The sequence below is a fragment of the Streptomyces sp. NPDC088706 genome (genome assembly GCF_044752765.1).
Lineage (GTDB): Bacteria > Actinomycetota > Actinomycetes > Streptomycetales > Streptomycetaceae > Streptomyces.
Genome location: NZ_JBIVLW010000001.1, coordinates 1008569 through 1121372, shown reverse-complemented (window position 1 = coordinate 1121372; position 112804 = coordinate 1008569). Strand labels below are relative to the sequence as shown.

The window sequence follows — 112804 nt, the reverse complement described above, 5'->3', positions numbered from 1 at the left end:
TGGACCGGGCTGCGACGCCTTCCGCTCGGCGGGACCCGTGGGCCGGGCTGTCCCTTCCGTTCGGCGGTACCGGTGGACCGGGCTGCGCCTTCCGTTCGGCGGGACCCGTGGGCCGGGCTGCGACGCCTTCCGTTCGGCGGGACCGGTGGACCGGGCTGCGCCTTCCGTTCGGCGGGACCCGTGGGCCGGGCTGCGACGCCTTCCGCCGGGCGGTACCGGTGGACCGGGCTGCGCCTTCCGTTCGGCGGGACCCGTGGGCCGGGCTGTCCCCTTCCGCCGTCGAGTGTCGGTACGCCGGGTCCTCAGACCCCGGACACCGAGCCGGCCGACGCGATCAGCAGGGCCGTGTCCACGCCCTGCTCCCGCGCGGTACGGAGCAACGCCGCGTCCCCCGCCTCCGCCACGGCCGGGCTGGTGGCCTCCTCGGCCGGGGGGCCGGCGGCGTACGTCGCGGTCGCCGGGGCCATCGCCGCGAGCCAGTCGGCCAGCAGCCCGCCGAACTCCTTCCGGTCGATCCCCGCGTTCTCCACCAGCGCGAACGCGTGCCGGGCCCCCGCGAACATGGCGGTCATCGCGCTGAGCAGCGCCACGTCGTACAGCGCGGCGAGGCCGAACTCCGCGCCGACGTACCGGGTGGCGGCGGGCACGGCCAGCACCTCCCGGTGCTCGTCGAAGAGGGCGCGCGGGCCGCTGTAGAGGACGTACCCGCCGGACTGCGGCGCGCCGATCATCGGGGGCACGGCCATGATCCCGCCGTCCAGGAAGCGTGCGCCGCGCTCGGCCGCCCAGGCCGCGCGGGCGCGGGACTCAGCCGGGGTGGAGGTGGTGAGGTCGACCAGGTCCTTGCCGGCGAGGTCGGCGTCGGCCAGCGCCTCGCGGACCGACGCGTCGTCGAGCAGGCAGGTGACGACGAGCGGGCTCGCGGCCACGGCCTCCGTCGCGGTGTCGGCCACCCGGGCTCCCCGGAGCGCGAGTTCGGCGCTCCGGCCGGGGCTGCGGTTCCAGACGGTCAGGGGGTGCCCGGCGGCGAGCCAGGTACGGGCGAGCGCGGCGCCCATGGAGCCGAGGCCGAGCAGGGTGAGCGGGGTGGGAGAAGTGGGCGCGGTCGGCGCCGGGAGGTTGTCGGGCATGAGGATTAGGCTGGTCGACCGGGCCGGGACCGACAAGTACGCACCTGCGAGTGGGTGGTTACCCGGTGGTGAGTGACCAGATGGGGGAGGGTGGGCGATGGGGGCCGTACGGAGGCCGGGGGCGTACATCTGCGGGATCGACGCGGCGATGGACGTCATCGGCGGCAAGTGGAAGGTGCTCATCCTGTGGGCGCTGGACGAGAAGCCGTGCCGTTTCGGGGAGCTGCGCCGGGCCGTGCCCGGGGTGACCGAGAAGCTGCTCAGCTCGCACCTCAAGGAGTTGGAGGACCACGGCATCGTGCACCGGGAGGAGTACGCCGAAGTGCCGCCACGGGTGGAGTACTCGCTCACACCGCGCGGGATCGCGCTGAACGCGGCCCTGGGCCCGCTGGGGGAGTGGGGACGCGAGCACGTCCTCCCCGGGCCGTAGCCGCTCAGGGGTTGTCGGCGTCCGACCCGCCGGGCGGTCCTGACCTCAGGGCCGCCCGGCGCCCTCACGCGTTCCCCTGGGCCGCCACGGCCGCGTCGATCCCGTCCAGCAGCACCCCGAGCCCCACCCGGAACGTCTCCCGCGCCTCCCGCTCAGGGAACGGCATCACGTCCTGACCCGGGCCCGCTCCCTCGCCGCTGCTCGGGTCCGCCCCTTCGTCCCCGCCCGGGTCCGCTCCCTCGCCGCTGCTCGGGTCCGCCCCTTCGTCCCCGTTCGGGCCCGCTCCCTCGCCCCCGCCCGGATACGGCTCCGGGGCCCCGTCCCGTTCCAGCCCGATCACCGCCGGAAAGCGTTCCGCGAAGTCCGGGACCAGCTCCGTCAGGGCCGCCGAGCGGGCCGCCCACCACTCCTCGTCGGAGCTCCCGGTCGCCGTCGCCGCCCGTCGCGCGTCGGCCACCGCCCGCGCCGAGCCCCGCACCAGCGGGAACAGCGTCCCCACCAGCCGCCGCACCGTCCGCGCCGGCAGCCCGGTCGCCCCCAGCAGCCGGACGAGCGCGTCCAGGTTCGCGTACTCGTGCGGGCCGAGGACCGGCCGGGCCTGCGAGACCTGGAGCACCCAGGGGTGGCGTACGAAGAACTCCAGGAGCTCCCCGGCCCACGCGGTGAGCGGCGCCCGCCAGTCGTCCGACTCCGGATACGCGGTGGGGAGTTCGGCGTGCACGGCGTCGTACATCAGGTCCAGCAGCTCGCTCTTGCGCGGGACGTGCGTGTAGAGCGCCATCGCGGTCCGCCCCAGCCGCTCGCCGACCGCGCGCATCGACAGGGCCGCCATGCCCTCCTCGTCCGCGACCGCGACGGCCGCCGCCACGATGGCGTCCACGCTCAGCCGGGGCTTGGGCCCGGGGCCGCCGCGCGGCGGGGCGGCGACATCCGCGCGCCAGAGCAGGGAGAGGGAGCGGCGGGCGTCACCCTGCCCGGCGAAGACCACCACTTGCGACTCCTTACGCCATAAAGTAACTTCGGCCGAGTAATTCGGGGAATGCTTTACCTCGTAAAGGTATCAGGGAGAGGGGCTCCGGCTCATGGGTCAGGCCATGCCGGTCAGCTATGTACGGGTCATCGGGGCAGAGCGGACCACCCCGCGCACCGCCCGGATCACCTTCACCGGGGAGGCGCTGCCCCGCCTCATGGAGGACCGCCCCGACCAGCAGATGAAGCTGTGCCTGCCGCGCGAGGCGGAGCGTGGCGGAAGGGCTGCTGCCGGAGCAGATGCCGAGGACACCTACGGCATGCGCTGGTACGAGGCGTTCCTCGCGGTCCCGCGGGCGCGGCGGCCCTGGCTGCGCAGCTTCACCGTCCGCGCCTACGACCGGCACACCAACGCGATGACCGTGGACTTCGTGCTCCACGGGGACGCCGGGCCCGCCTCGCGCTGGGGTGCGGACGCCCGCCCCGGTGACGTGCTCGGCATGGTCGGCCCGTCGTCCCTCTACGCCCGTCCGCTGCCGGAGGCGGAGCGGATGCTGCTCGCCGGGGACGAGACGGCGCTCCCGGCCATCGCCACGGTGCTGGAGGCGCTGCCGGCCGGGACCCGGGCCCTGGTGTACGCCGAGGTCGCGGACGCGGCGGAGGAGCGGGAGCTGCCGGAGGCCGCCGGAGGGGCCGAGGTGCGCTGGGTGCACCGGGACCGGGGCGGCTCGCTCATGGCAGCGGTACGGGGCGCCGGGCCGGGCCTCGACGGGGTGGACGCGGCCTGGGTGGCGGGGGAGGCGTCGGCGGTCCGCGCGCTCCGGCGCCACCTGGTGGGGGAGCGCCAACTGCCGCAGGATGACGTAGAGTTCAGTGGGTACTGGCGGCGCGCGCTCACCCAGGACGACGCCCCCACCGAGGAGGACCTCGCCTGGGCGGCGGAGCGCGCGGCCGACTCCGGGTGAGCGGCCTGCCGTCGGGCGGCTGAGCGGCCTGCCGTCAGGCCGCTGGGCCCCTCGTCAGACGGCCGAAGCCCCCGCGCCCCGGACCGCCCGGCCCGCCAGCACCGACGTACGGCGGCCGTCCTCGATGACGAACCGGCCGTCGATCAGCACGTGCGGGATGCCCACCGGCAGCGTGCGCGGCTCCTCGAACGTGGAACCCGCCGCCACCGTCCCCGGGTCGAACAGCACCAGGTCCGCGCGGTAGCCCTCGCGCACCAGGCCCCGGTCCGCCAACCGCAGCCGGGCGGCCGGGCGCGAGGTCAGGTGGGCGACGCACTCCTCCAGCGAGAGGATGCCCAACTCCCTGGCGTACCGGCCCAGATACCGCGGGAACGTGCCGTACGCCCTCGGGTGCGGCTTGTCGCCCTGGAGGATGCCGTCGCTGCCGCCGGTGTGCACCGGGTGGCGCATGATCTGCCGCACGTTCTCCTCATGGCCCACGTGCTGGAGGATCGTCGTCCCGAGCCGGTCCTCGGTGAGCAGCCGCCGCGCGGTGACCCAGGGCTCCTCGCCCCGCAGCGCCGCCGAATCGGCCACCGTACGGCCCACGTACTCGGTCAGGTGCGGCGCGCTCACGCCGGAGATCTCGATGGTGTCCCACTCGATCGGCACCCCGTGGCAGCCGTCCGAGCCCAGCACCTCCAGATGGTGCCGTATCCTCTCCGCGCTCTCCGCGTCCGCGAGCCGGGTGAGGACCGACTCCGGACCACCCTCGCCCGCCCAGCTGGGCAGCATGGCGACCAGCGTCGTGCAGCCGGGGGTGTACGGATAGGTGTCGAGCGAGATGTCGGCCCCGGCGGCCAGCGCACGGTCGAGCAGGGCCAGGAGGTCGGGCGCCTTGCCCTGGTTCACGCCGAAGTTCATGGTGGCGTGGGCGAGATGGAGGGCGCAGCCGGCGTGGTGGGTCAGCTGCACCATCTCCTCGTACGCCTCAAGCGCGCCGGCCCCGTAACTGCGGTGGTGCGGGCAGTAGTAGCCGCCGTGGCGGGCCACCACCCGGCAGAGTGCGGTGAGTTCGGCGTCGTCCGCGTACATCCCGGGGGTGTAGGTCAGCCCCGACGACATGCCGACCGCGCCCTCCCGCATGCCCTGGTCCACCAGCTCCCGCATCCGGGCCAGTTCGGCGTCGGTGGCCGGGCGGTCGTCCCAGCCCACCGCGTACATCCGCACCGTGCCCTGCGGGATGAGGTAGGCGGCGTTGACGGCGATGCCCTGGCCGCCGAAGCCGCGGTCCAGCCGGTCCAGATAGCCGCCGACCGTGCGCCAGTCGAAGTCGATGCCGGAGCCGTCGCCGTTCCAGCCGGTGATGGAGCGCCGGACCTCGGCGAGCGTGCGGTCGTCGACCGGGGCGTACGACAGACCGTCCTGGCCCAGCACTTCGAGGGTGACCCCCTGCGCCGCCTTCGCGCTGTGGTCCGGGTCGCGCAACAGTGCCAGATCGCTGTGGGCGTGCATGTCGATGAAGCCGGGGGCGAGGGCGAGCCCGTCCGCGTCGACCGTGCGGGTGGCGGTGGGGCGGGGGCCGGGGGAGCCCTCGCGGTGGATCTCGGCGATCCGGCCGCCGTCGACCGCCACATCGGCGCGGTGGGCGGGCCGGCCGGTGCCGTCGACGACGAGCGCGTCGCGCAGGACCAGGTCCATGGGTGACCTTTCAGGGAGCGGAAGCGGAACGGCTCAGAAGAACGTGCGGATGTAGTCGCCGACCGTGCCGTCCGCTTCCACCAGCGGGATCAGCTGCCACTTGTCGAAGCTCGTGCACGGGTGCGAGAGCCCCATGCCGACCCAGTCGCCGACATCCAGCTCCGCCCCTTCCTCCGTACGGACCCAGGTGTGCTGGTCGGAGAGGCCGGTGACCGTGATGCCGGTGGCGGGGCGGACCGAGCCGTCCCGGGCGGAGCGGACCACCTGCGCCTCGGGCAGGTCGAGGTCGTACGCCGCGTCCCGCTTGCCCGCGTTCAGGAACGCCTGCTCGCCGCTCGGGCGCGAGACGACCTGTGCCCAGAGGCGGAAGGCGGGCTCCAGGGCGCCCTCCTCGGGGACCCGGTTGAAGGGGGTGAGGTGCTTGTAGTGCCCGTCGTCGTGCGAGACGTACGCGCCGGAGCGCAGCAACTTCAGTACGGGCAGGCTGAGTTCACCGACCTCCGCGAAGACGTCCGCGACCGCGTCGAACCAGGCGCTGCCGCCCGCGCTGATCACGATCTCGTCGGCGCCGGTGAACCGCTTCTCGCCGTCGAGGGCGGCCGCGAGCGAGACGAGCCGCCGCAGCCACTCCCGTACCCGCTCCGGGTCGGCGTCCGGCACCTCGCCCTCGTACCCGGCCACGCCCACCAGGCGCAGCGACCCGGCCGCCGCCACCGCGTCGGCCACCGCCACGCAGTCGGCCTCGGTCCGGGCGCCGGTGCGCGCGCCCTCGCCCGCGCCGAGCTCCACGACCACGTCGAGGGGGCGGGTGGCACCCGCCGCGCTCAGGGCCTCCGCCATCAGTTCGACCCCGCGCACGGAGTCGACGTAGCAGACGAAGCGGAACTCCGGGTCGGCCGTCAGTTCACCAGCCAGCCAGCGCAGGGCGACCGGGTCGACCAACTCGTTGGCGAGGAAGATCCGCCCGACCCCGTACGCCCGGTAGACGCGCGCCTGGTGCGGCACGGCCGCCGTGATGCCCCAGGCGCCGCGCCTCAGCTGGTCCGCGAAGAGCTGCGGGGACATCGAGGTCTTGCCGTGCGGGGCGAATGCCAGGCCGTGGCGTTCGGCGTACGTCTCCAGCAGGGCGAGGTTGTGCTCGACCGACTCGGCCGAGAGGGCGAGGACGGGGGTGGTGAAGCCGCCGGTGAAGAGGTTGCGGCGCTCGGCGGCCAGGGTGCCCACGGTCAGGCCCTCGGCGTCCGGCGGCAGCGCCTTGAAACGGTGGTCGACGCGTTCGTCGGCGAGGTCGGCGATCAGTGACGCGGTGCGGTCGGTGGGGCGGTCGGCTGCCAAGGGGAGCTCCTCGAAGTCAGTTGCAACATATGCAACACCCATTGCGTATATCGCTCGACGCTGTCTAACATCCGAGCCGATGCCCGGTCAATGGTGACCACCGGCCCGCACGCCGACCAGCGAGGAGCCCTCCGTGTCCGGACCCGCAGCAGGGACGGCCCACGCCGCCACGACCACCGACGTCGTCTGTCTCGGTGAGTCCATGGTGGCGTTCCTGCCCTCGCAGCCCGGCCGCCTCGCCGACGTGCCCTCCTTCGGGCGGGGGATCGGGGGCGCGGAGTCCAACGTGGCCTGCGCGCTCGCCGCCGCCGGGCACCGGGCGGCCTGGGTGGGACGGGTCGGGGCGGACGGCTTCGGGGACCACCTGGTCGAGACGATCTCGGGGTACGGGGTCGACACGTCGGCGGTGCGGCGGGACCCCGCCCGGCCCACCGGCATCTACTTCCGTACGGCGACGGATCGCGGGGCGGGGGCGCACGAGGTGGCGTACTACCGGGCCGGGTCGGCGGCGTCCGCGATGTCGCCGGCGAACGTGCCGTACGAGGACGTGTTCGCGGGACGGATCCTGCACCTGTCCGGGATCACGGCCGCGTTGTCGGCCGACTGCCTTTCGCTGCTGCGGGACCTGACGGCTCCCCGGGCGGGCCGACCGCTGGTCTCGTTCGACGTGAACCACCGGCCGCACCTGTGGCGGGGCGGTGACGCGTCCGTGCTGCTGGAGCCGGCCCGCCGCTGCGACCTGGTCTTCGTCGGCGAGGACGAGGCGGAGGAGGCGTGGGGGATCGTCGGCGCGGAGGCGATCCGGGCGGCGCTGCCGGAGCCGTCCGTGCTGGTGGTGAAGCGGGGGAGCGCGGGCGCGACGGTGTTCTCGGGGCTCCGCCCCGGACCCCGCTCCTCGAACGCCGGAGAGCCCGGGCATGCCCGAGGGGCTGAGCGTGGTGACACCGTCACCCTCGTCCCCGCCCTCCATGTCGACGTCGTCGCCGCCGTCGGGGCCGGGGACGCGTTCGCCGCCGGGTTTCTCTCCGCCACCCTGCGCGGACTGTCCGTACGGGACCGGGTCCGGCACGGGCACCTCATGGCCGCCGCCGTCCTCACCGTCCCCGGCGACCTCACCGCACCCCCCGCCCGCGACCACGCCGACCGGCTCGTCGCCCTCGACGACGAGGCCTGGGGGAGACTTCGTCTCGGCCCCGGCTGGACCGCAGCCGACCGGGCCTGCGAGGAGGTACGTACGTCATGAGCCAGACCGTCGACCGGGCACTCAGCATCCTGCCGCTGCTCGCCCAGGGACCCGCCGACCTCGGCCAGGTCGCCGAGCGGCTCGGCGTCCACAAGTCCACGGCGCTGCGCCTGCTGCGTACGCTCCACGAGCACGGCCTCGTCTACCGGCAGCAGGACCAGCGCTACCGCCTCGGCGCCCGGCTGTTCGCGCTCGCGCAGGAGGCCGTCGAGAACCTCGACGTACGCGAGATCGCCCACCCCCACCTGGTCGAGCTGAACGACCGGTGCGGGCACACCGTGCACCTCGCGGTCTACGAGGAGCGGGAAGTCCTCTACATCGACAAGGTCGAGAGCCGCTACCCGGTCCGGATGTACTCGCGGATCGGCAAGCCCGTCGCCATCACCGTCGCGGCCGTGGCCAAGCTGCTGCTGGCCGACCTCACCGAGCCCGAGCGGCGCGCGATCGCCGAGAAGCTCGACTACCCCATGTACACGTCCCGTTCGACGCCGAACACGGCCGCCTTCCTCAAGGAGCTGGCCGTCGTCCGCGAACAGGGCTGGGCCACCGACCTCGGTGGCCACGAGGAGTCCATCAACTGCGTCGGCGCCCCCATCCGCGGGGCGGACGGGCGGGTCGTCGCGGCCATGTCGGTGTCCGCACCGAACGTGGTCGTCACGGCCGAGGAACTCCTCACCCTCCTCCCGCTGGTCCGGCGCACCGCCGAGACCATCAGCCGGGAGTACTCCGGCACCAACCGACCCAAGAAAGTCTGATCAGCCATGACCGAGAAGACCGCCCTCACCCCCTCCACCCACACCACGCCGCCGGCGAAGTTCTCGCACGGCGTGAAGAAGGGGAACATCCTCCAGGTCGCCGGCCAGGTCGGCTTCCTCCCGGCGGTCGAGGGCCAGGCCCCGACGCCCGCCGGTCCCACCCTGCGCGAGCAGACCCTCCAGACCTTCGCCAACGTCAAGGCGATCCTGGAGGAGGGCGGCGCGAGCTGGGACGACGTGATGATGATGCGCGTCTACCTCACGGACGTGGACCACTTCGCGGAGATGAACGAGATCTACAACGCGTACTTCGCCGAGCAGAACCTCAAGGAGGCCCCCTCGGCCCGTACGACGGTCTACGTCGGCCTGCCCGAGGGCCTGCTGATCGAGATCGACGCCCTCGCGGTGCTGAGCTGACCGGTCCGCCCCGCTGACCGTTCCGTTCCCCGGATCGCCGCGTCCCACTGAGCGCTGTGAGTGCGTCTTGGCCTCGTGCACGTTGTACCGACGGGCTGCTTCAGGCCGCCTGGAGTCACCTCAGGGAGGCCCCGGCACCCCGGTCCCCGTACGCCCCCTTGTGCCGCCCCGCCGATTGCGCTTCCTTGATCGGCATGGCGGAAACGAACGCAACCACAGGGACAGGGGAGCTGGCCTCCCGACCACGTAAGGCCGGCTGGAAGTACATCGGCCCCGGGATCGTCGTCGCGGCGACCGGGGTCGGGGCCGGGGACCTGGTCGCCACCCTGATCGCGGGCAGCACGTTCGGTTACACCCTGATGTGGGCGGCCGTGATCGGCTGCGTCGTCAAGATCTCGCTCGCCGAGGCGGCCGGGCGCTGGCACCTGGCGACCGGGCGTACGCTCTTCGACGGCTGGCGCAGCCTCGGTTCCTGGACCACGGTCTACTTCGCGATCTACGTCGTTCTCTGGGGTTTCATCTACGGGGCGACGGCCATGTCCTCCAGCGCACTGCCCATCGTGGCGCTGTTCCCGGACGGGCCCGGGCTGAAGTTCTGGGCGATCGTCACCGGGCTGATCGGACTGGCCTTCGTCTGGTTCAACCGGTACGCCGTCTTCGAGAAGGTCATGACGGTCCTGATCGGCATCATGTTCGTGGTGGTCGTGTACGTCGCCGCCCGGGTGGTGCCGGACGTGGGGGCCTCGTTCGCCGGGCTCGTCCCCGTACTGCCGGACGGTTCACTGCTCTACACCCTCGGGCTGATCGGCGGCGTCGGCGGCACGATCACCATGGCGGCGTACGGGTAATCGTATCGCGCCTAACCACAGTGGTACTAGGCTGCGGCCCATGATGGACACTCGGAACCCTTCGCGCCCGAGCAAGACGTTCAGCCGCTGCTATGTGGCCCCCGCCCTCCGAGCCCACCTGAGCCAGGGCGGCAGTGTCGAGGAGTGGCTAGCAGGCCGTACGCCCCTGGCTTCTTACGCCCGCATCTCGGCAGACAACCTTGACGGGGAAGCCATCGCTATTGGACGGCAGCACAAACGCAACACCGACAATGCCGGTACGCGCAACTGTGCAGTGGTAATGCACTACGAAGACAACAACCTGACCGCAGCAAAACGGGAAGTGAAGCGCCCCGCTTTCATCCAGATGCTTAAAGATATCAGCAGGGGTCGAGAGGGAGATACCGGAATCCCTCTGCGGGGATGCATCGCCGTGGAAAAGAAGAGGGTTTATCGACTTCCCCGGGATTTCGTAGCTTTGCAGGATTCCTTGGTAGAAGTGGGGAACGGGGTATTCATTGAGGGGAAAAGGCAACTGGATTTCGTGAATGATGACGGAGACATAATGGGTGGACTCGTCACATCAGGAACCGGAGAATCCGAAGTCCGGGACATCCGGGAGCGCACCACCAGAAACGCAGTAGACAGGGCAATAGAAGGCAAGGTTTTCGGATCGGCAAGGCGCTTTGGTTGGCTCGGGGCATCGAAAAACCCTTACAGGTTGAGCAATGAAGAAATCGACGAAAAAGAGTGGCCCCACCTAATAGAAATGATCAAGAAGCGGGCTAAAGGGAAATCCTGGTACAGCATCGCGGAGGAGGCTAACGCACTTGGCTTGAGGAGTGTACGGGGAAATTATTTCACTCCGGAGACTGTGCGATATCTGGTGGCTAACCCCGCGTGGTGGGGAGGTCGCATCCTTAACGGAGCTTTGGTTTTAGACCCTCGGACTGACGAACCCGTAATCGGCGTATGGGAACACGCCACGGTCGAGAAGGACGGAGTGGGGTACGAGACGTGGCTAACAATTATGACTGGCGTGCAAAGTGAAAACATGCACCGGGGGATGAAGAAGACTTCTTCCCCAGATAAGTCCCAGGAACCGATAAGGACTCGCTCCTACCTCTGGTCTGGCTTTACCAAGTGCGGCAGGCTCAACAAGCTGGATGAGCCTTGCTTTTCTGGCTTGGTTGGGAATAGGTCCAGCGGCAAGAATGAAAAATACGGCGACATATACCGTTGCGATGACGTAAATTGCAAAGGGATTGGTCGCCGCAGTGAACCCGTGGATAAATACTTGACTGGGCTCCTCCTTGCCTACATGGACAAACATTTCTCCGGCACCGAGGAAAAAGTCGTTCCTTGGGGTCGAGCGGCGGAGCTGAAGAAAGCTGTAAAGCAACGGCGCGATATGAAGCAGTCCGTCGCGGACGGGACCGCCGAATGGTCGGACATCCATGATTTGCTGAATCAGCTAAACCAGAAAATTCGTGAACTGGAATCAGAACGTGATGAACACCTGAGGGCGGAAGCCAAGCGAAACTTGTTGCGAGGCTGGAGTCATGAAAAGTGGAACGAAACGGATTTAGCGCAGAAGAGGCAGCTAATCGGCGAGGTCATCGCGGCGGTAATCGTCATGCCGCTACCGGAAGGGAGAGACAAGAAGGCGCCGTTCGATCCAACGCTCCTCAGGGTTTCATGGAAGAAGGCTGTCGCTGAGAAGGAACATGCAAGTCGAGTAGATTCGCAATCCGCAGATACTGTTCCTGCGTAGGGGCGGGCGCTCTTTCAAGTTCAGCGGTGACCCAGTCTTCCAGAGATAGGCTAGCCTTTCCCGCCCAGCCCCCCGAGGCAGCCTTGGGGGGTTTCTCTGTTTCCCTCAGAGTGTCACCACTTAAATCACGGACCCTTCCGATGCGCTGGCCATTATTCATTCGAGACCCCAGCGTCGCATCCTTCGGTTTTCCTCTAGATCCTCTCTGACTCCCGTTGCGACTTCTTTCTCTCCATGGGTGTATCCGCGTCCGACGTAGCGCCATACAGAGAGCTTGAGAACTCCGCCCAGTGTCAGCGATTCACCCGCCTTGGCCCTGGCATACTCGGCACGTATCTCACGTAGGCGTCCATAGGTGGTGGAGAAGGCCGGAGACTTGGTAAGGACGTGACCGCGAAACCCGAGAGTGTGAGCCCACGCCCTCAGGCGCAGCTCTGAGAATTCGGCCAACGAGCCCAGCCGCCAGCAGGCCCCCATCAGAGCGCGAATGTGTGGGGAGGCGGAGGCACAGCGGATTTCCTCATAGCCTCGAATCCGGCTGTCCACTCCCCCGGCATCACCAACGCTCTTGCTTACATATTTGGCCAGGTAAGCCGCCACAGTCTCCGGAGTCACGTCCCCACCAGCCGAACCGCTGAGGTCTCGTACGTCGATCTGACGCCCCCACGTGAACACCCGGTGCCCTATAGCCGAGGAGGCCCGCAGGGGGACCGTGGTGGATGCTCTGGCACCCTTGACGGCCCGCTCCAGGAGTTCCGCAGTCGCCCAGGCCGGAGGATGCGCCGAAGGGCCCGAGGGGCCGTCCAGGCGCATCACGGCGTGAAAGTGAACGGCCCCCCGCTTTTGGTACTCAGCCACTTTCGCAAAGGTGAGCCGGACATGTTCGGCCAGTTCGTTCCGCTTCAGCCCTGCCGCATCTGCAATAGAGCGCCTGATGTTGCGAACGGTTCGGTTCCAGAGCTCCCCCGCGTGCGCGTGCCAGAGAACGTGTCCGCTGTAGTCGTAGCATTCATGGCATAGTGCAGAGCCGATCCGCTCATCGCCTTCCGCGTGCCGCAGTGAGCACCCCAAGGGACGCCCATGCGGACACACTTTTTGTGGAGCGGAATTCCGGCAGGGCCCAGAGCCGGCGCGGTGCACGGCCCCGAATGAGGGAGCGGTGAGGGTGACGAATACTCGCGGGTGACCGGTCACTGTTTCAGGGGTGCCTTTCCCGCCGCCTATCCCCGTGCGGATGATCTGATACGAGTCTCCGGAGTGAAGGTACGAGCAGGGCTCGCATTGGGACTTCCTGCGGTTTCCGCAGCGAACAGCGACGCGTCCGCCAGGCTCTCCGGCCGTGTCGTAGTGGGAGGCAGGATGCCCCTTGCGGTCGTACCGGGTGGACCAGCCCGATAGATAGATCGGGTTTTCGCAGCCGCCTGTACGCTCAACTTGGGATCGCCAGCGATCGAATTGTGGCTCATTGGCGAGGCGGATGAGATCGCGTTCGGTGTCGGTAAGAATGCGTCGGCACTCCTCCCGTGCTTTTTGGGAGGAGTGCCGTTTCTTGACGAGTGCAGCAATGCCGAAGGTCACGGCGGGGCCCTTTCGTTCGGGGTCAATGAGGTGTCAGGGAATCCGGGGTCAAGCGCGATGGTGGGCATTACGGTCTCTCCAGGTGACTAGATCGTCGTACGGGTTACTTGATTCTGTTGCTTTTCCGGCAGCAGATGCAGCGGCGGAATTTTCCGCTTGATGTCCGGTACCGGGCCCGGAGGCAGAAGGCGCAGCGGATGTAACGGTGGGGCATGGGATCACCTCATGCGGTCAGGCGCCCGAATATCCAGTTGACGAATTCGGAGATCATGAAGACTGCCGGGGTCTGGCCGACGTAGAGGCCGAACAGAAAGATCAATACCGCCACCCACCAATTCACCTCTCGTGAGCGGACGAGGAGCACCGTTACCACTCCGAAGAAGACCACCAGCGGAAGGGCTGCTGCCTCAGTCATCGTCGCCACCGCCGTCAGGTATCCGGTCGAGGAAGGGGGCAGCGACGTGATGGGCCGTCAGGTCGGCGTGAGTGCGGAGCGCATCCGGGGTCACGAGGCGTGAGCGCACCCGCATCCACTGGCCCTCCAGGGCGGTGACCGCTACGCCCTTCTCGTCCTCAGTGATCGATTGGGCCACCGCCACCGCGTCCGGCGCCAGGTCCCCGAGGGTCATCACGGCCGTCTGTTCGTCGTGGACGCGATGGCAGATGCGGCCCCCCAGTTGGGACCGGATGGCGGTCGCACCGGGGCCCAGGTCCGAGCCGAAGCGCTGCCCCGCCAGGATGAGGTGCACCCCGAGCGCGGCTCCGAGCTGCGCCACCCGCAGGAGGAGGGTTGCGCACTCCACCACCTCTTTGCGGCCCGCCAGGGAGGCGACGAGGAAGAGTTCCGCGACCTCATCCACGACCAGGACCACCGGGTCAGGCCGGACCCCCTCCGGGAGATCCCAGATAGATCGGGCGCCCGCAGCGCGACAGGTCGCCATGCGTCCCATCAGCTCTGTGACCAGGGCCGTTAGGAGCCGGCGAGCTTCCTCTCGGTCGGTCGCCAGCGCCGCCAGCCGCTTCTCATAGAGGCCGAGTTCCATCCCGCCTTTGAGGTCGATCCCGACGAGGATGACCGGCTGCGAGCCCAGCTCGGTGAGCCAGGCCGCGAGCAAGGTGGACTTGCCCGATTGCGTTGCCCCGGTGACCAGCCAGTGCGGGGACGTGCGCAGGTCCACCGTCCAGTACGAGCCGTCATCAGCCTTGCCGAGGGTGGCCGCCAGCAGTCGAGGCGTCGGCAGGGTCGGCCAGGACTCGACACGCGCCAGCGGGTCATAGCCCGTGGCGACCACGTCGACCATCCCGCGCCGAGGAGAGGTCACCCGCACCTGATGGACCCGCCAGGCGTGCACGAGCGCGTCAGAGGCAGCGATGAACGCGGCAGGAGTCTGGCCCGGATGCAGGTGAACCCGGACGACGAACCCGAACCGGGTGACGCGAGGCAGGCCCAGGCGAGGTGGAAGGCCGCGCACAGCCGTCCCCGCGATCATCGTGTCGCGGTTCATCATCGAGTACCGGGGGCGCCGGGGGATGTCCAGATCCAGGACCCGGCAGACCTTGCGCCACGTGAGCGGTACGCGGACCAGGGCGACCGGATACCCGAGCAGGTACCACCGCCACGACCCGCCGCCCAGCCGTGCCCCCTGCTTGGCCAACTTGGGTTCCCACCACCGCTGAGTGAGGAGAACCAGGCAGAGCAGGACGGACAGAATCCAGATGATCAGCTCCCAGGGCATCTCAACTACCCTGCCGACGTGAATCGGTCTGCCCGGACCGAATCTGATGGTCCATCAGCATGATGCGGGCGTGGTCGGAGGCCGAGGCCGCCCGGACCTCCACCAGGGCGAGGAGCTGCACCACCATCGGGCCACCGTCCAGAGCCGTAAGGAGAGCGTCACACCCGGCTAGCACTCGAAGATCACGCATGAGCAAACGCGCAACCTCATCATTCGCTACCACCACTGATCACCCCTTTTCGCGCGCGTCACCAACACGTCCGCCAGGCGCAGAGAATCCCGGGAATCGGCCGCGAGGCGTTCCAGGCAGACCATGCGCGTGGCGTCACTCATCGGAACTTGATCAAGGATTCTGGCTATGGCCGCAATGCCGGTCACAGCGTCCAGGAAGGCCACCCAGTCCCATTCCTTCTCCGGTATGCCGCTCACGACTCCCCGCCCCCTCTCTGCTTAGCCGGAGGGGTCACGGGAGCCGCCCCGGGAAGGACTGCCGAGGCGCGGAAGCTTGTTCCCTTCCTGCCGTCGATCTCCCAGGCCACGGCCATCAGGTCGTTGAGGATGACCCTCATGCCCTCCGTGATGCCTTTCGGCTCGCCGCTGACGGTCACCTCGATCACGTCGGCCCGTCGCCGGTCGAGCTGCCGGACCGAGACGCCGACCACCCAGGTTTCCGTGCCGTCAGCGTCCGTGCGTATCTGGCCCGTTTCCTGATTCACGCGAGGCTCAGGCGGGACAACACACATGAGTGACCCGAGCCGAGCCACATCCACTGGTATTCGCTGCATATTGGGTCCCTTCGCAGATGATCTCTGATAGGGCGTCAGGAATGGCCTAGGGTGCATCCTTTGCCCGGATCCCAAAGCTTGCGTGTACCCATAGTGATTTGCAAGAGCAATTACACGGAATATGCCAGAGAGGCGCAGATTCAAGCCACCGAACGCGCCACGACCCGCGAGCAGTGCACTGACGCACCGTGACGGGACCGCCCGATTGGTGACCGGCAACGGGAGTCCCGTCACCCCCTGGTGACTCCTCGCGCACTCGAACCACACCCGCACCAGCCGCAACACAAAGCGACCGCGTGGTCTGTTTGGCTCAAAGAGGACCTTGCCCGCCATACCGCCACCGGGGCGAGGTCGAGCGGTCCAACTTTTCTCTACTCAATCAAGGCCCGCACAGCGTGCGGGCGGTGGGCCCAACGGCCGGGCTGCGGCTGACGCCGGTCCCGACCGAGGCCCACCGCCCGCACGCAACCGAGCCGATGATCGGCGATGTTGAACGCTTCTGACGAGGCGTCAGGCTGTACACGTCCCTGCATGTTGCCGCGCCGTCGCCCGCGCCGGACTGAGGCCGGGGGTGTACCGGTCCAGTCGGCACCCCGTGCACTGGACCCACTGATGCCCGTTCGCGTCCTCCAGGACGTAGACCGTGCCGCGCCCCTTCGTGCGGATGCCCGCCCCAACCTTCTTACGACGCACCACAGTTGATCTTCCTTTCACCTAGGTTCATTCCAGGGTGGCCCGGGGTGGAGGGCGGCGACAGGCTTTAGGCAGCCACGATGGGGCGAGCCTCTAAGATCGCGGGCCAATCGGACGCAACCACGGGCAGGTTCACCACCCGCCCGATTCGCCTGGCGAGCGTAAGGCCCGCGATCTCTCGCCCCATCGCAGCTCCCGCCCAAAGCCTGTCGCCGCCCTCCACTTTGCCCATGCCCGGCGCTCGACAGCTCCCCGTCACCCCACCAGAGCAAGATCATCTACGGGTGTGACGGGCCAGCCGGCCAAAAGCAGGCAGGCCGCCCCTCCGTGCCCCGGACACGGCGAAGGCGCGGCCCCCTCGAAGTGAGGAGACCGCGCCACCGCAGTCGTCAGCGCTTGAGGTAGGAGCGGTGCACCCACCCGCGCGTCTCATGCGCGATGCCCGACCGACTCTTGCCGACCACGACGACCTTGACCCACGGGGAGCCGACGTACGACTCCCGGATGAAGACACGGTCACCCCGGTAAAGAAGGCCCTTGACCCACCCGGCCGGAGCCGCCCGGAACCGCAGGGCAGACGCCGTCACCTTGTGAGTCTTCAACCCCTTGGGGATCTTGTACTCGGCCGCCGACGACGAGGGCGCCGCCGCAGCCGTGCCCGAAGCCGCCACGCCCCCCACCGTCACCATCAGACCGGCCAGCACCGCAGCCACAGCAAGACCGAGGCGCGAACGCAGGAAACTCATATGCAAACCCTCTCGATGATTCTTGGGTCACCATGCAGGTGGACCCCGGATGAGAGAGAGTTTGCTCCTTCGCGTTTGCAAATGTCAATGGCGTTCCCGCAGTGGATGTCAAGATCGTTTATGTGGACCGGGGCAGCCGGCCAAAAGCAGGCAGGCCGCCCCTCGGTCGCGATCCTCAACCGGACCAGGGCAGCAAAGAGCCCCACCACCCTCAGAGGGCAGTGGGGCTAGTAGAAGTGCGGCTGCTAGCCGAGCTTGGCGAGCTGCACCAGTCCCGCGAACGCCCGCGTGCTCACCATCAAGACAGAGCCGTCTAGGCACTTGCTGTCCCTCAGCGGGATGACGCCATCTGCGGCACAAGCCGGGTTCCACTCGACGCATTCACCGCCGTTCGCTTGGCTGTAGGAGCTGCTACGCCACCCATCCGCAGGGATGACCAGGCACGGTCGGTGAGAGTTCATGAATAACGGCCCTTCAGGATGGAGGAGATGAGGTCAGCCGACGCATCGGGCGAAGCGGCCATAGCCATCAAGAGATCATAGGCATCCGTCGCCCTCTGAACGTCGTCCTGCTCCGCGAGAACGTATCCGCGAGGGAAGCCATCCACATGGACGACGTCTTCGTCATCAGGGAAGGACAGGATTCCGAACGGCGAGGCGTAGCCGTGGTGGTTCCCTTCGTCCTTCACCACCTGGACGCGATGACGGGGAGTGTCTGCGAGCACTAACAGGTGCTCCAGTTGCTCACGCATCACGTCGCGACCCCCTACCTGGTTGGTCAGCGCCGACTGATTCAGGATCAGCCAGAGGCAAGCAGGATCGGTTTCGCGCTCTAGAATCTGCTGCCGCTCTATGCGGCCGGTGACCAGGCTTTCCAGGTTCGGTGGGCGATCCGTTCGCAGTACCGCGCGCGCGTACCGCTCTGTCTGGACCAGCCCCGGCATGAGCTGGGGGTGGAACATGCGAAGGATGCTCGCTTTCCACTCCAGTTGGAGGTAGGGCCGGAACCACCCCGGGAAGGCGTATCTCAGGGCAAGTGGGTAGAGGCGCTGAAAGCGCCCTTCCGCCCCGGGGAAGATCCGGTCACACGCTCGCGCGAAGCTTAAGTGCGGCAAGCGCGTTCCTGCCTCCACCTTGGCGACCAGGGAGTAGCCGCAGGCCGCCTCAGCTGCCAAAGCCTCGCGCTTGATCCCGTGCCGCTCCCGCTCCACCTTGACCTCATTGCCGAAGAACGTCAGCGGGGTATCGGCCGCATCCTGATCTTTTGACTCTGCTTCAACGGTCACGTCTGCCCCCAACGTCTGCTGGACAACTGGCCCTGTCCAACTGGACAGTTCAGACGGTCCAGCCTAGCCCTCTGTTGCGTCGCCGTCACAATGCCGAGTCTGTACTCAGAACGGCACCACGGACGACCGTGAGGCACAGGCAATGACGCAAGCAACCCCAAGCAGCGGACTGGAACACCGGTTCGCCTCAGTGCTCTTTGCAACAACGGCGGACACGACTCCGTACGAGTCGCCGATGAAGTACCCGCCGTGCGACTGCGGCGCCCCCATCTGCCCATGGCGCAAACAGACCAGGGCAGAGCAGCAGTCGAGCGAAGCGGGCGTGTTCGCCGAGCTTCGCCAGCGCGTATGCCGCCAGCAATGGCGCTTGACCTGATGGTTCATCAAATCGCCCTGACCCGTCCGCTTCACCGGTCGAGCCAGGGCTAAGCCAACCAGCTATGAGGAGCTGACCGACCTATGAAAGATCGTATCGTCAGGATGGTGAGCGCGTTATGGGTGCTCATACTCCCCCCGGGGAACGGCCACCACGCCGTCTACCGCCACACCACGAGCCCGAGCCGGGCGCGGGACCTCCAGCAGACCTTGCGGAGCCCGTGGCTGGAGCCTTGGCCCGGACCGAGCCGCGAGACCGTCGCCCAGCGTTGGGCGGACGATGAACGTGACATGACGATCCCCCTCAGGATCGTTCCGGGAGACCTTCGCCAGGCGCACGCCTCGGACCCTCTCCGAGCCCGGTTCGAGTGGCGCCGCTGCTTCGACCGGACTTCGTACGGCGACGAGTTGGACCCGCGCCAGGAGCGTCAGAAGGCTCTGAGTTCGGCCGCCGCTGGTTTCGCCTACCCGTACACGTACCCCGGGGCCCCGTTCCCGGAATCCACCATCGAGGCCACATAGATGCGCAGGGGAGAGACCCGGGCCGACTACGCCCACCGTGAGAGCGCCGTCCTGAACGATCGAGACAAGATCACCGACCGTGCTGCGGCGAACGAGTCCGTAGGAAGGATCGCACGGGAGTACGGCATCGACAGGCGCACCCTTGCCAGGATCCTGGACGGCTGGAGCGCGGCGCGGCGCCGGGCAACCCGAGACGTGAATCTCGCCCAAGGCCCCTGCAAGCGCCGGTAGTTCGATCTACCGCACTCGCAGGTATGCCCGCTCGATCCCCAGTGATCAACGCGGGTTGCAGTACCTGCTGTGGGGCCGCAAGGCGTGTTCCACGGCGGATGGAAACAGTCTGTCCGGCTGCCTGTCGGTGGCAGCCGGACAGACCTTCGACCAGGCCGACCCGGAGACCCGCAAGGACGCCACTGCGGACGCGTTGGCCGCCCTGGCAGCCACGTTCCCGTCGTCCAGTCCCGGCCCTGCCCCAAAGAGGCAGAGCAGGCCCACGCGGGGATTCGTGTACCCCCCGAAGAAGGACGACGACTAGCCCCGCTCTCACCCTCCCCGGACCGGCCCCGTCCGTGTGCCGCCCCCATGGCACATGGGCGGGGCCTTTCACTGCCCCGACACCTCAGGAAAGCCCTCAACCGTGCTGCAATGCACCGCCGTTACAAACACACCGATCACCGAAGCAGCCGTCGCACTGACCACCTTGGAGGGCGGCCCCGTCCACCCCGAGGACGCTCTCTTAGAAGAGTTCGTGCTCTGCGAGCTTCCCGAGCACGACGAGACCGCCGAGCATGCCTCGCAGCTATACGTAGGTGAAACGCGAGACGATCAAGACCTTTGGCTGCTCTGGACGGGTACCGACGCCCACCGGATTTACCGGCTCGAAGCGCTTCCCATGTGTCCGGCCAGACTCCACGAACGTCACACGGGCCTGACCCGCCGCTGCATCTTCTTCTACAACCACCGGCCCCGAGATCACTCGTTCTTCGTGACTGATCCTCTCCGCCAAGCACTAGCGGAGGAACTCCGAGCCGGGCTGCGGGACCGCACCGACGACACCGACGACACCTGACACGAGGTTCACCAAGCTATGCGCCGATGCACCTCAGCCGTACGGCTGGACTTCCCCGCCCACGTCGTCGCTCTCTTCGCCCCCACACTGCGCCTGGAGGACCACGACGCCTTCTGTGAGCTTGGCGAGGGCCACGACGAAGACCACGCCGACCTCATCAACATCGAGGACCCCACCGGACCCGACCGGGCGGTCTGGGCCCGCTGGAACGAGCGAACCGCCAGGCTCGCATCCCTGGACTGGTGCCAGACCGAGAACCACAAAGAGGATGCCTGCGGGCTGTTCGCAGACCACCCAGCCGCCCACGGCTGGGACGTCAGGGACCTACTGAAGGAAGCGCAAGCCCTGGCACTGGAGAGGGAATTTCAGCGCCGCCACAGGCACCCCCGGAGCGACGGAAACTAACCCGAGGAAGATCACCCGCGACCAGACCGGGACAGCCGGCCAAAAGCAGGCAGGCCGCCCCTCCGTCGAGCCCGCCACCTTCGACGGACCACACACAAGAGGGCCCCACCAGCGCAACAGCGCCGATGGGGCCCCTTCTGTCTCTCGTCAGGCCCTGCCCTCATCAGATGTGCCCAAGAGCGATGCAACCGCGCCTCTCTGCTCAGAGGTAGGCGCAGGCGCCTTGTCCAGCTCCTCAGCGATCCAGACATCTAGGTCCACGCTCGTTCGCCCTAACCATGTAGGGCCTGACCTGGTGTTTTCTTCACTGTGGTTAACCTTCATACAACTACTGGGTCAACGCCAAGGGGTGGAGCAACCCCTCCTGGATGAAGGTGATGCGGCTGGACAACCGGGTCGCCTACATCACCACCGGGATCTTCGTCGTCGCCATGCTCATCGTCGGCGCCGAACTGCTGCACGCCTCGCAGATCGCCCTCACCTCCGGCGACCGCGGACTGATCGACCTGGGCAAGGTGCTGGAGGACCGGTTCGGCACGGGCACCGCGAAGCTCTTCCTGGTCGGTTTCTTCGCCACGTCGTTCTCGTCGCTGATCGGCGTCTGGCACGGGGTGAGCCTGATGTTCGCCGACTTCGTGGAGCGGTTCCGCGCCCCGGCGGACCCGGCGGAGGAGCACGCGGGGCCGGCCGTCGTCGACCGGCAGCAGCGGTCGCTGCCCTTCCGCGCCTACCTGCTCTGGCTGACCTTCCCGCCGATGACCCTGCTCTGGCTGGACGAGCCGTTCGGCCTGGTCATCGCGTACGGGGTGCTCGGCGCGTTCTTCATGCCGTTCCTCGCCCTCACCCTGCTGTGGCTGCTCAACTCCTCCCGTACGCCGAGTCAGTGGCGCAACGGCTGGCTCAGCAACGGCATGCTGGCCCTGGCCGGGCTGCTGTTCGTCGTGCTCTGTGTGCAGCAGGTGCGCGACCTGCCCTGGTGACCGCGGCGCCCTGGAAACGCCGCAGCGCCGCCGGGGGAGCGGCGGCGCTGCAGGTTCGGAGGATCGCTGTGCGATACGGGTTACGGCAGGCCGCGGACGTGCGGGCCGACCGCCTTGGACCAGGCGAACCCGGCCGTCGCGTCCCAGTTGGTCGACCAGGTCATCGCGCCGCGGAGCGACGGGTAGGTCTTCGAGGGCTTGAAGGAACCGCAGTTGGTGCCCTTGGTCAGGCAGTCCAGCGCGGCGTTCACGACCGACGGGGCGACATAACCGCTGCCCGCGCCCCGGGTGGAGGCCGGGACACCGATGCCGACCTGGGACGGGTCGAGGCCGCCCTCCAGCTGGATGCAGGCGAGTGCGGTGAGGAAGTCCACCGACCCCTGCGAGTAGACCTTGCCGTCGCAGCCGAGCATCGAACCACTGTTGTAGTACTGCATGTTGACGACGGTCAGGATGTCCTTGATGTTGAGCGCCGTCTTGAAGTACTCACCCGACGTCGACTGCATGTCGATGGTCTGCGGGGCCATCGTGATGACCAGCCCGCTGCCCGCCTTGGCCGACAGCTGGCGCAGCGCCTTCGTCATGTAGGTGGCGTTGAGGCCGTTCTCCAGGTCGATGTCGACCCCGTTGAAGCCGTAGTCCTGCATCAGGGCGTACACCGAGTTGGCGAACGCGGTGGCCGAGGCGTCGTTGTCGACCCGGACCGTGCCGAGCTCGCCGCCGATCGAGATGATGACGTTCTTGCCCTGCACCTGCTTGGTCTTGATGTCCGCCCGGAACTGGGCGTCGGTGTAACCGCCCAGGCCGGCGGTGTCCAGCTTGAAGGTGACCGCGCCCTGGGTCGCCGTGGCGTCCGCGAAGGAGACCGCGATGATGTCGTAGTCGGCCGGGACGTCGGTGAGCTTCTGGACGGTGGCGCCGTTGTTGAAGTTCTGCCAGTAGCCGGTCACCGCGTGCTTGGGCACGGCGGGGCCGGGGCCACCGGAGCCGGGCTTGGCCGTACGGGCGCTGACGGCGGCGGACCTGACCGACTCGCCGGCCGCGTTGGTGGCGCTCACCGAGAACTGGTACGCCGTGTCGGAGGCCAGCCCCGTGACGGTCGCCGAGTTCCCGGTGGAGGTGGTGGCCTTCACGCCGTCGCGGTACACGGTGTAGCCCGTGGCACCCGAGACCGCGTTCCACGTCAGGGCGACGGAGGAGGTCGTCGTGGCGCCCGCGGCCAGACCGGCGGGGGCCGCCGGGATGACCGGACCGGGGCCGTCGCCGCCGCCACCGCCGTCGGGGCCCGTCACCTCGATGTCGTCGGCGAAGTAGGCGGCCTGCCCGTACCAGCCGTGGGTGTAGACGGTCACCGAGGTGGTGTTCGCGCCGGTCTTGAAGGTGGTGGACAGCTTGGTCCAGCTGGTGGAGCCCGGCGTCCAGGTGGAGGTGTCGGTCGTTCCGGTGCCGCTCACGCCGAGGTAGGCGTAACCGCCCTGCACCCAGGAGCTCAGCGCGTACGTCGAGTCGGGCTTCACAGCCACGGTCTGCGTGCACTTGGCGTTGTCCTGGCCGGCCGGGGTGGCCTTCAGCGCGGACGTGCCGCTGCGCACGGGGGTGGAGACGGTGGCGCCGCTGCCGCCGGAACAGGACCAGCTGGCGAGCCCCGACTCGAAGCCCGCGTTCTTGGCGTTGTTGACGTCGGCGGCCTGGGCGGTGGAGACGAGTCCGGTGACGGTCAGGGCACCGGCCGCGATGATGGCCATGGCACCGCCGAGGACCGGGCGGGAGCTGTGCCTTCTGCGTCTTCTGCTGCCTGCGGAGCGTTGCACGGGAGCCTCCGTGGGGAGTTGGTGGTGCGTGGCGGGGGTGCACGGCGACGGGGACGGGGAAGGCCGTGCGGGGTGGAGCAGGAACGGTGGCCACCGCTGGCGGATAAACTGGTCCAGACCAATCAAGTTGTCAAGACCTCTGGCAGCGAAAGGGCCTCCCGACTCGTCGGACGGCCGCGCTCGCGGGCGGCTGCGCCGCTGTCCGCGGGGCGCCCGGCGGGGCCGCGGACCGGAGTTTCTTTGCCGGGAGGTGACCTGGTGCCCGTGCCCCGCTACCCGCACGGGTGATCTTGCTGAAGGTCTTCGTACCGTGACGGGAGCCGTCGGTGAAAATGGTCCGGAACGCTCCTGTATCCGCCCTGACGTGCGGGAAGGGAAACGTGACCGGATGCCGGATGGCTGGTTCGGTAACGCTCCGCAGCGACACCGAAGTTGACCGGAATCGATTTCATCCCCTTTGGCACCCGACCCCCGTACGAACGGTGTTCGGATGATGACGCACTGGTCTCCGATAACTGTTCTCTGCCTGGTGAGACGTGGCTAAAGTGCTGAGACAGGAGCACGGAGCAGGAGCGATTGCGGCCGACGTCTCGACGACGGCCGGAGCCGAACGGGGAAGAGCGTGCCGACCGCGATAGCAGTGACGAGTGCAGATCTGGTGCTGCCGCCCACCGATCAGCAGACACCGACCGCGGCCCTGCTCCAGGCCCCCGAAGCCCAGGCCCTGGAGCTGGCGATCGGCGACATGCACCTGTTGCTCGAACAGCACGGATACGTGATCGCCCTGTACCCCTCCGGCATCCGGCCCGAGCACGTCAGACGCCTCCACTCCATCCGCTCGGTCCTGGAGAGCGACCGGATCGCCCTGGTGAAGGTGGATCTGCCGCCCCTCGGCGTGGCCGTACTGGTCCGCCAGCTGCGGCAGCTGTCCATCTGCGACTTCAGCCCCGGGGTGGTCGCCTCCGCCGCCCGGCTGCTGTCGCACTACATCTACGCGGGAGCCCTGCTCAACTCCGTCGCCAAGCTCGACCGGGTCCCGGTCAGCCTCAAGAGCCACGCCAAGTCCTGGGTCCCCGGCTCCCAGTTCGCCGTACTGGCCGGCCCCGAACCACAGCTCATCAAGGTGGGACCGGCCGCCGAGCCGCTGGCCGGGCCGCCGTTCCGTACGCATCTCCTCGTCGCCGCGGGGCAGTTGCGGTCGGACTGGGTACAGGAGACCCTCGCGCCCGCCTGGCAGGTCCAGGCCGTACACGAGACGGCCGTCCCCGCCGACTCCCCGCGCTGGTGGGGCACGGGAAAGCTGGTGGAGTTCGCCGCCCACCTCCCGGACATCTCCGTGCTGTACCAGCTGGTCGCCTCCGTCCGGCGGGAGAAGTGCCACTGGTGCGAGATGGAACTCATCGGCGACCGCTGCGCCTTCTGTTCCGCACCACTCGCCGCCCCCGAGAACCGCGGGCCGGCCACCGGTGTCCTGCAACGGGAAGCCGGCGACCGCTCCAGCCCCTAGGCCCGCCCGGTCCGGGCCGCCCGGCCCCCGGCCCGTACCGCCGCACCGCACCTCCCTCCGTCCGCTGCCCCACGCATCCGATCCGAACGAGGTTGTCCGGCCCATGAACTCCCGCCAGCGCCGCGGCGTGATACTCCTGCTCCTGTCGGTCCTGTGCGCCTTCGGTGCCTTCGCCGGCGTGCTCTCGGTGATCAGCGACGTGAACTCCAAGGTCGGTCCCGAAGTGACCGCCTACCAGCTGAAATCCGAGGTGGCCCCCTATACGGCCCTGCACGGCGGTCAGTTCGAGAAGATCACGATGCCCAAGCGCTGGCTCTCGGAGAACGCCGTGACCGACCTGCGGGAGGTCGAGGGGAAGATCGCCGTCACCCAGCTGCGCGGCGGCTCACTGCTCCAGTCGGACATGATGGTGCGCAAACCCGAACTCCGCGCCGGTGAGCAGGAGATCGCCATCATGATCGACTCCGCCACCGGCGTGGCCGGAAAGATCACCCCGGGCGCCACGGTCAACATCTACGCCACCTTCGCCGGCGAGCAGCAGGAGAACGGCGACCCCGCCCAGTCCAAGGTCATCGTCTCCAACGCCAAGGTGCTGGAGGTCGGCAAGCTCACCGCCCTCAACCCGGACAACGACGACCGGCGCAGCCAGGTCACCGAGGCCGTCCCGATCACCTTCGCCCTGAACACGCTGGACGCCCAGCGCATCGCGTACGCCGAGTCCTTCGCGGAACACGTACGTCTGGCCCTCGTCGCCCCGGGCGGCGACGGCACCATCCGCCCGGGCGACCGCACCTACACGCTCGACAAGGACAAGTGAGGATCGGATGACCACCAGAATCCTCCCGGCCATCGGCGACCCCGACGCGGCCCGCGCCGTCACCACCCTGCTCAGCCAGCTCCCCGACGCCGAACCGGCCGGCCCGGTCGGCGACTCGACGCAGCTCATCGACACCCTGGCCCGTCTCGCCGGCGAGGCCCTCGACGAGCTGCCCGAAGTGGTGCTGGTGCACGAGCGGATCGGCCCGGTCCCGGCCCTGGAGCTGATCCGGGAGGTTTCCCTGCGGTTCCCCTCCGTCGGGGTCGTCATGATCACCACCGACGCCGGCCCCCACCTCTTCGCCGACGCGATGGACTCCGGCGCCCGCGGCCTGGTCACCCTGCCGGTGGGGTACGAGGAACTCGCCAACCGGGTGCAGGCCGCGGCCCAGTGGTCCACCGGCGTCCGCCGCCACCTCTCCTCCGCGGGCGACGTCTTCACCGGCCCCGGCGGCACGGTCGTCACGGTCACCGGGGCCAAGGGCGGCGTCGGCGCCACCGTCACCGCCGTCCAGCTGGCCCTGGCCGCCCAGGCGTCCGGCCACACCGTCGCACTGGTCGACATGGACCTCCAGACCGGTGACATCGCCTCCTTCCTCGACGTACAGTTCCGGCGCTCCCTCGTCGACCTCGCCCTGATCACCGACATCTCGCCCCGGGTCCTGGCCGACGCCGTCTTCTCCCACTCCACGGGCCTGGCCCTGCTGCTGGCCCCCGGCGAGGGCGAACGCGGCGAGGAGGTCAGCGACCGCTCCTCCCGCCAGATCGTCAGCGCCCTGCGCTCCCGGTACGAGATCGTCGTCATCGACTGCGGCGGCCAGATGAACGGGGCCAACGCCGCCGCCATCGAAATGGCCGACGTCGCCCTGCTGGTGACGACCCCCGACGTGGTCGCGGTGCGGGGCGCGAAACGCGTCGTACGGATGTGGGAACGGCTCCAGATCCGCAAGGCCGAGGAGACCGTCACCCTCGTCAACCGCTTCACCCGCAACACCGAGATCCAGCCGCCGCTGATCCAGAAGATCACCGGCACCCGGGTCGCCGCCGCGGCGGTTCCCGCCAACTTCAAGGAGCTCCAGGCGGCCGTCGACTCCGGGCGCCTGCACGAACTGGACGCCAGGAGCACGGTCAAGCAGGCCCTGTGGGGCCTGGCCGGGGAACTGGGCATCGTCAAGCCGAGCGCCACGCCCAAGAAGGGCGGCGTCCTGGCCAGGAGGAACAGCGGCACCTTCAAGAACGACCAGGGCTCGATCGGACGCCCGCGCCGTCGGCGCGGCGGGCCCGCAGACTCTGAGGGGACACGTTGAGCCATGACGACCACGACGAGGACGGCCCGCGACTCCCTACGCGGGTCCCGGGAACGCAGGGGGCCCGATAGGCCCCGACGCCTGCGGGAGGACGACCGGGGGCAGACCGCCGTCGAATTCCTGGGCATGACCCCCTTCATCATCCTGATCATGCTGGTGCTCTGGGAGTGCGCCCTGATCGGCTACACGTTCAGCCTCGCGGGCAACGCGGCGGACGTGGGCGCGCGCAAGGGGAGCGGGGCGGAGTACGGGGCGGAGGCCGCCTGCCGGGCGGGCGCGCTGGAGGACCTGCCCAACGCCTGGTCGAGCGCGGCCCGGGTGGACTGCGGCCGGGGCTCGGACCTGTACGAGGCGACGGTGACGCTCAAGGTCCCGGTGCTGGTGCCCGGCTTGTTCGCCCTGGACATCGACATCGACGGCGAAGCCGGATCGGCGCTGGAGGACTGAGTGATGACGTCAACCGCGAACGCATCGCCGAAGGCCCGGCAGGCGCGACGGGATCGGGGCCAGGTCGCCTTGGAGTACCTCGGCTTCCTCCCTCTGCTGCTCCTCGTCGCGATGGGGGCCCTCCAGCTCGGCCTCGCCGCGTACGCCGCCAACCAGGCGGGCACGGCGGCCCGCGCCGGAGCCCGTACGGCGGCCAGCTACGACGCCCACGGGGACCCGCAGGCGGCGGCCCGGGGCGCGGTGAGCGGCTGGCTGAGCGACGGCGGGTTCCGGTACCGCCAGAGCGGCGGGCGGGACATCACCGCCACGGTCGAGATCAAGGTCCCCTCCGTCGTCCCCGGCCTGGACGGCTGGGTGGCGACCAGGAGCGCCACGATGCCGCGCGAATAGAGCCACCCACGGCACGGGCCGACCGGCCGAAGGACCAGCACCATCCGCGACACCGAGGAGAGTTGGGCAGATGAGCCTGCGGGCACGCATGACCGCCCCGGACGAACACGGCGGCGCCCGGGAGGACAGCCACATGGTGGCCACCTACCGGGCCAAGCTGCTGGAGGAGATCGACCTCGCGGAGATGTCCTCGCTGGCCGCCGCCGACCGGCGGGCCCGCCTGGAGCGCGTACTCGGCCACATCATCAGCCGCGAGGGCCCGGTCCTGTCCACCGTGGAGCGCTCGCAGCTGATCCGGCGCGTGGTGGACGAGGCGCTCGGCCTCGGCATCCTGGAACCGCTCCTGGAGGACGCGTCGATCACCGAGATCATGGTGAACGGCCCGGACCAGATCTTCGTCGAGCGCGGCGGCAAGGTGGAGCAGCTGCCCCTGCGCTTCGGCTCGCACGAGCAGCTGATGCAGACCATCGAACGCATCGTGTCCACCGTCAACCGCCGCGTGGACGAGTCGAATCCGATGGTCGACGCGCGGCTGCCCAGTGGCGAACGTGTCAACGTGATCATCCCGCCGCTCTCCCTGACCGGCGCCACGCTCACCATCCGCCGCTTCCCGCGCTCCTTCACGCTCCAGGAGATGATCGGCTTCGGCTCGTTGGACGAGCAGATGCTGATCCTGCTCGCCGGTCTCGTCCAGGCCAAGCTGAATATCATCGTCTCGGGCGCCACCGGCACCGGCAAGACGACACTCCTCAACGCCCTCTCCGGCCTGATCCCGAACAACGAGCGCATCGTCACCATCGAGGATTCCGCCGAGCTCCAGCTCCAGCAGAGCCATGTGATCCGGCTGGAGTCCCGCCCGGCCAACGTGGAGGGCAAGGGTCAGATCACCATCCGCGACCTGGTCCGCAACTCCCTGCGTATGCGCCCCGACCGCATCGTCGTCGGTGAGGTCCGCGGCGGTGAGTCGCTCGACATGCTCCAGGCGATGTCCACCGGCCACGACGGCTCGCTCGCCACCGTGCACGCCAACAACGCCGAGGACGCGCTGATGAGGCTCCAGACCCTGGCCTCGATGTCCGAGGTGGAGATCCCCTTCGAGGCGCTGCACGACCAGATCAACAGCGCCGTCGACGTCATCGTCCAGCTCACCCGGCACGCCGACGGCACCAGGAAGGTCACCGAGATCGCGGTGCTCGACTCGCACGGCCGCGACCCGTACCGGATCGTCACGGTGGCCCGGTTCAACGCGCAGCCGATGGCCTCCGACGGCCGGATCCACGGCCGCTTCCAGTACCTGCCGCTGCCCCGCAGGATCGCCGACCGTCTCTACATGGCGAGCCAGCCCATCCCCCAGGCGTTCGGCATCGCCCGGAGCGCCGAACAGCTCGCCACCCGAGAGGCCAACTAGGTACCGAGCCATGGACAACGTCAACCTCCCCCTGGTCACCGTCGGCGTCACCCTGGTCGCCTGCGTACTCGGCGTGATGGGCCTGTACGCCTACTCCGGCGGCAAGGCCGACCGCGACGCCCTGGTCGAACGGCTCTCCCACGTCGGCCAGATCCCCGAGACGGGCCGCCGCCGCCGGTTCAAGGGCCTGGACCGCCGGCTGCGGGCCACCGCGCTGGGCCGGAAGCTGGAGCTGAAGCTCGCGGCGACCGGCATGGAGCTCACCCCCGGCGAGTTCTTCGTCTACGCGCTCGTCGCGATGGCCGGGCTCTGGATGATCGCCTCCTCCCTGCTCGCGGCCTTCTTCGGGCCGGTCGCCGCGCTGATCGGCCTCTGGGGCACCAACGCCTTCCTGAACTGGCAGCGGACCAAGCGCACCGAGCGCTTCATCAACCAGCTCCCCGAGCTCTCCCGCATCCTGGCCAACGCCACCCAGGCGGGCCTGGCCCTGCGCACCGCGCTCTCCATGGCCGCCGAGGAGCTGGAGGACCCAGCGGGCGAGGAGCTGGCCAGGGTGGGGCGGAGACTGGCCGTCGGTGAACCCCTGGACGAGGCGCTGAGCGAGCTGACCGACCGGCTGCCCTCCCGCGAACTCGTCGTCCTGGTCACCACGTTGGTCCTCTCCAACCGGGCCGGCGGCACGGTCGTCAGCTCGCTGCGCAACCTCACCGAGACGCTGGAGGAGCGCAAGGAGACCCGCCGCGAGGTCAAGACCCAGCTCTCCCAGGTCACCGTCACCGCCTACGCCGTACCGGTCTTCGGCATCGGCGCGATGCTCCTGATGAACGCGGTCATGCCGGGCGCCCTGGACCGGATGACGGGCGCGTTCATCGGCCAGGCCGCGGTGGTCGTGGCCCTCGTCCTCTACGCGATCGGGTTCGTGGTCATCCGCCGCCTGTCCCGCATCGACGTCTGACACCGGGAAGAACAGGAAGAAGAGGGACGGACATGGACCTGCTGCTCGCCCTGGTCGTCGGACTCGCCGTCTACGGGGCCATCCACGGCGTCCGGATGTACCGGGCCGACGCCAAGCTCCCCGGCGACCTCGCCGTCGCGCTCGAATCCGGCTCTTCGCGTACCAGCGCGGTGGGCTCCGGTATCGACCGGCTCGGCATCCGCTGGGCCCCCATGGTGCTGCGGATGATGGGCCCCAAGGCGGTCAACAAGAAGCGCCGCCAGATCGACCTGGCCGGAAACCCGGGCGGCCTCACCATCGACCGTTACGCTGCCCGCCGAGCGGTCTACGGCGCGCTCGGCCTGCTGGGCGCCTTCTCCATGCTGCTCCGGGGCCAGCTCTTCCTGGCCCTCGTCATGGTCGCGTTCGGCCTGTTCTGGGTGGAGGCGGGGATCTGGTCGGCGATCCGGGTGCGCCGCGAGCACATCGAGCGCACCCTGCCGGACTTCCTGGACGTCCTCGCCGTCGTCGTCTCCGCCGGACTCGGCTTCCGCCAGGCGCTGGACCGGGTGGCGGAGAAGTACGAAGGCCCCTGGTCCGACGAACTGCGCATCACCCTGCGCCAGATGGACATGGGCGTCAGCCGCCGCCAGGCCTTCGAGGAGCTGCGCAGACGCAACGACTCGGAGCAGGTGGCGATGTTCGTCACCACGCTCCAGCAGGGTGAGGAGCTCGGCGCGCCGATCGTCGAGACGCTCATCCAGATCGCCAACGACATGCGCCGCACGGACGCCCAGAACGCCCGCCGCAAGGCGGCCAAGGCGGTCCCCAAGGCGACGTTCGCGGTGACGTCGTTCCTGCTGCCCGGCACGCTCGTGCTCCTCACGGTGGGATTCGTGTACGGGGCCGATGTCGACTTCTCGTTCCTCACGGGCGGCTGACATGAACGACGGACGGAGTGGGGACGACGGAAGCGACGGGTACGACGGAAACAGCGGGTACGAGGGAAACAGCGGGTACAGCGGGAACAGCCGGCACAACGGGAGCGGTCGGCACAGCGGGAACGGCGGGAACGGCGGGAACAGCCGGCACAGCGCAAACAGCTGGCACAGCCGGCCCAGCGGGTCCTCAAGGGGAATGAACCGGAGGTGGAGGTGACAGGCGCATGGCATACCAGCTGAGCGGTTCCCGGCCCGGTCTGACCGCGGACCTGACCCGGGCGCACACCGACACCCCGGCCCGCCCGGCCTTCGCCATCCAGGTCAACGCCCTCCAGGCGATGTGCCGGCAGGTGTTCGGCTTCCGCCTGGCGATGATCGCGATAGCGACCCCGTACGCCATCGGCCACACCGCTCCCGGCCTGCCCACCTGGTTCATCGGCTCGGCGGTCCTGGTCACCTTCATGGGCTCGTACGTCCTGTTCCGCGACTGGGAACGCTTCGGCCCGGTCCTCCTGCGCCACCCCTGGCTGCTGGCCGTCGACGCGCTCTTCGGCTCGCTGCTGCTGATCACGGCGACCCCCGAGTCGACCCTCGCCTACGTCACGGTCTGCACCCCGCTGCTGGCCGGCCTGGTCCAGGGCTGGCGTGGCGCCGCGGTCTTCGCGGCGCTCCAGGTGGTGATCGTCTTCGGCGTGTACGCGAGCGTCCCGAAGCTGGAGGCGGGGGGCGCGACGGGGCTGCTCCTGCCCGGCTTCTGCGTGATCGCCGGGGCGGTGGGGGTCACCCTGCGCAACCTGCTCCTGCGGTTCGGGACGGCCACCCAGGCGCTCACCGAGACCCGGGCACGGCTGGCGGTGAACGAGGCGGTGGAGGGCGAACGCACCCGTCTGGCACGGGAGATGCACGATTCGGTGGCCAAGACCCTGCACGGCCTGGCCCTGGCCGCCGAGGGCCTGGCCTGCTCGGCCGACCGCATGGACCCGGCCGCGGTGAGGCACCAGGCGGAACTGGTCGCCAGGGCCGCGCGCCGGGCCGCCGCCGAGTCGCGGGAGCTGCTCACGGACCTGCGGAGGGAGCAGGGCCTGGAGGGCGGCGTGGACCTCATGGGCGAACTGGAGTCCCAGGCGGCGGACTTCACCGCCCGCCACCGCGTCACGGCGACGTTCCGCCGCCTGGCCGAGGAGACCGTGGTCCCGCCGGTCCCGCAGGCGGTGGCCCGCCAGCTCCTCACGGTCGCCTCGGAAGCCCTGGAGAACGCGCACCGCCACGCGGACCCCACGTACTTGGTCGTCCTGGCCGGCGTGAAGGGCGACGTGCTGCGCGTCAGCGTGTACGACGACGGCTGCGGCCTGCCCGCCGGCACCACCCTGGAAGGCCTGCGCCGGGCGGGCCACTTCGGCCTGGTGGGCATGGTGGAGCGCGCGGCGTCGATCGGTGCCCGGATCCGGATCGGCCGGGGCAAGGCGGAGAGGGGGACGGAGGTACGGGTGGAACTCCCGCTGGCGGCGCTGGCGGGCGGGGCGGGAGCGGCGGGGCAGGCGGACGGGCCGGGGCAGCCGCCCGAGTCCCCGGCGGAATACAGGCCCGGGAAGCCCCTGTGGTCCCTAACGGAACCCGGGCCCGACGAGCCCTCGTGGTCCCTGGCGGAACCCGGGCCCGGGCCCGAGGTGCCGCCCCCGTTCACCGCCTCTACGGCCCCCGGTCCCTCACCGGCCCTCGGCGCCGTCCCCACCCCGCGCCTGCCATCCCCCTGATCCCCCTGATCCCCCTGTTCCCCGACCCAGAGAGGAGGTCGCAGCATGCCGGACGACGGCTTCGAACCAGGCCCCCCGCACTCCGCGACCGGTCCCCCCACCCTGCCCGCCGCGCCCGCCGCAGCGGGACTCCGGGTGGTGGTGGCCGACGACAACCCCGTGGTGCGGGCGGGTCTGGGCGTCCTGCTCTCGGGCCGGGCCGACATCCAGGTCGTCGCGGAGGCGGCGGACGGCCGGGAGGCGTACGAGAAGACGCTGCACCACCGCCCGGACGTGGTTCTGCTGGACGTCCGCATGCCGGGAGTGGACGGCATCTCGGCGCTGCCGCACCTGGTGGGCATCGCCGCCGTACTCATGCTGACGTACAGCCGCGAGAGCGAGATCGTGCACGAGGCCCTGCGCCTCGGCGCGGGCGGATACCTGGTGCACGGCGAGTTCACGGCGGACCAGCTGGTGCAGGCGGTACGGGACACGCGTGACGGCCGGGCCAACTTCACCGCAACGGCCGCCGACGCCCTGCTGGCCCACATGCGCCACGGCACGGCCCCCAGCCGGTCCCCCCTGCCCGACGGCCTGGGCGCGGCGCTCCCGACGACGCCCACCCACGCGCCCCCACGCCAGCGCGAACCTTCGGAAGGCCTTTCGCAACTGCAACCTCCTGTGGGACAGTCTTCTGTAACCGGGGGGTCGGTCTTTCCCCCCAACAGGCAACGCCACGGGCTGAGTTCGAGGGAGGTGGAGGTCATGGAGCTGATTGCGTCCGGAATGAGTAATCAGCAGATCGCCGCCACCTGCTTCATCAGCGAGAAGACCGTCAAGAACCACATCAACCGCATCTTCACCAAGCTCCACAGCGTCAGCCGCAGCGAGGCGATCGCCCGCTGGCTCGGCACGGCACCCCGGACCCCCGGGCGGCACCCATGAGCAACCGGCGGCCGAACGAGGGGGCCCAGAAATCCCTTTGGGCCCGGGAATGGGCCCACGGACCCTCTGTCCGCGCGATGGTTGTCCCCTATGTTTCTCACGTCGCCGCCAACGGCACCGGCCAGGAGGAAGCCGGTACCGGGAACGGCACCGCGGAAACGCCCGAGTCGGCCGGCAAGCGGTCGGCCGAACCAGGAGGGGAACACCATGTCGAACTTCACCCTGAAGACCGCCGTCCGCGTCAACGGCTGGGCCGACACCGCCGTCAGCACCATCCGGAAGCGTTACGCGGCGAAGGACCGGGGGCAGACGGCGTTCGAGTACCTGGGCATCATTCTGGTGGTCGTGGCGATCATCGGTGCGATCGTGGCGACGGGCATCGGCGGTGCGATCTCCGCGCGCATTCAGGGCCTGGTGAACTCGATCACCGCGAAGTGATCGGGACCCTTCGCAAGGACCGAGGGCAGGCCTTCCCCATCTACGTCATGATGGTGGCGGGTCTGCTCTTCCTTGCGCTCGCCTTCTTCGCTGTCGGCAAGGCATCGGCCCTGCGCAACGGCTCTCAAGGCGCGGCAGACGCTGCCGCACTGGCCGCAGCCCAGAGTGCCCGGGATCATTCGGCCTTTGGGCAGGGCTTCTTCGCGTCGCTTCCCAGGAACACCCTGGACGTGTTTCTCAATGCCCCGTTCGCCTCCCGCTGCGATGAAGCGGAGCGGCTGGCGGACGCCAATGACGCGGACGAGATCTCCTGCGTGGTGGATGACGGTTATCTGCGTGATCGCGTCACCGTGGAGGTGGAGGGGCGTAAGCCTGTGGATTCGCCGGTGATTCCCGGGACGGACCGGAGATTCGCCGTGGCCGAGGCCACAGCCCTCATCGAGTTCAGCTGCCCGCGCCCGAAGGCTGTGGATTTCGACAGTAACGGCGTCCAGGACCTCTTCATTTTCACATGCAAGAACGGCGAAGTGCTTCGGATCGCACCGAGTAAGCCCCAGCCGTGGGAGACGGTGAGCAGGACGCTGTTCGATGTGCGGTTGGTCGACAGATGACAACGAACAACGAGTGAAGGAAGCGGACCATGGGCATGCGGCGGATCACTACGACCAGAGGGATGGCTGTTGTGACGGCAGCCATGGCTGTCTTCGTCCTGGCCGGCTGCGGAGATGGCGGCGGCGACCAGAAGCAGACCCAGGGTTCCTCCGCCTCTTCCGCGCCGGCCAGCTCTCCCACCGAGGACAAGGGCGAGCAACAGGAGGACACCGCTGCTGACGAGGGTGTTGATCCGAACACCGAGCTCGCGGAGGTCCGAGGCCAAAATGGACTGACCCTAGTGATCAACCAGGTCAAGCGGGATACAGGTGGATTCGTCACTGTGCAGGGCGAGATCAAGAACACCGGGGACACCACTCAGAACACGTCCAACTGGGTCGGCCAGGAGTCCGCCCTGGTGGCGAAGAATCCCAACTCGGTCGCCGGTGCCACCCTGGTGGATAAAACGGGAAAGAAGAACTACTACGTGCTGCGGGACACCGACGGCAGGTGCCTGTGCACGACTGCCATCGTCCCCCTGTCTGCCGGTGATTCCGCCGCCGTGTTCATGCAGTTCCCGTCGCCGCCGCAGGAGGCGACGGAAGTCGACTTCACCCTGCCCACTTTCGCCACCGCCTCGCTGAAGATCTCTGGGTGAAAGCCGACATGAACACCATTCCGCACCTCAAGGCCCGGCGCAGCGCCGGTCGTGTGATGGCCGTCGCGGTGCTGTTGGCGAGCAGCGCCGTCCTGGGTATCTCGTCCTCGTATGCCGACGACGGCCCAAGCGTCCCGCCAGGCACCGAGGCGTCCTCCGAGCCACCGGTCCGGATCGATGCCAACGACCCCGATCTGAAGATGCCGGAGGGCGGCACCCTCGCACCCGGCAGAGTCCTCGACATCGTCCAAGTGGTCGAGGATCAAGGCGGCGAGGAGCGCCGCGAGGACAGCAACGCCGACATCAAGTTCGCGCTCCAGGCCGAAGTCCTCTTCGGCAAGGACAGCGCGAAGCTGAGCCCCGAGGCCAACGCCCGTATCGCCGCCATCGCCGACGAGATCAAGAAGCAGAACACCACCAAGGTCCGCGTCTTCGGCTTCACCGACAACCTCGGCTCCTCCGCCCACGGCGACGTGCTCTCCAAGCAGCGCGCCGACGCCGTGCACGGCGTCCTCTCGAAGGAGCTCGGCCCCACGATCACGTACGAGATCCGGGGCTACGGCGAGCAGTACCCGATCGCCAGCAACAGCGACGAGGAAGGCCGGAAGAAGAACCGCCGCGTGGAGGTCTCCTTCCCGCGCGGCGAGGGCTCCTAGCCCCTTCCGGCTCCCGGCATGCCCGGGGGCCCGGCGCGCGACGACCTCGCGTGCCGGGCCCCGGGCCGTCAGGCCGGCTGTCCGCACACCAGGTCGTGGAGGTGGCCCCCGGGTGCGCCAGCAGTTCGGCGGGCCGGCCCTGTTCGACGGTCCGGCCGTCCGCCACCACGATCACCCGGTCCGCGTCCATGACCGTGGAGAGCCGGTGCGCGATCACCAGGTTGGGGGGGCGGTGTTCTTGCCGGAGCCGTCCAGTCCACTGTTCGGCGACGGCCCGGTCGGCTTCGGTGCCCGCGTCGCTCTCCTTGCCGAAGACGATCGAGTTCGTCACCACCTCGATGCCGGTCTCGCCCGCCGCGTCGTCCTCGTCACCGCCCTTGACGGACAGTCCGCCGTCCGCATAGGCGGTGAGGGCGACGGTCGAGTACGAGATCTTCTTGTCGCCGGTCGGGCCCAAAACCGACCGGGCGCGGTCCCGCCCGCCCGTCGGGCCGACGATCGGCTGGCGGCCCCCACGGTCGATCCCCGCCGTCGGGCCGACGATCGGTTGACGGGCCCCGCGGTCGATCCCCGCCGTCGGGCCGACGATCGGCTGACGGGCCTCCGCGGTCGATCCCCGCCCGTCCGGCCCGGGATCGACCGGCGGCCCCGCAGGTGTCAGCCGGCCGAGGTCGGGGCGGACCGGGCCGGAGGACATAATCGGCAATATGTCCGACCACCAGCTCCGTACCCGGATGCCCGGCAGCCCGGCCCCGCACCTCCGCGGCCCCCGCCCCCGGACGGCCGCCGCGTTCCGGGCCGCCGCGCCCGCGCTCGCGGTCTACGCCGCCGTCCGGGCCCTGGGGCTGCTGGTCCTCTGGGTGGCCGCCCGGACCTCCGGCAAGGACCCCGTGGCGCGGCTCAGCGGGCGCTGGGACTCCGTCTGGTACCAGCGCATCGCCGAGGACGGGTACGGCTACACCGTCACCCTCCCCGACGGGGCCCTCCACTCCGACCTGGCCTTCTTCCCCCTCCTGCCCGCCCTGGAGCGCGGCCTGGCCGAGGTGACCCCGCTCACCCTCGGCGACGCCGGGCTCCTCGTCGCCTGGACGGCCGGGCTGCTCGCCGCCTGGGGCATCTTCGCGGTCGGGGCGCACCTGCACGGGCCGCGTACGGGGGTGGTGCTGGCCGCGCTGTGGGGCGTGTACCCGACAGCGTTCGTCCAGTCGATGGCGTACACGGAGACGCTGTTCACCGCACTGGCCGCCTGGGCGCTGTACGCCGTCCTCAGGGGCCGGTGGATCGTGGCGGGCGCCCTGTGCGTCCTGGCGGGGCTCACCCGGCCCTCGGCCGCCGCCCTCATCGCGGCCCTGGCGATCACGGCCGCGGTCACCCTCGTACGGGAGTTCCGCGCCGGGAACGGCATCGGCCCGGTGTTCCGCCGCCAGGCCCGGATGATCACCGGGGTGGTACTCGCACCGCTGGGCTGGCTGGCGTACGTGGTGTTCGTCGCGGTGCGCGAGGGCAGCCCCTTCGCGTACTTCGACGTCCAGGCGCAGTGGGGCAACAGCATCGACGGAGGCCGCGCGCTCGCCGCCTTCGTCGCGGGCCTGCCGCTGCCCGCGGCGCTCGGGCTCTGTGCGGCGCTCGGGCTGCTCGGCTGGTTGGTGGTGCTCTGCGTACGGCAGCGGCAGCCGCTGCCGGTCCTCGTCTACGGCATCGCGGTCGTCGTCATCTCACTGATCGGCGCCGGGTACTTCGGCTCGCGGCCCCGCCTGATGATGCCCGCCTTCCCGCTGCTCCTCCCGCCCGCCGCCGCCCTGGTCAGGCTGCGGAGTACGCCGCGTACGGCCGCCGTCCTCGCCGTACTCGCCTGCGCGTCGGCGGCCTACGGCGCCTGGACCCTGCTCGGCGCGGGCCCGCCGTAGGCGGAGCGGGGCGCGGGCCCGCCCTGGATACGGGCTTCCTCTATGGAGTGCCCGCCGCCCGCGGCTCCACCCGGACGCCCGGCCGTACCCCCCACCGTTCCATCGCCCCCGCCTCCGCCTCCACCACATGGCGGGCCCGCAGCCGGGGCAGCCCGAGGCGGCCGGGCTTCATCGTGCGGACCGCCAGCACGGTGAACGTCCGGTCCAGGTAGGCCACATCGATGGTGAACCGCATCCGGAAGGTGTGCACGCTCCCGGCCGGCGTGAGCAGCAGCGCCCCTTCGATCCCGTCCCGCCCGAGCAGCCCCCGGGTACGGGCCCGGTACGAGGCCGCGATCCGCAGCGGCACCTCCCGGGCGCCCGCGTCCCCGCCGACCGCCAGCGTCCCGTCGCCATCACGCCAAGTCCTCATGGCCACCGACCGTAGCCCCCGGCGCCCACGCCTGGGTCCTGAACGGTCCGGAGTGGGCCCCAGGACCCAAGCCCCCTGTCCGCGCGGCCGATTAGGGTCGTCCCGTGGACCTCGTGCTGCTCGCCGTCGCCGCCGTCTGGGGTGGAGTCACCGGACTGCTGATTCCGCGCGCCGCGTACCGGTTCGCCGTCGAACCCGAGGAGCCCTGGCGCACCACCTGCCCCGCCGGGCACGCGTTCACCGGTCCGTTCGGCGGCTGGCTCGGCCCGGCCCGCTGCGCCTCCTGCGCCTCCGGAGCGCAGGTCTCCGTACGGTACGGGGAGGAGGCCGCCGCCGCCCCCGTACCGCCCCGAGACGACGAGCACGCCCCCGTACCGCCCCGAGACGACGAGCTCGTCCCCGTACCGCCCCAAGACGACGAGGGCGCCCAGGTACCGCCCCGAGACGATGAGCCCGCCCCCGTACCGCAGGCGGGCGACAGCGCTCCCCTTCTACCGCGAGCGGGAGACGACGCTCCCCTCCCCGGCGCCCCCGCCCCGGCCCCGAGCGCCCCGGCCCCCGGCACCCCCGCCCCGGCCCCCGCCGGCTCCCGGCCCTACGCCCCCGGCGTCCTCGCGCCCCTGGTCACCGTGCTCGTCTGCGTCGCGCTCGCCGCTGCCACGGGGGCCCGGCCCGAGCTCGCCGGCTGGCTGCTGCTGGCCCCGGTCGCCGTCCTCCTCGCCACCGTCGACCGCCGCGTCCACCGGCTGCCCGACCCGCTCACCCTGCCCCTGGCCGCCGCGGCCGTCCTGCTGCTGGGCGGGGCCGCCCTACTCCCCGGACACGCCGGGTCCTGGGCCTCCGGGCTGCTCGGCGGGCTGGTGCTCGGCGGCTTCTACCTCCTGCTCTTCCTCATCAACCCGAACGGCATGGGCTTCGGCGATGTGAAGCTGGCCCTCGCCCTGGGCGTCGCCCTCGGCTGGTACGGCTGGCAGGTGCTGTTCCTGGGCGGGTTCGCCGGGTTCCTGTTCGGCGCGGCGTACGGGCTCGGGCTGGTCCTGCTGCGCCGGGCGGGGCGCAGGACCGGCATCCCGTTCGGCCCGTTCATGATCGCCGGGGCGCTGACCGGCCTGCTCCTGGGGGCGTCGGCGGCCTGAGCCGCCCATCCTGCCCGCCCGTGGGGAGCACGGACTGTTGTCTGTCGCAGGTTGAGACATATGTGCCCATCTCGCCCGCCCGTGGGGAGCACGGGCCCCGGAATCCGTTCGCGCCCCACGCCCCGGCCTGACACGATTCCCGTATGCCCGAACAGTCCCCTCCGCCCCCTGAGCCGTCCCCGGCTCCGTCCTTCGCCTCCCCGGCCTCCCGCGACCGGTTCGAGGCCCTCGTCGCCGAAGCCGACGCCGTCTCCGTCGACGGCTGGGACTTCTCGTGGCTGGCGGGCCGGGCCACCGAGCAGCGCCCCTCCTGGGGGTACGCCCGCGCCATGGCCGACCGGCTCGGCGAGGCCAGGGCCGCACTCGACCTCCAGACCGGGGGCGGCGAGGTCCTGGCCGCCGCGCCCCGACTCCCGCCGGTCACCGTCGCCACCGAGTCCTGGCCGCCGAACATCGCCCGCGCCACCGCACTCCTGCACCCCCTCGGTGCCGTCGTCGTCGCGGACGAGGACGAGCCGCCGCTGCCCTTCGGGGACGCGGCCTTCGACCTGGTGGTCAGCCGGCATCCGGTCACCACCTGGTGGGAGGAGATCGCCCGGGTGCTCACCCCCGGCGGTACGTACTTCTCGCAGCAGGTCGGACCGGCGAGCGTCTTCGAGCTCGTGGAGTACTTCCTCGGCCCGCAGCCGCCCGAGGTGCGCCGCGGCCGCGACCCCGAGGACGCGCGCGCCGCCGCCGAGGCGGCCGGGCTGGACGTCGTCGACCTGCGGCTGGAGCGGCTGCGCACCGAGTTCTTCGACATCGGCGCGGTGGTCTACTTCCTCCGCAAGGTGATCTGGATGGTGCCCGGATTCACCGTCGAGCAGTACCGGCTCCAACTGGCCGCACTGCACCGGAAGATCGAGGGCGAGGGGCCCTTCCTCGCCCACACCACGCGCTTCCTGATTGAGGCCCGCAAGCCCCTGTGACGTATCAGGAAGTGTCAACCTGCCTACCCCGGACGCCAGTTCAGCATTGGACCGCAGGCAACGCGATCGTGTCGGCCGCCGTCCTACTGTGCGGGAGCAGGCACGGCGAGAAGGACGGGGAGCGGCCATGACGGTGGAGAGGGAAGAGTACGGCGGGCCGGCCGGACGCGCGCGGCACGGCAACTCCGACTGGCTCACGGGCTCCCGGATCACCGCCGTGCACGGGGTCTTCTACCGGCCCGAGGGGCGCGCGGGCGAGCCGGAGGCCGTGGAGTTCGTGATCGACCAGGGCCAGTCCGTCCTGCTGACCTGTACCTCCGACTGGACGCTGCGGATCACCCCCGGCACCTGGCCGCTGCTGCCCGACTGGTGCGTACCGGCGAACCAGTGGCAGCACGCCCCGCTGACGCAGCTGCCGCCGGTGCCGTACGAGGGCGCCTGGACGGTCGTCGGCACGCTGGAGCGCAGGGACGGCAACGGCGAGGTCCACGAGGCGGTCATCCGGTGCGCGGAAGGGGACTTCGTGGTCGCGGCGGGGGACACCCTGGCGGTCCGCTTCCACCGCCACTGAGGACCCGGCGCCAGCGCGGCCCCACTGCCCGGAGGACCCGGCGCCGGCACGGCCCCACCGCCCGGAGGCCGGGCACCATCAGGTCCGGCCCCGCGCGGCGTCAAGGCCGCGCCCCGGGACGCCCCCTCGATACCGGGGACGAATCCGGGCCCATGGTCGCGGGTCGCGGGCCGTCCTCCCGGCCCGCTACGGGGTCCGGCGAACTCGGAGAGTAGTTGTGGAGTGGCGTGGCACCCATCAGCACTTACGAAGGGTTATGGTGGAAACCCCCCCTCGGGCCGGTCCGTATCCCCCCCCACGGACCGGCCCGTTTTTTTCTGGGCCGGTCCGGACCGCCGACCTGAGCCCCCCCGCCTGGGCCCACCGCCCCACCGCCCCCCCCGGCATACCGCCGCCCCACCGCCCCCCGGCGTACCGCCCTCACGCCCCCGGCGAACCGGTCTCAGCCCCCCCGGCGTACCGCCCTCACCCCCCCGGCGTACCGCCCTCACCCCCCCGGCGTACCGCCCCACCGCCCCCCGGCGAACCGCCCTCACCCCCCCGGCATACCGCCGCCCCACCGCCCCCCGGCATACCGCCGCCCCACCGCCCCCCGGCGTACCGCCCTCACGCCCCCCCGGCGTACCGCTCTCACCCCCCGGCGTACCGCCCTCACGCCCCCACGGCGTACCGCCCCACCGCCCCACCGCCCCCCGGCGAACCGGTCTCAGCCCCGCCCGGCCCAGATGTTCGTGCCCTCGGTGTCCACGGCGAAGGTGTCGATCTCCTTCAGCTCAGCGGCCGTCAGCGCCGGCCCGGCCAGCGCCGCCACGTTCTCCTCCAGTTGCTTCACGCTCGACGCGCCGATCAGCGCCGAGGTCATCCGGCTGTCGCGCAGCACCCACGCGATGGCCAGCTGGGCCAGCGACTGGCCGCGGCCCTGCGCGATGTCGTTCAGCCCGCGCAGCCGGCGCAGGACCTCGTCCGAGAGCAGGCCCGGATCGAGCGACTTGCCCTGGGTGGCGCGCGAGCCCTCCGGGATGCCCTTCAGGTACTTGTTCGTGAGCAGGCCCTGCGCGAGCGGCACGAAGGAGATGCAGCCCATGCCGGCCGCCTCCAGGGTGTCGAGCAGACCGTCGTCCTCGATCCAGCGGTTGATCATGGAGTAGGACGGCTGGTGGATCAGGGCCGGGACACCCATCTCCCTCAGCAGCCCGGCCGCCTCGGCGGTCTGCTCCGCGGTGTACGAGGAGACCCCCACGTACAGCGCTTTGCCCTGCCGCACGGCGGACGCCAGGGCGCCCATCGTCTCCTCCAGCGGGGTGTGCGGGTCGAAGCGGTGCGAGTAGAAGATGTCGACGTACTCCAGGCCCATCCGCTTCAGCGAGGCGTCGAGCGAGGACAGCAGGTATTTCCGGGAGCCCCACTCGCCGTACGGGCCGGGGTGCATCAGATAGCCGGCCTTGGTGGAAATGGCCAGCTCGTCCCGGTACGAGGCGAAATCCTGTGCGAACAGCTTGCCGAAGTTCAGCTCGGCCGAGCCGGGCGGCGGCCCGTAGTTGTTGGCCAGGTCGAAGTGTGTCACCCCGAGATCGAAGGCGCGGCGCAGAATGGCCCGCTGGGAGTCCAGCGCCCGGTCGTCGCCGAAGTTGTGCCACAGGCCCAGGGAGAGGGCGGGCAGTTTGAGGCCGCTGCGCCCGGTGCGGCGGTACTCCATGGCGTCGTAGCGCGCGTCGGCAGCGCGGTAGGAGAGGTCGGGGGAGAGGTAATCGGTCATTTTCTCTCTTTATCACGGAGTTGTGACAGACCGGGTTGGGCCCCGGTGACCCGGTCGCAGTAATGTGGCGGCTTCGGGGAATGCCGATGTGCGGCGCGGCTCAGGCCCGCGCGGGTCCGTACGGACCGCGCAGCGCTCCCCGGCGGGGGTGGACCCCGGACCCCCGGCGACGGGGAGGGCGGGCCACGGGCCCGTACGGAACCGAGAGGGTGAACTCAGTGAACTTCCGCGACCTGGTGTACAGGCTCTACGCGCGCCGGGTGGAAGGCCGCCTGGACCACGATCAGGTGCCGAAGCACATCGGGGTCATCCTCGACGGCAACCGGCGGTGGGCCAAGGCGTCCGGCGGATCGGCCGTGCAGGGCCACCAGGCCGGTGCGGACAAGATCTCCGAGCTGCTCGGCTGGTGCAGCGAGACCGATGTCGAGGTCGTCACCCTCTGGATGCTGTCCACGGACAACTTCGACCGGCCCGAGCACGAGCTGAAGCCGCTGCTGGGCATCATCGAGAACACCGTACGCAATCTCGCCGCCGACGGGCGGTGGCGCGTCCACCATGTCGGCACGCTCGACCTGCTGCCCGCCGAGACGCAGCTGGTGCTCAAGGAGGCCCAGCAGTCGACCGCCCATGTCGACGGGATAATCGTCAATGTCGCCGTGGGCTACGGCGGCCGGCAGGAGATCGCGGACGCCGTGCGCTCGCTGCTCCTGGAGCACTCGGAGCGGGGCACGACCTTCGAGGAGCTGGCGGAGATCGTCTCCACCGACCTGATCTCCGAGCACCTCTACACCCGCGGCCAGCCCGATCCCGACCTGGTGATCCGCACGAGCGGCGAACAGCGCCTTTCGGGCTTCATGCTCTGGCAGAGCGCCCATTCGGAGTACTACTTCTGCGAGGTGTTCTGGCCGGCCTTCCGCAAGGTCGACTTCCTGCGGGCGCTGCGCGACTACGCCGCCCGCCACCGGCGCTACGGGGCCTGAAAACGCCCCTGCCACGGGCCCGGACGGCCCCCTCACCCGCCCCGCCCGGCGACTCCCCTCCACAGGGGGGTCATCGCGCGTCCACCGGGACTTCCCCACACCGTGTCATATGCAGCGGCATGGCTTCGGTCCGAACTGGGAATACCCCTGGCAGGTCGACATCCGGTCACCAACCAGGCGGATGTCGCAGCCAAGTGAGCGGCACCCAGTCCGCTCGCCCGGGAGGCCCTTTGCACACGAAGGACCGTAGACGCAGTCAGCCTGCGGCCGACGCGGAGGCCGTGGTCCGGCCCGAGCGCAGGGGCCCGATCCCGGTCCGTCCTCTCCTTCGGGAAGCTCCGCGACCGTTCGTCGCACTCCCCGACCTCGTCCGAGGGGGTACGTCCTTCCGTGGTGACCAGTAGCAAGCGCCGCATGCCCGACCGGCGCACATACGTTCTCGACACCAGCGTCCTGCTGGCCGATCCCGGTGCCATGGCCCGCTTCGACGAGCACGAAGTCGTGCTGCCGATCGTGGTGGTCACGGAGCTGGAGGCCAAGCGGCACCATCCGGAGCTCGGATACTTCGCCCGGCAGGCCCTGCGCCTGCTGGACGACTTCCGCATCCGGTACGGCCGGCTGGACGCCCCCATCCCCCTCGGGGACCTGGGCGGGACGCTCCGCGTCGAACTCAACCACTCCGACCCCGGCGTGCTGCCCGCCGGCTACCGGCTGGGGGACAACGACTCCCGGATTCTCGCGGTCGCCCGCAACCTCCAGGCGGAGGGGTACGACGTCACGGTCGTCTCCAAGGACCTGCCCCTGCGGATCAAGGCCTCCTCGGTCGGCCTCCTCGCCGAGGAGTACCGCGCCGAGCTCGCCATCACCGATTCCGGCTGGACCGGAATGACCGAGCTGCCCCTCTCCGGGGAGCAGGTCGACCTGCTCTTCACCGAGGAGACGCTGTACGTCCCCGAGGCCGCCGAGCTGCCCGTCCACACCGGCCTGGTCCTCCAGTCCGAGCGGGGCAAGGCGCTCGGCCGGGTGACGGCCCAGGGCGATGTGCGGCTCGTGCGGGGTGACCGGGAGGCCTTCGGCATCCACGGGCGCAGCGCCGAGCAGCGGATCGCCCTCGACCTGCTGCTCGACCCGGACGTCGGCATCGTCTCGCTGGGCGGCCGGGCCGGCACCGGAAAGTCGGCGCTTGCCCTCTGCGCCGGGCTGGAGGCGGTGCTGGAGCGCCAGCAGCACAAGAAGGTGATGGTCTTCCGCCCGCTGTACGCGGTGGGCGGCCAGGAGCTCGGCTATCTCCCCGGCAGCGAGGCCGAGAAGATGAGCCCCTGGGCGCAGGCGGTCTTCGACACGCTCTCGGCGGTCGCCGGGCGCGAGGTCATCGAGGAGGTGCTGGGGCGCGGGATGCTGGAGGTCCTGCCGCTCACCCACATCCGCGGCCGCTCGCTCCACGACGCGTTCGTGATCGTGGACGAGGCGCAGTCACTCGAACGGAACGTGCTGCTGACCGTGTTGTCCCGGATCGGGGCGAATTCACGGGTGGTGCTCACCCATGACGTCGCCCAGCGGGACAACCTCCGGGTCGGCCGGTACGACGGAGTCGTCGCCGTGGTCGAGAAGCTGAAGGGTCATCCGCTCTTCGCCCATGTCACGCTCACGCGTTCGGAGCGTTCGCAGATCGCCGCACTGGTGACCGAAATGCTGGAGGAAGGACACATCTGACCTGCATGTCCTGCTTGATGCCGCCCGGTGAGCCAAAGAGCTTAGCCGGGCGGCATCGTGTTGCGCCGTCATTTCCGGAAAACCGGTGAGCCAAACGGGGTGTGACCTTTCCCACGCAACACAGAATTGCCCTGTGGTGTCCCCGTCCGGCAGAGTCTTGCTTCCGTCAGGCCCCGCATACGGCACTTGGGCACCTCCAGAGGCGCCACGCACCACACAACTCAACACGAGACGCCCGTATGCCGCCCGCGAGCACCACGCGGCAGCCTCCTCACCGGGGTTGCCCACCGGGTCCGTGCCTCCCGTGACCCACGCAGTAGGGAGGCCAGTGCCAGGGGCACGAACGCGCCCGCGAGGTCACGTGAGCGGGCGATGCTGGAAGGACACCATGTGAGCCGGATCTCGGTCCGGGGGTTCGCCGTGGCATCTGCCACCGCGGTCACCACCGTTGGCGCCGTCGTAGGCGTTGCTGCGGGCGGCGCACCTGCCGCCGATGACAACAACTTCGAGGCGGCCGCAGCCGACACCACGCTGCTCGCAGACATTCCGGCGGGCCAGCAGGCCCAGGTCCAGACCGCTTCGCTGACGCAGCAGGCCGATGCCCAGGCCTCCGCCGCCGACGCCGCCGCGAAGAAGTCGGCCGAGGAGTCGGCCCGCCTCCAGGCCGCCAAGGACGCCAAGTCCAAGAAGGCGGCGGCCGAGGAGAGGGTCGAGGCCGAGCGCAAGGCCGAGAAGGAGAAGAAGGAAGCCGCCGAGCGCGCCAGCCGTTCCTCCGTCCGCGATGCCTCCTCGTTCTCCGCTCAGGGCTCGTACACCGTGGCCCAGGTGCAGGCGATGGCACGTCAGATGGTGCCCGCCGACCAGTTCCAGTGCTTCAGCAACATCGTGAACCACGAGTCGACCTGGAACTACCGGGCGACCAACCCGTCCTCGGGCGCGTACGGACTGATGCAGGCCCTCCCGGGCCACAAGATGTCCTCCGCCGGTGCCGACTGGCAGACCAACCCGGCCACCCAGATCAAGTGGGGCCTCAGCTACATGGACGGCCGCTACGGCTCCCCGTGCGGCGCCTGGTCCTTCTGGCAGGCCAACAACTGGTACTAGGGCCCGACGGCCCCGCGAAGCCCCCCACCGCGTCCGCGGTGGGGGGCTTCGCGCGTGTACGGTCGCATCCGGCGAACCAGGGCGGCGCTGGGGAGCGAAAGTGGGGGAAGGGAAAGAGACATGTCGAAACTACCGGGCTGGCTGGGCCGCTTCGGATCCGAACTGACGCAGCTGGGCGCACGCCTGGAAGAGCGCCGGGCGCGCGCCGTCGACGATGACGATCCCCACCACGGGGGTGCCGCGGCGTCCGGGGCCCTGGACCCCGGGCAGGTGCCCGCGCCCCCCACGTACGCGCCCTCCGTCGCCGCCAAGCCCGATCCGGTGACGGCGATTCCGTGGGGGATGCGGGTCGCGGCCGAGGCCGGCTGGCGGCTGCTCGTCCTCGCCGGGACCCTCTGGGTGCTGATGCAGGTGATCACCGCCGTACAACTGGTGGTGCTCGCCTTCTCCGCCGCGCTGCTCGTCACCGCGATGCTCCAGCCGACCGTCGTGCGGCTCAAGCGGGTCGGGCTGCCGCACGGGCTCGCCACCGCCGTGACGGCCGTGCTCGGGTTCGTCGTCATCGGCCTGGTCGGCTGGTTCGTGGTGTGGCAGGTGATGGAGAACCTCGACACGCTCTCCGAGCGGGTCCGCGACGGCATCGACGAGTTGAAGCGCTGGCTGCTGGACAGCCCCTTCCATGTCACCGAGTCGCAGATCAACGACATCGCCAAGAACCTCAACGACACCATCGGCACCAACACGGAGGAGATCACCTCCGCCGGACTCCAAGGCGTCACCGTGATGGTGGAGTTCCTCACCGGGCTGCTGCTGGCGATGTTCTCCACGCTCTTCCTGCTCTACGACGGCCGGCGCATCTGGGAGTGGTCGCTCAAACTGGTGCCCGCCGCCGCCCGTCCCGGAGTCGCCGGCGCCGGACCGCGCGCCTGGCGGACCCTGACCGCCTACGTGCGGGGCACGGTGCTCGTCGCCCTGATCGACGCCATCTTCATCGGCTTCGGCCTCTACGTCCTGAACGTGCCGCTCGCGGTGCCGCTGGCCGTGTTCATCTTCCTGTTCGCCTTCATCCCGCTCGTCGGTGCCGTGGTCTCCGGCGCACTGGCGGTGGTCGTCGCGCTGGTCACCGAGGGGGTGTGGACGGCGCTGTGGGCGCTGGTGGTGGTGCTGGCGGTGCAGCAGATCGAGGGCCACATCCTCCAGCCGTTCATCCTCGGCCGGGCGGTGCGGGTGCACCCGCTGGCCGTGGTCCTCGCGGTGGCGACGGGCGGCCTGGTCGCGGGCATCGGTGGCGCGGTGGTCGCCGTACCGCTGGTCGCGGTGACCAACACGGTGGTCGGCTACCTGCGGTCCTACGGTGCTCCCCGCACGGTGGGCGGGCAGCACGGGGCCACCGCGCTGGGGGTCGCGCCGACCGGGCCGGCGGACACGCCGGACGCGGTGCTGGAGGGGCCGAGCGCCGAGACCGCCACGCCGGTCGTGTTCCCCGAACCGCCGGAGGGACGGGACCCGTCGCGGGGCGACCCGCCGGAGAAGCAGGCGTAGGGCGGACAGGGCGGAGCCCCGGGGACGGTCGGTCGTCCTCGGGGCTCTTCCCGTATCAGGGGTGGTGCGGTGTCACTGCTCGGCGAGTACGGCCTCGGCGTCGAGGGTCACACCGACCGCCTGGATCACCGAGGCGACCTTGACGGCCTCCTGGATGGTCTCGCGGTCCACGCCGGCCTTGCGCAGCACCTGCTCGTGGGAGTCCAGGCACTGGCCGCAGCCGTTGATCGCGGAGACGGCGAGCGACCACAGCTCGAAGTCGACCTTCTCCACGCCCGGGTTGCCGATGACGTTCATCCGCAGGCCCGCGCGGAGCGTGCCGTACTCCGGGTCCGACAGCAGGTGCCGCGTCCGGTAGAAGACGTTGTTCATCGCCATGATCGCGGCCGCCGACTTCGCCGCGGCGTACGCCTCGGGCGACAGGTTGGCCTTCGCCTCGGGCTCCAGCTCACGCAGCACCCGCGGCGAGCGCGAGGCGATCGCGCAGGCCAGCACGGTGCCCCACAGCTGCTGCTGCGGGAGGTCGCTGTTGCCGATGACCGAGCCGAGGTTCAGCTTCAGGTCCTTGGCGAAGTCCGGTACGGCGGACTTGAGTTCGTCGAGAGCCATGGGTATCAGCTCACTCGCCCGAGAGGAGCGCGACCGGGTCGAGGGTGTTCTCGCCCTTGGTCCAGTTGCACGGGCACAGCTCGTCGGTCTGCAGAGCGTCGAGGACCCGCAGGACCTCCTTGGGGTTACGGCCCACGGAACCGGCGGTCACCATCGTGAACTGGATCTCGTTGTTCTGGTCGACGATGAAGACGGCGCGCTGCGCGAAGCCGTCCTCGCCCTCGATGCCGAGGTCACGCATGAGCTCGTGCTTCGAGTCGGCCAGCATCGGGAAGGGCAGGTCGGTCAGGTCCGGGTGGTCCTTGCGCCAGGCGTGGTGCACGAACTCGGAGTCACCGGAGAAGCCGAGGATCTGGGCGTCCCGGTCGGCGAACTCCTCGTTCAGCTTGCCGAAGGCGGCGATCTCGGTGGGGCACACGAAGGTGAAGTCCTTCGGCCACGCGAAGACGATCTTCCACTTGCCCTCGTAGGTCTTGTGGTTGATCTGCTCGAACTCCTTGCCGCTCTCCAGCGAAACACAAGCAGTCAGGTCGAACTCGGGGAACTTGTCACCGACAGTGAGCACGCGCTCTCCTTGCAGCGTTAGGAGATCCCCTTTGCGGAGATTTCCTGAGGGTTGGACGAGATCCACCTTGGCACAGAGTGCATTGATCACGGAAATAGCTACACTCGGTCGTGATGATCGGAGGTGCCTATCAGTGGGCCAGGGAAAACCGGGCATACGCCCCAAGCAGTCAGCGAAGCAGCCCAGCCTGTCGCAGCTCCGCGCCTTCGCGGCCGTGGCGGAACATCTGCACTTCCGGGACGCGGCGGCAGCAATCGGGATGAGTCAGCCCGCACTCTCCGGAGCCGTCTCCGCCCTGGAGGAGGCACTGGGTGTCCAGCTTATCGAGCGTACGACGCGCAAGGTGCTGCTCTCGCCCGCCGGGGAGCGGCTCGCGGCGCGGACCGCCGTCGTGCTGGAGGCCGTCGCGGCGCTGATGGAGGAGGCGGAAGCGGCCCGGGCACCGTTCACCGGGGTGCTCCGGCTCGGTGTGATCCCGACCGTCGCCCCCTATCTCCTGCCCGCCGTCCTGCGGCTGGTCCACGAGCGCTACCCGGACCTCGACCTCCAGGTTCATGAGGAGCAGACCTCCTCGCTGCTGGAGGGGCTCGCCGCCGGACGCCTGGACCTGCTGCTTCTCGCGGTGCCGCTCGGGGTCCCCGGGGTGAGCGAGATCCCCCTCTTCGACGAGGACTTCGTGCTGGTCATGGAGCAGGACCACTGGCTCGGCGGGCGCGCCGACATCCCGCGCGAGGCGCTGCGGGAGCTGCCGCTGCTCCTCCTGGACGAGGGCCACTGCCTGCGCGACCAGGCCCTGGACATCTGCCGGGAGGCGGGGCGTACGGAGGGGGCGCCGGTCACCACGACGGCCGCCGGGCTCTCCACCCTCGTCCAGCTGGTGGCGGGCGGGCTCGGGGTGACCCTGCTGCCGCGCACCGCGGTGACGGTGGAGACCGCCCGCAACGACGCCCTGGCCACCGGGTACTTCGCCCACCCGGCCCCCGCCCGGCGGGTGGCGCTGGCGATGCGGACCGGCTCGGCGCGGGGCGGCGAGTTCGAGGAGTTCGCCGCCGCGCTGCGCGGGGCGATGGAGCCGCTGCCGGTGCGGGTGGTGGGCGCGGCCTGGGAGTGAACGGGCCCGGGAGCAGCGGTCGGGACGCCGGTGCGGCCGGGAGGCTCTCTCCCGGCCGCACCGGCGTGTCCCGCTATTCGGTGCGCAGCCCGTCCGGCCGCATCAGCCGCCACAGCGGGGGCAGCGACAGTGCCGTCACCAACAGGATCAGCGCCGCTCCGGCTCCGGTCAGCGGCAGGAACAGCCACCAGTCGGAGACGCTCTTGCGGGTCATCCAGGCGAGCGTCGCGCCGAGCCCCAGCCCGCCCGCGACCGCCACCGCCAGGCCGAGGACCACGGGAACGGCGGTCTGCCACAGGACCGACCAGCTCAGCGTCGTACGCCGGGTGCCGAAGGCGACCAGCACCGACAGCAGCCGCCGGCGCTCGCGCAACTGCTCCAGCTGGGAGACCAGCATCGAGGCGGCGATCAGCAGCAGCACCACACTCGCCCCGACCCGCAGAGCGGTCTGGATACTGGCGTACTGCCGGTCGCGCTCCACCGATTGGAGGGTGACGAAGCGCATGCCGGGATCGATCCGGGCCGCCGTGTTCCGTACGTGCTCGGCGACGTCCGGCACGCTTCGGTCCACCCGGATCCGGGCGGTGATCTGCGCGCCGGGCAGCGTGCCCGCGTCGACCGCGCCGGTGGTGGCCATGATCCCCCAGTGGGGGGTGCCCATCGGGTCGGTGCGGCCCGGCACGGTCGGGGAGTCGGCGGGCAGCGTCCACCGCAGCGGCTTGCCCGTCCCGGAGCCGACCTCGACCACCTGGCCCTTGCGCGCGGTCCGGTCGACCCAGGCGGACATGTCCTTGTCGCCCGGCGGGTGGACGACGAACGTGTCGCCGTCCGCGCAGGCGCCGATCCGGGCGAATTCGCGCAGGGTGGCGCAGGTGCCGACGGTCAGCGAGGTGGTGGGCGGGATGTCGTCCTGTGCGTAGACGCCGGGCCTGGACGCGTACGCCTCCACCGAGCCGATCACCACATCCACCCCCCGGGTGGCGCGGAACCGCTCGATGGCCGAGGTGGCCGCCGCGCCGGTGACGTTCTCGGAGTACCCGGCGAACTGGGCCCGCGAGGGGTCCTGGCCGGTCATCCGGTTGAAGTCGGCGTTCATCGAGGCGAACAGCATCTGCAGGGCGACCGCCCCGGCCGCCGCCACCGTGACCCCGCCGACCGCACGGGACGCGGCCCCGCTGCTCAACTGGAGCCCGCGGGTGGCGAGCTGCCAGGGCACCGGGCCGCCGCGCAGCCGGCTCACGCACGCCTCGATCAGCCACGGCAGCAGCAGGGCGAGCCCGACCAGCACCAGCACGGCACCGGCCGCGATCCCGTACGGCTTCCCGGGCGCGTACTCGTACTCGTCGATCCGGCCCGTGAATCCGAGCACCGCCAGACCCGCGAGCGGCACGAGCAGGCGCCACCGGAGCCGGCGGCCCCGGTCCCGGCCGCGCCGTACGACGCCGAGCGGTTCGACCACCACGGACCGCATCGCGACCAGCGTGACGAGCACGGCGGTGACGGGCACCGCGAAGGTGACCAGCAGCGCCAGCAGGGGATCGGGCACCAGGTCCGCCGGGAACGCGCTGACGTCCCAGATCTCCACCGCACCGGCGAACCGCCGGCCCACCAGGAAGAGGGCCAGTCCGATCAGCAGCCCAAGGACCGCGCCGAACAGCGCCTCCCCGGCGGCGATACGGCGGGTCGTGCGGATGTCCGCGCCGACCAGGCGGAGCGCGGCGAGCCGGCGGTCGCGCCGGTCGCCGCCGAAGCGCACGGCGGTGGCGATGAAGATGGCGACGGGCACCAGGAGCACGACGCAGACCATGACGCTCAGCACGATCAGCAACGGCGGGAGCGGATCGCCGTCGCCGGGGTCTCCGTAGCCGGCGATCCGGTGGCCTCCCGCCGCGGGCGTCAGGGTGTCGCTGCCCGCGTAGTAGCGGAGTTCCCCGGGCGAGCGCAGCCCGGCGTCCCCGATCGTGCCGGTGATCTCGTACGGCAGCCGCTCACGCAGCAGTTCGCCGTCCGGGGCGGCGAGCAGCTCCCTCAGCGCGGGGGAGACCAGCATCTCGTCCGCCCCGGGGAAGCGGGCGACACCCGGTGGCCGAGCCGGCGAGGGGCCGTCGGCGCGCATGAGGTAGCTCTCGACGGTCCGGTCGCGGTACTCGGTGGTCGTGTTGATCCGCACCACCGAGGTGTCCGACTTCGCCGCGTCGGCGCCCGGTGAGTCGGAGATCCGCGTCTCGCTGCGGGCCGTCTCCCGCGCGGAGCGTGCGTCGAACAGGTGCGGGACGGAGGAGGCGAGCAGCAGCAGCGCGACCCCGAGGCCGACGCCGACCGCCGTCAGCAGCGTACGGATCCAGCCCTCGCGGCCCCCGGCGGCGGCGAACCGGACGCCGAGGCCGAGGTCCCGGAGCGTGGCCGCACCGCGCGAGGGCGGCTTCGGGCGGTCCTGCCCGGCGGCGGGAGCGCTACGGGAGCCGAGCAGCGTCATACGGCGTGCTCCAGGTCATGGGCCCGGCCGTCGCGCACGGTGACGTCACGGTCGGAGTAGGCGGCGACCCGGGCCTCGTGGGTCACCAGGACCACCGCGACGCCAAAGGAGCGGGCGGCCTCGGTGAGCAGCTCCATCACCCGCTCGCCGTTGAGGGAGTCCAGGGCGCCGGTCGGCTCGTCCGCGAAGATCACCTTCGGGGAGCCCGCCAGCGCCCGGGCCACGGCGACGCGCTGCCCCTGGCCGCCGGAGACCTCGCCGGGACGCTTGGCGCCCAGGCCGTCGACCTCCAGGCGCTCCATCCACTCCCGGGCGGTGCGCTCGGCGGCCTTGCGCCTCACTCCGTTCAGCCTCAGCGGCAGGGCGACGTTCTCCACGCAGGTCAGCTCGGGCACGAGCTGGCCGAACTGGAAGACGAAGCCGAAGTCGCTGCGGCGCAGGGCGCTGCGCTCGGCGTCGGACATCGCGGAGAGCTCGCGGCCCGCGTAGGTGATGGTGCCGGAGTCCGGCGTGATGATCCCGGCCAGACAGTGCAGCAGGGTCGACTTGCCGGAGCCGGAAGGGCCCATCACGGCGACGACCTCGCCGGGGTGCACGGAGAACGACGCGCCGTCCAGGGCGGGCGTCGAACCGTAGGTCTTGCACAGGTCGCGGGCGGCGAGCAGAGAGCCGTCGGGAATCACGGAGCCACCACCTCGGCGAGCTGGCCCAGGCGGGCGGCGGTCAGTTCCAGCCAGCGCAGATCGGCTTCCAGGTGGAACAGGGCGTGGTCGCAGATCAGCTGGTCTGCGAGGTCGCCCTTGCGCTTGCGGTCGGTGAGGACGCGCATCATCCGCAGGTGCTCCGAGCGCTGGGAGTCCAGCAGGTCGTCCGCGCTGCGATCGGTCAGGAGCGCGAGGACGACCTTGGTGTAGAGCGTGGACTGGAGGTACGGCTCCGGCTTCTCGGGCTGTGCGAGCCAGCGCGAGACATCGGTGATCCCGGCGTCCGTGATGGCGTACCGCTTGCGCTCGGGCCCGCCTTCGCTCTCCACCCCGTCGACCACGACGAGCCCGTTCTTCAGGAGCCGGGACATCGTCGCGTAGACCTGGCCGTAGTGGAGCGGGCGGTCCTGGCCGAATTTCTCGTCGAAGGTCCGCTTCAGGTCGTAGCCGTGGCGGGGGCCGGATTCCAGGAGCCCGAGGAGGGTGTGGCCGATAGACATGAGAGGCACTGTACACGTGGTGTATACCCGACATGTGTACGCCTCCTCGCGCCGGGTTCCGGCTCTACGCGTCGGCTCCGGGCGGCGTCTCCGGCTCCTCCGGCTGCCTCTCCGGCGTCCACTCCGCCCGCTCCTCCGGCGTCCGCTTCGGCGGCCGTCCCCGGCGGGCGATCGGCGCCGCGGACCCCGGCAGCCGCCCCGCCTCCTTCAGCGCCCGGCGCAGCAGGAACTCGATCTGCGCGTTGGCGCTGCGCAGTTCGTCGGCGGCCCAGCGGGCCAGCGCGTCGTGCACCGCGGGGTCCAGCCGCAGCAGCATCTGCTTGCGCTGCTGCGGCCGGGAGGCCGGCGACCGCCGGGGCGGCGTCTGGTCGGTCACTGGTAGAGGCTGCCCGTATTGAGGACCGGCTGGGCCGCGCGGTCACCGCACAGCACGACCATCGGATTGCTGACCATGGCGGCCTTCCGCTCGGAGTCCAGCTCCACGATGTCCTGCTCGGCGATCCGGGTCAGGGCCATCTCCACCATGCCCACCGCGCCCTCGACGATCTGCTGGCGGGCGGCGACGACCGCGCCGGCCTGCTGGCGCTGGAGCATGGCGGAGGCGATCTCGGGGGCGTACGCGAGGTGGCTGAAGCGGGACTCGATGATCAGGACGCCCGCGGCCTTCACCCGGGCGGTCAGCTCGACGGCCAGCTTCTCGGTGATCTCCTCGGCATTGCCGCGCAGCGAGAGGCCGTCCTCCTCGTGGGCGTCGTACGGGTACTCGATGGCGATGTGCCGCACGGCCGCCTCGGTCTGGGTGGCGACGAACTCCCTGAAGTCGTCGACCTCGAAGAGGGCCTGCGCGGTGTCCTCGACCTTCCAGACGACGATCGCGGCCAGCTCGATCGGGTTGCCGTAGGCGTCGTTGACCTTGAGGACGGCGGTCTCGTGGTTACGGACCCGGGTGGAGATCTTGCGGCTGGTGGTCAGCGGGTTGATCCAGCGCAGCCCGTCGGCGCGGATGGTGCCGGTGTACCGCCCGAAGAGCTGGATCACCCGGGCCTCGCCCGGAGCGACCATCTTCACGCCGCTCATGCAGAAGAAGGAGGCGATGGTGAGCAGCGCGCCGATGATGAAGAGCGGGACGCCGACGGCGTTGTTGCCGCCCGTCCCGAGCACGCCGCCGACGATGGCGAGGCCGACGCCGGCGATCACCCCGAAGACGGTCAGGAGCAGCCCGACGCCGCCCGGGATCGAGTGCGCGGTGACCTCCCTGACCTGCGGTGCGGGCATCTCGGGCGCGTCGATGTCGAGGTCGGTCGCCGGAGTGTCCGGGCGGTGGTGGTCGTGCTGGCCGGTTATGGGGCCCCCGTTCCGTGCGGCTGCCGCCGCGCTAGCAACGTGATTACACATTAATGCTTCTCGCAACCTTGTGCACCCCTGGGGAGTCGGTTCCCAGGGGAACGGGTGCTGATTGTCACGTCCGTAAAAGACTGGATCGTTTGTCATTTGTCCATACCGACGGTGTTAGCTGGCAGGTCGGAGCGGACTGGGCCAACCGAGCGATCCGGTCGAGCAGAGAAGCGGGAGCAACACAGCGATGGGTCGAGCGGATACCCGACGAGCCGCGGCGCGGGAGTCGCACCGGGCTGCGAAGGGCGGCGGCATACGCAGGCTCTTCACGTGGAAGAAGCTGCTGGGCACATTCTTCGGGCTCGTCCTGCTGGGCATGGGCGCCTTCGGCGCGCTCTACCTGTACGTCGGCGTGCCCGCGCCCAACGCCATGGCGGAGCGGCAGAGCAACGTCTACCAGTACAGCGACGGCACGGTCCTCGCCCGCTCCGACAACGGCGTCAACCGTCAGATCGTCGACCTGGCCCAGGTGCCGAAGGAAGTGCAGCACACCTTCGTCGCCGCGGAGAACAAGACCTTCTACAAGGACCAGGGCGTCGACCTCAAGGGCACGACCCGCGCCCTGCTGAACACGCTCAGCGGCAAGGGCAAGCAGGGTGGCTCGACCATCACCCAGCAGTACGTGAAGAACTACTACCTGACGCAGGACCCCACCATCAGCCGCAAGCTCCAGGAGCTGGTGATCTCCCTCAAGGTCGACCAGAAGCAGTCCAAGGAGCAGATCCTCGCCGGGTACATCAACACCGCTTACTACGGACGCGGCGCCAACGGCATCCAGGCGGCCGCCCAGGCGTACTACGGCATCGACGCCAAGGAGCTGAACGTCTCCCAGGGCGCCTACCTCGCCTCCCTCCTCCAGGCCCCCAGCCAGTACGACTGGAACTCCGCCACCGACACCGGCAGGCGCCTGGTCAAGGAGCGCTGGGCCTACACCCTGCGGAACATGGTCGAGATGGGCTGGCTCAAGGAGTCCGAGCGCGCCCAGCAGGAGTTCCCCGTCCCACAGAAGCCCAAGCCCGCCAAGGGCATGGAGGGCCAGACCGGCTACCTCGTCGAGGCGGTCAACAAGGAGCTGGACAAGCAGGGCATCTCCGCCGAGGACCGTGAGGCGGGCGGCTGGACGTTCACCCTCACCATCGACAAGAAGCGCCAGCGGCAGCTGGAGAAGTCGGTGGACAAGGAGCTGGAGTCGAAGCTCGACCGCGAGGGCAACAAGATCGACGCCACCGTCCAGGCGGGCGCGACCTCCGTCGACCCGAAGACCGGCAGGGTCCTCGCGCTGTACGGCGGCGAGGACTACGTCAAGCACTACACGAGCAACGCCACCCGCCGGGACTACCAGCCCGCCTCGACCTTCAAGCCGCTGGTGCTCGCCTCCGCCCTGGAGAACGACTCGCAGACCCGGGACGGCAGTCTGATCGGGCTGGACACGGTCTACGACGGCACCAGCAAGCGGCCCGTCGTCGGCAGCGACACCCCGTTCGCCCCGCAGAACGAGGACGACCGGAGCTACGGCCCGATCTCGGTCCAGCAGGCGATGAACAGCTCGGTCAACTCCGTCTTCGCGCAGATGATCGTGGACGTGACGCCCGCCGCCACCAAGCGGACCGCGCTCGCCCTCGGCGTACCGGACAAGAACTTCCCCGAGCGCCCCGCCGTCACCCTCGGCACCATGAACGCCTCCACCTGGGACATGGCGGGGGTCTACGCGACCCTCGACAACCACGGCCGCAAGGTCACCCCGCACATCCTCCAGTCCGCCGAGCACCGCGACCGCAAGGTCAAGCCGCAGACGCCCAAGCGGGAGCAGGCGATCAGCCGCGCGTCGGCCGACACCGTGACCTCCGCGCTCACCGGGGTCGTCACCTCCGGCTCCGGCAGCGCGGCCAGCACCTCCGCCTACCAGGCGGCCGGCAAGACGGGCACATCGGAGGAGAACAAGTCGGCCTGGTTCGCCGGGTACACCCCCGAACTGGCCACGGTCGTGGCCCTCTTCGGCGAGTCGCCCCAGGGCGGCCGGCAGGTCTCCCTCACCGGTACGGCCAACTCCGGCCGGGCCAACGGCGGTGGCTTCCCGGCCCGCATCTGGGCGGACTACACCCGCGGCGCCCTCGGCGGCGGCTCGGACGCGCGGTTCGACCTCCAGGACGTGGAGCGCGGCGAGGTGCCCGCTCCGCCGACCCCTTCGGAGACCCCGTCCGAGGAGCCCACCCCGTCCGAGGAGCCGACGCCGTCCGAGACGCCCTCGAAGACCCCGAGCGAGACGCCCAGCGAGAGCCCGTCGTCGCCCTCGGTCCCGCCGACGAGCTCCCCGCCCGTCACCCCGCCCACCAAGAGCCCCGAGCTGCCGCCCCTGCCCGGGGAGAGCGACGGACAGCCGGGTGAGCGTCCCGGGGGTGCGGACGTGCCGCGGGAGTGACCCCGCGCGCGTGACGCAGGGGGCAGGGGCGGTGCCGGCCGGCACCGCCCCCGCCCCCTGTACGGCTACCGACTACGCGGACCCGTACGGCCCCCGACCGCGGGCCCGGGGACGGCTACTGACTCCGGGTCGCCATCTCGAACCAGACGACCTTGCCCGTCGACAGCCGGGTCGCGCCCCACCGCCGGGCCAGCCGGTTCACCAGGAACAGTCCGCGGCCGCCCTCGTCCGTCTCCCGCGCCCGGCGCTGCCGGGGCAGCTGCGGGGAGTCGTCGCCGACCTCGCAGCGCAGGATGTCCGTCCGCAGCAGCCGCAGCGTCACCGGCCGCTCCGCGTAACGCACCGCGTTGGTGACGACCTCGCTGACCAGCAGCTCCACCTCGTCGGACAGCTCGTCCAGGCCCCACCGGCTCAGCGCCCGCCGGGCCAGCCTGCGGGCCCGGCCCGGGGCCGCGTCCTCCGGCTCCAGGTACCAGTACGCCACATCGCTCGGCGCGATCCCGTCGAAGCGGGCGGCGAGCAGCGCGATGTCGTCGTCCCGGTCGCCCGGGCCCAGCATGTCGAGCACGTCGTCGCAGAGGGCCTCCAGCGGCGGCGCGTGGTCCGGGCCGGTGAGCTGTGCGGTGGCCGCGAGGCGCTCCCGCAGCTGCTCGATGCCCGTCCACACGTCCCGCAGCCGCGACTCGACCAGGCCGTCGGTGTAGAGGAGCAGCGTGGCGCCGGCCGGGGCGTCCAGCTCGACGGCCTCGAAGTCGACGCCGCCCACCCCGATCGGGGCGCCCGGCGGCACCCGCAGCACCTCGGCCCGGCCGCCCAGGTGCAGCAGCACGGGGGGCGGGTGTCCGGCGTTGGCGATGGTGATCCGGTGCGCGACCGGGTCGTACACCGCGTACAGGCAGGTCGCCATGCGGTCGCTGCCGAGCCGCTGCGCCTGCTCGTCCAGGTGGTGCAGCACCTCCTGCGGCGGCAGGTCGAGACCGGCCAGGGTCTGCGCCGTCGTGCGCAGCTGGCCCATGATCGCCGCGGAGGTCATGGAGTGGCCCATCACATCGCCGACGACCAGCGCGACCCGGCTGCCGGGCAGCGGGATCGCGTCGTACCAGTCGCCGCCGACCCGGGCGGTCTCGGCCGCCGGGAGGTAACGCGAGGCCAGGCGTACGCCGGTGGGCTGGGGGAGCGAGTCGGGGAGCATGGTGCGCTGGAGCTCGTCGGCGATGTAGGCCTCGCGCCCGTACAGCACGGCCTTGTCGATGCCGAGCGCGGTGTGCGTCGCCAGCTGGGCGGCCACCAGCAGGTCACTGGCCTCGAACGCGGGCCGCTCGGTGCCCCGTACGAAGACGGCGGCGCCGATCACCCGGCGCCTGCCGCGCAGCGGGGCGAGGATCGCGCGGTGGCCGGTGGGGGCCGGGCGCCCGGGACCGAGCAGTTCGGGCAGCGCGGCCCGGGCCGCCGCCGAGTCGCCGAAGACCGGCCGCACCCCGCGCAGCACCTCGGCCAGCGCGCCGCCCGCCCGCACCTCGCACAGCTCGGCGGCGGGCATCAGGTCGGCCGTCGGGTCGGTGAGCAGGGGCCGCAGCCGCTCCGTCTCGGGGCCTGCCTCGGCGTCCTCGCCGGTGAGCCGGAGCCGGTCACTGCGGCGCAGCCGCAGCACGAACGGGCTCACCGGCCGCTCGTCCCCGACCGGCAGGGGGTCGCGCAGATAGACCAGGATCGCGTCGGAGAACGTCGGCACGCTCGCCCGGCACAGCCCCAGGACGATCTCGTCCAGGTCTATGCCGCGGGCGATCCGCCGGGTCGCCGCGCCGACGAAGCGCAGCCGGTCGCCCTCGCGGCGGGTGGCCGCCTGCGCCTCGGCGACGGCGGCCGGTCCGGGGCCCGGGTTCGGCGCGGCGGCCGGCGAGGGGATCGCCGCAGCGGCGGCCGCGGCCGCGGCGTCCTGCTGCCGGGGCCGGGTGCGCTCCTGCTGCCGTGCCGCGAGGGGCTGCCGGCCTTCGTGGGAGGTGGGGTGCTCCGTCACGCGTGGGATTCCGTCCGTCCGGGCCGGTTGTATGAGGCAGTCACCTCGTGGGGCGCCACTGTGCCCCGGCGACCGCGATGAGGACAACGGCTGTCTGCGGATGCCCCCGCACCCGGGGCCGAAACCGAACGTCCGCGAGATGGCCGGAGGACGGCGTTCCGCGCGGCGGCGGGTCTGCTCGGAACGGCGCGGCCGTGCGCAGCGAACACGTCTCCACCCCCTCGTGGTGGTCCTGCGACCGGGCGGGCCGGCCGGGTCCGTGGCCCGTCGGTCCGCACGACCGGTGCGATGACTTGTGGTCAGATCCGGTGTGGTGCGCGCCGGTCCGGCCGACGCGTCCCTCGGGGAACCGGGCCTGCCGACCGGGCCCCGGGGGGATGCGTCCAGGGTCTCACGACGGCATATGGGCAGGGGTGCGGTCCCAGTCATCCGGCAGCGGCGGAACCGGCCACCGCGGATCGGGCCGCCAGTGCTCCCAGCCGTCCCGGAACGGCGAGCCCCACCCGGTGATCACCTCGACCGCCGCCAGGCCCGCCTCCCGGACCCGGGCGGCGGTCTCCCGGTCCATCAGACCGACGTGCTGCGCCTGGGCGAACTCGTCCTCGTCGAGCCACTTCCAGCTCCGGTCCGGGTTCACGGAGATGTCGAGAAAGTGATCCTCGGAATCCACCCCTCCGGACCACCGGGTGTGCGGCTCCTCCAGGTTCACGTACCAGTTCCGGAAGAGCCACCCCCGGTCCCAGAACAGCCAGACCGACCACGGGTCGCCGGGCCGGGCCAGCTTCAGCACCCCCGTGCCGAACCAGGTGGAGCGGGCCGTGGTGCGCGGCGCGGTGTAGCGGGTGGCCAGCGGCTCGGCGTGCACCTGGGTGCCGTCGGCCAGGACCGGCCGTACGCATTCGGTGCCGGGCGCCATCCAGACGGCGAGCAGCTCGGCGGTGTCCTGGACGACGGTCACCGGGCGGCAGATGTGCACGGGCGGGGCGCCGGGCGCCCGGTGGACCCGGCCGTTGTCGCGGTAGCGCCAGAGGATCTGGTCCCCCGGCGCCCAACGTGCGCACTCTCCCGTAGCTGTCATGAAGAGATCTTACGGAGCGTCCGCGCCCGCTCGCTGCGACTCAGGTCACCCGGTGTGCCCGGGTGAGCCCACGCGTGGCACGCGTCACGGCCGTGTCATCCGCAACACGTCCAGCGCCTCGTCCAGTTGCTCCACCGTCAGATCACCGCGCTCGACGTACCCCGAGGCCAGCACGGTCTCACGGATGGTCGTGCCGTCCTTGAGGGACTGCTTGGCGACCTTCGCCGCCTCCTCGTACCCGATGTACTTGTTGAGCGGGGTGACCACCGAGGGGGAGGACTCCGCGTAGGCGCGGGCCCGCTCCACGTTGGCGGTGATCCCGTCCACCGTGCGGTCGGCCAGCAGCCGGGAGGCGTTGGCCAGCAGCCGTACGGACTCCAGCAGGTTCTTGGCGATGACCGGGAGCATCACGTTCAGCTCGAAGTTGCCCGCCGCGCCCGCCGTGGCGACCGTCGCGTCGTTCCCGGTGACCTGGGCGGCGACCATCAGGACGGCCTCCGGGATGACCGGGTTGACCTTGCCCGGCATGATGGACGAGCCGGGCTGGAGGTCGGGGAGGTTGATCTCGGCCAGGCCGGTGCGCGGGCCCGAGGCCATCCACCGCAGGTCGTTGGAGATCTTCGTGAGCGAGACCGCGATCGTACGGAGCTGGCCCGAGGTCTCCACCAGCCCGTCCCGGGCGCCCTGCGCCTCGAAGTGGTCGCGGGCCTCGGTCAGCGGCAGCCCGGTGGCCGAGGCGACCTCGGCGATCACGGCGGCGGAGAAGCCGGGCGGGGTGTTGATGCCGGTGCCCACCGCCGTACCGCCCAGGGGGAGTTCGGCGAGGCGGGGCAGGGAGGCGCGCAGCCGCTCCACGCCGTGGCGGATCTGGGCCGCGTAGCCGCCGAACTCCTGGCCGAGGGTGACCGGGGTGGCGTCCATCAGGTGCGTACGCCCCGACTTCACGACCTCCGCGAACTCGGCCGATTTCCGCCCCAGGGACGTGGCCAGGTGGTCCAGGGCGGGGATCAGGTCGGCGGTGACGGCGGCGGTCGCCGCGATGTGGATGGAGGACGGGAAGACGTCGTTGGACGACTGCGAGGCGTTGACGTGGTCGTTGGGGTGGACCTCGCGGCCCAGCCGCTCGGTGGCGAGGGTGGCGATGACCTCGTTGGTGTTCATGTTGGAGGAGGTGCCCGAGCCCGTCTGGAAGACGTCGACCGGGAAGTGCTCGTCCCAGCGGCCCGACGCGACCTCGGCGGCCGCCTCCCGGATCGCGCCCGCGATGTCCGGGTCGAGCACCTTCAGCTCGGCGTTGACCTTGGCGGCCGCGCCCTTGATGCGGGCCAGCGCCTCGATGTGCGCCCGCTCGAGCCGCTGTCCGGAGATGGGGAAGTTCTCCACCGCCCGCTGGGTCTGCGCACGCCACTTGGCATGGGCCGGGACCCGCACCTCACCCATCGAGTCGTGCTCGATCCGGAACTCCGCGGAGCCCGTCGTGTCTGCCGACGCTTCAACCATCGTGTTTAAACCTCCTGAAAAAGATGAGCACATGTCTTGTTCGATGTATTCCCAAGTCGCCTACCGGCCAGTAAATACCGGGGGTAACCACACACCCGGGAGGCGCAATGAGGCGCACCAGGCTCAGACTTCGAGGGCTCCGAAGCCTTCGCCGGCTCCGCTGTACGGCCGCTGTCACCGCCGCGCTCGCGGTGGCCGCCGGAACCCTGGTGGTCACCGGACCGGCCGGCGCGGCCGAGTCGGGTACCGGCACCAGCACTATCGCATCCACTCCTCTCCCGCCCGCGCTGGAAACGATCCGGGCGGCCGAGGCCACCCGGCTGTACGGCAGCCCCGCCGAACGGCCGCTCGCCGAACGCAAGAGCGGGCTGATCTCGCTCGGCGACAGCGAGATCTCCGGCGAGGGTGTCGGCACCTACGATCCCGGCACCAACGGACCGGACAACTGGTGCCACCGCTCGCCGGAGGCCGCCATCCACCGCACGGGCATCGCGGCGGACCTCACGTACAACGTCTCCTGCTCCGGCGCCTACAGCGGGAACATCAGGATCGGCGGAACCAAGCAGTACGCCGACGAGCTGGTCCAGAGCGACAGTCTCGCGATCAAGGCCCGCAACACCCGGATCAAGATGATCGTCCTGGTCGCCGGGGCCAATGACGACCTCCAGTTCGGCCCGGTCATGACGGACTGCGTGGTCCGCTACCTCACCCTCCAGGGCCCGTGCGAGCCCAAGTACGCCGGCGGCTGGCAGGCCCGCGTGGACGCGCTGGTGCCCAAGGTCGAGGCGACCGTACGCGACCTGCGTACCGTCATGAGCGACGCCGGGTACGCGAACGGCGACTACAAGCTCGTCCTGATGGGCTACCCGAGCCCCATCGGCCCGGACTTCCACGACAACCCGAACTTCCCCGGGAAGCTCGCCTGCGGTGGTCTCGGCTACGACTCCGACACCGCCTGGGGCCGCAACGTCGCCGTGCCCGCCTTCCAGGCCGGCATGCGCAGGGCCGCGGCCTCCACCGGAGCCGCCTACCTGGACAACTCCCGCCTCTTCCACGGTCACGAGGTGTGCGGCGAGAGTCCCTGGGCGCGCGGCCTCTACATCGACCTGGGCAAGCCCGGACTGCCCGACGAGAACTCCGTACGCCAGTCCTTCCACCCCAACGCGGCCGGCCACCGGGCCTTCGCCTCCTGCCTCACCCAGCTGTACGACTCCGGACTCCGCGAGGCGAGCTGCGCCGACCCGGCGAGCACGGGGAGTCCGGTGCTCCAGCGGGCGGCCTGGGACGACCTGTTCGCCCCGCTGAGGAACGAGGCCACCGGCACCTGTGTGGACGTCCCGGCCTCGGTGACCCGCAACGGCACCGCGATCGGCGGCTGGGACTGCCACGGCGGCCGCAACCAGAACTGGTGGTACGACGCCGGTACGCAGACCGTGCGCCCGGCCCTCAGCCACGACCGGTGCCTGGACGTCCCGGGCGCCAAGTACACCGCGGGCGCGACCCTCGTCGTGTGGAACTGCGCGGGCGCGGCCAACCAGACGTTCGTCCGCCAGGCGGGCACCCTCCGCCCGGCCGCCGCGACCGGGCTCTGTCTGACGCTGGCGGGGGCCAAGGACCCGCTCAGGCTCCAGACGTGCGACGGCAGCGCGAAGCAGCGCTTCGGGTAGTCGGCCGACCGGGGTGGGGGCGGGCGCCGGAGGGCCCCGCCCCCACCGTGTGCGGTCAGCCCCCGAGCACCACCGCGCCCAGGATGGCCGCCAGGTACGCCGGGTCGTCCACCCCGCACAACTCGCGCGCCGAGTGCATGGAGAGGCCGGGCACCCCCACGTCCACCGTGGTGACGCCGAGGCGGGCCGCGGTGAGCGGGCCGATCGACGTGCCGCAGGGCATCGCGTTGTTGGCGACGAACGGCTGCCAGGGGGCGCCCGCCCGCTCGCAGGCCGCCGTGAACAGCGCGATGCCGGTGGAGTCGGTGGCGTACCGCTGGTTGACGTTCACCTTGACCGTGGGGCCGCCGTTGGGCAGCGGGCGGTGGTCGGGGTCGTGGCGCTCGGCGTAGTTGGGGTGCACCGCGTGCGCCATGTCGGCGGAGACGCAGAACGCGCCCGCCAGGGCCCGCGACCAGTCCTCGTCGCTGCCGCCCCGGGCCGAGACCGAGCGCGAGAGCACCCGCTCCAGCAGCGGACTCTGGGCGCCCGTCTCGGAGGCGCTGCCGACCTCCTCGTGGTCGAAGGCGGCCAGCACCGGGACGAAGGACGGCTCGGTGACGCCGGTCGCGGCGTCCACCAGGGCGGTCACCCCCGCGTGCACCGAGACCTGGTTGTCCAGCCGGGACGCCACGACGAACTCCCGCTCGGCGCCCAGGTATCCGGGCTGCTGGATGTCGTGCAGCATCAGGTCCCAGCCCAGCACGTCGGCCGGGTCCTCCCCGGCCGCCGACGCCACGAGCCGCAGCAGCTCGCCCTCGCGCGGGTCACCGAGCGCCCAGATGGGGGCGATGTGGCGCTGCCGGTCCAGCGCCACCCCGTCGTTGACCGTGCGGTCCAGGTGGATGGCCAACTGGGGGACGCGCAGCAGGGGTTCGTCGATCTGGACCAGCCGGCTGCGCGGGGCGCCGTCCGGACCGCCGCGCAGCGCGAGCCGGCCCGAGATGCCGAGGTCCCGGTCGAGCCAGGTGTTCAGCGGGACCCCGCCGTAGATCTCCACCCCGATCTGCCGCCACCCCGAGGAGCCGGTGTCGGGTGCGGGTTTGATCCGCAGGTTCGGCGAGTCGGTGTGGGTTCCGATGATCCGGAACGGGGTGTGCGCGGGCGCGCCCTCGGGCACGTACCACGCGATCAGCGCACCGGCCCGGCTGACGAAGCAGCCGCCGGTGGCCCCGGTCCAGTCGTCCGTGCCGAGCAGCTCGCGGAACCCGGCCTTCTCCAGCCGCTGGGCGGCGCTCGCGACCACATGGTACGGGGAGGGGCTGGCGGCGATGAAGGCGAGCAGGTCGTCGGTGTGGCTGCGGTGGGGGGCCGGAGTCATTCGGCGTCCGCCTTTCCGGAGTTCGGCAGTGGCTGCGCGGGCGAAGGGTCCGCGGGCGCCGAGGGGTGCCCGGCGGATCAGGCCGGTGGAGAATTGCAGGAACGTTCGACAACCCTTCGCGGCGGCCCGGTGCGGCGCAAGCCCGAGGGACGGCGGGCTGCGGGAAAGCGGCGGTGCCGGACCGGCCATCGCCCCGACGCGGCAGCGGCCGCTCCCGGGGCCCGGACCGGGAGAGTTCCCTAACGCCTGTTCGCGCGCGGTCCGTTCGGGCGAGCTGACAGCGCCCTGCCGGTGGCGGCCGGACGATCCGCAGGGCGGTGGGCGGGCGCGCGACGGCGTCGGTCGCACCTGTTCCGGGCCGACCCGCGCAGGGAGCCGGTGCGGCCGCGAATTTGGCTTGAACTCGACGTACGTACGGTGTCGCCGCGCCCGAACACGGCGGAGGGGGCGCCCGTTCGGACGCCCCCTCCTCGCCGACCGCTGCGGCCGCCGGTCAGCCCAGGCCGGGGCCCCGGACCGGAATGCTGGTGAACGTCGGCGCCGGGGCGGGCTCGGTGAAGAAGTCGTTGCCCTTGTCGTCGACCACGATGAACGCGGGGAAGTCCTCGACCTCGATCCGCCAGACCGCCTCCATGCCGAGCTCCTCGTACTCGACGACCTCGACCTTCTTGATGCAGTCCTGCGCGAGGCGGGCCGCGGGGCCGCCGATCGAGCCGAGGTAGAAGCCGCCGTGCGCGTCGCAGGCGTCGGTGACCTGTTTGCTGCGGTTGCCCTTGGCGAGCATCACCTTGGAGCCGCCCGCCGCCTGGAACTGCGCCACGTAGGAGTCCATCCGGCCGGCCGTCGTGGGGCCGAAGGAGCCGGAGGCGTACCCCTCGGGCGTCTTCGCCGGCCCCGCGTAGTAGACCGGGTGGTCCTTCAGGTACTGCGGCATCTCCTCGCCCGCGTCCAGCCGTTCCTTGATCTTGGCGTGCGCGATGTCGCGCGCCACGACCAGCGGGCCGGTCAGCGAGAGCCGGGTCTTGACCGGGTACCTGGTCAGCTCGGCCAGCACCTCGTCCATCGGCCGGTTGAGGTCGATCCTCACCACGTCGCCGGCCTCGTCGAGGTGCTCGTCGGTGGTGTCGGGCAGGAAGCGCGCCGGGTCCTTCTCCAGCTGCTCCAGGAACACCCCCTCGGCGGTGATCTTCGCGGTGGCCTGCCGGTCGGCCGAGCAGGAGACGGCGATGGCGACGGGCAGCGAGGCGCCGTGCCGGGGCAGGCGCACCACGCGCACGTCGTGGCAGAAGTACTTGCCGCCGAACTGCGCGCCGATCCCGATCCTCTGCGTCAGCTCGAAGACCTTCTCCTCCAGCTCCTTGTCCCGGAAGCCGTGCCCGGTGGGCGAGCCCTCGGCGGGCAGCTCGTCCAGGTAGTGCGCGGAGGCGTACTTCGCGGTCTTCAGCGCGAACTCCGCCGAGGTACCGCCGACCACGATCGCCAGGTGGTACGGCGGGCAGGCCGCGGTCCCCAGCGAGCGGATCTTCTCCTCCAGGAACTTCATCATGGAGGCCTCGTTCAGGACGGCCTTCGTCTCCTGGTAGAGGAACGACTTGTTGGCCGAGCCGCCGCCCTTGGCCATGAACAGGAACTTGTACGCGCCGCCGTCGGTGGCGTACAGCTCGATCTGGGCCGGCAGGTTGGAGCCGGTGTTCCTCTCGTCCCACATGGTCAGCGGGGCCATCTGCGAGTAGCGCAGGTTGAGCTCGGTGTACGCGTCGAAGATGCCGTGCGACAGCGCCTCCTCGTCACCGCCCTCGGTCAGCACGTTCTGCCCGCGCTTGCCCATGACGATCGCCGTGCCGGTGTCCTGGCACATCGGCAGGACGCCGGCGGCGGCGATGTTGGCGTTCTTCAGCAGGTCCAGCGCCACGAACTTGTCGTTGGAGGAGGCCTCCGGGTCGTCGATGATCCGCCGCAGCTGGGCCAGGTGGGCCGGGCGCAGGTAGTGCGAGATGTCGTGCATCGCCTCGGCGGCCAGCGTGCGCAGCGCCTCCGGCTCGACCTTGAGGAACGTACGGCCGTCGGCCTCGAAGGTGGAGACACCCTCGGCGGTCACCAGACGGTACGGCGTGGTGTCCTCTCCCAGCGGGAGCAGATCGGAGTACGCAAACTCTGGCATGACGGCCATTCCTCACTCGGCGACAGCGGCTGACCTCCCTCGGGCAGCGCGTCAACCAGGGTAGAACGCCGCCTTCGCACCGATCCTGTGAGGTAAGGCTCACCTGGAGACCCGCCCCGGGGGTGCGGCGCGCCGCCCGGAGGGGTAGTTGCGATCTATCGCGTCTGGGTACCCTGGGGCGGTGGACCTAGAGAAGCAGCCCCAGCAGCCCGCGCGGCCGCCCGCCGCACCCGCCCAGGTCTCTCCCGCCGACGCCGTGCCCGGCGACTCCCTCCGCGCCTCCGACGCCGACCGCGACCGGATCGCGGACATCCTGCGCGAGGCGATGGCCGAGGGGCGTCTGACGGCGGACGAGCACGCGGAGCGGGTCGACCTCGTCTACCGGGCCAGGACCGTCGGTGAACTCCAGCCGCTGGTCCGCGATCTGCCCGCCTCCTCCGGCACGGCGGCCCCGCGCCCGGAACAGCAGGCGTACGCGTACGGCCCCGAGTCCCCCGACGGCCCGGCGGAGCATCTCGTCGCGGTCTTCAGCAGCGCCACCCGGAAGGGCCGCTGGCGGGTCGGTCCCCGGACGAACGCCTTCTCCCTCTTCGGCAGCGTCGAGATCGATCTGACCGAAGCGCTTTTCGGCCAACGACTGACGGTCATCAACGCGACCTCCCTCTTCGGCAGCGTGGAGATCCGGGTGCCGGAGAACATCACGCTGCGCGGCAGCGGGACGGGCGTCCTCGGCAGCTTCGACGTACGCACGCTGGAGTCGGCGGACCCGCAAGCCCCGGTCGTCGTCGTGAACGGCTACGCGGTGCTCGGCAGCGTGGAGGCGAAGCCCAGGCGCGGCAAGTTCGTCGCGGACCTCCAGAGCCGGCTGCGCAAGCACCTGGGGCACTGAGCGGGGCGGGGCGGCCGCCCTTCGGGAATCAGCCAGAACACCTCCCGGAGCCCCTCCCGCACACCGTGCGCCGGTGGCGCTGCGTGCTTAGCCGCACACACGGTGGGTATGGACTGCTGCATCGTCTCTCGCTCGCGAAGCCGAAGCCGTAGCCGTCGTCAGGAGTAGACCGTGCTGCAACCGCCGCATCAGCCTCTGCAGGTCGCCGCCGTTCCTGCCCAGCGGGCCCCCGCCCGGGAGGACGAGGCGGGCCCCTGGCACTCGGAGGCGGTGTGCCGCCGGGACGAAGCCGGGCTGTTCTTCGCCCCGTCGAAGGAGCCGACCGCCGCCCGACTGGCCCGTGAGGAGGCCGCCAAGCGGGTCTGTGCGCGCTGCCCCGTGATGGTGGCGTGCCGGGAGCACGCGCTGGTGCAGCCCGAGCCGTACGGGGTGTGGGGCGGCCTCACCGCCGCCGAACGCCGGGTCGCGCTGGCCCGCCGGCGCCGGCGGGACATCGAGCTGGCCGCCGCCGCGCCGGCGGAGCGCATAGCCGCGGCGGGCTGAGACCCGGACGGGGAGGGGGTGCGGGGCCATGGCCCCGCACCCCCTCCCCGTACGACCGCTCTCCGTCGCCGCCCGTCCGCTACTTCGCGCGGTCGAAGTCGATGGCGCTGTAGGCGCGCAGCTTCGACAACCGGTGGGTGGAGGAGATCGTCCGGATCGTGCCCGACTTGGACCGCATCACGATGGACTCGGTGGTCGCCGTCTCCGCGCGGTACCGCACACCGCGCATCAGCTCACCGTCGGTGATCCCCGTCGCCACGAAGAACACGTTGTCGCCGCTGACCAGGTCGTCGGTGGACAGCACCCGGTCCAGATCGTGGCCCGCGTCCAGCGCCCGCTGCCGCTCCGCCTCGTCCTTGGGCCAGAGCTTGCCCTGGATGACGCCGCCGAGGCACTTTATGGCGCACGCCGAGATGATGCCCTCGGGAGTGCCGCCGATGCCCATCAGCAGGTCGACGCCGGTGCCCTCACGGGCGGCCATGATGGAGCCCGCCACGTCGCCGTCGGAGATGAACTTGATCCGGGCGCCGGTCTCCCGGATCTCCTTGACGATGCCCTCGTGGCGCGGCCGGTCCAGGATGACGACGGTGACGTCCTCGGGCGTGGAGTTCTTCGCCCGGGCGACGCGCCGGATGTTCACCGACACGGGCGCGTCGATGTCGACGAAGTCCGCCGCCTCGGGGCCCGTGACCAGCTTGTCCATGTAGAAGACCGCGGACGGGTCGAACATCGCCCCGCGGTCGGCGGCCGCCAGCACGGCGATCGCGTTCGGCATGCCCTTGGCGTTGAGCGTGGTGCCGTCGATCGGGTCGACCGCGATGTCGACCTCGGCGCCGGTGCCGTCGCCGACCCGTTCGCCGTTGAACAGCATGGGGGCCTCGTCCTTCTCGCCCTCCCCGATGACGACGACGCCGTTCATCGAGACGGTCGAGACGAGGGTGCGCATGGCCTTCACGGCGGCGCCGTCGGCGCCGATCTTGTCGCCGCGGCCCACCCAGCGCCCGGCGGCCATCGCGGCGGCCTCGGTGACCCGGACCAACTCCAGGGCCAGGTTGCGGTCGGGGGCCTCCGGGGAGACCTCCAGTTGGGACGGCAGATGATGCTCGGACATCGGAGCGCACCTTTCTGTACGGCGACGACCGGATATGAGGGTGCTGTGACTCTATCGGTAGGTCGATAAAATGAGCAGTGCGGGTCACGCATGAGCACCGCGGTCCGTGCCCCCGCCGCCACCCACCGTCAGCGCCTACCCTGCGGCCGGGCGGGTCAGGCCCCGTGCCACCATGGACGCCGTGGCAAGCAAGCGAGGCAAGCAGACGGTCCGGAACATGTTTCTGTCGACCCTGGTGACCGCCGCCTGTGCGGGCGTCATCTACATCTTCGTTCCGCACGACGAGAACGCCGACCCGGTCAAGGCCGTCGACTTCACCGTGGAACTGGCGACGGTGCGGGTCGCCGCCCCCTACCCGGTCGCCGCGCCGGAGGGCCTGCCGGAGAAGTGGAAGCCGACCTCCGTCAGGTACGACGCCGCCGCGGGCAAGGCCTGGCACATCGGCTTCCTCGACCCGGACGGCAAGTACGTCGCGGTCGAGCAGTCCACCGCCGCCGCGCGGACGTACGTCCCCCAGGTCAGCCGGCGGGCCAAGGACAGCGGGACCACCGAGACGGTGGCGGGCCGCGCGTGGCAGTACTGGAAGGGCGCGAAGTACGACGCCCTGGTCCTGCCGGGCAAGGGGCACACCACCGTGGTGACCGGCTCGGCGCCCAAGGAGCGGCTGGTGGAGATGGCCGCGGCGCTGCGGACGGAACCGGCCGGGACGCCCGCGCCCTCAGCTTCCGCGCCCGCCTCCTGACGGGCGGCCTGCTCCGCTGTACGTACGTGAAGGGGCCCCGGAACACCTGGTGTTCCGGGGCCCCTTCGCACGGGCCGCTCAGACGGTCTTGACGACCTCGTCGTAGGAGAGGCGCGGGCCGCGCGAGAACCAGGCGTCCTCGCCCGGCTTGCCGATGTTGACGATCATCAGCGGGGTGTGGTCGTCGTCCAGGAACTCCTTCTGGACGCCGGCGGCGTCGTAGCCGGTCATCGGGCCGGCGGCCAGGCCGGCGGCGCGGACGCCGATGATGAAGTAGGCGGCCTGGAGAGCGGCGTTGAGGCCGGCGGCCGACTCGCGGGCCGGGCGCTCCGAGAAGAACATGTCCTTCGCCTGCGGGAAGTGCGGCAGCAGCGCCGGGAGCTCCTCGTGGAACTCGTTGTCGGCGGCCAGGATGGCGACCAGCGGGGCGGCGGCGGTCTTGGGGCGGTTGCCCTCGGCCATGTGCTGCACCAGGCGCTCGCGGCCCTCGGCGGAGCGGACCAGGACGACGCGCAGCGGCGACTGGTTGAAGGCGGTCGGGCCGAACTTGACCAGGTCGTAGATCGCCTGGACCTGCTCGCCGGTCACCGGCTCGTCGGTGAAGGTGTTGGCAGTGCGGGCCTCGCGGAAGAGGAGGTCCTGGGCTGCGGGGTCGAGAACGAGGGACATCTGGGACAAACCTTCCGGAGGGCGTGAGGAACTGCTGCAACGACCGTATCCGAGAGGTAGGTTAACTTTCAACTAAGCCCGATGTGGAGTGATCCACTCCACAACCCGGACACGGTCGCCGAGCAGCCGCGCCTGCCTGGGAATCACCCGGCCGAGGCCCTGCCCCCGTGGGGCTCGTCCTGCGGGCGGGCCAGCGCCGCGTCCAGGCGGGCCCGGGCGCCCTCCAGCCAGCGGCGGCAGATCTTCGCCAGCTCCTCGCCCCGCTCCCACAGGGTCAGCGACTCCTCCAGCGTCGTGCCGCCCGCCTCCAGCCGGCGCACGACCTCGATCAGCTCGTCCCGCGCCTGCTCGTACCCGAGCGTGCTCGTCGCGGCAGCCGCCGCCGTACCGTCGTCGTCCGTCATGTGATCCACCCTAGATGTGAGCTGCTACGTCAACGTGGGCACTGCCCCGGCGGTCCGGCCGCCTCCGTGGGCACTGCCCCGGCGGCGGTCCGGCCGCCTCACCCGTCCACCCGCACCGTGAACTCGCCCTCCGACACCCGCGCCCGCAGCGGCTCACCGGCAGCCCCGGCCTCGTCGGGGGAGCGCACCACATGGCCGTCCGGCCGCTGGAGCACCGCGTACCCCCGCTCCAGCGTGGCGGCGGGTGACAGCGACACGACCCGGGCCCGCGTGTGCGCGAGCTCCGAATCGGCCCGGTCCAGCAGATGACCCAGCACCCGGCGGCTCCGCCCGACGAGCGCGTCGATCTCCGCCTCCCGCTCGTCCACCAGCCGCTGGGGATGCTCCATCGCCGGGCGGCCGAGCGCGTGGGCGAGCCCCCGCTCCTCGCGGTCCAGGACCCCCCGCACGGTCCGCAGCGCCCGGTCCCGCAGCTGCTGCACCCTCTCCAGCTCCTCGCCCACGTCCGGTACGACCTTCTTGGCCGCATCCGTGGGCGTGGAGGCGCGCAGGTCGGCCACCAGGTCCAGCAGCGGTGAGTCCGGCTCGTGGCCGATCGCGGAGACCACCGGCGTACGGCAGGCGGCCACGGCCCGGATCAGCTGCTCGTCGGAGAACGGCAGCAGGTCCTCCACGCTGCCGCCGCCGCGGGCCACCACGATCACGTCCACCTCGGCCAGCGCGTCCAGCTCCTCGACCGCCTGGACCACCTGACTGACCGCGTTCACCCCCTGCACGGCGGTGTTGCGGACCTCGAAGCGCACGGCGGGCCAGCGGCGGCGCGCGTTCTCCAGGACATCGCGCTCGGCGGCCGAGGCGCGCCCACAGACCAGCCCGATGAGCTGCGGAAGGAAAGGGAGCGGCCTCTTCCGGTCCAGGGCGAACAGCCCCTCGGCGGCGAGCGACTTCTTCAGCTGCTCCAGCCGCACCAGCAGCTCACCGATGCCGACCGGCCGTATGTCGGTGGCCCGCAGCGACAGCTGCCCCCGGGGCGCGTACCACTCGGGCTTGGCGAGCACGACGACCCGCGCGCCCTCGCTCACCACGTCGGCGATCCGGTCGAAGACCTGCCGGAAACAGGTCACGCTCACCGAGATGTCGTGCGAGGGGTCACGCAGGGTCAGGAAGACGACCCCGGCACCCGGCCGCCGCGACAGCTGGGTGATCTGCCCCTCCACCCAGACGGCTCCGAGCCGGTCGATCCACCCCCCGATGAGGCGCGACACCTCACCGACGGGCAGCGGCGCTTCCGCGGACGTGTTGAGAGCCATGCGCCCGAGCGTATCGGGACGCACCGACAGCGGTCCGCGCCCGGAACGGCCCGGCGAAGGCGCGCTGAGCCCCCGCCGCCCCACGCCGCACCCACCCCACTCCGCACCCACCCCGCGCCCACTCGCCACGCCGCACCCGGGAACGGTCCGGCGTGTGCGGGCTCAGCGCCCACTCCCCACCCCGCCCCGGAACTGTCCGACGGCGGCCGTCCTCAGCGCCCGCCGCCCACTCCGCGCCCACTCCTCACCCCGCGCCCGCCCGTCCCCTGCACCGCGAGCACCACGAACCCCACCGCGAGCCAGCACGCCCCCACCACCTGGGCGCTCGTCGTCGCCTCCACGATGACGGCGACCAGGATCCCCGCACCGACCACCGGGACGAGCACGTGCTTCCACCAGAGGGGCGGCCCGCCCATCCGGCGTACGACGAACCAGCCGACCACTGACGCGTGCAGCAGCACGAACGCGGTCAGCGCGCCGATGTCCACGACCGACACCAGATGGTCGAGGCCGTCGTCGCGCCGGGCCGCCCACACGGCGGCCACGAGCGTCACGATCGCCGCGCCCAGGATCGCCAGGCGCGGCACGCCCGACTTCGGGTCGACCTTGGCGAGGAGGTGCGGCAGCCGTCGCTCGCGGGCCATGGCGAAGACCAGCCGCCCGGCGGCGGCCTGCCCCGCCAGCGCCGCGAACGCCGCACCGATCGCCTTGCTGACCGCCACCAGATCGTGCAGCCAGGTCCCGACGGAGGCGTCGACCGCGTCGTAGAACGCCGATCCCTGCGCCGCCGGATCCGCGGCCAGCTCCGCCGAGCTCATCGGCTCCAGCAGCGCCACCAGATACGTCTGGGCGATGAACAGCACACCCGCGAGCACCAGGCAGAACAGCACCGCCCGCGCCACCTTCCGCGACCCCCCGGTCACCTCCTCGGCGAACGAGGCGATGGCGTCGAACCCCAGATACGACAGGACCGCCACCGAGACCGCGCCCAGTACCGCGGCCGTGGAGAACGCGGCGTCCCCGGTCAGCGGCGTCAGCCAGCCGCGCTGCGCCCCGTCCCGTAGGAGGACCACCACGGCCGACACCACGAAGACCAGCAGCACCACGATCTCCATGGCCAGCACGGCGAACCCGACGCGCGCGGCCGCCCGCACCCCCCAGAGATTGAGCAGCGTGGTCACCACGACGGCGATCGCGGTCCACACCCACCGCGACACCTCCGGCACCAGCGCGTTCATCGCGATCCCGGAGAAGAGGTAGGCGACGGCCGGGATCAGCAGGTAGTCGAGCATCGCCATCCACCCCGCGATGAACCCGGGCCCTTCCCCGAGCCCCTTGCGGGCATACGTGAAGACCGAGCCCGCGAACGGCGCGACCCGCACCATCTGGGCGTAGCTGAAGGCGGTGAACCCCATGACGACGGTCGCCACGACGTAGACGAGGGCGACCGAGCCGCCGGACTTGGCGTCCAGGGTGCCGAAGATGCCGACGGGGGCCATCGGGGCGATGAACAGCAGCCCGTAGACGACCAGGTCCCGGAACCCGAGGGTCCGCCGCAGCGTGCCCTCCTCGGCGCCGCTCCCAAACCCGGTGCCGCCGGTGGACCCCGTACCGCTCCCCGAGACCGACGTCATGAACCCTCCACCGTCACCGTTCACCGTCACCGTTCGCTCCACACGTGTAGCGACAGTCTCCCGACCCGGCCGTCGTGGCGCCTGTTCGGTACGGCCTTACGATGGGACGCATGACTGCAACGCCTGCCCGCCGTGTCCTGCTCGCCGCGCCCCGTGGCTACTGCGCGGGCGTGGACCGTGCCGTGATCGCCGTCGAGAAGGCCCTGGAGCAGTACGGGGCCCCGATCTACGTCCGCCACGAGATCGTGCACAACAAGTACGTCGTGCAGACCCTGGAGAAGAAGGGTGCGATCTTCGTGGACGTCACCGCGGAGGTCCCCGAGGGCTCCATCGTGATGTTCTCCGCGCACGGAGTCGCGCCCACCGTCCACGCGGAGGCCGCCGAGCGCAAGCTCGCGACGATCGACGCGACCTGCCCGCTGGTCACCAAGGTCCACAAGGAAGCCGTCCGGTTCGCCAAGGAGGACTACGACATCCTCCTGATCGGCCACGAGGGCCACGAGGAGGTCATCGGCACCTCCGGCGAGGCGCCCGACCACATCACGCTGGTCGACGGTCCCGAGGACGTGGCGAACGTAGAGGTCCGCGACGAGTCGAAGGTCGTCTGGCTCTCCCAGACCACCCTGTCCGTCGACGAGACGATGGAGACGGTCGACGCGCTGAAGTCGAAGTTCCCGAACCTCCTCTCGCCGCCCAGCGACGACATCTGCTACGCCACGCAGAACCGCCAGATCGCCGTCAAGAAGCTGGCCGAGGACGCCGAGCTGGTCATCGTCGTCGGCTCCAAGAACTCCTCGAACTCCATCCGCATGGTCGAGGTCGCCCTCGACGCCGGAGCCCCCGCCGCCCACCTGGTCGACTTCGCGAGCGAGATCGACGAGGCGTGGCTGGAGGGCGTGACGACGGTCGGCCTGACCTCCGGCGCCTCGGTCCCCGACGTCCTGGTCGACGGGGTCCTGGAGTGGCTCGCGGAGCGCGGTTACGCGGACGTGGAGACGGTCAAGACGGCGGACGAGTCGATCACCTTCTCCCTGCCCAAGGAACTCCGCCGCGACCTGAGGGCCGAAGCCGCCGCCCTTTCCGCCGAGTAGCGGGGCACGGGACCCGGCCCTGCCCGTACGGTGTTTCCATGGAGATCTTCGGTGTGGACATCGGCGGTTCAGGGATCAAGGGCGCTCCCGTGGACCTGGACCGCGGAGAGCTGGCGCGGGAGCGCCACAAAGTACTGACACCTCAGCCGGCCACGCCCGAGGGCGTGGCCGACTGCGTGGCCGAGGTGGTCGGCCACTTCGACTGGTCCGGCCCCATCGGGATCACGTTCCCGGGCGTCGTCACGGACGGCGTCACGCGCACGGCGGCCAATGTCGACAAGGGCTGGATCGACACCGACGCCCGCGCGCTGCTGGGCGAGCGGGTCGGCCGGCCCGTCACGATCCTGAACGACGCGGACGCGGCCGGGGTCGCGGAGATGACGTTCGGCGCGGGCCGGGGCCGTAAGGGCACGGTCGTCATGCTGACCTTCGGTACGGGCATCGGCAGCGCGCTCTTCGTCGACGGCCGCCTCGTCCCCAACACCGAGCTGGGCCACCTGGAGCTGCACGGCCACGACGCCGAGAAGCGCGCCTCGACGAAGGCCAAGGAGGACGAGGACCTCAGCTGGCAGCACTGGGCGCACCGGGTCCAGAAGTACCTGCTGCACGTGGAGATGCTGTTCTCGCCCGAGCTGTTCATCATCGGGGGAGGGGTGAGCCGCAAGGCGGAGAAGTTCCTGCCCCTGATCGAGAAGGTCCGCGCGGAGATGGTTCCGGCGGAGCTCCAGAACAACGCGGGGATCGTCGGCGCGGCGATGGCGGCGGCGGAGAAGTAAGGGGACCTGCCGGCGCGGGGGCACTCGGCAGGTACAGGGACGGGGGCCGTTACCTGACGGCGCGGGGCGCTCGGGGGTGCGGGGACGGGGGCTGCTACCTGCCGGGCGCGGGAGCACTCGGCAGGTAGCGGAACGGGGCCCGTTACCTGCTGGCGCGGGGGCGCTCGGCACGTCCGGCCGGCGCACCCGCCCCGGCGACCTTCTCGGCCACCCGGACCGGGGGCTGCTGCCCCGTCCCCGTACCGGTACGACCCGGGGCCACCAGGTGCCGCTGCCGGGCCCGCATGTGCGCGACCTTGCGTACGGATGCGATGAGACCCGCCACCAGCGTCCCCCCGTACAGCCAGCCGGCGTGCACGGCGAGCGCGGTGACCAGGGCCATGGTCTGCCCGCCGAAGCCGCCGGACCCCCCGGAGATCGGGAAGACCCCGACGGCAAAGGCGATGGGCACGCTGATCGGCGCGGTCACCAGGTCAGCGGGCCGCACCCAGAGCGCGGTGAGCGCGCTGACCGGCAGGAACAGCAGCCCGTAGACCAGCTCGGAGCTGTCGAACAGCAACCGGTCCAGACAGGCGACCACGAACATGGTCAGCGCGGCGAACAGCCCGGCCCCGATCCCGGTGAGCCGGGGATTGGGGAAGCGCCGCAGGGCCAGCAGCACGGGAGGCACGGTACGCACCCGCCCCCCGGCGCCTCCCACCACCCGGTAGACGGTGGCGGACTCACCGAAGGCACCCCGCACGGGCGCGCCGGGAGGGGCGGACGCTGCCTGCGGGGCCGGCCTGCGCTGCGGGGGACGTGTCCTGTGCTGCTCCACGGGGACAACGTAGGTCGCGGGGCGGGAGGAATCAGGCGTTGGACACGCGCTTTGGCTGAGCTTGGCGTTGCGTTCGATGCCGCACGGCCGAAAGCAGACCTGTTCGGCGGTGTGCACGAGGCTTCGACGCCGTACGTACGACAGCGGGCGTACGGGACGATCACCGCCCAACGGTGTCCGTACGACGTTCGTGCGGCGGTCATCGCCCCGTACGCCCCACCCGCCCACGGCTGGGACGGACCCGTGCGAGGCCGAGCGCCCCCGCCCGTAAACTGGAGAATCGGTCCACTCCGTGACTGGCCCGGACAGCCGAGCCGGCCCCGGACGCCCCTGACCCCCTCCTCACTCCAGGAAGTCGCCAAAGTGTCGCTCACGATCGGAATCGTCGGTCTGCCGAATGTCGGCAAGTCGACCCTGTTCAACGCCCTGACCAAGAACGACGTGCTGGCGGCCAACTACCCGTTCGCCACGATCGAGCCGAACGTCGGGGTGGTCGGCGTCCCCGACCCCCGCCTCGACAAGCTGGCGGAGATCTTCAACTCGCAGAAGCTCCTGCCGGCCACGGTGGACTTCGTCGACATCGCCGGCATCGTCCGGGGCGCGTCGGAGGGCGAGGGCCTGGGCAACAAGTTCCTGGCGAACATCCGCGAGTCCGACGCGATCTGCCAGGTCATCCGCGCCTTCAAGGACGAGAACGTCGTCCACGTCGACGGCAAGGTCTCGCCCAAGGACGACATCGAGACGATCAACACCGAGCTGATCCTCGCCGACCTCCAGTCCGTCGAGAAGGCCGTCCCGCGCCTGACGAAGGAGTCCCGCCTCCAGAAGGAGAAGGTCGCGGTGCTCGCCGCGGTCGAGGACGCGCAGAAGATCCTGGAGTCCGGCCAGACCCTCTTCTCGGCGGGCATCACCGCCGCCACGGAGAAGGGCAAGCTCCTTCACGAGCTGCACCTGCTCACCGTCAAGCCGTTCCTCTACGTCTTCAACGTCGACGAGGACGAGCTGGTCGACGAGGACTTCAAGAACGAGCAGCGCGCCCTGGTCGCCCCCGCCGAGGCGATCTTCCTCAACGCCAAGATCGAGTCCGAGCTCATCGAGCTCGACGACGACGAGGCCCTGGAGCTCCTCCAGTCCATGGGCCAGGAGGAGCCCGGCCTCGCCACCCTCGGCCGCGTCGGCTTCGACACCCTGGGCCTCCAGACCTACCTCACGGCAGGCCCGAAGGAAGCCCGCGCCTGGACCATCAAGAAGGGCGCCACCGCCCCGGAGGCGGCCGGTGTGATCCACACCGACTTCCAGAAGGGCTTCATCAAGGCGGAGATCGTCTCCTTCGACGACCTGGTCGAAACAGGCTCGGTCACCGAGGCCCGCGCCAAGGGCAAGGCGCGCATGGAGGGCAAGGACTATGTGATGCAGGACGGGGATGTGGTGGAGTTCCGCTTCAATGTGTAGCGGCTGACTTATCACCACGTCGCTGATCTGGCAAACATGCAGGTCAGAGAGAGCCCGACCCTTCGGGGTCGGGCCCTTGGTTTTTTCCCGTGCTGGGATGGCTGACCCCTCGTCACCTGTCGTCATCCCTGGTCATCCGTACCGTGCTGGGATTGTGCTGGGACGCGGATGCGCTGCCGGTGCTGGGATCCACACCGGTGAGTGGCTGAACGGTGGCTGCTGGCTCTGGCAAAGTGATCGGCACTGTTAGACGATTTTCGTGAGGAACTTGTGAGCACGCTCGGTCGCTTCATCTGGTCGATCGCTGACCAGCTTCGGGGCCCCTATCGCCCCAACCAGTACGGGACAGTGGTCCTCCCGTTCACGATCCTGAGGCGGCTCGACTGCATCCTTAAGACTGATCATGCGACGGTGCGAGAGCTGGCAACGAAGTTCGAGAACCCGAACCGGCTCAAGGTCGAGGTCAAGAAGGCCACAGGGCGGACCTTCTACAACACCTCCAACTACTCGTTCGCAAACTTGCTGGAGGACGCGGACGGGCTGGCGGACAACCTGGCCGACTACATCGACCGGTTCTCCGCCGACGTGGACGTGTTCGAGTACTTCGACTTCAAGAAGGAGATCCTGGCCTTGGAGAAGGCCGGGCTCCTGCGCGAGATCGTCAAGTCATTCGGCAAGGTCGATCTCCACCCAGATGTGGTGTCGAACGCCGACATGGGCGACGCCTTCGAATACATCATCCGCAAGTTCAATGAGGCAGCGAACGAGACCTCCGGCGACCACTACACACCCCGCGACGCGATCCGACTTCTGGTCGACCTGCTCTTCGCGGAGAGGGACGTCGACCTCACCGAGGGCAGCATCATCCGATCGCTGTACGACCCCACCGCCGGCACCGGCGGCATGCTCTCCCTGGCAGAGGAGCACCTGCTCGCTGGGAACCCTGACGCGAAGCTGGGCCTGTACGGCCAGGAGTACAACCCGCAGTCGTACGCCATCTGCAAGTCCGACCTGCTCGCCAAGGGCCACTACGCGACCAACATCGCCTTCGGTAACACGCTCACTGACGACGCCTTCAAGGGCCGCCAGTTCGACTACTGCATGTCCAACCCGCCCTACGGCGTGGACTGGAAGCAGTACGCCAAGGCGATCAAGGAGGAGCGCGACTCGGCCGGCCCCTACGGCCGCTTCGCACCGGGCCTCCCCGCAACGTCCGACGGGCAGATGCTCTTCCTGCTCCACCTGGCCCACAAGATGCGCGCACCCGAGGACGGCGGCGGCCGCGTCGGCATCGTCATGAACGGCTCTCCGCTCTTCAGCGGCGCCGCCGAATCCGGCCCCTCCAACATCCGCCGGTGGCTGCTGAAGAACGACCTCGTCGAAGCGATCGTCGCCCTGCCGACCAACATGTTCTTCAACACTGGCATCGCCACCTACATCTGGATCCTGGACAACACCAAGCACCCCGCCCGCCAGGGCAAGGTGCAACTGATCGACGGCACGTCGTTCTGGACCAAGATGCGCAAGAACCTCGGAGCCAAGGGACGCGAGATCAGCGACGCCGACCGCGCCGAGGTCGTGCGGCTCTACGCCGACTTTGAGGACGCCGATCCCGACTTCTCCAAGGTGCTGCGCAATGACGAGTTCGGCTACTGGACGGTCACCGTCGAGCGCCCCCTGCTGGACGAGGGCGGGAATCCCGTCGTCAACCGCAAGGGTGATCCGAAGCCCGACTCGAAGAAGCGCGACACCGAGAACGTGTCCTTCACCTACGGCGGCTCGACTGCTGGCGCGGCAGCGGAGCGCGAGGTCATCCAGGCGTACTTCGACGCGGAGGTGAAGCCGCACGTTCCCGATGCCTGGATTGACTGGGCCAAGACCAAGACGGGGTACGAGATCCCCTTCACCCGCCAGTTCTATAAGTACGTACCACCCCGCCCGCTCGCCGAGATCGACGCCGACCTGGAAAAGCAGGTCGCCAAGATCCTCGACCTGTTGCGGGAGGTGGAGCAGTGACGACCAAGCCGCCGCCCGAATGGCGTGAGACAACGGTGCGGCGTGTGTTGCGACCGCTGGGCCGACCTGCCCGGACGGGGCTCGGTGTCATCACCGCCTACCGGGATGGCACGGTTACTCTGCGTTCAAACCGCCGCGAGGACGGCTACACGTTCTCGGATACCGAGAACGGCTATCAGGATACGGCCCGGCGACCTGGTCTTCCACGCCCTCGACGGTTTTGCTGGCGCCGTCGGCGTCTCTGATAGTCAGGGCAACGGTTCACCTGTCTACCACGTCTGTGAGCCTGTGGCGGGCGATGATCCCGCTTACCTTGCTCGTTTGCTGCGCCTCCTAGGAACCTCCGGCTTTCTCGCAACCCAGGCGCCGAACGTCCGCGAGCGCAGCGTTGACTTCCGTAACTGGGGCACCTTCGCTCGCATGCCTCTGGTACTGCCCCCTGCCGAGGAGCAGCGTTCAATCGTCGACTACCTTGACCGCGAGACGGACCGCATCGACACGCTCATCGAGGAGCAGCAGCGGCTGATCGAGTTGCTCCACGAGCGCCGCCACGCGCTTGTTGACAGAGCCTTCGATACCCGGCCGCCCAATACCCGACTACAGCACGCATGCACGGATGTCGTCGACTGCCCACATACGACGCCGAAGGTTGCGGATGATGGAGTGTACGAGGCAGTCCGAACCGCCTCGGTCAGGAATGGAAAGTTTCGGCCGGGAAACGGCCTGCCCGTCAGTGCGGCGGTTTGGGAGGCCCGGAACGCTGGAGGTGCACCGTCCGTCGGCGACGTGTTGTTCACCCGTGAGGCGCCAGCCGGTGAGGCATGCATGGTGCCAAATGAGCAGATTTGCCTTGGCCAGCGGATGGTCCTGCTTCGGATCAACGATGCAGTTTGCGTAGGAGAGTTCCTGCTGTGGCAGATCTACTCGGACCGTGTACAGGACCACTTCCTGCTCTCGGCAAACGGCTCGACAGTGGCAAACGTTCGGCTTCCGATCTTGCGCACAACACCGATCTGGCTGCCGAGTCTCGCGGAGCAACGCCAGATCGTTACGTACCTCGACGAGCAAACGACCAAGATTGACGAACTCGTTTCGGAGACTGAGCAGTTCATTGAACTCGCCAGGGAGCGGCGGTCGGCGGTGATCACGGCGGCCGTGACAGGACAGATCGACGTACGAGAGGCGGCAGCGTAATGGCCGACCACAACGAGGCGGTCTTCGAGAAGGAGATCTGCGAGTACCTCGAGGCGCGCGGCTGGCTGTATTCGGTGAACGACCGCGACGGCGGCGAGTATGACCGTGAGCGGGCGTTGTTCCCGTCGGATCTGTTCGAGTGGCTGAAGGACACGCAGAAACCGGCGTACGAGAAGGCGCTGAAGGCAGCGGGGTCACAGGCGAAGTTCCTCGACGTGCTGACCGCAGCGCTGGACAAGCCGCTGGAGCACGGCGGTGGGACGCTGAATATTCTCCGCAACGGGGTGCAGTACATCGGTGGCGGCCGTTTGAAGATGGCCCAGTTCCGCCCCGAAACCTCGCTTAACGCGACCACCGTGTCGCATTACGAGTCGATGCGGGTGTGGGTGGTACGCCAGGTGCACTTTTCGACTGCCGACCAGCGCACCATCGATCTGGTGTTCTTCGTCAACGGGCTACCTGTGGCCACGGTGGAGTTGAAGACCGACTTCACCCAGTCGCTCGACGAGGCGATCAATCAGTACAAGCACGACCGCAACCCGCTGACGAACGGGCGCCCGGAGCCGCTGCTGTCGTTCGGTCACCGGGCGCTGGTGCACTTCGCGGTCTCCAACGGCCTAGCGGCCATGACCACGAAGCTGGAGGGGGACAAGACCCACTTCCTGCCGTTCAACATCGGCTTTGACAGTGGTGCCGGCAACCCGCCTGGCGTGGACGACGGGTCGGCGACGGCGTACCTATGGGAACGCGTCTGGGAGAAGCACGCGTGGCTGAACGTCATCGGGCGGTTGATGATCGTGCAGACCAAGGAGGAGTGGGACGTCAGCACTGGCACTTCCATGCGACGTACGAGCATGCTCTTCCCGCGCTTCCACCAGTGGGAGGCTGTCACGCGCATTGTTGCCGCAGTGAAGGAGGAGGGTGTCGGGCACCGATACTTGATCGAGCACTCGGCAGGGTCAGGAAAGACGAACACCATCGCCTGGACGGCCCACGGGCTGGCCCGACTGCATGATGCCGACGACAAGAAGGTCTTCGACTCCGTCATCGTAGTCGTGGACCGTACCGTGCTCGACTCCCAACTGCAGGATGCGATCCGGCAGATCGACGGGAACAAGAAGATTGTCGCGACGATCAGCTCCGAGGACGTCCGCAAGGCTGGCGCGAAGTCGAAGTCGGGTCTGCTGGCGCAGGCGTTGAAGAGCGGCGAGCTCATCATTGCGGTGACGGTGCAGACTTTCCCGCACGCGCTGGAAGAGATCCGGACCGACGTCGGCCTGAAGGGCAAGCGATTCGCCGTGATCGCTGATGAGGCGCACTCCTCCCAGTCGGGGCAGATCTCCTCGAAGCTGAAGCAGGTACTGACGGCCGAGGAGCTCAAGGAGATCGAGGAGGGCGGCGAGGTCGATGTGGAGTCGGTGCTGGCTTCGGAGATGACCGAGCGGGCCGAATCGGAGAACATCTCCTACTTCGCTTTCACTGCGACGCCGAAGAACAAGACCCTTGAACTGTTCGGCCGCAAGGGGACCGACGGGAAGCCGCACGAGTTCCACCTGTACTCAATGAAGCAGGCGATCGAGGAGGGCTACATCCTCGACGTACTCAAGGGTTATCAGTCCTACGACACTGCGCTACAGATCGCCGGCAAGGCCGAGGCCGGTGACGGAGGCGAGGTCGAGGAGGCCGCTGCCCGCAAGGGGCTGATGAGGTGGGTTCAGCTCCACCCGACGAACGTCAGCCAGAAGGTGCAGATCGTCGTCGAGCACTTCCATGCCAACGTCGCCTACCTCCTCGAGGGCAAGGCGAAGGCGATGGTGGTGACCGACTCGCGCAAGTCCGCTGTGAAGTACAAGCTGGCGATAGATGCCTACATTGCCAAGCGCCGCGCCGAGGACGCCTCGTACAACTACCGCACCCTGGTCGCCTTTTCGGGCGGGGTGGCGATGCCCGAGGACGAGACCTGGCACAGCGACTGGGGTCCGCAGCCGTCGAAGGACGACGAGTGCACCGAGGCCAATATGAACCCCGGCGCCGGGGCTGATCTGGCGGCTGCGTTCAAGGGCGACACCTACAAGATCATGCTGGTCGCCAACAAGTTCCAGACCGGCTTCGACCAGCCCCTGCTCTCGGCGATGTACGTCGACAAGAAGCTGTCCGGGGTCACCGCGGTGCAGACGCTCTCGCGCCTCAACCGCACCCACCGCACCGCTGGTGGGGAACAGAAGCGCAAGACGTTCGTCATCGACTTCGCCAACAAGCCCGAGGACATCAAGACGGCCTTCGAGCCGTACTTCAAGAACGCGACACTGGAGACCGAGACCGACCCGTATGTCGTCGTCCACCTGGCCAATAAGCTCGCCCAGGCCGGGATCTACACCGAGGACAACGTCCGCAAGGTCGCCGAACTGTGGGTGACACGGAAGGGCAACAACGCTCTCTCGGCGGCGATCAGCCCGGCGCAGCACGACTTCCGGCGCCGCTACGCGCGGGCGATCGAGGAGGAGGACAAGGTAACGCTCCAGGAGCTCGACCTGTTCCGCAAGGACGTCTCCACCTACGTACGGCTCTACGACTTCATGTCCCAGATTGTCGACTACGGCGACCCCTACATGGAGATGCTCTCGATCTTCCTGCGCCTGCTGGAGAAGGTGATTGCCGAGTCCGCTTGGGCGGCCGACGTAGACCTCTCCGACGTGGTGCTGGTCGGGGTCAAGCACAACAAGGCGATAGCGGTCGACATCTCTCTCGTGGGCGACGGGCAGCTGGAGGGCATCAGCGCCGCCGGTACGGGAGCGAAGAAGGATCCGAAGTACGTCGCGCTTCAGGTCGTCATAGACAAGATGAACGACCTCTTCGGCGCCGAGACGTTCGCTGCCTCCCAGGTCAGAGAGTTCTTGCAGGGCCTTGTGCAGCTGCTCCTCGCCGACTCGAACTTGGTCCAGCAAACCAAGGTGAATTCCAAGAAGCAGTTCCTGGAGTCCCAGGACTTCCAGGCCGCCGTCACTGAGGCAGTCGCGGACAACCAAGATGCCCACAACACGATGGCTGACTACTTTTTCACCGACGGGCCAGCCATTAACGCGATCATCGTGGCCCTCGCGGATGCCTTCTACGAAGCAGCGGTCGATCCTTATGCAGCCGGCGGTAGCGTGGTTGCGGTTGACGTGGCAACTCCGGCGCTTTCGGCACCGCCACGCTGCCGAGCGCATCTGACGCTCTTGGACGACAACCCCAGTGTGGGGACTCCAGTACACGTGACACTGAAGCTGGTCGCTGAGTCCCAGCATCCCTGGGCCCGCCCGGGTGGGCGGCCCGCGCTGGACATCGTGGCCGTGCCGTTGAGCGGCGCGAAGGTTACACCAGCCACGATGGCGTACCACCCTGAAGACGCCGAATCCGAGCAGTTCCGCTTCACGGCCCTGGAGCCCGGTACACACCGGATTCGGTTCACCCTGGTACATCGCGACACAGGCACCGTCTTGCAGCAGGTGGAGTCCGACCTGTCCATTACGGAGACGAGGCCCAGCGGGTCGGGGAATAGACAGCTGCGGCCGCGCACGGGGAGGGCTTGACCGATGCCCCGTGAATTGCCCACCCGCATTGTTCAGGACCCCAGCGACGGCTTCCGCTTCCTGCCGCACCTGACGACGGAGGCTCCCGACCTCCTTGTCAGCTTCGACGTCCTCGGCGGAGGTCGGATCCGGGCGCGGATGTCCGGCTCGGCCGTTCCGGCACTCCATGGCACCGAGCACAAGGTTGACCTGCATGCCCGGTCCGATGAGGTCCATGGGGTAGCGGCTCGGCTCCGTGCCCGATGGAAATCGGAGTTCGTTGATTTCCAGCCGGTCGACGACCTGGGTCGGTCTATACAGAGTCGACGGCGCCCGTACGCAACATCCGCGGACCTCAGTGCCGAACCTGAGGAGGAGCTGCGCCAGAAAGTGGCCGATCTGGCTCGAAGCGGGGAATCACTGCTGTTCAGCACGCTGCTGCGCGGTGACGACGAACCGACCAACATGTTCCGCATCGCCCTGCGTTCGGCCTTGTCCCAGGAGGGGCTGCGGGTACGGTTCGACTCCGATCTACATTTGCCCTGGCCATTGCTGTGCACAACCGAAGATGCCACTGTGCCTGCAACCTTGGAGGTTCTCTTCACTCGCTTCCTCGGCCATCGGCATCAGATCGAGCACACCGGTGATGCCTACGCGTGGATCGGGCCGCCCGGAGCAGCCCACCAGCGGCCCATAGTCAGCCTGAACCACGACGTCCGCGTGGGCAGAGCCACCCGTGCAGATGAAGTCGCGAAGGCACTGACGGAGGGCACGGAATACACCGTGCGAACGACTTATGAGGAACTCGTTCGCGATCTGGGGAAGCCCGAGCTGGACGAGCAGTTGATGTACTTCTGGTGCCACGGAGACTTCGTCGACAACCTTCCCGAACCCCCGACCCTGGTCATCAGGCTCACCGACGACACCCCCTTCGACGGCCACACCGTACGAGAGCTAAGGGCAAACTACCGGCACAGTTGTTTCCGACCGCTTGTCCTACTCAACGCCTGCCACACCGGCGTCTCCGCGGCGAGCGCGGACCGAGCGTTCCTTGGGAGCATGCTCATCGAGCACGGCGCGCAGGGCGTGCTGGGGCCGCAGATCGCGATGCCGCAGGCGTTCGCCGCCGAGTACGCGCTCGAGTTCGTCACCCGCTACCTGCGTGGGGCGGCGACCGCTGGCCAGATCACTCATGAGTTGGCCCGGGACTTCGCCGCCCGATACCGAAATCCCCTGGGGTTCGCCTACGGTCTGCACTGCGGCATGGATGCTCGTCTGGAACGGACAAATGGAGGCGAGGCGTGAGCCGTGTCGGTACGGTGGAGGTCGTTGACCTGGACGAGACGGGCTGGCTGCTCGATGCTGACACAGGCGAGCCTGTGCCCGAGGCCTGGCTGCGCCAATATTTCGCGGAGCGCCTCGCCCCGCCTGCCTGGGCGACGGACATACTCGTCTATGTCCACGGTTGGCAGACCTCGCCCGACTCCGCCTACCGCACCGCCGACCGACTGTTGGCTCTGCTGCACGGCGTCCTTGTGGCAGCCCCGGCCCGGTATCCGACCCTAGCGGCCAAGGGCTTCAGCCCATGGTGTGTCGTCGTGCGCTGGCCATCTTCCAGCCTGGTCACCCCCACCGGCTACCGCAGGATCCGGGACCCGGCACACGCGATGGGCGCACGCGACGGAGGAGGTCACGCCGCCCACATCCTGGGCCGGCTCCTAGGCTATCTGGACGCCGAGCGCGCCGACCCTGGAGCAGCGCCCGTGCTCGCCAACCGAGACGGTCAGTACCTCCACCTCGTCGGGCACTCATTCGGCTGTCGCTTCCTGTGCGAGGCGGTCCAATGGTCGGCAGAGGCCCGCCTCGATGACACACTCGGCTGGAGCGTGACGGACGACACGCCATCCCGCCCGTTCACCGCCGACAGCATGTTGCTTTTCCAGATGGCCGCACGCCGGGACGCGTTCCTCTCGCTCTTTCCGAACATCCTGCCGAGTGAGGCGCATGACGGCGCTCCGCTGAGGGGCCCCATCGTCGCCACTTACTCCCGTCACGACCGGGCGACGGGGTTCTGGCACCTGCGGGCCGAGCAGCAACCCGGCATCGGACACTCCGGAATTGGTCCGGCGCCAGCGCCCGTGTTCACCACACCTCTGTTGCCACTCGCCGAGCGGTACCCGCACTCCGCGCTCGACCACCGTTTCGTCAACATCGACGCCTCCCACGTGTATGTTCGCGGGCGCCACCTCAATCCGGCAGGCGCCCATTCCGATCACGTGCGCGCTGAGTCGGCACACCTGCTACTCACCCTCGCGGACTACTCGCGCTGAGGCGACTGTCCAAGGCCCTCAATGCCAGAGGACTGCACCCTCGCGCAACCCGTGTACGCCGCCACCGCTCATCCGCTATTCCTCGGGCAGCCGACCGTGGCACCGCTCACTCAACCTTGACCCTCCCGGGCCCTTCGAAATGGCCCCACGGGGTTCGTTGGGCCTAGCCGCGGGGCTGGCGAGACAGTGGGAGTCAAGCTGAGTGAACGCCAAGGTCAGACATCCTTGATCTGTACTCCGTCGCCGCACAGTTTCGACCAGTCGTCGCGGTCCGAGGTCATTACGAGGACGGGTGCCGGGGAGCGGAGCGCCATCGCGGCTACGAGGGCGTCGATGGCGTACTTGTGGCCGTGCAGGCCGCCGGCGTCGCTCAGGAGCTGCACCGCAGTGAGACTGTCCGCCTGGGTGACTTCTTGGACTTGAAGGCGGGAGAGCACCCAGCGCAGCCGGGCGGTATCTGTCTTCCCGTAGACGGCCTCCACTACGGTCAGGGCCGATACGAGGACGGGCACGCCCACGCGCCGAGCGGCCTCGATCCGGGTGATCATCTGGCGGTCGTTGCGCAACAGCAGTGACAGCGCCTGGGAGTCGAGCACCAGGGACCTGGCCGCGGGCTCCTTCATGCGGCGCTGTCGTTCGAAGCGTAGGGCGCCGGAGCGTCACCGAACAGTTCGCTCTGCGCGGCCTGGATCTCGGCCTCGCTCAGCGGCTCGTGCTCGGCTTCGTAGGCAGCCACGATCTCGGCGAGGCCGTCCATGGCGAGCTGATGCCGGACCGCCGCCGTCACGTACGCGGACACGCCGCGCTTACCGGTACGGGTACGCAGAGCACCGAGAAGTTCGGAGGGCATCGACACGGAGAGGTTCTCCGTGCCGCCGGGGCGGGGTGACTTCATGGCCGCAAGTCTAGTACAGAAACTATTACAGCGTCTTGAGCGCTGCGCGGCCTGTATCCGAGGCGGGCGTTGACGCGTATCTTGACGCTCCTGGATCTTCTTGTACTTTGCAGTGAATCCCGTGCTGGGATGGTGCTGGGATGTGCCCGCATAACCGCAGGTCAGAGTAGTCGTGGTGGAGTTCCGCTTCAACCCGTAGTGGGTGATACACCACCACTTCGCTGATCTGGCAAACATGCAGGTCAGGAGGGGTCCGGCTCTTCGGGGTCGGGTCCCTTAGTTTTTCCCGTGCTGGATCGGTGCTGGATAATGTGACCCCTCGTCACCTCTCGTCATCCCTGGTCAACCGTCCCGTGCTGGATGGGTGCTGGGTGGGTCAGCCCATCCGCAGCGAGCCAAAGAGGCCCGAGCGAGGGCTGAGCGGACTGGCTGAGGTTCCTCGGAGTCGGGAGGTTGACGGGTGCCATGGAGTGGGTGTGCGTCCCTAGCGACGGCTATTCGCTGCACGTAAAACTATGAACTGAGTCACGCTTAAAAGAGGCAACTGACTCGGAAATTTAGAATCCACCCGGAAACGGCTAGCACTCATCCGATGGTCCGCGGTTATTTTGATCTTAAAAACAGGCTCTGAGCTGCCTAATTTTCGTTCGCTACGGTGTATCTATCCGGTGTACTCGGCGTACTGAACAGGCCGATGGCCCGGATTAGGCAATCAGGTCGGGAAAAAGTGCGTGTTCTACTTGGCCGGAATTGATCGTTCTGCTTCTGAAAGTTCACGCCATGACAACTGCTCGCCGCCCGCTCGCCTCCCGCAGTCGAGCGATGCACCGCAGCGCCGACGGACAGAAACAGAGGCGGTCGGCAGCGGTCGGTTACGGGATGCTGGCCAGCGCGGCGGTATTCGTCAGCATCTGCACCCTGCTCGACCTACCTGACCCCGACGTGGCTAGGGAGCCGCGACGGTCTGATCCTGGCATCGCCGAATCCGAGGCCAACGCCGCGGACGTCCTGACCGACAACCCCGGCGAGGGGCGCGTGCCCACGTTCTTCGACGGGCGCGGCGGGGCGTGCAGCTCACCGAGAAGCAGCGCAAGGCCGTCGTCAGAGAGGCTCGGCGTCGCGGGATGAGCGAAGAGCACGCGCAGGAACTCGCGTATGGCGACGCTGACGGCGGGGCTGACCTTCGCCCCATGAGCGAGGGCGGGCGGCCCGCAGACACTCACGCGCCTGGGGTTGGCGAACTCCTGTACTGCACAGTCGCACCGTCCGAGAAGGCGGCGGCGAAGCGGGCGCGAGCCGAGCGGCTTGTGAAGAAGGAGAAACGTTCGGAGGAGACAAGGCGCGACGAAAGCCGCGAGGTGCAAAGGAAGCAGGACGCAGAAGCGCGATCGAAGATCACGGATTTTCATAGACAAGCTGCTGCCTGACCCGGTTGAGGAGGTTATCGGCGACCTGCTGCCCTTCCGTATGTGGATGGCGCAGATAAGCGAGCCGGGTACTGAGCCATCTTGGACGGTGGAGCATGACGAAGAAGTCGGCACGGTCACAGTGACGGCGGAGTCGCAGATGACCGACCGGGCGAAGGCGACTGCCGAAGTCGTCGTGCCCGTCGCGGCTGACGGGGCCGCCGAGCTTGAGGCCGCCCCGGTTGTCACGGTGACGGTGACCGATCCGAGGACGGACGAGGTACTCGTCGAGTCGGTGCCCGAGGTCGCAGAAACCGCCGAGGACGTGACGCGGATGGCGGCGTCGGCGAAGTGGTGGAAGCGGTGCTCGACGCGCAGGAGAGTGGCCGTGCGGACGCCTTGCGAGCGCGGAAGAGGGCCCTCGTGGAGGGCTGCCGAGCACTGAGGCTCAGCAGCCCGATGCCGGCCAGGAGCCGGGGGCCCAGCGCTAGCTGAGGATGCCGGTGATCTCCTTGCCCGTCAGGGCTTGGGCGATCTGCCACCGCATCCCGCCCCTGGAGCCCTTGATCAGGACGATGTCCTCGGGCTGCAAGATTCTTTCCAGCAGCGCGGTCGCCGTCTCGTTGTCGCGTACGAGCGCGGCTTCGACGCCTGCGTGTGCTGCGCCGAGGATGGTCTGTTTGGCGAGTTCGCCGCCGACGCCGATCAGGAAGTCGACGTCGTACTCGGCTGTCGATACTCCGAGGTCCCAGTGGGCCTTCGCGGCTTCCTCGCCCAGCTCCAGCATTTCCCCGAGGACCGCGATCCGCCTGGTCTTCGCGCCGGGCTCGGGCGCCTGGTCGTCGTTCTGCTCAGGCACCGAGGACCACCCCTCGACCCGCGTAAAAGGCGTTCAACCGGTCCCAGGGGACCTCTGCGGCTTGCTGGGAGAGTCCGGGAAACCCGGAGGGGTTGTTGAGCAACACGGACTCCTTCGAGGCCCCGACTGCGAGCACGAGGTGTCCGCCTCGACTGGAAGGGTCGATTTCGGGGGTGCGGATCGTCTTGTGGACGGACAGCAGAACCAGGTGAGCGGCCTTGATGATGTCGGGCAACTCGGTGGCCGGAAGATCAGCGCGTACGTAGGCGGTCAGCCCCCATCGTCCTCGGACGTGCTCGGTGAAGGGACGGTAGATGAGCCCCTTCACCGAGTCGCCCTCCCGTACGTAGGCTCCTGCGTCAAGCAGGTCTCGGAGGAGTGGGATGGAGGGAGGGACAGGGTGGCCCCAGTGGTCGAGGGCCATGCGGAGGCAGGCGACGCCACAGATCCGCGGTGCCCAGAAGGCGTACTCCTCGGGGGATTCGGCCCCTGATTTCTGCCAGAGCGGATCGTCAGCGGCATTGGTACGGCCGCTGACGAAGTCGGGGACGAGGTCCGCAGATTCCCACTGGGAGTAGTACGGCACTGCGGAGTTGGGGGTGGAAGTGCTCATGCCCCCAGTCTGGCCTAGGGCACGTAGGCAGGCTTGGTATACGCGGTCTGGAGGACGTGTTGTACGAGTGTCGGGTACGGGATTCCGCCGGCCGCTGCCATCGTGGCGAGATTGCCGAGTTCGGACAGGCCGGGGACGGTGTTGCACTCCAGCACGGTGATACGTCCGCTCGCCGCGACCATGAAGTCCACTCGGAGGACGCCGTGGGCGCCGACCATCCGGAAGACTCTGTTGGCGAGGTACTTCATGCTGTCGGTGGTCGGGGCCGGAAGGATCGACGGGCAGTGCTCGGTGCGGAGACTCGCATCGTGCTTCGAGGCGTAGTCGTAGAACTCCCCCTTCGGCTCCACGTCGTGAACCGGCAGAGTCTGCACCCGGCCCTCGACCTCTACGAGTCCCACGGTGCAGGGGATGCCCTGGACGTACTCCTCCACCATGAGTTCGGCGTACTGGTCCGCCTGGGCGGCCTCGACCATGGCGCGCAGAGCGTGGTCGTCCTTGGCGATGCCGGCCGCGAGGCTGCCCCCGCCGGAGGCGGGCTTGACGAAAACGGGGAAGCCGAGCGTGTGACGCACCGTGGACAGGATGCTCTCGACGGAGAGCTTCGGGTCCACCATCACCCAGCGAGGGGTGTCGATGCGCTCCTGGGTGAGCAGGCCCTTGAACGTGGGCTTATGCATGCCGAGCGCGGACGCGAGGACTCCGGACCCGGTGTACGGGATGCCCACGGTCTCCAGAGATCCTTGGATCTTGCCGTCCTCGCCGCCGGGGCCGTGAAGGGCGAGGAGAGCCACGTCGATGCGGTCCGGTAGCAACTCCATGCGGATGCCGGCGGGGTCGAGCATCTCGCTGTTGAGACCGAGGCCGAGCAGTGCCCGGTGGGCGTGTTCTCCGCTGGCGAGCGATCCGGCGCGCTCCGGCGAATCGCCGCCGCACAGGACACCGATCCGCAGAGTCGTCAGGTCCCTCAAGGTTGCTGACATGGGGTTCTTCTCCTTCTCGGCCGGGGCCGCGATAGCGCCCACTAAGTCGTGGGCTTCAAGGTCGGGAGGCACGCTGCGCCCTTCTGCAAGTTGGGGACGGGTAGTCAGGGCTCGTCACCGTCACCCTCGGCGGGGTCCTTCTCGAAGAAGCGCTGCTCTGCCTCGAGCCGTGTGCGCTCGTGGAGCAGGTCTCGGAGCGGGTCACGCACGTGGAAGCCGTGGTCGCCCCCGTGGTCCTCGTAGAAGTTGCACCAGTCGCGAGAGTCCTCCTCGACGACCTGCCAGTAGGGGCACAGGGTGAGGGTGGCGAAACGGTGGACGATGAAGAGGTGGCTGACCTCGGTCCACATGAACCACAACCCTGTGGGCGGTTGCTTCTCGGCGGTCCACAGGCGTGCGGCGTGGTCGGTGTTCTCGTCGTGGAAGCCGAGTTCCAGAGCACGAAGCTCTCGTCTGCGAGGTGGTCATCCACGTCGTCGGGCCCGCCGCTCATGTCGAGGAGGGCAACTAGCGCCTCGGCCGCGGGTAAGCGAGCAACGGCGGTGCATTGCAGCACTGCGGATCTTTCTGTCGGTGTCGGAACGGCGGTTGCTGCACGGGCCGCCGGGCTGTCGGAGTCAGCGAGGCCGGTAAATCTCCATGGGCACCCGCATCGCGTAGGGCTCGCGGCCCTCGAAGTAGAGGAGCCGGCCGCCGCCCATCAAGGTGGTCAGGTCGCGAATCTCCCGGTAGACACCGGAGAGGCACACGTAGTCACCGACCTGAACCTGCGAAGGCGTCCGCGAGCCCTTTTCGGTTCCTCGCGGCGGCCTGGGCGGCCTGCCCGGCCGCTTCCAGAAGAGCTTCGTATTGGCACCCATTACTTCGGACTTTCTACGGGGATCGGGCCCCGCCCGGCTGCGCCCGTCACGCGGCAGCCGGGCGGGGTACGGTGTCAGGCTGCGGAGGGCTCCGAGGTGGCCTCGGCGTACGCATCGTTCATCAGGTCGTTGAAGGCTTCGTCGTGCTTGTCCCGGGCCGTGATGCGGCGGTGAGTACGGGCCGACTTCCAGAACGCCTGACCGACCGGACCACTCATGAACGCCTCCGCGACAGGGCGGAGATTGGCGCGGCTCTTGAAGCCCAGGCGGAGCATGAGGCTCCACAGGGTGACCCACCTGTTCGCGTTCATGAACTGAGCCCGCTCATCGGGGTCCAGCTCCGCGTAGTGATCGCTGTTCGTGATTGCGGTGAGCCGTTGATCGGCGGCGGTGTCGTGGAGCAGGTGCGCGTGCATGCGGGCGAGGCCCAGGTGCTTGTTCTCCCGGTGGTGCCTGATCGAGACCACCAGGCGGGCGGCTCCGAGGCCGGCGCCCAGAAGCAGCCCGGTAGTGGCGAGGGTCTGGTTCTTCATGTCTTCCTCTCGATGGTGCGAGGTGCCCGCCCCGGCAGGGGTGGGGTGAGTGGTGCACAAGGGCGGGCGGGCCGCCGCCGAGTGCCCATCGGGCGAGGGGGCCCGTGAAGCACTCGGAGACGGAGCTGTAGGTCAGCCTGAGAGCCAGGCGAACAGGGGGACGAAGAGACTGGCCGCGACGACGAGCGGGAGCAGGGCCCCCGCCCACTCTCGCCAATCGGCCAGGTGGCGAGCGGGTTTCACCATGCGTTCAGCACCGCCAGGACCAACGTGCCCCCGAGCACGGCGACGCAGATTACGTACAGAACCTGCTCCGACTTCTGCGTCATCGCTCTGACGCGGTCGGCAGGGGCTTGTGCGCGGGAGCCAGGCCGCTCGGCACCAAGTACGTCTGCCGGCTTGCGGTGATCCTGTCGAGTGAAGCGCGGGGCGGCCGGGTCGGAAGCGCTGGACTGCCGTTCTCCAGCTCGCGGTACTCGGTGGCGAGTCGTCGCAGCAGGAGGCCCAAGTCCCTTGCGTAGCGCCAACAGTTGGAGGAGAGGGACTTGCTGGCGGGACCACCCGCGAGAAGCTGCTGTGCCTCCAGCCACGAGGCCCGTCCCGTGACGCTTCCACCGTCTCGCAGAGCGTCAGCGAAAAGCTCGATCTGTCCACTGATCTGTCGCGTGTGGCTGGCGAACTCGGCCAGAGTGGTCGTCCCGAGCTGGAAGTTGATGGCTTTGTCTGCGGCGCGATCGGCTTCCTCGACGTCGAGGGAGTATGCGGCGTTCCCGGCGAGCGCCGGTTCTCGCGGCGGGATGAGCGTGGGGTGCGTCATTTCGTCCTTCTGTGCGTCAGGTACGGCACGAGCCGGGCGGGAGGATCTACAAACGATCAGGCGAGGGCGCCAGGCCGTGATGAACCGTCAAGGGGCATAACGAGTCTGGGGTTTGAGGTGTCGGGCAACCTCTACCGATAGCAACGATGGGGCATCAGAAACGTTGCGCGCAACCCCACGCGTTGAGAAACGTTGCTCGAACTTGAGTCGGCATATGGCAGCCCAGATGTGCCCGGTACTCTGCGAGGCCAAGGAGGTGTGTCATGGTCGAATCGCGACCGAACGTGCACCGCAGACGGTTCGGGTCGGTGATGAGGTCACTCCGACGCAGCGCCGGCCTGTCGATGGAAGACGCCGCGGATCGGCTGGGGCTCAGTGGCAAACCGGCACTCTCGAAGATCGAGAACGGCAAGCAGCGGGTGTCCAATCTCGGCCTGACGGCGTTCTTCGGCGTGTACGGCGTAGACGCGGAAGAGACGAGAGCCAAGGTGCGGGCGATGGCCACGCTGGCTGCCTCTGGCAAGCGCACGAATCTGTTGGACGAGTACCAGGAGGCCATCCAGACTGATGGCTTCGAGGACTTTCTACACCTCGAAGGGATGGCGATACGGTCCGAAGCCTTCCTTCAGGTCGTTCCTGGGCTGCTCCAGACCGAGGCGTACGCGACATCCATCGTCGAACGCAGTCAGGTGTGGTCCTCAACCCGCGAGGTCAGTCGGTTCGTGGAGCTGCGGCTCGCTCGACAAGCCGCTCTGGATCGGGAAGGCCCGCTCGACCTCAACTGCATCTTGGACGAGGCTGCCCTTCGCCGCGTAGTGGGCGGCCCCGCCGTGATGAAGGAGCAACTCGAACAACTGTTGACCGTCACAGAGGACCGCAGGAACGTAGCCGTACACGTTCTCCCCTTCGAGGTTGGCGCCCACGCGGGGATCGATGCGCCCTTCCAGCTTCTAGAATTCGAGGTGGGCTCTCCGATCGTGGTCGTGGAGACCAAGACAACCTCTGCCTACTTCGAGGAGGATGAGGACGTGGACCGCTACAAGTCCGCTCTCGAAAGCCTCCGGACACAGGCCCTCGACCCGCAAGCGTCTCGTCGCCACATCCAGAAACTGATCAAGGACTGCTACACATGAAGAGCAACGTCGATCTGTCCAACGCCAAGTGGGCCAAGAGTGAGATGTCCAATGGCGGTAACAACTGCCTCGAAGTTGCCTTCGTCGGTGACGTAGTGGCACTGCGAGACTCGGTCGACGTGGGCAAGCCGGACGCGGCGGTTCTCGTCGTCAGCCGCCGGGACTACGAACTCTTCACCCAGAGTGTTCAGGCAGGTCAGCAGAACCTCCTGCCCTGATTTCCTGCCTACCGCCGTAAGGCTCTCGTGGCGCGGCCGAAAGTAGGGATTGAGGTCGTGCGCAACGTGTAGCGGCTGCTATATCACCACGTCGCCGATCTGGCAAACATGCAGGTCAGGAGGGGTCGGACTCTGTCGAGGCCGACCCCTTCGTCGTCACCGTGCTGGATGGGTGCTGGATATCCTGACGGTGGGTCAGTGGTGATCAGGTCCCGAAAGCGGTGACCGGTGTCCCACGTGAACGGCCCGGATCACCAGCTCTCCGTCGTCGATGGTGTAGACGACGCGGTAGTCGCCGACGCGCAGGCGGCGACGCTCGGGCTGGGATATGAGTGTGGTGGTGTTGAAGCCGCGAGGGTCGGTTTCCAGCTCTGTCAGCTTGGCCAGGATGCGCAGCGCCATGGCGCGAGGGATCTTCCGCAACTCGGCCTGCGCCTCGGGCCGGAAGACGGTTCGGTACTCACTCACCGCGCGCCAGCGTCTCCCTCATGATGAGGGCGCCGTGCCGGGACGCGTTCCGTCGGGGAGCCCCGGTGATCGCTGTTGTCGGGGCTCCCGCGTCGGTCTGGCTAGGCAACTCGTTCGGCCAGAAAGTCCTCCCAGCTCCGCGCGCCCACGGTGGCTCCTTCGAGTACCAGGTTGTCCCCGTCCCGGTAGGCCTTCCCGACCTTCCCGGGCACCCGCACCGGCAACAGCGGACGCCGCTTGCCGCGAGCCCCGAGGTAGCCGCGGGCCAGCTCGCCCAGCGAGTACACGGCGGGACCGGCCAGGTCGGGCACCCGGCCGGTCGGCGCAGCCAGCGTCAGCTCCACCAGGCGCGCAGCCACTTCTCGTGAGTCGACCGGCTGCCAGCGCAGCCCGCCGGGCGACGGCACCACCGGCATCTTGGCCATCTTCTCCACCACCTTCAGCGCGAGGTCGTGGAACTGGGCGGCCCGCAGCGTGGTGAACGCGAGGCCCGAGTCCGCGATCGCTTGCTCCGAGTCGAACTTGGCCTTGAAGTAGCCGAGCGGCACGGTGTCCGAGCCGATCACCGAGATGTAGACCAGGTGCCGGACGGTCCCGGCCCGTTGGGCCGCCGCCACCAGGTTCCGGGTGGCCACGTCGTCGCCCTTGGGTCCGCCGGCCAGGTGCAGCACCGTCGCCACGCCCTCCAGCGCGGCGTCGAGGCCCTCCCCCTTGAGGAGATCGCAGGCGACGTACTCGACGCCGTCCGTGTTCTCCCGCGGGTTCCGGCTGAGCACCCGCACCGTGCGGCCGGCCCTGACCAGCAAGGGGAGAACGTGGCTGCCGAGCGTTCCCGTACCACCGGTGACCAGAATCGTCGCTGTCGTCATGACTGCTCCAGAGTTCGGACCGGGGGAGTGCAGACTCCCGCCGGGCGTCTAGATTTTCGTCCTCTGCTCTTACGACCCACCGCGACCGAGGAATGTGACAGATGAACGAGAACGCATCGCTGATCTTGCGCTTCGAGGAGGAGCGCCCTCGGCTGCGCGCGGTCGCCTACCGCATGCTCGGTTCGCTGAGCGAGGCCGACGACGCGGTCCAGGAGGCATGGATACGTCTCAACCGCTCCGACACGAGCGATGTCGAGAACCTCGGTGCCTGGCTCACCACGGTGATCTCCCGGCTCTGCCTGACCATGCTGCGCTCGCGGGACAACCGCCGCGAGGACCCCCTCGACTCCTACGTTCCCGACCCGGCCCGCGCCCAGAAGGACGTAACCGACCCGGAAGAGGAGGCGCTGCTCGCCGACGCGGTGGGCGTGGCCATGCTGGTGGTCCTGGACACGCTGGCCCCGCCGGAGCGGCTGGCCTTCGTGCTGCACGACATGTTCCAGGTGCCTTTCGACGAGATCGGCCCGATGCTGGAGCGCACTCCGGCCGCGGTACGCCAACTCGCCAGCCGCGCCCGGCGCCGGGTCAAAGGCAACGCCACCCCGGCGCCCGCGCCGGACCTGGGCCGTCAGCACAAGGTGGTCGAGGCGTTCCTGGCGGCGACCCGGGGCGGCGATCTCGATGCCCTGGTCGCGTTGCTCCACCCCCGCGTGGTGCTGCACGCCGACAAGATGGTCGTCCCCACCCCTGAGCCCATCTTCGTCAGCGGGGCCCGCACGGTGGCGCAGGGCGCGATGGCGGCGACGGGGCGTGCCCGGTTCACGGGGCTTGCGCTGCTCGACGGGGCGGTGGGGCTGGTGATGGCGCCGCAGGGGCGGCCGCGGCTGGTCCTCGCCTTCACGGTCACCGACGACGACCGGATCGCCGAGATCGAGGTCATCGCGGAGCCGGTGCGGCTGGGCGGACTCGAGGTCGCGGTGCTGGACGGCGCCGCCTGAGCCGCAAAGCCAGGACAGCCGTCGAAACCCACCTGCACATGGACACCATGCGCGGTTGCGAGGCCCGTCCGCCGTCGGCCGGCATCCCGATCCTTGAAGGCACGCGGCCGGCTCGGCCCGGTCGATCCGGATCGTCGGTGTGCCGCTGAGTCCGACCGGCCGCGGAGGGCTGGTCTGGGCGCTCGTGGTGGATACCCGTGGCCACCCCTCCCCGCGGCTGACCTGGCCGGTTCGCCGATCGGGTCGAAGGGAGGGTGGTTCTGTCCATGTTTTCGAGGGTATGGAGTTGTTAAGGCCCTTTGGGGAGGCTGATTCGATGCCGTGGTTCGCTTGGCTGCTCGCCGCCGCGGCGCTCGGCGCCGCGGAGTTCTTCACCCTGACGCTGGTCTTCGGTCTGCTGGCCGGCGCCGCGCTGGTCGCCGCCGTGGTGGCCGGTGTGGGCATCGGCCTCCTCGGCCAGCTGGTGGCGCTCGCGCTGGCGGCGGCGGCGGGGCTGGTGCTCGTGCGGCCGGTCGCCCTGCGGCAGATGGCCCAGTCACCCATCACGCACGAGGGCAGCGACGCGCTGATCGGCAAGCGGGCCGAGGTCATGAGGGAGGTCACCGCGACACACGGCCTGATCAAGCTCTCCGGTGAGGAATGGTCCGCCCGTGCTCTCGACGAAAGCCATGTGATCCCGGTGGGAGCGCTGGTGGATGTCATGGAGATCGAGGGCGCCACAGCGGTGGTGTATCCGCGTGAGCTCCTTCCGTGAACGGCTGGAGATCGTAGTGAGGGAGGACGCATGGATCCGGTGATCATCCCGATTCTGGTGGCGGCGATCGTTGTGGTCTTTCTGGTGGCCGCCACGGTGCGGATCGTTCCGCAGGCGCGCCGCTACAACATCGAACGGTTCGGCCGGTATCGCCGGACGCTCCAGCCCGGCCTCAACTTCGTCCTGCCGGTGGCGGACCGCGTCAACACCAAACTCGACGTACGTGAGCAGGTGTACTCCTCCGAGCCGAAGCCGGTGATCACCGAGGACAACCTCGTGGTGAACATCGACACCGTGCTCTACTACCAGATCACCGATCCACGGGCGGCGGCCTACGAAGTCGCCAACTACCTGCAGGCCATCGATCAGCTCACCGTGACCACCCTGCGGAACGTCATCGGCAGCATGGACCTGGAGGGGACGCTCACCTCGCGTGAGGAGATCAACGCCCGGCTCCGTACCGTCCTCGACGACGCGACGGGCAAGTGGGGCATCCGGGTCAACCGCGTCGAGATCAAGGCCATCGATCCGCCGAACACCATCAAAGAGGCGATGGAGAAGCAGATGCGGGCCGAGCGGGACAAGCGCGCGGCCATCCTGCACGCCGAAGGGGAGCGGCAGGCCAAGATCCTCACCGCGGAAGGTACGAAGCAGAAGGACATCCTGAAAGCACAGGGCACGCAACAGGCCATGATCCTGCGGGCGGACGGCGAGTCCAAGGCCGTGGAGCTCGTCTTCCAGTCCGTCCATCGCAACAACGCCGACCCGAAGGTCCTGGCCTACAAGTACCTGGAGACGCTTCCGCATCTGGCGAAGAGCGAGAACAACACGTTCTGGGTGATCCCGGGCGAACTGACCGAGGCGGTGCGCACCGTCACCGGTGCGTTCGGTGACCGGTCGACGACGGGTTCGCCCATCTCCGCGCAGCGTGAGGAGGCGGGCGGCGACGATACGCGGGACGACGGCGGTACGCGGGACGACGGCGGTACGCGGGACGACGGCGGTGCTCCGGAGGTCGAGGCGGACCCGACCCTGGCGCTGGACGCCGCCGCGGCGGCCGACGAGGCCGCGAAGCAGGCCGCCGTCGCGGTCAGCGACGCGAAGGCCGAGGCCGAGGCCGCGGGGGAGGCCCCGATGCCGGGGCGTAGGACGGCAACGGGCCACTGAGCGCCGGGGGGCAAGCGCCCGGGCGGCTGAGCGCCGGGGGCAAGCGCTCGGGCCGCTGAGCACCGGGGGCAAGCGCTCGGGCCGCTGAGCACCGGGGCCGGAAAAGTCCGGACAGCCCCCTGAGCCGGGAATGTTCTGGAACGTCAGGCCCGGCGCGGTGCAGAGCGCCCGCAGCCCTCGTTGCGGAGAGAACCGTATGTGTTCTCCCGGACACGAGGGCCGCGAGCGGGCGGCACCGCCGATCCAAGGTCCGCCGCGGCAGCGAGGACCGCACCGGGCCGCCACCGTCGCCTCAGGGTCCGCCGCAGCGGCGAGGGTCGCACCTGGCCGCCACCGCCGCCTCGGGGTCCGCCGCGGCAGCGAGGACCGCACCGGGCCGCCACCGCCGCCTCAGGGTCCGCCGTGCCTCACACCGCCAGCGGCACCGCGTGGATCTCGTCCGCCGTGTGGCCCGCGCGCTCGTGGATGCGCTGGACGGCGTCGGCGGAGGGGGCGGAGGAGAGGCAGTAGACCGTGCCGGACTCCGGGTCCGCCCAGGCGTGTTCGAAGTGGACGCCTTCGTCCTTCTCGATCGCCGTGTCGGCCTCGTGGGCCTTCTTCAGCTGATCGGACGTGATGCCCTTCATGCCGTGGTGGACGTCCATGTACATGCCCATGGCTTCCGCACCTCCGATGGTCGATTCGTCGCCCCTCTTCCATGCTGCACCCGTCTGTGCGCGGGGGCTCGGTCAGCGGTGGGGCGCCCCGCCGCCTACCGCCCCGCCCCCACCCTCAGCTCCGCGATCCCCGCCGGCTTCTCCGGGTCCTCCGAGCGGACCGTCACCCGGACCTTGCGGGCCGTGTCGCCCGCCAGGTACGGGCGCCAGAAGCGGCCGTCGACCGAGGTCTCCACGGTGTGCGAGGCGGGGGCCGTGTCGCTCCAGCGCGGGGTCACCGACGTGATCCGCAGCGGGTGCGGGCCAAGGTCCACCGTCAGCGTTCCCCTCGCACCGTCCGGGGACCAGGACGTCGCCGGGCTGCCGTCCACCGCCGCCTCCGCGTAGAGGCCGGGGGTCTCAGACGTGGCCGTCGCCGGGCGGCAGCGGGCCGCGTCGGCCGTCGGGGAGAGGTCCGGGCGGCGGGTGGGCAGGGTCAGCGGCTCCGACAGCCGGCGCGGGCCCTGCGCCGTGTGCACCGTGAACGGGGAGCCCGACGTCAGGCGGACCGTGCTCGTGCGGGCGCCGATCTCGACCTCGTACGTCGCGTCCCGGTGGCGCAGGCCCGTCAGCCTCACGCCCTCGTGCAGCTGCGGCGGCAGCAGCGGGTCCAGGCGGACGCCGTCCTCGCGCAGGCGCAGGCCCGTCAGACCGTGCGTGAAGACCTGGAGGAAGCCGCCCTTCCCGGTCAGGAAGTCCTCGGCGGGGAAGCCCGACAGCGGGTCCTGCGCTCCCGACTTGTCGCCGCGCGCCTCGGAGAACAGGTCGTACGGCCCCCGCATGAACGGCCGTACCGCGCGCTGGAGATACGTGTACGTCGAGCAGCCCGGCTCCCCGATCGCCGCCGCGTCGATCGCGTGCACCGAGTCCGTCATCGCCGGGCCGTCCGGGTCGGTGCGGGCCGCGTAGTAGTCCAGGGTGGCCGCCGCCGCGCCCGGTTCCATCGGCCATTCCAGGGGGTACATCAGCAGTACCGTGTCCGCTTGCTTGATCGTGGAGCCGTTGTAGCCCGCGTACTGGAGGAAGACCTTCCGCCCCGCGTCGTACGGGATGCGGAGGCCGTTCGCCACGCGGTTCCATCCGGTCGGCGGGCGGTGGCCGAGGAGCTCGGCGGCGCGGGTCGCGTTGCGCAGGGCGGTGGCGGCGACCGCGTTGGTGAACACGGCGTCGTCGACGCCGTTGCTGTACTCGTCGGGCCCTGCCACGTTCTTGATGGAGTAGCCGCCGTCCGCGTTCGCCGTGGCGCGTGACTGCCAGAAGTCGGCGATGCCACGCAGGAGCGGCCAGCCCCTCGCCGCCAGCCAGTCACGGTCGCCGGTGGCCAGGTAGTACTGCCAGACGGCGAGCGAGACATCGCCCTGGAGGTGGTTCTGGGTCAGGCAGTGCGGCGGGTCCCAGCTCTGGCACTCGGAGTCGATGCGGCCCTTGCTCGCGCTGGTCCAGGGATAGAACAGGCCCCGGTGGCCGTACTCCTCGGCGTTCGCCCGGGCCGCGTCCCGGGTGCGGTAGCGGTACTCCACCACCGAACGCGCCAGCTCCGGGCGGGTGGCGAGCAGCCCCGGGAACATCCACGTCTCGGCGTCCCAGAAGATCATGCCCGCGTAGTTGTCGCTGGTCAGACCGGCCGGGGCGATGCTGTCGGCGGAGCCGCGCCGGGTGTTGGCCAGCAGGCCGTACTGGGCCGAGCGCAGCCAGCGCTGGAGCTCCGGGCGGCCGGGGACCAGGACATCGGCTGACCAGGCCTCGCGCCAGGCCGCCTCGTTCGCCGCGAAGATCCGCTCCCAGCCGCGCCGGGCCGCGCGGTGCGCCGCCTCGCGGGCGTCCTCGGCCGGGGCGGCGGAGGTCAGGGCGGTGTCGACGCCGACGTACTTCTCGAACGTGTACGTCGTCCCCTCGCGCACCGGCGTCGGCCTCGGGGCCGTACGCGACTCGGGGTGCAGCGTCTCCACGACCCCCGAACCGCGGCGCATCGCCTGCGCCACCGCGCCCTCCACGCCGGTGCCGAGTGTCCTGAACGTGCCGTCCTCGCGCAGCGTGATCCGGCGTGCGCCCCGGTCGTCCAGCCGGCCGGTGACCGTCGCCGTGCCGCTCCAGCGCGGGGTCATCCGCAGGCGTACGGCTCCGGTGTGGACGTCGGAGCGGTCGGCCAGGACGTCGAAGTCGAGGTCGGTTGCCCGGCCGTCCGCCGTCGTCCAGCGCAGCGAGGTACGGACGAGGCCGCAGCTGAGGAAGACCGTCTGCCGGTAGTGCGAGATCCGGCCGGTCGGTGTGTCCGCGCCGTACTTCTCGTTGCCGACTCCCACCTCGATCGTCGTCCAGCTCGGCAGGGCGGCGATCACCTCGCGGCCCTCGGAGAGGGCCTTGTCCCTGGCGTACAGCCCGGAGACGAACGCGCCGTCGTAGCGGGGGGTGTAGAGCGGCCAGCCCGTCTTCTCGCCGGTGGCCGCGTAGCCGATGCCGGTGGCGGGGACCCGGTGGCCGAGGTAGCCGTTCCCGACGTACGGGTCGTAGCCGTCCGCCTCCCCGAGGTGGGTGGACGTCGGGGCCCAGCCGGGGTCCTGACCCTCCGTCCGGCCGCAGGCGGGCACGGTCGGCGGTGACGGCGTCGGGGTGGCGGCGGCCGCCTGGGGGAGGGGCGGCAGCGGCACGATCAGGGCGGCCGCGACCAAGGGTGCGAGGACGGAGATACGCGAGAGGCTCACGGTACGAAGGTAGGAGGGGGCCGCGCGACCTGCGGTACGGCACGCACACCCGGCGGGCGTGGTGTGAACGCGCCCGCCGGATGGAGCAGACCCCCCCTGTCCATCCCGGCCCCGTCAGCCGGCGGGCAGGTCCTTGACGAAGACCAGGCCGTCCACCTCCGCCAGGTGCGCCGGGTCCAGGCCGGAGTAGCCGAACCAGGGGGAGACGCGGGGCGCGGGGAGCGCGTCGCCCAAAATGCCGGCCAGCCGGCGCGCGTCGACGAGGAGGCGGTCCTCGGGGAGTGCGTACAGGAGCCCCTCCACGGTCTCGGGCGGCGGGGCGTCCACGCCGTGGTGCCGGATGGTGCCGACGGCGGTGGCGACGAAGGCGTACTCCGCCCCCAGGTGGGCGCTCACGATCGAGCCGGCACTCCACCACTCCAGCGGCCGGCCGCCCATCCGCACCGAGCTCCGCTCCCGCTGGAGATGGCTGTTGTGGGCGAAGACCAGGACCGGGCCGCGTGCGGCGAGCGCGAGGAGGTTGTCGGCCATCATCCGGTCCCGCAGGCCGAGCAGCCGCGTCATGCGGCCCGGGGAGGTGTCGGCCATCCAGGAGTGGTAGCGCAGCAGGCCGGTGGCGGTGCGGCCGTGCAGGTGTGCCCGGTCCCAGGACTCCCGCCCGGCCGCCTCGACCAGGTGCGGTGTCCGTTCGTCCAGCAGTGACACCAAGTCGTCTGCCAGCAGCCGGAGTTCAGCCGCCTCGGGTGAGCGGCCGAAGGAGCGGGCCGGGTCCGTCATCGCGGCCGGTTCGGTCCACCGGTCGTCGGCGCCGAGCAGCCGGTCGAGCGTATCTGCGGTGCAGGGGAGCAGATCGTCCGCGTCGAGGCAGGACGCGAGGTGGTCGTGGAGTGCGGTGAGCGCCTGTCGGGGACTCGCGGCGCCCGTGATCTCCAGCGGGCCGTCGAAGCCGGCGAAGCGGAGGTGCTCGGCGGCCGGGCAGCCGGTGTTGTACTCCCGCGCCCAGCGTACGAGTTCGCGGTTGGCCGCGGACGTGCCGAACCCGTGGCTGAATCCGTGCTCCATGACCTCGTCGAGCGTGCCCGTGCCGCCGGTGACGTAGTCGTCCACGAGCAGGCCCCTCAGGCAGTCGCTCTCGATGGCGATGGTCCGGTAACCCTCCTGCTCGACGAGTTGCCGGAAGAGTTCGTTGCGTACGTCGAGCAGGGTGTCCTCGCCGTGGGTGGGTTCGCCCAGGGCGAGCATCCGCGGGCGGGACGGGAGCAACTCCATGACGGCGGCCGCTTCGACGGTATGGGTGATGTGCGGGAGGTCAGTGGCCATGGATTCAACGGTATCGTTGAACCTTCGGTGGATACTTCTGCATGGAAGTGCTGGGATTATGGGGTCGGTGTGAGGCAGAACCCTCAAAGGCGGGTACGGCTCCGGCCGGTCGATCTGGCGCGCCCGTACGGTCTGTCCACCCAGGCCGTCCGCAACTATGAGGAGGCCGGAATCCTCCCGGCCGCCGCGCGCACCGGGAGCGGCTACCGCACCTACACCCCGCTGCACGCGCGTGCCCTGGGCACGTTCCTCGCCCTGGTGCCCGGCCACGGCCACCGCACGGCGACGGGCATCATGCGGGCGGTGAACCGGGGGGCGCCCGACGCGGCGTTCCACCTCGTCGACGAGACCCACGCCCAGCTCCTGGACGACCGGCGGACCCTGCGGGCGGTGGAGAGCGCCCTGCGTGACCTGGGGCCCGACGCCGAGGTGGCAGGGTCCGCCACCACGGGGGCCCCGGCCGCCGGGGGCACCTTCATCGGTCCCCTGGCCGGCCGGCTCGGCATCCGGCCCGCCACCCTGCGCAAGTGGGAGCACGCTGGACTGGTGCGCCCGCGCCGCGACGCGCTGACCGGCTACCGCGTGTACGGCGAGGCCGACGTACGGGATGCCCGGCTGGTCCACCAGCTCCGGCGGGGCGGGTACCTGCTGGAGCAGATCGCCCCGCTGATCGACCAGGTCCGGTCGGCCGGCGGGCTCGAACCCCTGGAGGCGGCCCTGGGCGACTGGCGTTCCCGGCTCAGCGCCCGTGGGCGTGCGCTGCTGACGGGGGCGGCGGAGCTGGAGGCGTACCTGCTGGAGCGGGAGCAGGGAGAGCCCCCCTGCCAGGCGGAGCGGAAGCAGGGAATACCCCCCTGCCAGGCGGAGCGGGACGAGGGAGAAGCCTTGTGCCCGCTGGAGCGGGACGAGGGAGCACCCGCCTAACCCGCCATCCCCGTCTTAGCCCCCGCTCCGCACAACGGCACCACCACGCTCCCCGGCCGGAGTGCCCGGTCCCGTACCGCAGCCCAGCACGCCACCCCCGTCGTCTCGACGTAGAACCCGCGCGCCGCCAAGTCCTTCTGGGCGTCGCGGATCTGTTCCTCGCCCACCGTCAGGAACGTGCCGCCCGACTCCCGTACCGCCGCCAGGATCTGGCGGGCGCGCGGCGGTCGCGGGACCGCGATGCCCTCCGCCAGGGTCGCGGCCGCGTCTCCGGGGCCGGCGGGCAGCAGGTCGTCCGCGCCCGCGTGGAAGGCGGCCGCCAGCGGGGAGACCGCCTCCGCCTGCACGGCGATCAGCCGGGGGCGGGCCGTGATCAGGCCGAGGGCGTGCAGTTCGGCGGTGGCGAGGGCCGCGCCGAGGAGCAGGGTGCCGTTGCCGACCGGGACCACGAGGGCGTCCGGGAGCCGGCCGCCGAGGTCCTCCCAGAGCTCGTACGCGTACGTCTTCGTGCCGTGCAGGAAGTACGGGTTGAAGACATGCGAGGCGTAGAACGTGCCGGGTTCGTCCGCCGCCGCCCGGGCGGCGCGGGCCGTCGCCTCCCGGCCGCCGGGGACGGTCACCAGGCGCGCCCCGTGGGCCCGGATCTGCTCGGTCTTCTTCGGCGATGTGCCCTCGGGCACGTACACCGTGCAGGGCAGCGCCGCCCGCGCGCAGTACGCGGCGACCGACGTGCCCGCGTTGCCGCTGCTGTCCGCCACCACCCGGTCCGGTCCCAGCCGCCGGGCCAGCTCCGCCAGCATCACCGCGCCGCGGTCCTTGAAGGAGAGCGTCGGCATCAGGTAGTCGAGCTTGGCCGCGACGGTGTCCGTGAGCGGGACGAGCGGGGTGCGGCCCTCGCCGAGGGAGACCGAGGGGGCGTCGAGCGGCAGGATCTCCTCGTAACGCCACAGTGAATCGGTCCGCCCGGCGAGCGCGTTCGGGGTGAGCCCGGGGGCCGGTGCGAAGTCCAGGTCCCACGGGCCCCGGCAGACCGGGCAGCGCCAGGTCAGGGCGGAAGTGGCGGACCGGGTTCCGTCCCGGGGGCAGTGGTAGGTGGCCATGGTCATCAGCATGTCAGGCATATGGCAGGTGAATGGCGTGCGTATGGCATACCTCAAGGCACCCTTGTGGGTTTGCCATGGATCGGTCAATCTTTCGCTGGCAGCACGGCATGCCGGTCACGGGCGACGCCGAAAGCGGACGTTCGCACGGTTGATTTGTCATGCCCCTGTCGGGAGTCGTGCGCCGGCTCCGGCACCACCCCCCACCAGCGCACCGCCTATGAGGAGGACCCCTCACATGTCAGTGATGCGTCACACCCCCCATGCACGTCGAAGACTCGCCGCGGCGACCGTCATGGCCACCGCGGCAGCCGTCGCACTCGCCACCGCCGGCACCCTCCCGGCGACCGCGGCCGAGCGCGCACCCGAAGGCGTGATTCTGAACGCGGGCGCCCCGGGCACCGTCAGCGACAGCTACATCGTCACGCTGAAGGACTCGGCGGCGAAGTCCGACTCCGCCCGGGGCAAGGCCCTTGCGAAGAAGTACGGCGCGAGCATCGAACGGACCTACCGCTCGGCCCTCAACGGCTACGCGGTCGAGGCCACCGCCGCGGAGGCGAAGAAGTTCGCCGCCGACCCGGCCGTCGCGTCCGTCTCGCAGAACCGCACCTTCACGGTCTCCGCCACCCAGAACAACCCGCCGTCCTGGGGTCTGGACCGGATCGACCAGCGGAGCCTTCCGCTGGACCAGCGCTACACCTACCCCGACAAGGCCGGCGAGGGCGTCACCGCCTACGTCATCGACACCGGGGTACGGATCAGCCACAGCGACTTCGGCGGCCGGGCCGCCAACGGCTACGACGCCATCGACAACGACAACGTCTCGCAGGACGGCCACGGCCACGGGACGCACGTGGCGGGCACCGTCGGCGGCACCGCCTACGGCGTCGCCAAGAAGGCCAAGATCGTCGGCGTCCGGGTGCTGAACAACCAGGGCTCCGGCACCACCGCGCAGGTCGTCGCGGGTATCGACTGGGTGACGGCCAACGCCGTCAAGCCGGCCGTCGCCAACATGAGCCTCGGCGGTGGCGCCGACTCGGTCCTCGACGCGGCCGTGCAGCGGTCCATCGCCTCCGGCATCACCTACGCCGTCGCGGCGGGCAACGAGTCGACCAACGCGAACACGAAGTCCCCGGCGCGTGTCGCCGAGGCCATCACGGTGGGCTCGACGACCAACACCGACGCCCGCTCAAGCTTCTCCAACTTCGGTGCGGTCGTGGACATCTTCGCGCCCGGTTCCTCGATCACCTCGACGTGGAACACCAGCGACAGCGCCACGAACACCATCTCCGGCACCTCGATGGCCAGCCCGCACGTGGCCGGCGCGGCCGCGATCTACCTGGCCGACAACCCGGGCTCGACCCCCGCCCAGGTCTCCGCCGGCCTCGTCGCGGCCTCCACCCCAGGCGTCGTCACCAACCCGGGCACCGGCTCGCCGAACCGGCTGCTGTACGTCGGCGCGGGCGGCACCACCCCGCCGCCCGGCAAGAAGTTCGAGAACACCACCGGGTACCCGGTCAACGACAACACCACCGTCGAGTCCCCGATCACCGTCAGCGGGATCACCGGCAACGCCCCGGCCACGCTGAGCGTCCCGGTCAACATCTCGCACACCTACATCGGTGACCTGAGGATCGACCTGGTCGCGCCCGACGGCTCGCTCTACAACCTGAAGGCGTTCGGCTCCGGCGGCAGCGGCGACAACGTGGTCACCACGTACACGGTCGACGCCTCCTCCGAGGTCGCCAACGGCACCTGGAAGCTCCGGGTCGCCGACAACGCGCAGGCCGACACCGGGCGGATCAACAGCTGGGCGCTGCAGTTCTGACAACGGCGGCACCGGACGGCAACATCAGTGAACGGTTGACATGACGTTGGGGCGGTCGCATCGCGCGGCCGCCCCAACATCTCGGTCGTCAACGCCGGTTGAGACCCCGGTCGACGGCGGTGATCAGCTCACCGTCCTCGGTGTCACCGTCCAGCGACCAGAACATCGCGCCACCCAGGCCCTTGTCCCGGATGTACGAGGTCTTGGCGCGCAGCACCTGCGGGTCGTCGTACGTCCACAGTGTGGTCCCGTCGAACAGCCAGGCGTGGCCGTTCCTCGTGTCCCGGTGGACCTTGAACGCACCCGACTCGGCCAGCTTCTTGAGGACCTTGTAGTCCTCGTAGCCGTTCGCCCAGGTGGCCGGAGCGGGGCCGGTGGCCGGCTGGCCCAGCCCCTTGCCGCCGCCGCTCACTCCGGTCCAGCCCTGGCCGTACGTCGGCATGCCCACCACGAGCTTGTGCTTGGGGGCGCCGCGCCGGATCCAGTCCCGTACGGTCCGGTCCACGCTGAAGTCGTCCTTCGCGTACAGCGCCGACTGCTGGGCGGTCTTCTTCTCGCTCGACACGTGGTAGTCGTAGCCCTGCAGGTTGACGAAGTCGAAGTCCTTCATCAGCCGCTTCACGTCGAAGCCCGCGTCGATCGCCTTGGGGTTGGCCGGGACGTACGCCGACAGGTCGTAGTGCTTGGGCTTCGGCTTGTGGTGGCCGTGTCCCTTGCCCTTTCCGGGCTTGACCTGGCTCTTCGCGTACGCGTCGAGCTGGGTGCGGAACTCGTGGATCAGGGCGGTGAAGTTCTTCTTGTCCTCCGGGCGGAAGACGGTGCCCGCGTTGCCCGCCGAGCCGGGCCACTCCCAGTCGATGTCGATGCCGTCGAAGAGGCCGGCCGCCGCGCCCTGGCCGCCGCGCGCCCCGTCCACCGGCAGGTTGCCCTTGATGTACAGGTCGATGCAGGAGGCGACGAGCGCCTTGCGGGAGGCCGCGGTGCGCACCGAGTCGGAGAAGTGGGTGGAGTAGCTCCAGCCGCCGAGCGAGATCATGACCTTGAGACCGCGGTGCTTGGCCTTCAGCTCGCGCAGCTGGTTGAAGTTGCCCGCGAGCGGCTGGGTGTCACTGTCGGCGACGCCGTCCACCGACCCCGCCGCGTCCAGCGGACGGGCGTAGTCCGCCCAGGCGTCGGCCTGGCCGGGGATGTTGCCAGTGAAGCACTTGCCCTCGGCGTTGACGTTGCCGAAGGCGTAGTTGATGTGGGTCAGCTTGGCCGCGGTCCCGCTGGTGTCCAGGTCCTTGACCTGGAAGTCGCGCCCGTAGATGCCCCACTGGGTGAAGTAGCCGATGTTCTTGTACGCGGGGCGGTGGTGGCCCCCGGTGCGGTCGCCGCCGCTGCTCTGGCCACGGTCGCCGCTGGCCGTCGCGGCCGGGGCGACGCCCGCCAGCAGGGCGAGGGCGACGCCGGCGATGGTCAGTCGGGACAGGTTGCTTCGACGCATGAGGCTCGTTCCTGTGCGTGATCCGGTACGGAGGGACGTGAGGAGCCGTGCTGTGCACAGGAAGGTATTGGTCTGGACCAAAAACGGTCAAGGGCTGGGGAGTTACGGGTCTGCCGGCAGTGTCGATCAGTGACATCCGGGGCAGGTTCCTGGCGGTGTCGGCGCGGGGCCGGTACGGGTCCGGCGTGGGTCCGGTGCGGGGCTGGCGTGGGTCCGGTGCGAGTCCGGCGTGGGTCCGGTGCGGGGCTGGCGTGGGTCCGGTGCGAGTCCGGCGAGGGTCCGGTGCGGGTCAGGGCGCGCGGGGAATGGCTGGTAAGCGCCCTGGCGCCGAGGGGCGACCCATGCGCGAAGTGCCCCGGTGTCATCACATTGAGTGAAACTCTGGCCCATGCTTGCGGTGTTCAACCCACGGTTGTCAGGCTGTTGCAGACTGTCAACCTGTTGGGAGTGGCCTGTGACTTTCGGTGAGCAGCCCGCCTATCTGCGCGTGGCGAGCGATCTGCGGGAGAAGATCGTGAACGGCGCGCTGCCGCCCCATACCCGCCTGCCGTCGCAGGCCCGCATCCGGGAGGAGTACGGGGTCTCGGACACCGTCGCCCTGGAGGCGCGCAAGGTCCTGATGGCCGAGGGGCTGGTCGAGGGCCGCTCCGGTTCCGGCACGTACGTGCGCGAGCGCCCCGTCCCCCGCATGATCGCCCGCTCCGGGTACCGGCCGGAGAAGGGGGCCAGCCCGTTCCGCCAGGAGCAGACCGCCGACGGGGTGCGCGGGACCTGGGAGTCCCGCAGCGAGCAGGAGGGGGCGAGCGCCGAGGTCGCCGAGCGGCTCGGCATCGCGCCGGGCGACCGGGTCATGCGCACGCACTACGTGTTCCGGGAGGCGGGGGAGCCGATCATGCTCTCCACCTCCTGGGAGCCCCTCTCCGTCACCGGGCGTACGCCGGTGATGCTCCCCGAGGAGGGTCCGCTGGGCGGCTGCGGGGTGGTCGACCGGATGGCGGCGATCGACATCGTCGTGGACAACGTGGCCGAGGAGGTGGGCGCGCGCCCGGGGCTCGCGGAGGAGCTGCTGGCGCTCGGCGGGGTGCCTGGCCATGTGGTCATCGTGATCGGGCGGACGTACTACGCCTCGGGCCGGGCGGTGGAGACGGCCGACGTGGTGGTGCCCGCCGACCGCTATCGCGTCGCTTATCACCTGCCGGTCAGATGAGTTGACGCCCCGTCGGGCCGGGAGGTGGGCCCGGGACCTGGGGTGATGGTGTCGTGAAGGGGGCGCATCCGGTGGATGCGCCCCCTTCGTGTTGGCCGGATGTGTATCTCTTTGTGCAAAGGCGCCTGCGCTGAGTGAAGGTCAGGCGTACGCTCGGGCATATGCGCACTGCGGTTTCCTGGGGATCCTTAGAGACGTGCACGCCGGTGGGGAGAGGGGTCACATGCGGGGGAGCGACACGATGAGCGACGGCGGTGCCGTGCTCCCGTGGCTGGTGATACGGCAGGACGACAGCGGCAACCGCTATCGCATCGGCAGGTATGCCACCCAGGCCGAGGCGCAGAAGGTCGCCGACGGCCTGCACGACCGCAAGCACCGCCAGGTGTACCGGGTGGAGCGCGTGGGCCAGGGCGGCCGCCCCTGAGGGTCTGAGGCGCCGGAGTCCGGTGCCGCGTTCGGGGACCCTGCCGCGCAGACGGTAGGGTCCCGCCCGTCCGGTAGGAGCGTC

At 69.8% G+C, this 112804-nt stretch carries 105 protein-coding genes and 2 pseudogenes; 58 read left to right on the top strand and 49 right to left on the bottom strand.

The features are described 5' to 3' along the window. Positions 1-302 precede the first annotated feature (302 nt). Positions 303-1130, bottom strand: a complete 828-nt coding sequence (locus ACIQAK_RS05030) for an NAD(P)-binding domain-containing protein (RefSeq protein WP_366391038.1) — start codon at positions 1128-1130, stop codon at positions 303-305. A 97-nt stretch (positions 1131-1227) separates the two neighbouring features. On the opposite strand from ACIQAK_RS05030, the gene ACIQAK_RS05025 reads away from it, so the two are divergent. Further along, entirely contained in the window at positions 1228-1560 is a 333-nt protein-coding gene (locus tag ACIQAK_RS05025) for a helix-turn-helix domain-containing protein (RefSeq protein ID WP_366391039.1), read from the top strand. 64 nt (positions 1561-1624) lie between these two features. Here the strand turns inward: ACIQAK_RS05025 and ACIQAK_RS05020 are convergent, their stop codons facing one another. Beyond that, the gene (locus ACIQAK_RS05020) at positions 1625-2551 is read right to left on the bottom strand and encodes a TetR/AcrR family transcriptional regulator C-terminal domain-containing protein (protein WP_366391040.1); all 927 of its coding nucleotides are present in this window, start codon (positions 2549-2551) and stop codon (positions 1625-1627) included. A gap of 91 nt (positions 2552-2642) precedes the next feature. On the opposite strand from ACIQAK_RS05020, the gene ACIQAK_RS05015 reads away from it, so the two are divergent. Next, the gene (locus tag ACIQAK_RS05015; RefSeq protein ID WP_366391041.1) at positions 2643-3494 is read left to right on the top strand and encodes a siderophore-interacting protein; all 852 of its coding nucleotides are present in this window, start codon (positions 2643-2645) and stop codon (positions 3492-3494) included. A 54-nt stretch (positions 3495-3548) separates the two neighbouring features. On the opposite strand, the gene ACIQAK_RS05010 is transcribed toward ACIQAK_RS05015, so the two are convergent. Both ACIQAK_RS05010 and ACIQAK_RS05005 read right to left on the bottom strand, forming a co-directional pair. Then, positions 3549-5174, bottom strand: coding sequence for a D-aminoacylase (locus tag ACIQAK_RS05010; RefSeq protein ID WP_366391042.1), 1626 nt, complete (start codon positions 5172-5174; stop codon positions 3549-3551). A gap of 33 nt (positions 5175-5207) precedes the next feature. After that, complete coding sequence (locus tag ACIQAK_RS05005) at positions 5208-6509, bottom strand: alanine racemase (RefSeq protein WP_366391043.1); 1302 nt, start codon at positions 6507-6509, stop codon at positions 5208-5210. 133 nt (positions 6510-6642) lie between these two features. On the opposite strand from ACIQAK_RS05005, the gene ACIQAK_RS05000 reads away from it, so the two are divergent. From ACIQAK_RS05000 to ACIQAK_RS04980, 5 genes and pseudogenes are all read left to right on the top strand, one after another. After that, a complete protein-coding gene (locus ACIQAK_RS05000; RefSeq protein ID WP_366391044.1) occupies positions 6643-7752 on the top strand; it encodes a sugar kinase in 1110 nt (369 codons plus the stop codon). Further along, positions 7749-8507, top strand: coding sequence for an IclR family transcriptional regulator (locus tag ACIQAK_RS04995; RefSeq protein WP_366391045.1), 759 nt, complete (start codon positions 7749-7751; stop codon positions 8505-8507). Before ACIQAK_RS05000 ends, ACIQAK_RS04995 begins: the two co-directional genes overlap by 4 nt. A gap of 6 nt (positions 8508-8513) precedes the next feature. Next, positions 8514-8924: a RidA family protein gene (locus ACIQAK_RS04990; RefSeq protein WP_366391046.1), complete on the top strand. Its 411-nt coding sequence runs from the start codon at positions 8514-8516 to the stop codon at positions 8922-8924. Between the two features lie 194 nt (positions 8925-9118). After that, positions 9119-9769 (top strand): annotated as a pseudogene (locus tag ACIQAK_RS04985) (Nramp family divalent metal transporter); the annotation flags it as partial. Between the two features lie 283 nt (positions 9770-10052). Further along, positions 10053-11525, top strand: coding sequence for a recombinase family protein (locus ACIQAK_RS04980; RefSeq protein ID WP_401847763.1), 1473 nt, complete (start codon positions 10053-10055; stop codon positions 11523-11525). Between the two features lie 156 nt (positions 11526-11681). Here the strand turns inward: ACIQAK_RS04980 and ACIQAK_RS04975 are convergent, their stop codons facing one another. The 8 genes from ACIQAK_RS04975 to ACIQAK_RS04940 form a co-directional block, all read right to left on the bottom strand. Continuing rightward, positions 11682-13103 (bottom strand): replication initiator, encoded by a 1422-nt coding sequence (locus ACIQAK_RS04975; protein ID WP_366391047.1) that lies wholly within the window; start codon positions 13101-13103, stop codon positions 11682-11684. A 223-nt stretch (positions 13104-13326) separates the two neighbouring features. Further along, positions 13327-13518 (bottom strand): hypothetical protein, encoded by a 192-nt coding sequence (locus tag ACIQAK_RS04970; RefSeq protein ID WP_358358451.1) that lies wholly within the window; start codon positions 13516-13518, stop codon positions 13327-13329. Next, on the bottom strand, positions 13511-14839 hold the full coding sequence (locus ACIQAK_RS04965) for an FtsK/SpoIIIE domain-containing protein (RefSeq protein WP_366391048.1): 1329 nt from the start codon (positions 14837-14839) through the stop codon (positions 13511-13513). Before ACIQAK_RS04965 ends, ACIQAK_RS04970 begins: the two co-directional genes overlap by 8 nt. Positions 14840-15055: 216 nt before the next feature. Then, a complete protein-coding gene (locus ACIQAK_RS04960; protein WP_366391049.1) occupies positions 15056-15268 on the bottom strand; it encodes a hypothetical protein in 213 nt (70 codons plus the stop codon). Continuing rightward, positions 15265-15501 (bottom strand): hypothetical protein, encoded by a 237-nt coding sequence (locus ACIQAK_RS04955; RefSeq protein WP_366391050.1) that lies wholly within the window; start codon positions 15499-15501, stop codon positions 15265-15267. Before ACIQAK_RS04955 ends, ACIQAK_RS04960 begins: the two co-directional genes overlap by 4 nt. A gap of 1205 nt (positions 15502-16706) precedes the next feature. Then, complete coding sequence (locus ACIQAK_RS04950; RefSeq protein WP_366391051.1) at positions 16707-17063, bottom strand: hypothetical protein; 357 nt, start codon at positions 17061-17063, stop codon at positions 16707-16709. Positions 17064-17308: 245 nt separating this feature from the next. Further along, the gene (locus ACIQAK_RS04945; protein ID WP_366391052.1) at positions 17309-17524 is read right to left on the bottom strand and encodes a DUF397 domain-containing protein; all 216 of its coding nucleotides are present in this window, start codon (positions 17522-17524) and stop codon (positions 17309-17311) included. After that, positions 17521-18348: a helix-turn-helix transcriptional regulator gene (locus ACIQAK_RS04940; protein ID WP_366391053.1), complete on the bottom strand. Its 828-nt coding sequence runs from the start codon at positions 18346-18348 to the stop codon at positions 17521-17523. Before ACIQAK_RS04940 ends, ACIQAK_RS04945 begins: the two co-directional genes overlap by 4 nt. A gap of 666 nt (positions 18349-19014) precedes the next feature. Between ACIQAK_RS04940 and ACIQAK_RS04935 the strand changes: the two genes are divergently transcribed. The 4 genes and pseudogenes from ACIQAK_RS04935 to ACIQAK_RS04920 form a co-directional block, all read left to right on the top strand. Continuing rightward, the gene (locus ACIQAK_RS04935; protein WP_366391054.1) at positions 19015-19245 is read left to right on the top strand and encodes a hypothetical protein; all 231 of its coding nucleotides are present in this window, start codon (positions 19015-19017) and stop codon (positions 19243-19245) included. A 637-nt stretch (positions 19246-19882) separates the two neighbouring features. Then, on the top strand, positions 19883-20314 hold the full coding sequence (locus ACIQAK_RS04930; protein WP_366391056.1) for a hypothetical protein: 432 nt from the start codon (positions 19883-19885) through the stop codon (positions 20312-20314). An 18-nt stretch (positions 20315-20332) separates the two neighbouring features. Next, complete coding sequence (locus tag ACIQAK_RS04925) at positions 20333-20719, top strand: hypothetical protein (protein WP_366391057.1); 387 nt, start codon at positions 20333-20335, stop codon at positions 20717-20719. 320 nt (positions 20720-21039) lie between these two features. Further along, positions 21040-21699: pseudogene (locus ACIQAK_RS04920) on the top strand (Nramp family divalent metal transporter); the annotation flags it as partial. 80 nt (positions 21700-21779) lie between these two features. Here the strand turns inward: ACIQAK_RS04920 and ACIQAK_RS04915 are convergent. Continuing rightward, entirely contained in the window at positions 21780-23510 is a 1731-nt protein-coding gene (locus tag ACIQAK_RS04915) for a glycoside hydrolase family 18 protein (RefSeq protein WP_366391058.1), read from the bottom strand. Positions 23511-24150: 640 nt separating this feature from the next. Between ACIQAK_RS04915 and ACIQAK_RS04910 the strand changes: the two genes are divergently transcribed. The 15 genes from ACIQAK_RS04910 to ACIQAK_RS04840 all read left to right on the top strand — a co-directional run bounded on the left by ACIQAK_RS04910 (position 24151) and on the right by ACIQAK_RS04840 (position 38188). Then, positions 24151-25017: a hypothetical protein gene (locus ACIQAK_RS04910; RefSeq protein WP_366391059.1), complete on the top strand. Its 867-nt coding sequence runs from the start codon at positions 24151-24153 to the stop codon at positions 25015-25017. A 103-nt stretch (positions 25018-25120) separates the two neighbouring features. After that, positions 25121-25834: a Flp pilus assembly protein CpaB gene (cpaB, locus tag ACIQAK_RS04905; RefSeq protein WP_366391060.1), complete on the top strand. Its 714-nt coding sequence runs from the start codon at positions 25121-25123 to the stop codon at positions 25832-25834. A gap of 7 nt (positions 25835-25841) precedes the next feature. Next, positions 25842-27140, top strand: coding sequence for an AAA family ATPase (locus ACIQAK_RS04900; RefSeq protein WP_366391061.1), 1299 nt, complete (start codon positions 25842-25844; stop codon positions 27138-27140). 3 nt (positions 27141-27143) lie between these two features. Then, positions 27144-27587 carry a TadE family protein gene (locus ACIQAK_RS04895; RefSeq protein WP_366391062.1) on the top strand — a complete coding sequence of 148 codons (444 nt, stop codon included), beginning with the start codon at positions 27144-27146 and terminating at the stop codon, positions 27585-27587. Between the two features lie 3 nt (positions 27588-27590). Next, positions 27591-27977 carry a TadE/TadG family type IV pilus assembly protein gene (locus ACIQAK_RS04890; RefSeq protein ID WP_366391063.1) on the top strand — a complete coding sequence of 129 codons (387 nt, stop codon included), beginning with the start codon at positions 27591-27593 and terminating at the stop codon, positions 27975-27977. Between the two features lie 70 nt (positions 27978-28047). Beyond that, complete coding sequence (locus tag ACIQAK_RS04885; RefSeq protein WP_366391064.1) at positions 28048-29385, top strand: CpaF family protein; 1338 nt, start codon at positions 28048-28050, stop codon at positions 29383-29385. 10 nt (positions 29386-29395) lie between these two features. Then, positions 29396-30340, top strand: coding sequence for a type II secretion system F family protein (locus ACIQAK_RS04880; RefSeq protein ID WP_366391065.1), 945 nt, complete (start codon positions 29396-29398; stop codon positions 30338-30340). A gap of 32 nt (positions 30341-30372) precedes the next feature. Beyond that, positions 30373-31260, top strand: a complete 888-nt coding sequence (locus ACIQAK_RS04875) for a DUF5936 domain-containing protein (RefSeq protein ID WP_366391066.1) — start codon at positions 30373-30375, stop codon at positions 31258-31260. Positions 31261-31484: 224 nt separating this feature from the next. Further along, a complete protein-coding gene (locus ACIQAK_RS04870) occupies positions 31485-33014 on the top strand; it encodes a histidine kinase (protein WP_366391067.1) in 1530 nt (509 codons plus the stop codon). 45 nt (positions 33015-33059) lie between these two features. After that, a complete protein-coding gene (locus tag ACIQAK_RS04865) occupies positions 33060-33938 on the top strand; it encodes a response regulator transcription factor (RefSeq protein ID WP_366391068.1) in 879 nt (292 codons plus the stop codon). A 207-nt stretch (positions 33939-34145) separates the two neighbouring features. Next, positions 34146-34376 (top strand): hypothetical protein, encoded by a 231-nt coding sequence (locus ACIQAK_RS04860; protein ID WP_366391069.1) that lies wholly within the window; start codon positions 34146-34148, stop codon positions 34374-34376. Continuing rightward, complete coding sequence (locus ACIQAK_RS04855; protein WP_366391070.1) at positions 34373-34987, top strand: pilus assembly protein TadG-related protein; 615 nt, start codon at positions 34373-34375, stop codon at positions 34985-34987. The genes ACIQAK_RS04860 and ACIQAK_RS04855 overlap by 4 nt, the downstream gene beginning before the upstream one ends. 29 nt (positions 34988-35016) lie before the next feature. After that, positions 35017-35625, top strand: a complete 609-nt coding sequence (locus tag ACIQAK_RS04850) for a hypothetical protein (RefSeq protein ID WP_366391071.1) — start codon at positions 35017-35019, stop codon at positions 35623-35625. 56 nt (positions 35626-35681) lie between these two features. Further along, on the top strand, positions 35682-36281 hold the full coding sequence (locus ACIQAK_RS04845; RefSeq protein WP_401363430.1) for an OmpA family protein: 600 nt from the start codon (positions 35682-35684) through the stop codon (positions 36279-36281). A gap of 707 nt (positions 36282-36988) precedes the next feature. Further along, positions 36989-38188: a hypothetical protein gene (locus ACIQAK_RS04840; protein ID WP_366391073.1), complete on the top strand. Its 1200-nt coding sequence runs from the start codon at positions 36989-36991 to the stop codon at positions 38186-38188. 40 nt (positions 38189-38228) lie between these two features. Here ACIQAK_RS04840 and ACIQAK_RS04835 read toward each other — a convergent pair whose 3' ends face one another. Beyond that, on the bottom strand, positions 38229-38600 hold the full coding sequence (locus ACIQAK_RS04835) for a DUF192 domain-containing protein (RefSeq protein WP_366391074.1): 372 nt from the start codon (positions 38598-38600) through the stop codon (positions 38229-38231). A 104-nt stretch (positions 38601-38704) separates the two neighbouring features. Between ACIQAK_RS04835 and ACIQAK_RS04830 the strand changes: the two genes are divergently transcribed. The 3 genes from ACIQAK_RS04830 to ACIQAK_RS04820 all read left to right on the top strand — a co-directional run bounded on the left by ACIQAK_RS04830 (position 38705) and on the right by ACIQAK_RS04820 (position 41275). Further along, entirely contained in the window at positions 38705-39736 is a 1032-nt protein-coding gene (locus tag ACIQAK_RS04830; RefSeq protein ID WP_366391075.1) for a prepilin peptidase, read from the top strand. A gap of 143 nt (positions 39737-39879) precedes the next feature. Further along, a complete protein-coding gene (locus tag ACIQAK_RS04825; RefSeq protein WP_366391076.1) occupies positions 39880-40704 on the top strand; it encodes a class I SAM-dependent methyltransferase in 825 nt (274 codons plus the stop codon). A 127-nt stretch (positions 40705-40831) separates the two neighbouring features. After that, positions 40832-41275 carry a hypothetical protein gene (locus ACIQAK_RS04820; RefSeq protein WP_366391077.1) on the top strand — a complete coding sequence of 148 codons (444 nt, stop codon included), beginning with the start codon at positions 40832-40834 and terminating at the stop codon, positions 41273-41275. Between the two features lie 706 nt (positions 41276-41981). On the opposite strand, the gene mgrA is transcribed toward ACIQAK_RS04820, so the two are convergent. Next, on the bottom strand, positions 41982-43031 hold the full coding sequence (gene mgrA / locus ACIQAK_RS04815; protein WP_366391078.1) for an L-glyceraldehyde 3-phosphate reductase: 1050 nt from the start codon (positions 43029-43031) through the stop codon (positions 41982-41984). A gap of 218 nt (positions 43032-43249) precedes the next feature. Between mgrA and ACIQAK_RS04810 the strand changes: the two genes are divergently transcribed. The 4 genes from ACIQAK_RS04810 (at position 43250) to ACIQAK_RS04795 (ending at position 48370) form a co-directional block, all read left to right on the top strand. Continuing rightward, positions 43250-44011: an isoprenyl transferase gene (locus ACIQAK_RS04810; RefSeq protein ID WP_366391107.1), complete on the top strand. Its 762-nt coding sequence runs from the start codon at positions 43250-43252 to the stop codon at positions 44009-44011. 390 nt (positions 44012-44401) lie between these two features. Next, on the top strand, positions 44402-45724 hold the full coding sequence (locus ACIQAK_RS04805) for a PhoH family protein (RefSeq protein ID WP_366391079.1): 1323 nt from the start codon (positions 44402-44404) through the stop codon (positions 45722-45724). A gap of 390 nt (positions 45725-46114) precedes the next feature. Then, on the top strand, positions 46115-46828 hold the full coding sequence (locus ACIQAK_RS04800; RefSeq protein WP_366391080.1) for a transglycosylase SLT domain-containing protein: 714 nt from the start codon (positions 46115-46117) through the stop codon (positions 46826-46828). Positions 46829-46948: 120 nt separating this feature from the next. Further along, positions 46949-48370: an AI-2E family transporter gene (locus ACIQAK_RS04795; RefSeq protein WP_366391081.1), complete on the top strand. Its 1422-nt coding sequence runs from the start codon at positions 46949-46951 to the stop codon at positions 48368-48370. A 72-nt stretch (positions 48371-48442) separates the two neighbouring features. Here the strand turns inward: ACIQAK_RS04795 and ACIQAK_RS04790 are convergent, their stop codons facing one another. Further along, a complete protein-coding gene (locus ACIQAK_RS04790; RefSeq protein ID WP_366391082.1) occupies positions 48443-48979 on the bottom strand; it encodes an alkyl hydroperoxide reductase in 537 nt (178 codons plus the stop codon). A gap of 10 nt (positions 48980-48989) precedes the next feature. Further along, on the bottom strand, positions 48990-49544 hold the full coding sequence (locus ACIQAK_RS04785) for a peroxiredoxin (RefSeq protein WP_003966619.1): 555 nt from the start codon (positions 49542-49544) through the stop codon (positions 48990-48992). 133 nt (positions 49545-49677) lie between these two features. On the opposite strand from ACIQAK_RS04785, the gene ACIQAK_RS04780 reads away from it, so the two are divergent. Continuing rightward, the gene (locus tag ACIQAK_RS04780; protein WP_366391083.1) at positions 49678-50655 is read left to right on the top strand and encodes a hydrogen peroxide-inducible genes activator; all 978 of its coding nucleotides are present in this window, start codon (positions 49678-49680) and stop codon (positions 50653-50655) included. A gap of 73 nt (positions 50656-50728) precedes the next feature. Here ACIQAK_RS04780 and ACIQAK_RS04775 read toward each other — a convergent pair whose 3' ends face one another. The 5 genes from ACIQAK_RS04775 to ACIQAK_RS04755 form a co-directional block, all read right to left on the bottom strand. Then, positions 50729-53131 carry an FtsX-like permease family protein gene (locus ACIQAK_RS04775; RefSeq protein WP_366391084.1) on the bottom strand — a complete coding sequence of 801 codons (2403 nt, stop codon included), beginning with the start codon at positions 53129-53131 and terminating at the stop codon, positions 50729-50731. Continuing rightward, positions 53128-53814, bottom strand: a complete 687-nt coding sequence (locus tag ACIQAK_RS04770; protein WP_366391085.1) for an ABC transporter ATP-binding protein — start codon at positions 53812-53814, stop codon at positions 53128-53130. Before ACIQAK_RS04770 ends, ACIQAK_RS04775 begins: the two co-directional genes overlap by 4 nt. Beyond that, a complete protein-coding gene (locus ACIQAK_RS04765) occupies positions 53811-54335 on the bottom strand; it encodes a PadR family transcriptional regulator (RefSeq protein ID WP_366391086.1) in 525 nt (174 codons plus the stop codon). The genes ACIQAK_RS04770 and ACIQAK_RS04765 overlap by 4 nt, the downstream gene beginning before the upstream one ends. A gap of 64 nt (positions 54336-54399) precedes the next feature. After that, on the bottom strand, positions 54400-54711 hold the full coding sequence (locus tag ACIQAK_RS04760) for a hypothetical protein (protein WP_366391087.1): 312 nt from the start codon (positions 54709-54711) through the stop codon (positions 54400-54402). Continuing rightward, on the bottom strand, positions 54708-55679 hold the full coding sequence (locus ACIQAK_RS04755) for an SPFH domain-containing protein (RefSeq protein WP_366391108.1): 972 nt from the start codon (positions 55677-55679) through the stop codon (positions 54708-54710). The genes ACIQAK_RS04760 and ACIQAK_RS04755 overlap by 4 nt, the downstream gene beginning before the upstream one ends. A 238-nt stretch (positions 55680-55917) precedes the next feature. Between ACIQAK_RS04755 and ACIQAK_RS04750 the strand changes: the two genes are divergently transcribed. Continuing rightward, positions 55918-58149 carry a transglycosylase domain-containing protein gene (locus ACIQAK_RS04750; protein ID WP_366391088.1) on the top strand — a complete coding sequence of 744 codons (2232 nt, stop codon included), beginning with the start codon at positions 55918-55920 and terminating at the stop codon, positions 58147-58149. A 115-nt stretch (positions 58150-58264) separates the two neighbouring features. Here ACIQAK_RS04750 and ACIQAK_RS04745 read toward each other — a convergent pair whose 3' ends face one another. From ACIQAK_RS04745 to ACIQAK_RS04735, 3 genes are all read right to left on the bottom strand, one after another. Next, positions 58265-60166 carry a SpoIIE family protein phosphatase gene (locus ACIQAK_RS04745; RefSeq protein WP_366391089.1) on the bottom strand — a complete coding sequence of 634 codons (1902 nt, stop codon included), beginning with the start codon at positions 60164-60166 and terminating at the stop codon, positions 58265-58267. 391 nt (positions 60167-60557) lie between these two features. Further along, complete coding sequence (locus ACIQAK_RS04740) at positions 60558-61244, bottom strand: DUF402 domain-containing protein (protein ID WP_366391090.1); 687 nt, start codon at positions 61242-61244, stop codon at positions 60558-60560. A gap of 84 nt (positions 61245-61328) precedes the next feature. Next, positions 61329-62744, bottom strand: a complete 1416-nt coding sequence (locus ACIQAK_RS04735) for a class II fumarate hydratase (protein WP_366391091.1) — start codon at positions 62742-62744, stop codon at positions 61329-61331. 107 nt (positions 62745-62851) lie between these two features. Between ACIQAK_RS04735 and ACIQAK_RS04730 the strand changes: the two genes are divergently transcribed. Further along, positions 62852-64411: a ricin-type beta-trefoil lectin domain protein gene (locus ACIQAK_RS04730; protein WP_366391092.1), complete on the top strand. Its 1560-nt coding sequence runs from the start codon at positions 62852-62854 to the stop codon at positions 64409-64411. A gap of 55 nt (positions 64412-64466) precedes the next feature. On the opposite strand, the gene ACIQAK_RS04725 is transcribed toward ACIQAK_RS04730, so the two are convergent. Continuing rightward, entirely contained in the window at positions 64467-65771 is a 1305-nt protein-coding gene (locus tag ACIQAK_RS04725; RefSeq protein ID WP_366391093.1) for a M18 family aminopeptidase, read from the bottom strand. A gap of 493 nt (positions 65772-66264) precedes the next feature. Continuing rightward, on the bottom strand, positions 66265-67932 hold the full coding sequence (locus ACIQAK_RS04720; protein WP_366391094.1) for a fumarate hydratase: 1668 nt from the start codon (positions 67930-67932) through the stop codon (positions 66265-66267). 181 nt (positions 67933-68113) lie between these two features. Here ACIQAK_RS04720 and ACIQAK_RS04715 point away from each other — a divergent pair, with 181 nt between their 5' ends. Together ACIQAK_RS04715 and ACIQAK_RS04710 are read left to right on the top strand one after the other, a co-directional pair. Next, complete coding sequence (locus ACIQAK_RS04715; RefSeq protein WP_366391095.1) at positions 68114-68821, top strand: DUF1707 domain-containing protein; 708 nt, start codon at positions 68114-68116, stop codon at positions 68819-68821. Positions 68822-68992: 171 nt separating this feature from the next. Continuing rightward, positions 68993-69364, top strand: coding sequence for a WhiB family transcriptional regulator (locus ACIQAK_RS04710; protein ID WP_366391096.1), 372 nt, complete (start codon positions 68993-68995; stop codon positions 69362-69364). Between the two features lie 79 nt (positions 69365-69443). On the opposite strand, the gene glpX is transcribed toward ACIQAK_RS04710, so the two are convergent. Continuing rightward, the gene (gene glpX, locus ACIQAK_RS04705; RefSeq protein ID WP_164616081.1) at positions 69444-70475 is read right to left on the bottom strand and encodes a class II fructose-bisphosphatase; all 1032 of its coding nucleotides are present in this window, start codon (positions 70473-70475) and stop codon (positions 69444-69446) included. Positions 70476-70647: 172 nt separating this feature from the next. Between glpX and ACIQAK_RS04700 the strand changes: the two genes are divergently transcribed. Continuing rightward, the gene (locus ACIQAK_RS04700) at positions 70648-71217 is read left to right on the top strand and encodes a DUF4245 domain-containing protein (RefSeq protein ID WP_366392572.1); all 570 of its coding nucleotides are present in this window, start codon (positions 70648-70650) and stop codon (positions 71215-71217) included. A gap of 78 nt (positions 71218-71295) precedes the next feature. On the opposite strand, the gene ACIQAK_RS04695 is transcribed toward ACIQAK_RS04700, so the two are convergent. The 4 genes from ACIQAK_RS04695 to ACIQAK_RS04680 all read right to left on the bottom strand — a co-directional run bounded on the left by ACIQAK_RS04695 (position 71296) and on the right by ACIQAK_RS04680 (position 75234). Continuing rightward, entirely contained in the window at positions 71296-71886 is a 591-nt protein-coding gene (locus tag ACIQAK_RS04695; protein ID WP_366392573.1) for a malonic semialdehyde reductase, read from the bottom strand. A 143-nt stretch (positions 71887-72029) separates the two neighbouring features. After that, positions 72030-72290: an exodeoxyribonuclease VII small subunit gene (locus ACIQAK_RS04690; RefSeq protein WP_366392574.1), complete on the bottom strand. Its 261-nt coding sequence runs from the start codon at positions 72288-72290 to the stop codon at positions 72030-72032. A 98-nt stretch (positions 72291-72388) separates the two neighbouring features. Beyond that, positions 72389-73600: an exodeoxyribonuclease VII large subunit gene (gene xseA / locus ACIQAK_RS04685; protein WP_366392575.1), complete on the bottom strand. Its 1212-nt coding sequence runs from the start codon at positions 73598-73600 to the stop codon at positions 72389-72391. 212 nt (positions 73601-73812) lie between these two features. Next, on the bottom strand, positions 73813-75234 hold the full coding sequence (locus ACIQAK_RS04680; RefSeq protein ID WP_366392576.1) for an APC family permease: 1422 nt from the start codon (positions 75232-75234) through the stop codon (positions 73813-73815). A 101-nt stretch (positions 75235-75335) separates the two neighbouring features. On the opposite strand from ACIQAK_RS04680, the gene ACIQAK_RS04675 reads away from it, so the two are divergent. Then, the gene (locus tag ACIQAK_RS04675) at positions 75336-76325 is read left to right on the top strand and encodes a 4-hydroxy-3-methylbut-2-enyl diphosphate reductase (protein ID WP_366392577.1); all 990 of its coding nucleotides are present in this window, start codon (positions 75336-75338) and stop codon (positions 76323-76325) included. 38 nt (positions 76326-76363) lie between these two features. After that, positions 76364-77101, top strand: coding sequence for a polyphosphate--glucose phosphotransferase (ppgK, locus tag ACIQAK_RS04670; RefSeq protein WP_366392578.1), 738 nt, complete (start codon positions 76364-76366; stop codon positions 77099-77101). 142 nt (positions 77102-77243) lie between these two features. On the opposite strand, the gene ACIQAK_RS04665 is transcribed toward ppgK, so the two are convergent. Further along, a complete protein-coding gene (locus tag ACIQAK_RS04665; protein WP_401363427.1) occupies positions 77244-77843 on the bottom strand; it encodes a DUF6542 domain-containing protein in 600 nt (199 codons plus the stop codon). A gap of 438 nt (positions 77844-78281) precedes the next feature. Between ACIQAK_RS04665 and ychF the strand changes: the two genes are divergently transcribed. The 6 genes from ychF to ACIQAK_RS04635 all read left to right on the top strand — a co-directional run bounded on the left by ychF (position 78282) and on the right by ACIQAK_RS04635 (position 88461). Further along, on the top strand, positions 78282-79370 hold the full coding sequence (gene ychF / locus ACIQAK_RS04660) for a redox-regulated ATPase YchF (RefSeq protein ID WP_366392579.1): 1089 nt from the start codon (positions 78282-78284) through the stop codon (positions 79368-79370). Positions 79371-79640: 270 nt separating this feature from the next. Further along, positions 79641-81386, top strand: a complete 1746-nt coding sequence (locus tag ACIQAK_RS04655; protein WP_366392580.1) for a class I SAM-dependent DNA methyltransferase — start codon at positions 79641-79643, stop codon at positions 81384-81386. Between the two features lie 420 nt (positions 81387-81806). After that, positions 81807-82580, top strand: coding sequence for a restriction endonuclease subunit S (locus tag ACIQAK_RS04650; protein ID WP_366392581.1), 774 nt, complete (start codon positions 81807-81809; stop codon positions 82578-82580). Continuing rightward, entirely contained in the window at positions 82580-86152 is a 3573-nt protein-coding gene (locus ACIQAK_RS04645) for a DEAD/DEAH box helicase family protein (RefSeq protein WP_366392582.1), read from the top strand. The genes ACIQAK_RS04650 and ACIQAK_RS04645 overlap by 1 nt, the downstream gene beginning before the upstream one ends. A 3-nt stretch (positions 86153-86155) precedes the next feature. After that, a complete protein-coding gene (locus tag ACIQAK_RS04640) occupies positions 86156-87436 on the top strand; it encodes a CHAT domain-containing protein (RefSeq protein ID WP_366392583.1) in 1281 nt (426 codons plus the stop codon). Further along, the gene (locus tag ACIQAK_RS04635) at positions 87433-88461 is read left to right on the top strand and encodes a hypothetical protein (RefSeq protein ID WP_366392584.1); all 1029 of its coding nucleotides are present in this window, start codon (positions 87433-87435) and stop codon (positions 88459-88461) included. Before ACIQAK_RS04640 ends, ACIQAK_RS04635 begins: the two co-directional genes overlap by 4 nt. Before the next feature lie 215 nt (positions 88462-88676). On the opposite strand, the gene ACIQAK_RS04630 is transcribed toward ACIQAK_RS04635, so the two are convergent. Both ACIQAK_RS04630 and ACIQAK_RS04625 read right to left on the bottom strand, forming a co-directional pair. Next, positions 88677-89084, bottom strand: coding sequence for a PIN domain-containing protein (locus ACIQAK_RS04630; protein ID WP_366392585.1), 408 nt, complete (start codon positions 89082-89084; stop codon positions 88677-88679). Then, positions 89081-89356, bottom strand: coding sequence for a hypothetical protein (locus tag ACIQAK_RS04625; RefSeq protein WP_366392586.1), 276 nt, complete (start codon positions 89354-89356; stop codon positions 89081-89083). The genes ACIQAK_RS04630 and ACIQAK_RS04625 overlap by 4 nt, the downstream gene beginning before the upstream one ends. A 1067-nt stretch (positions 89357-90423) precedes the next feature. Between ACIQAK_RS04625 and ACIQAK_RS04620 the strand changes: the two genes are divergently transcribed. After that, a complete protein-coding gene (locus ACIQAK_RS04620) occupies positions 90424-90783 on the top strand; it encodes a hypothetical protein (RefSeq protein WP_366392587.1) in 360 nt (119 codons plus the stop codon). A 46-nt stretch (positions 90784-90829) separates the two neighbouring features. Next, positions 90830-91207, top strand: coding sequence for a hypothetical protein (locus ACIQAK_RS04615; protein WP_366392588.1), 378 nt, complete (start codon positions 90830-90832; stop codon positions 91205-91207). A gap of 42 nt (positions 91208-91249) precedes the next feature. Here the strand turns inward: ACIQAK_RS04615 and ACIQAK_RS04610 are convergent, their stop codons facing one another. From ACIQAK_RS04610 to ACIQAK_RS04580, 7 genes are all read right to left on the bottom strand, one after another. Beyond that, on the bottom strand, positions 91250-91621 hold the full coding sequence (locus ACIQAK_RS04610; RefSeq protein ID WP_366392589.1) for a glutamate ligase domain-containing protein: 372 nt from the start codon (positions 91619-91621) through the stop codon (positions 91250-91252). Next, positions 91614-92234, bottom strand: coding sequence for a C39 family peptidase (locus ACIQAK_RS04605; protein ID WP_366392590.1), 621 nt, complete (start codon positions 92232-92234; stop codon positions 91614-91616). The genes ACIQAK_RS04610 and ACIQAK_RS04605 overlap by 8 nt, the downstream gene beginning before the upstream one ends. A 14-nt stretch (positions 92235-92248) precedes the next feature. Continuing rightward, positions 92249-93217: a D-alanine--D-alanine ligase gene (locus ACIQAK_RS04600; RefSeq protein ID WP_366392591.1), complete on the bottom strand. Its 969-nt coding sequence runs from the start codon at positions 93215-93217 to the stop codon at positions 92249-92251. 104 nt (positions 93218-93321) lie between these two features. Next, positions 93322-93567 (bottom strand): hypothetical protein, encoded by a 246-nt coding sequence (locus ACIQAK_RS04595; RefSeq protein ID WP_366392592.1) that lies wholly within the window; start codon positions 93565-93567, stop codon positions 93322-93324. 267 nt (positions 93568-93834) lie between these two features. Continuing rightward, on the bottom strand, positions 93835-94077 hold the full coding sequence (locus ACIQAK_RS04590) for a hypothetical protein (protein ID WP_366392593.1): 243 nt from the start codon (positions 94075-94077) through the stop codon (positions 93835-93837). A 74-nt stretch (positions 94078-94151) separates the two neighbouring features. After that, on the bottom strand, positions 94152-94610 hold the full coding sequence (locus ACIQAK_RS04585; RefSeq protein ID WP_366392594.1) for a DUF6082 family protein: 459 nt from the start codon (positions 94608-94610) through the stop codon (positions 94152-94154). A gap of 325 nt (positions 94611-94935) precedes the next feature. Then, positions 94936-95427: a hypothetical protein gene (locus ACIQAK_RS04580; protein ID WP_366392595.1), complete on the bottom strand. Its 492-nt coding sequence runs from the start codon at positions 95425-95427 to the stop codon at positions 94936-94938. 263 nt (positions 95428-95690) lie between these two features. On the opposite strand from ACIQAK_RS04580, the gene ACIQAK_RS04575 reads away from it, so the two are divergent. Both ACIQAK_RS04575 and ACIQAK_RS04570 read left to right on the top strand, forming a co-directional pair. Next, on the top strand, positions 95691-96560 hold the full coding sequence (locus ACIQAK_RS04575; RefSeq protein WP_366392596.1) for a helix-turn-helix transcriptional regulator: 870 nt from the start codon (positions 95691-95693) through the stop codon (positions 96558-96560). Beyond that, complete coding sequence (locus ACIQAK_RS04570) at positions 96557-96778, top strand: DUF397 domain-containing protein (protein WP_366392597.1); 222 nt, start codon at positions 96557-96559, stop codon at positions 96776-96778. Before ACIQAK_RS04575 ends, ACIQAK_RS04570 begins: the two co-directional genes overlap by 4 nt. A gap of 195 nt (positions 96779-96973) precedes the next feature. On the opposite strand, the gene ACIQAK_RS04565 is transcribed toward ACIQAK_RS04570, so the two are convergent. Both ACIQAK_RS04565 and ACIQAK_RS04560 read right to left on the bottom strand, forming a co-directional pair. Then, a complete protein-coding gene (locus ACIQAK_RS04565) occupies positions 96974-97246 on the bottom strand; it encodes a type II toxin-antitoxin system RelE/ParE family toxin (protein ID WP_366392598.1) in 273 nt (90 codons plus the stop codon). 101 nt (positions 97247-97347) lie between these two features. Next, the gene (locus ACIQAK_RS04560; RefSeq protein ID WP_366392599.1) at positions 97348-98115 is read right to left on the bottom strand and encodes an SDR family oxidoreductase; all 768 of its coding nucleotides are present in this window, start codon (positions 98113-98115) and stop codon (positions 97348-97350) included. A gap of 101 nt (positions 98116-98216) precedes the next feature. Between ACIQAK_RS04560 and ACIQAK_RS04555 the strand changes: the two genes are divergently transcribed. The 3 genes from ACIQAK_RS04555 (at position 98217) to ACIQAK_RS04545 (ending at position 101034) form a co-directional block, all read left to right on the top strand. Next, positions 98217-99113, top strand: a complete 897-nt coding sequence (locus ACIQAK_RS04555; RefSeq protein ID WP_366392600.1) for a sigma-70 family RNA polymerase sigma factor — start codon at positions 98217-98219, stop codon at positions 99111-99113. Positions 99114-99429: 316 nt separating this feature from the next. After that, a complete protein-coding gene (locus tag ACIQAK_RS04550) occupies positions 99430-99867 on the top strand; it encodes an NfeD family protein (RefSeq protein ID WP_366392601.1) in 438 nt (145 codons plus the stop codon). A 30-nt stretch (positions 99868-99897) separates the two neighbouring features. Continuing rightward, positions 99898-101034 (top strand): SPFH domain-containing protein, encoded by a 1137-nt coding sequence (locus ACIQAK_RS04545; protein ID WP_366392602.1) that lies wholly within the window; start codon positions 99898-99900, stop codon positions 101032-101034. Between the two features lie 407 nt (positions 101035-101441). Here the strand turns inward: ACIQAK_RS04545 and ACIQAK_RS04540 are convergent, their stop codons facing one another. The 3 genes from ACIQAK_RS04540 to ACIQAK_RS04530 form a co-directional block, all read right to left on the bottom strand. After that, complete coding sequence (locus ACIQAK_RS04540; protein WP_366392603.1) at positions 101442-101690, bottom strand: SCO4226 family nickel-binding protein; 249 nt, start codon at positions 101688-101690, stop codon at positions 101442-101444. A 95-nt stretch (positions 101691-101785) separates the two neighbouring features. Further along, positions 101786-104431, bottom strand: coding sequence for a discoidin domain-containing protein (locus tag ACIQAK_RS04535; RefSeq protein ID WP_366392604.1), 2646 nt, complete (start codon positions 104429-104431; stop codon positions 101786-101788). Between the two features lie 114 nt (positions 104432-104545). Continuing rightward, positions 104546-105751 carry an erythromycin esterase family protein gene (locus ACIQAK_RS04530; protein WP_366392605.1) on the bottom strand — a complete coding sequence of 402 codons (1206 nt, stop codon included), beginning with the start codon at positions 105749-105751 and terminating at the stop codon, positions 104546-104548. 69 nt (positions 105752-105820) lie between these two features. Here ACIQAK_RS04530 and ACIQAK_RS04525 point away from each other — a divergent pair, with 69 nt between their 5' ends. After that, complete coding sequence (locus ACIQAK_RS04525) at positions 105821-106675, top strand: TioE family transcriptional regulator (RefSeq protein ID WP_366392606.1); 855 nt, start codon at positions 105821-105823, stop codon at positions 106673-106675. On the opposite strand, the gene ACIQAK_RS04520 is transcribed toward ACIQAK_RS04525, so the two are convergent. Further along, positions 106672-107787 (bottom strand): threonine synthase, encoded by a 1116-nt coding sequence (locus tag ACIQAK_RS04520; RefSeq protein WP_401847772.1) that lies wholly within the window; start codon positions 107785-107787, stop codon positions 106672-106674. The genes ACIQAK_RS04525 and ACIQAK_RS04520 overlap by 4 nt on opposite strands. Positions 107788-108013: 226 nt before the next feature. On the opposite strand from ACIQAK_RS04520, the gene ACIQAK_RS04515 reads away from it, so the two are divergent. Then, positions 108014-109603 carry a S8 family serine peptidase gene (locus ACIQAK_RS04515; RefSeq protein ID WP_366392608.1) on the top strand — a complete coding sequence of 530 codons (1590 nt, stop codon included), beginning with the start codon at positions 108014-108016 and terminating at the stop codon, positions 109601-109603. Positions 109604-109691: 88 nt separating this feature from the next. On the opposite strand, the gene ACIQAK_RS04510 is transcribed toward ACIQAK_RS04515, so the two are convergent. Continuing rightward, positions 109692-111089: a glycoside hydrolase family 18 protein gene (locus ACIQAK_RS04510; protein WP_366392609.1), complete on the bottom strand. Its 1398-nt coding sequence runs from the start codon at positions 111087-111089 to the stop codon at positions 109692-109694. A gap of 454 nt (positions 111090-111543) precedes the next feature. Here ACIQAK_RS04510 and ACIQAK_RS04505 point away from each other — a divergent pair, with 454 nt between their 5' ends. Next, entirely contained in the window at positions 111544-112296 is a 753-nt protein-coding gene (locus ACIQAK_RS04505) for a GntR family transcriptional regulator (protein ID WP_366392610.1), read from the top strand. Between the two features lie 223 nt (positions 112297-112519). Then, on the top strand, positions 112520-112720 hold the full coding sequence (locus ACIQAK_RS04500) for an SPOR domain-containing protein (RefSeq protein WP_366392611.1): 201 nt from the start codon (positions 112520-112522) through the stop codon (positions 112718-112720). Positions 112721-112804 lie beyond the last annotated feature (84 nt).

What these genes read in the sequence shown, in the direction of transcription:
- ACIQAK_RS04680 (WP_366392576.1), bottom strand. Translation starts at nt 75,234, where the DNA reads ATGACGTCGGTCTCGGGGAGCGGTACGGGGTCCACCGGCGGCACCGGG.
- ACIQAK_RS05015 (WP_366391041.1), top strand. Translation starts at nt 2,643, where the DNA reads ATGGGTCAGGCCATGCCGGTCAGCTATGTACGGGTCATCGGGGCAGAG.
- ACIQAK_RS04600 (WP_366392591.1), bottom strand. Translation starts at nt 93,217, where the DNA reads ATGTCAGCAACCTTGAGGGACCTGACGACTCTGCGGATCGGTGTCCTG.
- ACIQAK_RS04735 (WP_366391091.1), bottom strand. Translation starts at nt 62,744, where the DNA reads ATGGTTGAAGCGTCGGCAGACACGACGGGCTCCGCGGAGTTCCGGATC.
- ACIQAK_RS04695 (WP_366392573.1), bottom strand. Translation starts at nt 71,886, where the DNA reads ATGTCCCTCGTTCTCGACCCCGCAGCCCAGGACCTCCTCTTCCGCGAG.
- ACIQAK_RS04515 (WP_366392608.1), top strand. Translation starts at nt 108,014, where the DNA reads ATGTCAGTGATGCGTCACACCCCCCATGCACGTCGAAGACTCGCCGCG.
- ACIQAK_RS04885 (WP_366391064.1), top strand. Translation starts at nt 28,048, where the DNA reads ATGAGCCTGCGGGCACGCATGACCGCCCCGGACGAACACGGCGGCGCC.
- ACIQAK_RS04645 (WP_366392582.1), top strand. Translation starts at nt 82,580, where the DNA reads ATGGCCGACCACAACGAGGCGGTCTTCGAGAAGGAGATCTGCGAGTAC.
- ACIQAK_RS04845 (WP_401363430.1), top strand. Translation starts at nt 35,682, where the DNA reads ATGGCCGTCGCGGTGCTGTTGGCGAGCAGCGCCGTCCTGGGTATCTCG.
- ACIQAK_RS04980 (WP_401847763.1), top strand. Translation starts at nt 10,053, where the DNA reads ATGCACTACGAAGACAACAACCTGACCGCAGCAAAACGGGAAGTGAAG.
- ACIQAK_RS04530 (WP_366392605.1), bottom strand. Translation starts at nt 105,751, where the DNA reads ATGGCCACTGACCTCCCGCACATCACCCATACCGTCGAAGCGGCCGCC.
- ACIQAK_RS04550 (WP_366392601.1), top strand. Translation starts at nt 99,430, where the DNA reads ATGCCGTGGTTCGCTTGGCTGCTCGCCGCCGCGGCGCTCGGCGCCGCG.
- ACIQAK_RS04895 (WP_366391062.1), top strand. Translation starts at nt 27,144, where the DNA reads ATGACGACCACGACGAGGACGGCCCGCGACTCCCTACGCGGGTCCCGG.
- ACIQAK_RS04775 (WP_366391084.1), bottom strand. Translation starts at nt 53,131, where the DNA reads ATGACGCTGCTCGGCTCCCGTAGCGCTCCCGCCGCCGGGCAGGACCGC.
- ACIQAK_RS04890 (WP_366391063.1), top strand. Translation starts at nt 27,591, where the DNA reads ATGACGTCAACCGCGAACGCATCGCCGAAGGCCCGGCAGGCGCGACGG.
- ACIQAK_RS04540 (WP_366392603.1), bottom strand. Translation starts at nt 101,690, where the DNA reads ATGGGCATGTACATGGACGTCCACCACGGCATGAAGGGCATCACGTCC.
- ACIQAK_RS04720 (WP_366391094.1), bottom strand. Translation starts at nt 67,932, where the DNA reads ATGCCAGAGTTTGCGTACTCCGATCTGCTCCCGCTGGGAGAGGACACC.
- ACIQAK_RS04500 (WP_366392611.1), top strand. Translation starts at nt 112,520, where the DNA reads ATGCGGGGGAGCGACACGATGAGCGACGGCGGTGCCGTGCTCCCGTGG.
- ACIQAK_RS04725 (WP_366391093.1), bottom strand. Translation starts at nt 65,771, where the DNA reads ATGACTCCGGCCCCCCACCGCAGCCACACCGACGACCTGCTCGCCTTC.
- ACIQAK_RS04545 (WP_366392602.1), top strand. Translation starts at nt 99,898, where the DNA reads ATGGATCCGGTGATCATCCCGATTCTGGTGGCGGCGATCGTTGTGGTC.
- cpaB (WP_366391060.1), top strand. Translation starts at nt 25,121, where the DNA reads ATGAACTCCCGCCAGCGCCGCGGCGTGATACTCCTGCTCCTGTCGGTC.
- ACIQAK_RS04630 (WP_366392585.1), bottom strand. Translation starts at nt 89,084, where the DNA reads ATGAAGGAGCCCGCGGCCAGGTCCCTGGTGCTCGACTCCCAGGCGCTG.
- ACIQAK_RS04825 (WP_366391076.1), top strand. Translation starts at nt 39,880, where the DNA reads ATGCCCGAACAGTCCCCTCCGCCCCCTGAGCCGTCCCCGGCTCCGTCC.
- ACIQAK_RS04820 (WP_366391077.1), top strand. Translation starts at nt 40,832, where the DNA reads ATGACGGTGGAGAGGGAAGAGTACGGCGGGCCGGCCGGACGCGCGCGG.
- ACIQAK_RS04965 (WP_366391048.1), bottom strand. Translation starts at nt 14,839, where the DNA reads ATGCCCTGGGAGCTGATCATCTGGATTCTGTCCGTCCTGCTCTGCCTG.
- ACIQAK_RS04790 (WP_366391082.1), bottom strand. Translation starts at nt 48,979, where the DNA reads ATGGCTCTCGACGAACTCAAGTCCGCCGTACCGGACTTCGCCAAGGAC.
- ACIQAK_RS04570 (WP_366392597.1), top strand. Translation starts at nt 96,557, where the DNA reads ATGAAGAGCAACGTCGATCTGTCCAACGCCAAGTGGGCCAAGAGTGAG.
- ACIQAK_RS04580 (WP_366392595.1), bottom strand. Translation starts at nt 95,427, where the DNA reads ATGACGCACCCCACGCTCATCCCGCCGCGAGAACCGGCGCTCGCCGGG.
- ACIQAK_RS04875 (WP_366391066.1), top strand. Translation starts at nt 30,373, where the DNA reads ATGGACCTGCTGCTCGCCCTGGTCGTCGGACTCGCCGTCTACGGGGCC.
- ACIQAK_RS04590 (WP_366392593.1), bottom strand. Translation starts at nt 94,077, where the DNA reads ATGGGTGCCAATACGAAGCTCTTCTGGAAGCGGCCGGGCAGGCCGCCC.
- ACIQAK_RS04750 (WP_366391088.1), top strand. Translation starts at nt 55,918, where the DNA reads ATGGGTCGAGCGGATACCCGACGAGCCGCGGCGCGGGAGTCGCACCGG.
- ACIQAK_RS05030 (WP_366391038.1), bottom strand. Translation starts at nt 1,130, where the DNA reads ATGCCCGACAACCTCCCGGCGCCGACCGCGCCCACTTCTCCCACCCCG.
- ACIQAK_RS04860 (WP_366391069.1), top strand. Translation starts at nt 34,146, where the DNA reads ATGTCGAACTTCACCCTGAAGACCGCCGTCCGCGTCAACGGCTGGGCC.
- ACIQAK_RS04945 (WP_366391052.1), bottom strand. Translation starts at nt 17,524, where the DNA reads ATGAACTCTCACCGACCGTGCCTGGTCATCCCTGCGGATGGGTGGCGT.
- ACIQAK_RS04690 (WP_366392574.1), bottom strand. Translation starts at nt 72,290, where the DNA reads ATGACGGACGACGACGGTACGGCGGCGGCTGCCGCGACGAGCACGCTC.
- ACIQAK_RS04880 (WP_366391065.1), top strand. Translation starts at nt 29,396, where the DNA reads ATGGACAACGTCAACCTCCCCCTGGTCACCGTCGGCGTCACCCTGGTC.
- ACIQAK_RS04850 (WP_366391071.1), top strand. Translation starts at nt 35,017, where the DNA reads ATGGGCATGCGGCGGATCACTACGACCAGAGGGATGGCTGTTGTGACG.
- ACIQAK_RS04575 (WP_366392596.1), top strand. Translation starts at nt 95,691, where the DNA reads ATGGTCGAATCGCGACCGAACGTGCACCGCAGACGGTTCGGGTCGGTG.
- ACIQAK_RS04865 (WP_366391068.1), top strand. Translation starts at nt 33,060, where the DNA reads ATGCCGGACGACGGCTTCGAACCAGGCCCCCCGCACTCCGCGACCGGT.
- ACIQAK_RS04595 (WP_366392592.1), bottom strand. Translation starts at nt 93,567, where the DNA reads ATGTGGACCGAGGTCAGCCACCTCTTCATCGTCCACCGTTTCGCCACC.
- ACIQAK_RS04560 (WP_366392599.1), bottom strand. Translation starts at nt 98,115, where the DNA reads ATGACGACAGCGACGATTCTGGTCACCGGTGGTACGGGAACGCTCGGC.
- ACIQAK_RS04555 (WP_366392600.1), top strand. Translation starts at nt 98,217, where the DNA reads ATGAACGAGAACGCATCGCTGATCTTGCGCTTCGAGGAGGAGCGCCCT.
- ACIQAK_RS04870 (WP_366391067.1), top strand. Translation starts at nt 31,485, where the DNA reads ATGGCATACCAGCTGAGCGGTTCCCGGCCCGGTCTGACCGCGGACCTG.
- mgrA (WP_366391078.1), bottom strand. Translation starts at nt 43,031, where the DNA reads ATGACCGATTACCTCTCCCCCGACCTCTCCTACCGCGCTGCCGACGCG.
- glpX (WP_164616081.1), bottom strand. Translation starts at nt 70,475, where the DNA reads ATGTCCGAGCATCATCTGCCGTCCCAACTGGAGGTCTCCCCGGAGGCC.
- ACIQAK_RS04740 (WP_366391090.1), bottom strand. Translation starts at nt 61,244, where the DNA reads ATGACAGCTACGGGAGAGTGCGCACGTTGGGCGCCGGGGGACCAGATC.
- ACIQAK_RS04650 (WP_366392581.1), top strand. Translation starts at nt 81,807, where the DNA reads ATGCCTCTGGTACTGCCCCCTGCCGAGGAGCAGCGTTCAATCGTCGAC.
- ppgK (WP_366392578.1), top strand. Translation starts at nt 76,364, where the DNA reads ATGGAGATCTTCGGTGTGGACATCGGCGGTTCAGGGATCAAGGGCGCT.
- ACIQAK_RS04730 (WP_366391092.1), top strand. Translation starts at nt 62,852, where the DNA reads ATGAGGCGCACCAGGCTCAGACTTCGAGGGCTCCGAAGCCTTCGCCGG.
- xseA (WP_366392575.1), bottom strand. Translation starts at nt 73,600, where the DNA reads ATGGCTCTCAACACGTCCGCGGAAGCGCCGCTGCCCGTCGGTGAGGTG.
- ACIQAK_RS04935 (WP_366391054.1), top strand. Translation starts at nt 19,015, where the DNA reads ATGACGATCCCCCTCAGGATCGTTCCGGGAGACCTTCGCCAGGCGCAC.
- ACIQAK_RS04840 (WP_366391073.1), top strand. Translation starts at nt 36,989, where the DNA reads ATGTCCGACCACCAGCTCCGTACCCGGATGCCCGGCAGCCCGGCCCCG.
- ACIQAK_RS04520 (WP_401847772.1), bottom strand. Translation starts at nt 107,787, where the DNA reads ATGCTGATGACCATGGCCACCTACCACTGCCCCCGGGACGGAACCCGG.
- ACIQAK_RS04925 (WP_366391057.1), top strand. Translation starts at nt 20,333, where the DNA reads ATGCGCCGATGCACCTCAGCCGTACGGCTGGACTTCCCCGCCCACGTC.
- ACIQAK_RS04640 (WP_366392583.1), top strand. Translation starts at nt 86,156, where the DNA reads ATGCCCCGTGAATTGCCCACCCGCATTGTTCAGGACCCCAGCGACGGC.
- ACIQAK_RS04795 (WP_366391081.1), top strand. Translation starts at nt 46,949, where the DNA reads ATGTCGAAACTACCGGGCTGGCTGGGCCGCTTCGGATCCGAACTGACG.
- ACIQAK_RS04765 (WP_366391086.1), bottom strand. Translation starts at nt 54,335, where the DNA reads ATGTCTATCGGCCACACCCTCCTCGGGCTCCTGGAATCCGGCCCCCGC.
- ACIQAK_RS04990 (WP_366391046.1), top strand. Translation starts at nt 8,514, where the DNA reads ATGACCGAGAAGACCGCCCTCACCCCCTCCACCCACACCACGCCGCCG.
- ACIQAK_RS04835 (WP_366391074.1), bottom strand. Translation starts at nt 38,600, where the DNA reads ATGAGGACTTGGCGTGATGGCGACGGGACGCTGGCGGTCGGCGGGGAC.
- ACIQAK_RS04950 (WP_366391051.1), bottom strand. Translation starts at nt 17,063, where the DNA reads ATGAGTTTCCTGCGTTCGCGCCTCGGTCTTGCTGTGGCTGCGGTGCTG.
- ACIQAK_RS04675 (WP_366392577.1), top strand. Translation starts at nt 75,336, where the DNA reads ATGGGACGCATGACTGCAACGCCTGCCCGCCGTGTCCTGCTCGCCGCG.
- ACIQAK_RS04605 (WP_366392590.1), bottom strand. Translation starts at nt 92,234, where the DNA reads ATGAGCACTTCCACCCCCAACTCCGCAGTGCCGTACTACTCCCAGTGG.
- ACIQAK_RS05010 (WP_366391042.1), bottom strand. Translation starts at nt 5,174, where the DNA reads ATGGACCTGGTCCTGCGCGACGCGCTCGTCGTCGACGGCACCGGCCGG.
- ACIQAK_RS04900 (WP_366391061.1), top strand. Translation starts at nt 25,842, where the DNA reads ATGACCACCAGAATCCTCCCGGCCATCGGCGACCCCGACGCGGCCCGC.
- ACIQAK_RS04970 (WP_358358451.1), bottom strand. Translation starts at nt 13,518, where the DNA reads ATGACTGAGGCAGCAGCCCTTCCGCTGGTGGTCTTCTTCGGAGTGGTA.
- ACIQAK_RS04510 (WP_366392609.1), bottom strand. Translation starts at nt 111,089, where the DNA reads ATGCGTCGAAGCAACCTGTCCCGACTGACCATCGCCGGCGTCGCCCTC.
- ACIQAK_RS04625 (WP_366392586.1), bottom strand. Translation starts at nt 89,356, where the DNA reads ATGAAGTCACCCCGCCCCGGCGGCACGGAGAACCTCTCCGTGTCGATG.
- ACIQAK_RS05025 (WP_366391039.1), top strand. Translation starts at nt 1,228, where the DNA reads ATGGGGGCCGTACGGAGGCCGGGGGCGTACATCTGCGGGATCGACGCG.
- ACIQAK_RS04585 (WP_366392594.1), bottom strand. Translation starts at nt 94,610, where the DNA reads ATGAAGAACCAGACCCTCGCCACTACCGGGCTGCTTCTGGGCGCCGGC.
- ACIQAK_RS04700 (WP_366392572.1), top strand. Translation starts at nt 70,648, where the DNA reads ATGGACGCCGTGGCAAGCAAGCGAGGCAAGCAGACGGTCCGGAACATG.
- ACIQAK_RS04995 (WP_366391045.1), top strand. Translation starts at nt 7,749, where the DNA reads ATGAGCCAGACCGTCGACCGGGCACTCAGCATCCTGCCGCTGCTCGCC.
- ACIQAK_RS04615 (WP_366392588.1), top strand. Translation starts at nt 90,830, where the DNA reads ATGGCGCAGATAAGCGAGCCGGGTACTGAGCCATCTTGGACGGTGGAG.